The following is a 115,343-nucleotide window of genomic DNA, read 5'->3' on the forward strand; positions in this document are numbered from 1 at the left end:
AATTTTTCGATTCAATTCCCTGCGCTACTGTGCGTGTACTTTTTGCCTCGTTTTTTGTTAACGCGATATGTTTATCGTGTGTTTATTCCTGTGTTAGATCCTGCGTATGTTTCACCATGCCTATGCTTTTGATAGATAACGTGTCGTTTGTAAATTTTGTGTAATTGTAACTATAATAGATTCATTTGTGGTATTTTATATTTAAACTTTGTACATTAAGTACAATTGTTAACAGAGTGATAGGTAAAGATATGAAACGGTTAATCGTGGGTGTTATAACGCTATTAAGTTTAACGTCTTGTGCGAAGCAAGTTAAGCAAAGCGACGTAGAAAGCGTTGCGCCAGATTTTGAAATCTCTTTTGGCAAGGTTTCAGGAGTCTAAATTCGTCAGTGATGAGTTTAGTATTTGGGGAGGTTCATTAGTAAAAGGTGAAGATGGACTTTATCATATGTTTTATTCTCGCTGGCCCAAGAAGTTAGGCTGGGAGTGGGTGAACTACTCGGAGGTAGCACATGCTGTTTCAGCGTCGCCCTTTGGGCCATTCAAACACAGTGATGTAGCACTACCTGAGCGTGGCGCAGCGTTTTGGGATGGTAGTGCCACTCATAATCCTACCATCCATAAGTTTGATGGTAAGTATTATTTATATTACATGGGTAACTATGGGGATAAAAAGGTTGTCAGTGTGCTTAAGGTAAACAAAGAATTAACTGGCAACATAGAAATAATCAACGAATTGGGGTGGCCGTGGCAGACTCTCCTTACGGGCCTTGGACTCGTAGTGATAAACCTTTAATTGACGTTAGCGATGATGCCAAGGCTATTGATTCGTTGATGACCTCTAATCCTTCATTTACTAAAATGCATGATGGTCGATATTTATCTGTATTTAAGGCGGTAGGTAAAGAATTCGCGTTGCCTCAAGGTGGTCCAGTGGTGCATGGCGTGGCATATGGTGATTCACCAACGGGTCCTTTTACTAAGTTACCAAAGCCAGTATTTCTGGAAGAAGGCGTGCGATTCCCGGCAGAAGATCCCTACATCTGGTATCAAGATGGCAAATATAGGGCTATCGTTAAGAAAATAGAGCATATTGAAGGTAAACGAGTTTTCTCATTAGTTCATTATGATTCTGAGGATGGTTTTGACTGGCATCCAGCTAAACATTTCGAAATATCTAAACGTATAGTGGAGTGGGAAGATGGTGAAGTGCAGCAATTCGACCACTTAGAACGTCCACAAGTGTATATCGAAAATGGCATTCCAGTGGCTTTATTATGTGCCGCAGATGTGATTGACGAAAATAATGTGCGTCACTCATTTAACATTCAAATTCCTTTGCATATCAAAAAACACCAGAACTGACAGAGCACAGACCTGTTTGTATAAAATGGGTCTGTGACAATAAATTGTGGCAATAAGGCTAATTAAGACAATAAGTAACAAATAACCTAATTATAAGTGAGCGTTCATGCAGCGGGTAATACCTAAGATCGTTAAGACAAATATAACTGTATTGGCAAGTTTGGCTGTTGTCCTATTGAGTGTTGCTGTTTCTTCGGAAACACGCGCCAGTCAAACAAGTGAACAGTCAACGCAGAGACCTAATTTTGTATGGATCATATCGGAAGATAATTCGCCACACTATTTGCGTCTATACAATCCAAAGCATGGCGTTGCCATGCCAAATATTGAAAACATGGCCAAGCAAGGTCTCACCTATAACAACGCATATTCAAATGCTCCAGTGTGTTCGACTGCTAGAAGTACCTTAGCCTTAGGTATCTACGCCCCTCAAGCAGGCACTATGCATCACAGAGCGTTTGCTAGAGCAAAATATACTCATGAAGACAATAAAGGTGTGAAGTCTATCTATCAGTTAATGAAAGAAGCTGGTTACTATGTGACGAATAACGCCAAGACGGACTTTAATTATGCTAGCGAAAGCAATGAATTCTCAGAGTCGAGTCATTCTGCTTCTTGGTTAAATAAACAAACGGCACAACCTTTTTTCCATATTAAGACGTTCACCACAACCCATGAATCTAAACTCATGTTTCCAGTAACTGATGTCAAAAATAAGCCAACTAAACATGATCCAGCTAACGTAAAATTAGCGTCTATCCATCCTGATACTGAACTGTTTCGCTATACCCACGCGCGATATTTAGACTTGCACCAAGCGCTAGATAAACAAGTGGGAGAAGTGTTAGCTGAGTTAGAACAAGCAGGGCAATTAGAAAATACCTTTGTCTTTTATTTCGGCGATCATGGTGGTGTATTACCTGGTTCAAAGAGCTTTGCTAAAGAGTCTGGCCTGAAAATTCCGCTGGTAGTGCGAATTCCAAAAAATTATCAACATCTATTAGCCAATTCTACAGTACAAAACTCCCGTATTGATGAATTTGTCAGCTTTGTGGATATGGCACCTACCTTATTACATTTGGCTGGTATAGAGAAATCCGATTGGCATAGTGGCGATAGCTTTTTAGGCAAAAACAAACCACAGCAAAGTAAACCAATATTTGGTTATGCTGACCGTTTTGGTGAGCGTTACGATTTAGTTAGGACCTTGCGAGTAGGTAATTTAAAGTACATTCGAAATTACTTACCTATGAATCCTCTTGGTTTAGAACAAAATTATCGATTTAAAAATGTGGCGTATCAACAGTGGCGAAGCTTGTATAAAAACGGGCAGTTGAATAACACTCAAGCTGCTTTTTTCAATGAGAAAAGTGCAGAGGAATTGTATGACTTGTCGGTTGATCCTGAAGAATTAAATAACTTAGCCACCGATACAAAATACCAAAATGCCCTGCTAGACATGCGGAGTCAACTGCAACAACAGGTTAAATCGATTGCTGACTTAGGCTTTATATCAGAGGCATGGTTAGAAACAAACGAGTTTGCTGACAGTATGCAGTTAGCCAATAGCCAACATCAACGGATCAATCAAATGGTGGATGCTGCAGATTTAATGTTGCTGCCCTATGCCCAGGCGAAAGATAGATTACGAGCAATAATCAAACATGGTCACCAAGGAGAGCAATATTGGGCGTTAGTGGCCTTGAGTTACTTTGCTAACCAAAGCAGTGAGTTTGTACCAGTTATTGAAACACTATTAGCTGATGAGCAAACTCATGATCTGCTTAAAGCTAGAGCGATAGAATTTTTGACTCGCACTGGCCAGTTAAACCCTGTCGCTCAATTGACCTCGTTAATTGAAAACTCTAGGCAACAGTTAGAAGCCCTAGAAATGATGAATATAGCCGCTGTACTGCATGATAGCTTTGGCTATATGTTTGATATCAATGCAAGAACAGATTGGAGTGCGTTACCAGTCAAATCGGCGGAAAACTACACCACTAAGAAATATCAAAATGGTTCAGTGAAGGTACGGGTGGAGTATTTAAAAACACCATGGAAAACTCAGGCTGCGGACGAAAAAGGTTAGTAATGATGAAACAAACCCGTCAATTAAATTTACTCAAGCGCCGACTAACTGTGCTATGTACAACCAGCTTGCTAATATCCAACTCGGTTTTTGCCATGAGCAAGAAACCTAACGTAATAGTCATTTATGCTGATGATATCAGTGCCCGCGAATTGCCTAGTTACGGTAGTTCACAGTGGGCTGGATATCATGGCAAGAATGGTTCGGATCCTGCCTATCGTGCAAAAACACCTGTTCTTGAAAAGTTAGCCACACAAGGTGTGCAAATTGAGACTGCATGGGCAGCAACAATATGTTCTCCCAGCCGTGCAATGATGATGACGGGGCGGTATGCGCATCTGCATAAATGGTGGCATAACGGTGATTACGGTAGATTACCTCACTCTAATCAGGGCGAAGATAATGCTAAAAGCACGAATACCAACGCGAATAAAAAAGCCAAGCAAGCCCACTTGTACCAGTCTTCACCTTTATTGATTGGTCATGTCGCCAAAGAAGCGGGATATGCCACTATGTGGTCAGGCAAAACTCAAATGAAAGATGCTGACTTAACCAAGTTCGGATTTGACGAAGGACTATTCTCTGCTGGAACTGAGTTACAGCATATTGGGGAATTACCTAAAAATCCCTACACCAATTTTGTGGTATCGCCCCGTGACATGACTCAAGAAGAAAAACAAGCGTGGCAGAAAAAGCTGAGCAAAATGAAGAAAAAGCCTAAAAAACAGGTGGGCATTGGTGACGGGCAGGTGGCGATAAATGAAGACACAGGGGATATTGCTCCGACTTTTGCCCGTACAACTTGGTTATTCAAACCCAGCATAGTATTGATGAATCATCCACAGAGTAAAAAACAATATGAATGGTGGCCAAATACCACTGAATCACGAAAAAATTACGGCATTAATACATACGGACCAGATGTAGAGCTAGAGTTTGTTTTTGACTTTATGCAACGTCAACAGGCTAAAGGAAAACCTTTCTTTGTTTATCACACCAGTCATTTGGGGCATGGAATGTTTGATTTTTTGTTTCCAGAGCAAAAGAATATTTGGCCGGGAACACCTGTGATCAAGTGGGATGGCAAAGGATATACCCGCACCACGCCAAATATCACAGGTGAAAAAGGCCAGTACAATACCCATGGTACCGTGACACCAGCGGGCATGAAATATCATGTGGAATACTTGGATTACCAAGTATGGCTATACCTAGAAAAACTTGCAGAAATGGGTATAGAAAACGACACTATTCTTATCTTCGCCTCTGATAATGGCTCCAGTAAATATGGTAAAGGCAGCGAAGATCGGCAAAAAGGTACTCATGTGCCATTAATTGTGTACGCTCCAGGGGCCAACTTAACTAAGCAAGGTAAGTTACCCGAACTTGCTTCGATAGCTGATATTTTGCCCACACTAGCCGACATCATGGGAATTGATATTGCCGAAGATTATGAAATTAACGGTGAAAGTTTATGGCCGTTTTTAACCTCTGACAAACCGCATCACAGAAATTGGACGTACGGTTACAAAAAAGACGCACAACTCATTCGAGGTCATCGTGTGATGTTGGACGGCAATAAAAAGTGGTGGGATGTCACTACACAACCGGCCGATTTAATTAGTTACCCTGAAATCACTGATTGGAGTAAGGTGTCGGCCGCCCATAGAGCTGAGCGTGATGCCTTGTTACAGGAGTTGAAAGGTTTGGATAAATATCACCAAGAGCATGATTTAGTCCGTTTACCCACTTATCCAAAAGTGAGAGCCAAGCAATGAGTAGGCAAAATACAACACTCATCAAACTGTTTTGGCACAGGTATTGTAAAGTCGTAATTTTCCCCGCCGGCTTGTTAATGTTGTCAAGCTGCTCACTATCTATGTCAGGTGCAACAGCCAATAAAAATGCCTCTGTAAGTAGTGCTAATCGGCCTAATATCTTATTTATTATGTCTGACGATCATGCTTATCAAGCCATTAGTGCATATGGTTCAAAGCTCATAGATACGCCCAACATTGACCGGCTAGCTAAACAGGGCATGCGGTTTACTAATGCGACTGTAACTAATTCGATTTGTGCGCCTTCTAGAGCCACTATATTGACCGGTAAACATACCCATATAAACGGCAAAATAGACAATCGCATGCCATTTGATGATAGTCAGCAAACCTTTCCGCAGATATTTCAACGCAATGGTTATCAAACCGCGATGTTTGGCAAACTACATTTTGGCAACAATCCAAAGGGAGTGGATGATTTTATGATTTTGCCAGATCAGGGCGACTACATTAACCCAGACTTTGAAACCCCAAATGGCACTATACGTAAACAAGGCTATGTCACAGATATCATTACAGATGAAACTTTAAAGTGGTTAAAAGCCGGTAGAGATCAGTCTAAGCCCTTCATGTTGGCCTACTTACATAAAGCCCCACATCGCTCATGGTGGCCAAGGGCTGATAAGTTTGCAGAATTTTATGGTAAACAATATCCACTGCCAGATTCGTTGTTTGATGATTATGCTTCTCGTGGAACAGCGGCCAAAACGGCAGAAATGACTATTCGAAAATTCATGTTACCGGTAAAAGACACTAAGGTTTCGGCAGATCGTTACGATCCTCGGTATGAACCCTACGTCAATCAGAAAGATAATATTGGTGTGTTTGAAAGGCAGTACACCGATCGAGCCACGGCACAACAAAAAATCGAATATGAAAAGGTGCTCAGCCAAATTGCCCAAGATTACAATGATAATTGGCCAACTATGTCTGAAAAAGAAAAGACCATATGGAAATACCAAAGATACATGCAAGACTATCTCGCCACTATTTCATCTGTAGATGACAATATCGGCCGAGTTTTAGATTATCTAGATGAATCGGGATTAGCCGAAAATACCCTGGTAGTTTACACCTCTGATCAGGGATTTTTCTTGGGTGAACATGGTTGGTATGACAAACGATTCGCTTACTATGGAATCAATGAAAACGCCTTTACTGGTGCGTTGGCCGGCAAAAATCAAGGGCAATCAAGTATCAGACGAGCTCGTTCAAAATTTAGATTATGCTCAGACATTTTTAGATGCGGCGGGTATAACACAACCCGAAGATATGCAAGGACAGAGCTTTTTACCTTTGTTAATTGGTCAGGAACAAAAGTGGCAACGTAATGGGGTGTATTATCACTATTATGAATATCCAGGTCCTCATGCAGTAAAACGTCATTACGCCATCATGACTAAGACCTACAAACTGATTCATTTTTATCATGATGTGAATGAATGGGAGTTATATGATCTACGTCAAGACCCTCAAGAGTTACATAATTTGTATCACCAAGCTGATTATCAGAAAGTAGTAGAACAACTCAAGCGCGAACTTACACAGCTAAGGATAAAGTACCGAGACTCGGCCGAACTTGCTGAAGCATTAATTCATAAGACCGAGCGCAGGGGGAAACATAAAGCTAATAAGGCGTCCTCGGCCCATTAAGTTGCACCTTGAATTAGACATTAGCCATACAAAAGCTGTTGATTAGAAACTTACTATGTAGCAGGTAAAACAAAACTTATGGGAACATTAATAACAGTTTGTCTCTGGTTATTTGGCACGCCATGCCCAGAGAAAACACATTCATTCTGCGCTTTTCTGGCGAAGCAAACTATGTGTCATATCTGATTAACTTGAATCCTAGATAAGCCGCCCCTCTGGATAACGCTCTTTTTGTGTCTAGCGGCGTTGGATTGTTTAGTAATAGCACGTTATGACGTACGACAATACGCCATGCTATACAGGAAAAATTTCATTACCGAGTAACATTTAGCTGAGGTTATGTAGACAAAACATATTAAGTTATTGAATTATATTGATATTGCTTGGCGTAAATTAGTGTTTAGCTTAAACGATATTTCTTATCCAGAACTCAGGTTAGTTATCAAGCTGATAGGTTAAACAAGTGTTTAGTCAGCTAAAACGCCGAGTACTAAAAGGCAAAGTAGGTGGGCTTTATTATCTGACATAGGCTAAGTACAGGTTAGGTTGGAACGGCTACAAGGCTAACCGTCCTTACTTTTGTGGAATAAACTAGTGGGTTAGATCGCTGATCTCGATTGCCGCTTTTTGTAGCTCTTGATAAATCTCTGCGACTGAATGCTTAGGGATCCAGCCAGATAAACCTATTGCACAAAAAGCGGGCTCACCGACTGGGATAGCGATGGTAAAACGTTCATTTTCTAAGGTTTCAATAAACGCATAGCCGTCTTCACGAATTTTGTTAATGGCAACCATTAAGTCATCAATTCCACCTGGAAAGAGGGGATCTCTGGATGATTCTCGTAAGTCTCTTGGATTTTTTCATCACTTAAAGTAGACAATATTGCCATACCAATCCCACCAGAACTCGCAGGATACAAACCTATTCTGCCTAATGCTTGCTCAGCCGGCATGCCTGTAGTAACGCATGGTATAGATAACTTACATGGTCTCGCCATAACATACCTAAAGCCACAATATGGCCAAATTTCTTCAATGGTTCGAGTGGCTCAATCGCATGATTAATAAGGCCTGAAGCGAACAGGCTTTGTGCAGATAGTACGTGCATTCAGAGCTAAGGCGCATATTTTCGTTTTGCTGTTTTTCGGGCAATGCCAATGTGTTCTAGCGTTTGTAATAAACGATTTACTCTGGTTGGATCCATGTTAAGTCGCCGCGCAAGTGCACGACACCCAATTGGATCACTCGATAATGCAAGTTCTTGTAAGGTTGCTATACCATCGATAAGACTTTGATTTAGTTGGGCTTTCGGTGGGCCTGACATAATTTAACTTTTACCATAATATCTATAAGAATATTGCGACACTATATTAAAGTACGCCAATATTAGCAACGTTACTAAAGCCAATGGCTTGCGTGTTATCAGACTGAAGCCCTGTTTACACAATTAACTATCGAAAAGATAGATTAAATAAGCTTTATATGTTTCAATAATAGCTACAAAAATGTTTTTATCGATAATTGAACATTAGGTAAATTAAATTGTAGGTTGTTATGCATCAAGAAAAATTCAGTAAAAGTACCCGAACGAATAAGCAAGTCGCACTACACACAGATGTAGTGGTTGTTGGTGGCGGTTTAGCAGGCGTATGTGCCGCTATTGCATCAGCTAGGTCTGGCGCTAAGGTGGTGTTGGTTCAAGACCGTCCAGTATTGGGTGGCAACGCCTCAAGTGAAGTACGTTTATGGGCGCTGGGTGCCACTTCGCATATGGGCAATAACAACCGATGGTCAAGAGAAGGTGGGTTAATTGACGAAATAATGTTAGAAAACCTTCGCGCCAATAAAGAGGGGAACCCGCTCATTTTTGACGCAATTCTATTAGACAAGGTGGTAGCAGAAACTAACATTACCATGTTGCTAAATACCGCCGCCTATTCTGTTACCAAGGAATCAGCAAACAGAATAGAAAGCGTGAATGCGTTTTGCAGTCAAAACTCTACATACTATTCTATCTTTGCTCCCATCTTTACTGATTGCAGTGGCGATGGAATTGTCGCATTTAATGCAGGCGCGGCTTTTAGAATTGGCAGTGAAGATAAATATGAATTCAATGAGTTGTTGGCACCCGAAAAAGCCAATTCAGACTTACTGGGTCATTCGTTGTTTTTCTACAGCAAAGATGCCGGCACCCCTGTTGAATATAAAGCGCCTGCATTTGCCTATTCGCAAGATGAAATTGACGCCATACCTAGAAGTAAAAATATTGGGGCCAAAGACAGTGGCTGTAAGTTTTGGTGGTTAGAGTTTGGCGGCATACTCGATACTGTGCATGACACCGAAGAAATAAAATGGGAACTTTGGAAAATCGTTTACGGTATTTGGGATTACATCAAAAATAGCGGTAAATATGAAGATGTTGAAAACCTTACTTTAGAGTGGGTGGGTACCGTCCCAGGCAAACGAGAAAGTCGCCGTTTCGAAGGTGAATATATGATCACCCAACATGATATTGTTGAACAAAAACGATTTGACGATGCTATTTCTTATGGTGGTTGGGCGATCGACTTGCATCCGGCTGAAGGTGTGTATAGTGAAAAACCAGCATGTAGCCAGTATCATTCAAAAGGGGTATATCAAATCCCATATCGTTGTTTCCTAAGTCGAGATATCGAAAACTTATATTTAGGTGGGCGTATTATTAGTGCTACCCATATGGCTTTTGGTTCAACACGAGTGATGATTACTTGCGCTCATGGTGGGCAAGCGATTGGCGAAGCGGCCGCAATGTGTGCCAAATTAAACGTAAAACCTAAAGCCCTACTCGCACCAAAGTTAATGTCTGAACTGCAAAATAGACTAAATGGATTAGGCCATGGTTTAGCGGGGATCCCGCTAACTAAATCAGACGTGCTATTAAAAGCAGAAATACAGGCGTCGAGCACTTTAGCGCTTGCTGAATTTAGCCAGCAAGATGATTGGTTAAGCTTGGCACAATCGGCTGCGCAATTGTTACCTTTTACTGCTGGATTGGCCCCCACTTTTACCGTTCAACTAAGCGCACAAGAGGCAACGACACTGACTTGCCAGCTAAGAGTAAGTATAAAACCTGAAAACTATACCCCAGATCTTATCTGCAAAACGATAGAATTAGATCTTCACGCCGGTGAACAAACGGTTAGTTTAGATTTTTCAGAGGTAGAATTAATCACCCAGTATGGTTTTGTCATATTTTTAGCTAATGACAAAGTACAAGTTAGAACCTCAGCGCAACGCGTAACTGGCACTATGAGCGTATTTAACAAAGTACACAAAGCGGTTTCTAATAATGGAAAACAAATCGCACCGCCTAATTCAGGAGTGGAAGAGTTTGAATTTTGGACACCTGAGCGTCGTCCAATGGGCCAGAACATTGCTATGCAGATAACACCGGCGCTGCAGAGTTTTGCCGTTTCTAACCTTACCAATGGTCACTTAAGACCCTGGTTAGGCAGCAACGCTTGGGTCGCTGATTTGTCTGATAAAGCGCCAACACTCACGTTGTCTTGGCCCGAAAAGCAGACCTTGGCTGGGCTAAGGTTATACTTTGATACTGACTCTGATCATGCTTTAGAAACCGTATTAATGGTGCACCCAGAAAAGCGCATACCTTTTTGCGTATCTCGTTATTCAATAAAATTAGAAGATGGCACAGTATTGATGACTGAGGGTGACAATTATCAAACCTTAAATACGATTTATTTTAAACAGACAATAAGCACCGATAAGTTGATTATTGAGTTATCACACCCAGCAGAAAACGTCCCCGCTAGTGTGTTTGATATTGAGGTGTTTTAGACAGCACAGTTTCTGGGATAAATAGTAAGGTTAGTTGAGACTAGCCTTGCAATGGCTACTGCTGATAAGTATAATGCGCACAACTTTAGAGACGAACTCCCTCTTAAATGAAAATTTATTGAAAGTAACGTCTTCTCTGATGTAAAAATATTTAATACATATTGTATCTACGCAGTGTTAAGTTAAGTATTTTTGCATGTTATCTATCAAATGTATGCGCTATTAGTCGCTACGTTTTGCTAGATAAACTAGGGTCCAGAATTTTGAAAACCTCGCTAGTACGGGGTTTTTTATTATCTATTTTGCAATATATACATGATCTATTCTGGGCATTTGGCCCTTTTTTTGTTTTTGGAGCAATGCTTTGTCGCAACTCGAACAAAAGCTTACAGACATGTTAACTGCACCCGTTGAAGCTATTGGCTTTGAAATGGTTGGTGTAGAATTTGTCCGTGCTGGTAAACACTCTACTTTACGCATTTATATTGACCACCCAGATGGGATAGCGGTTGAGCATTGTGCAGAAGTGAGTCATCAAGTAAGTGCTGTTTTGGATGTAGAAGATCCAATTAGTACAGAATACAACTTAGAAGTGTCTTCTCCGGGTATGGATAGACCTCTGTTTAAGGAAGCCCATTACTTAGCCTGCTTAGGTGAAGTAGTTACCCTTAGAACAAGAATGCCTGTAGGCGATAGACGTAACTTTAAAGGTAAAGTGTTAGCTTGTGAGTCAGGCAACTTAACATTAGAAATTGATAACCAAACACATGTGTTGGCTATTGCAAATATAGAAAAAGGTAATCTAGTCCCGTCTTTTGATTAAGGTATATTGATCAATAGAGTGGCCTGAAATGGACTTTCGTAAGAAAGCAATAAGTGAGGCGGTAATGAATAAAGAAATTTTGTTAGTGGCTGAAGCCGTATCAAATGAAAAGCAAGTTCCAAGAGAAAAAATCTTCGAGGCGCTAGAGTTTGCTATCGCCAGCGCCACCAAAAAGAAAAATGAAGGCGAAATTGAAGTACGTGTTTGTATTGACCGCGAGTCAGGACATTTTGATACGTTTCGTCGTTGGTTAGTGGTAGCAGATGATCACGAACAAGAAAATCCAACGGCTGAAATGTCGATATCTGCGGCTCAAATTGATGAGCCCGATATTCAACTTGGCGACTATGTTGAAGAGCAAATTGAATCTATTGCATTCGATAGGATCACCACACAAACGGCTAAACAAGTTATCGTACAAAAAGTACGTGAAGCCGAACGTGATCAAGTTATTGCAGAATATCAAGATAAAGTCGGTGAATTAGTAACTGGTACCGTTAAAAAAGTCAATCGAGACAATGTCATCATTGATTTAGGCAACAACGCTGAAGGTGTGATTTATCGTGATGATATGCTACCTCGCGAGACATTCCGCCCAGGGATCGAGTTCGTGGTTTGTTATATGTCATTCGTCCAGAAGCTCGTGGTGCACAGTTATTTATTAGTCGTACCCATCCCGATATGCTGGTAGAACTTTTCAGAATTGAAGTGCCAGAAATTGCCGAAGAAACGTTAGAAATTAAAGGCGCTGCACGAGATCCGGGTTCACGAGCAAAGATTGCCGTTAAAACAAACGACAAACGTTTAGATCCTGTGGGTGCATGTGTAGGTATGCGTGGGTCTCGTGTACAAGCTGTATCTGGTGAATTAAGCGGTGAGCGTGTTGATATCGTGCTTTGGGATGATAACCCTGCGCAATTCGTGATTAACGCAATGGCGCCTGCTGAAGTGTCGTCAATCGTTGTTGACGAAGACAGACAAGCGATGGATGTTGCGGTTGAACCAGACAACTTAGCACAAGCCATTGGCCGTAGTGGTCAAAACGTACGATTAGCGAGTCAATTAACTGGCTGGGAATTGAACGTTATGACTAGCGAAGACTTAGCCGCTAAACATGAAGAAGAAAACGCTAAAGTCATCAGTGTGTTCACTCAAGGTTTAGATGTGGATGAAGACTTTGCGTCGGTACTAGTAGATGAAGGGTTTACTACCTTAGAAGAAATTGCCTATGTACCGGTTAATGAATTGCTAGAAGTTGAAGGTTTAGATGAAGATACGGTTGAAGAATTACGTAGCCGTGCTCGCGCAACGTTAACAACTCGTGCATTAGCAAACGAAGAAACCTTAGAGTCTGCTGAACCAAAAGAAGAGTTATTAAACTTAGCTGGAATGGACAGACACGTAGCGTATATGCTGGCTAGTCGCGGCATAACAGATCTTGAAGGCCTTGCAGAACAAGGTACTGATGAGATTTCAGATATTGAAGAACTAAGCGAAGAAAAAGCCGGTGAGTTAATCATGGCTGCTCGTAATATCGTTTGGTTTAATGAAGAATAAATAGGTCACCAGGAGGAATACCAATATGGCAGAAGTATCCATAGAAAAACTCGCCACTGATATAGGCACTTCAGTTGAACGTTTGGTTCAGCAATTCAAAAGTGCAGGTATTACTAAAGTAGCTGGTGCGGATGTAACTGAAGACGAAAAGCGTCAGTTGTTAGATTTTCTAAGCAAACAACACGGCGGTACAGGTTCAGAAGCACCGAAACGCATGACATTACAACGTAAGACTACCAGCACGTTAAGTGTAGGCAAGTCTAAGTCTGTAAACGTTGAAGTACGTAAAAAGCGTACTTATGTGAAACGTACAGATGTAGAAGAAGCAAGATTGGCTGAAGAAGAAGCCAAACGTTTAGCTGAAGAGCAACAAGCTAAGCTAGAAGCTGAACAAAAAGCAGCTGAAGCAGCGAAAGCAGCAGCTGAAGAAAAAGCGAAAAAAGCAGCTGAAGCAAAAGCCAAGGCTGATGCAGAACGTGCTGCTCGCGCAGAAGAAGCGAAAAAGGCAGCGGAAGCTCGTCAAGCGGAAGAAAACTCGTTAACGCCTGAAGAAAAAGCCGAGCAAGAAAAAGCTCAAGCTGAAGCAGAGAAAATTCGTAAAGCTCAAGAAGAAGAAACTCAGCGTAAGCTTGAAGAAGATGCTAAAAAAGCGGCCGAAGAAGCGAAAAAACTAGCTGACGAAAATTCTATTCGCTGGAAAGAAGAAGAAGAGCGCCGTAAAAAGCAAGAAGCTGAAGAAGTACATGTGCATTCAAATCGTTATGCTCAAGAAGCTGAAGATGTGGATGATATTAAATCGGAACGTGGTGGTCGTAGACGTAAGAAGTCTAAGAAAAATGCAGGTTCTGAACTTAAACATGCCTTTAATAAACCGGCTCAACCAGTTGAACGTGTTGTTAAACTTGGTGAAACCATTACAGTTGGCGAACTCGGTAGCAAGCTAGCAATTAAGGCCACAGAAGTCATTAAAACCCTAATGAAGATGGGTGAAATGGTAACCATTAATCATGTTCTAGACCAAGAAACTGCTGTATTAGTAGTGGAAGAAATGGGGCACAAATATGAATTAGTGAATGACAATGCCTTAGAAGATGAGTTGATTGCAGATGCAACAGGCGGCGAAAAATCTAGTCGAGCACCTGTTGTGACTATTATGGGGCACGTTGACCACGGTAAAACTTCATTACTTGATTATATCCGCCGTGCAAAAGTAGCCGATGGCGAAGCGGGTGGTATTACTCAGCATATTGGTGCGTACAGTGTACAAACTGATAATGGTCGAATTGCATTCTTAGATACACCTGGTCACGCGGCGTTTACTGCCATGCGTGCTCGTGGAGCAACCGCTACTGATATCGTAATTTTAGTGGTAGCCGCTGATGATGGTGTGATGCCACAAACGAAAGAAGCGGTACAACACTCCAAAGCTGCGGGTGTACCATTAATTGTTGCTGTAAACAAAATGGATAAAGAGTCCGCTGACCCAGACCGTGTTAAGACTGAACTATCTCAACTGGAAGTCATTTCAGAAGAGTGGGGCGGTGAGCACCAGTTTGTTAATGTTTCTGCTAAAACAGGAATGGGGATTGACGAATTACTCGAAGCTATATCTTTACAGGCCGAAGTCTTAGACTTACAAGCCGTGCCTACTGGCCCAGCCAAAGGCATTGTAATTGAATCTCGATTAGATAAAGGGCGCGGACCAGTGGCCTCTGTACTTATCCAAGAAGGTGAGTTAAAAGCCGGTGATATCATGTTATGTGGTGTGGAATACGGGCGTATTCGTGCTATGCGTGATGAAAATGGTAAAGAAGTTAAAGTCGCAGGGCCTTCTACTCCAGTAGAGATTCTTGGATTATCTGGCGTACCTATTGCGGGTGAAAATGCGCTAGTTGTGCAAGATGAACGTAAAGCTCGTGAAGTGGCAACAAAACGTCATACTAAACAGCGTGAAGTGAAATTGGCTAAGCAACAGAAAGCAAAACTTGAGAACATGTTCGCGAATATGGAAGCGGGCGATGTGAGTGAGTTAAACGTCGTGCTTAAAGCTGACGTACAAGGCTCTGTTGAAGCAATTTCTGAGTCACTCACTAAATTGTCAACTGATGAAGTTAAAGTCAATATTGTTGGTAGTGGCGTGGGTGGGATCACTGAAACCGATGCGAGTTTAGCGGCGGCCTCAAGTGCAATCGTAGTAGGTTTTAATGTTCGAGCAGATGCTTCGGCACGCAAGATTGTTGAAAGTGAAGAAATTGATTTACGTTACTACAGCGTTATCTACAGCCTAATTGACGAAGTGAAACAGGCCATGAGTGGTATGTTAGCGCCTGAATTTAGACAAGAAATTATTGGTTTGGCTGAAGTGCGTGATGTATTTAAGTCGCCTAAAATTGGTGCTATCGCTGGTTGTATGGTTACCGAAGGTATTGTTAAACGTAGCAATCCTATTCGTGTTTTACGTGATAACGTGGTTATCTATGAAGGTGAGCTTGAATCATTGAGACGCTTCAAAGACGATGTTCAAGAAGTACGTAATGGCGTCGAATGTGGTATTGGTGTTAAAAACTACAATGATGTAAAAGCCGGTGATCAAATCGAAGTATTTGAAATTGTTGAAGTTAAACGCGAACTGTAATTTAGTTATCGTTTAAACAACAAGGTTTAAGTAGATGTAACGGAGGCTTAGGCCTCCGTTTTGTTTGTACAGCCCATGGGCTGACAGGAGAAATTAAAAATGGCTAGAGAATTTTCAAGAACCGACAGAGTCGGTCAACAAATTCATAAAGAAATTGCCAGTATTTTACAAAATGAGTTCAAGAATCGCGATCCAAGACTAGGTATGGTTACTGTGTCTGCAGTTGAAGTCTCTAGAGATTTGGCCTATGCCAAGATTTTTGTCACCTTTTTTGAAAATGATGAAGAGCAAATAAAAAATTACTTAGAAATATTACAAGACAATAAAGGGTTTATTCGCACTTTGTTAGCCAGCCGAATGCGCATGCGAGCGGTACCGGCAGTTAAGTTTGTGCGTGATGGTTCGTTAGCAGAAGGTATTCGTATCGCTAACTTAGTAGATGATACCATTAGTAAAGATGCTGAACGCGCAAAACGGGCGGGGCAAAGTGCCGAGCCAAAAGAAGCTGATAAACCGTCTGACGAGTAATTGTAAAATTTTATGGCTAGAAAAAGAAAAGGCCGTTTAGTTAACGGTATTATTTTACTGAATAAACCTTTAGGTGGCTCTTCAAACCACGCGTTGCAGCAGGTTAAACGATTATTTAATGCTGCTAAAGCGGGACACACTGGGGCACTCGACCCTCTTGCTACAGGTATGTTGCCAATTTGTTTAGGCGAGGCGACTAAGTTCTCGCAGTTTTTATTGGACGCCGACAAAACCTATTCTGTTACCGCCAAGTTGGGTGTGCGAACCACTACATCTGACGCTGACGGTGAAGTGGTTGAAACTAAACCTGTGGTGGTAAGTGAACAGCAATTGGTGGCAGCCAGCGAAGAGTTTAAGGGGCCGATCAAACAAATTCCTTCAATGTTCTCTGCGCTCAAACATCAAGGTAAACCTTTGTATCACTATGCTCGTCAAGGTATAGATATTCCTCGTGAAGCCCGAGATATTGAGATATATAACTTGTCGATCGATCGTTTCGAAGGGGACGAAGTGGATATGACAGTGCATTGTAGCAAAGGCACATATATTCGCTCTTTGGTTGATGATTTAGGGCAAGCTTTAGGTTGTGGAGCGTTTGTTAGCCGTTTAGATAGGACTCAAGTTACCGATTATCCAGTGGATAAAATGTTAACGTTTGAGCAGCTACAAGCTATGCGGGACAAGATTGATCCAGATACTGAAGATTTAATGGATGATGCGACCTTTAGGGAATTAGACCAATACCTATTGCCTATGGATTCAGCGGTGAAAACTCTTGGCTCGGTAGAGCTAGAGCTAATAGCTGAAGGATATTTTAGAAATGGCAATCCGGTATTTTTTTCATCAGATGAGTCCCACCTAGAAGAAGAGTTGGTACGAGTTTACAGTCAGGACAGCGGTCGTTTTTTGGGCGTTGGTTTTATTGATGATGACGGTAAGGTTGCACCTAAGCGAACGGTCGTGTGGGAGTAAAGGTTTTATAAGCGTGCAGACGTTGTCTGTGCGCTATGCATACGAAACTCCCAATTAAGACACCCATAACAAACTCCCAATTAAGACACCCATAACTGCACTCAGTGACAAGCCTAATAAGATTCATTTTTATGGGTGTCTTAATTGTGCCCCAAGATTGCTTCCTATTATGTAAATTCTTCAAGTCTCACTTTGCTTTGCATAAAATCTATAAGTTATTAATTTAACAATGGAAAATATTCTTCACATAGTTTTTAATAGGAAGCATAAAAGTCGCGTTAAAGTCAGGTCTCCTTTTGTTTTTGGATCTCTTATTATTTTGAGGGGGTGAAGGTGGAAAATACTTAATTAAATCAATAGGTAAGAACTAAAAGTGACAAAATTAATAACCAAGTCGAGAAGTTACATATACGACATGCTCGATAATAAGCGTTAGGTGCTTCAATGACATTCAAACCACCTTTCTACGAACAAATACTAGAACTCGCTTTGACTATGACCAGCGAGACTTCTAAAAAAGTTTACTGGGAAGCACATAATAAGCTAAGAGACATCTGCGAAACACACAAAAACTCAACTCTGGATCATCCGTTTCAGTGGGAAACTTTGGCTGACTTCACAATTGACAGTGGGGAGCAGTTAACTGCGTATTTTGTGGCTCTTGAGTTAGCACAAAAGTACGAATTACTTGAATACATTGAATCAGTTGCTACGGAAATCTCAGAGATATATTTGTCGCAAAGTGACAAAGGCCACGCATTGACTTATTCTAAAATCGCAAAGGATGCCACGCTAAGACTGCAATCAGAAAAGGTTAATTCAAGGTTTGTTTAAACACACACCTAACAATCGCATAAACTCGCTCGCAAGCTCGCTGGGACAAAAACACGTAGGCTCCTTTCGCTTCGCTCAGTATTATGGCCTACGTATTTTTGCCCGTTATGCGGGCCGTTATGCATAAAGGATTAAGCAATGGAGTCAATTCCACCATACAAAGGAAAGCCAACTGTTTACCTTGATCAGAATGTTTTAGATTTTTTCACGAAACAAGGGTTAGGTGAATTCGGCCAAATGCTTATAAAAGATTATCAAGTAGTTTATTCAGTTGAAACGCTCAAGGAAATTCGACGTTCTAAAGGTTTTGAAGAGGTTTTCCTTAACGTGCTTAAAGATCTTAAAGCTAACTATTTAAAATTAATTGTTGAGCCACCTAGCTTTACTATCACTGACAACGCCACAATAAGTGATCGTGATCCTTTTGTTGTCTATAAGGAATATTGTGAAAATATTGACGATGGTGTCGACATAGAATATGCAATGCAACAATGGCTGTTCAAATTCTCTGGTGGAAGAAAAGGCTATAGCATAAGTGATATTCATAATGAACAAATCTCTGCATTCTCCGAGCTAATGGGATCATTAATGGATAACTCTGACGAGTTTCCCGAAGAGACTCAAAGAGAGTTGCAAAGCTACACTCAGGAAATGATTTCCCAGTACAAAGCAACATTAGAAAAAACTGAACGCATGATGCTTGAGAATATCGAAGATGATAAAAATTGGGATGGCATTAAAGATTTCCGTTCACAGGTCGGAATTGGCCCCAAGCAACTCAATAATATTGAACCACCAAATGTACTTGTCAAAATTTGGGGTAAACTAAAAACTCTCCCAACTTATAGCCAAGCAAACATGGATATTGATGAGTTTTTTCAACTAAAGAAGAATCCTATCTACCCAGAACAGCCATATTTTAAACACCAAAAAGTGACGGGTATTTATAATATGTTAAACACTTTGGGGTATTATCCAGACTCAAAAGTACACAAAGAAAGACGATTTATTGCAGCAGCAAGTGATAATAGTCACGCATCTATAGCATCATTTTGTAATTTCCTTTTATCCAATGATGAGAATTTTATTAAAAAAGTTAATGCTGCATATGAGTATCTTGAAATACCGACAATAGCTAAACATGTGGTGTTCAAATATGCATAACACATATGAGTCTAAGGTTAGTCAATAGGTATTAGAGTGCTTTTGATCTTTCTTGCGAGTTCCTATTGAGACACCCATGAAATATGAGGTGAATGTTTGTTCGGGGTTTTAACGGATAAATAGTTCCTATTGAGACACCCATGAAATATGAGGTGAATGTTAGTTCGGGGTTTTAGCAGATAAGTGTTGGATCCCTGCTAACAACATGCAGGGATGACGGGCTTCGACGGCAAGCGCAGAACCCGCAGAACAGGTTTGTTTAAGAGTAAGCGTCCGGCGGTCCTACCTAGAGAGTTCCTATTGAGACACCCATGAAATATGAGGTGAATGTTTGTTCGGGGTTTTAGCGGATAAATGCTGGATCCCTGCTAACAATATGCAGGGATGGCGGGCTTCGACGGCAAGCGCAGAACCCGCAGAACAGGTTTGTTTAAGATTGAGTTTCATTGTCGGTTTAGAATTAACATGGGTGTCCTGATAAGCGATAGGTATTAGAGTGCTTTTGATCTTTCTTGCGAGTTCCTATTGAGACACCCATGAAATATAAGTTCCTATTGAGACACCCATGAAATATGAGGTGAATGTTTGTTCGGGGTTTTAACGGATAAATGTTGAATCCCTGCTAGCAACATGCAGGGATGACGGGTTTCGACGGCAAGCGCAGAACAGGTTTGTTTAAGATTGAGTTTCATTGTCGGTTTAGAATTAACATGGGTGTCCTGATAAGCGCTCTACCACGATTATCGCTAAATTAAGTTCTGGCTTAAAATTATAATTAGGTCTAAAATAAACACCGAATTTAGCACTTAATTGGTGGTTTTTATGAGACAAATTCTAGCTGACTGTTCAGCAAGTATTTCTGAGCTTAAAAAAAATCCAACGGCTTTACTTACTGAAGCTGATGGTTCTGCAATTGCGATATTAAATCACAATAAGCCTGCTGCATATTTAGTTCCTGCTGAAACCTATGAGTGGTTAATGGATGTAGTTGATGATTATGAGTTAGCGAAAGTTGTTGATGAGCGTCGCGGTGATTTATCAAAAGCTATTGAAGTTAATTTAGATGACCTATAAATTAAAATTTCTCCCTGCGGCTAAAAAAGAATGGGATAAACTAGCGGAACCTCTTAAAAAGCAATTTAAAAATAAACTTGCTGAGAGGTTGGAAAATCCTCATGTGCCGTCTGCTAAATTGAGAGGTTATGATTCGGTCTATAAAATTAAATTACGCACTGCAGGTTATCGGTTAGCTTATGAAGTAGTCGATAAAGAGATCGTAATTTATGTATTGGCTATAGGAAAGCGAGATAAAAATGCTATATATAAAAAGTTGGCATCTCGTTTGGTGTAATAGCGATAAAACAAGTAGTTCCTATTGAGACACCCATGAAATATGAGGTGAATGTTTGTTCGGGGGTCAGTAGATAAGTGTTGGATCCCTGCTAACAACATGCAGGGATGACGGGCTTCGACGGCAAGCGCAGAACCCGCAGAACAGGTTTGTTTAAGATTGAGTTTCATGCCCCCCAATTAAGACACCCATAACTGCACTCGGTGACAATCCTAATAAGATTTATTTTTATGGGGGTCTTAAATGTGACTTTTCATTTCCGAAGTATATTTATGCTTTTGTCATGACCCCCAATTAAGACACCCATAACTGCACTCGGTGACAATCCTAATAAGATTTATTTTTATGGGGGTCTTAAATGTGACTTTTCATTTCCGAAGTATATTTATGCTTTTGTCATGCCCCCAATTAAGACACCCATAACTGCACTCGGTGACAATCCTAATAAGATTTATTTTTATGGGGGTCTTAAATGTGACTTTTCATTTCCGAACTATATTTATGCTTTTGTCATCGCTATTCGTCGTTCTATGTGATGCTTAAAATCTGCTATCAAACTAGCTGCCAATCGCAATATACAACTGCAGTAAGGGATACTTAAATTAGTCAAAACGATTGTTTTAAGAGGGGGGCTGTATTTGTTTTTCTTTATGAAAGTGCATGGTTTAAATGTATTGATCTCAGTGTGTTGATGTCATTTTATATCAACTTAGTGGTTGGGATATTTAGGGTTATAACAATAATAAGGGCCTAGAGTTACATTGAGCATTATTCACTAAATGCTATTTTTTGTTTATTTTCTGCGGATAACCAAGTAAATTAGTCAAACGTTTGATTTTGAGTCGGGGAAGGTTAGTGAACGAAGCGAGTTTTTACAATTTGAAAGGCAGATCTATGATGACGTCAGTCTTATCTGTTCAAATTGCGAAAGAAATAGGACGTAGGATCATTGCGGGTTCGGTTGAAGTAGGGACTAAATTAGACGAATTCTCTTTAGCTAATCATTATCAAGTCAGTCGCCCTGTTATACGCGAGGCAAAACAAATTTTACTTAGCAAAGGGTTATTAGAAGTAAAACGCGGTATAGGAACTAGAATAAAAAAACGCTCTGATTGGATTATGCTGGATGATGATATTCTTGCTTGGCACTTAAACGCTCCTATTGATAAGTCTCGAGAATACTTGCTACCGCTACTAGAAGTCCGTTTAACCTATGAGCCAATGGCAGCATTCTGGGCCGCCCAAAGAGCGACCAAAGAAGACCAACTAAGTATTGAGCAAGCCTATCAAGTGGCCACTAGGCGCTACACTGACCCAGAAAATAGAGTCACCGCAGAAGCTAAATTTTATAGAGAAATAATAAACGCCGCACATAACGAGTTTTTGAGTGTAATGGAAGGGGTAACCTTCGTCAGTCATTTATTAAGTGAGAAAGTCATGGGTGGCAATTCTACTACTAGCGAAACATATCACGATATTTATTTGGCGATTTGCAATAAAGATAGATATCGCGCTAAACATCTTACCGAGCAATATATTAAAACAAGCATTGAAAAATTATCTAAATCAATGATTGGAGCCGTAGCCTAGTACTTCCTTAATCAAAATTGGGCTTTAATTATTGCAGGATTAGACAGAAACGTACCTGAGGATATGACTCACTTTTTTGAAAGCAGTCTAAACCCTCATTATAAATAGAATAGAAACTTGTGTTAGGAGAAATTATGAAAGGTGTGAAGTTTTTTTCGAGTGGCGTGCTAGGCGCAGCTCTTTTTTCAATATTGTACCAGTAGGCGCTATCTCTGATGCATATGCCGCTACTGAGATCTCTTCACGGGTCATGAATGCTGAAGATTATGGTATCAAAAAAATGACAAATCAGATAGCACATACAAGGTTATCAAGTTACTAGAAAAGGCTAAGCTGGCTGGCGCTAGTAAAATTGTGTTTCCAAAAGGGCGCTACGACTTTTATCCAACACGAGCCCAAGAACACTATTTGTTTGTGAGTAATAATGACGAGGGCTTGAAGCGGGTAGGTTTCCCCTTTGACAAAGTCAAAGGGTTAGAAATAGACGGACAAGGATCTGAATTTATTTTTCACGGTTTTATGAATCCGTTTTTAGTCAAAGATTCGAGTAATATTACTTTTAAGAATTTCTCTATCGATTTTGAAAGACCATTCCACCAAGAGGCTAAAATTCTAGCTACTGGTAAAGGTTTTATGGATCTCGAGTTTGGAGAAGAATTTCCCTACGTCATTAATCCAGCTGGTAATTTGGAGTTCATTGGTATACGAGAAATTCCACCGGGTTATCCAGTCTTTGAACGGTTAGAAAGCCGTAAAGATGTTGAAAAACGCTATGGTTATCAAAGCCTTTTAGAGTTTGATGTTAAGAAACGTGAAACCGCTTATATGGTAAAAGATTTATGGATAGGCAACGCAGTTCATGCTGAGCATTTACTCAGGCAAGCGGAGAGTAAGAATCAAACATTCAATGCTTAAAGGAACGGTTGGTAACATTATGACGTTTGCACCAGCTCGTCGTGATTATGTTGGTTTTACCGTTACCAGTAGTCAAGATGTGATTTTTGATAATGTGACTATTCATCACGCTGGCGGTATGGGGATCTTGGGAGAAAATTGTCACAATGTGACCATTCAAAATAGTGCCGTTACACCATCTGGCAATCGATATATTAGTACAACGGCTGACGCAACACATTTTGTGAACTGTACAGGTGAAATCAATTTAGTAAATAACTTGTTTGAAAACCAAAAAGATGACGCAACGAATATTCACGGGATCTATGCAATGGTTGACGCTTTAATTGATGATAAAACCATTGAAGTACGTGTACAGCATCCACACCAATATGGTTATCAGTTCATTGATAAAGGCGATACGCTTGAATTAGTTCAAGGGCCTAGCATGATCACCTATGGTCTTAATAAAGTGGCTGGCGTTGAGCAGATCAGTAAAGAAATCACGCGCGTAGTGTTTGAAAAAGTACTCGATCAGCGGTTTAAGGTTGGTGATTCAGTTGCTGAGATCCGTGACTACCCTGACGTGCTAATAAAAGGCAATACTATTCGAAGAAACCGAGCTCGTGGCATGTTGTTAAATTGTCGTGGTAAAACCATTGTCGAAGACAACTATTTTCATTCTCCAGGCGCCGCCATTTTGTTTGAAGGCGATGCAAATTTTTGGTTCGAACAAGGCGGTGTCAGTGATGTGGTGATACGTAACAATACCTTTGATAACTCTGTTTTTGGTGTTTGGGGGAACTCCGTACTGGATGTGGCTGCAGGTATCAGCAAGGAATATCAAGATACAGCTCGGTATAATAAAAATATCCTGGTGGAAGGAAATACATTCAACGTTTACGATAAAGGATTGATCTTAGATTTATTTTCTGTCGATGGATTAATTTTCCGTAAAAATAAAATCGTTAAAACAAATGCATATCCGGAACGAAAAATAGAAAAAGAATTTTTCAACGTTCAATATAGCGACAATGTTGTTATAGAAGACAATAATCAATTTATTGGTTTTTAATCGTCACATAAGAAGCGTGCAACTTTAAGGCGCACGCTATGCTTAATTTGTTATTAACGTAAATGAGTGATAACAGCTATTTTTAGTAGCCGGCAATTGCAGGGCAGAAATATTGTTTTGTGCAACAACAGGGCACTTTTCTTAAAGCGTGTTATTCCAATCTATACCCACAGTCGCCGATTGAAAAACGGTAGCTGTTAGCTAATACGACATGATAAGTCTTTGTATACCGTCAATACTAAGTTTTGGTGCGTATTATAAAGGCAAGTTTTACATAGCAAGGATAAATGTATGTTTTACCGATTAATTACCATTTTCATTAGTTTGTTTTTATTTTCGAATGCCATAGCAACTGAACTTCAAAACAAACCTAACTTTGTATGGTTAGTCTCTGAGGATAGTGGCAGAGAGTATTTTAACTTGTACGATAAACAAGGGGCCAAAACACCCAATATTGAACGTTTGGCTAAGCACGGGCTTATATTCGAAAATGCATTGTCGAATGCGCCTGTGTGTTCAGTTGCACGTTCGACTTTGGCGACAGGCGCCTATGCTTCACGTATTGGTGTGCAATATCACCGTGCATGGCAATATGCCGATTTACCTAAAGGTTTAATACCTATCAGTAAAATGCTAATGGATGATGGTTATTATGTCGCTAATAACTATAAAACAGATTATAACTTTAACGGTACGCAAACTTTTTGGCACGAAACCGGTAAAAAAGCCTCATGGAAAAAGCGTCAGAAAAATCAGCCTTTTTTCTTTATGAAAACCTTTGAAGTATCACATTCAAGTAGTTTACATTTTCCAGCTGAATACGTTGATACCAAAGATACCTATCATGATCCTGAACTAATTGATTTACCACCATATTATCCGGATACAAAAACGTTTCGATATACCTACGCACGTTATCTAGACAAAATCAAAGAAATGGATAGACAACTTGGACAAGTTGTTGATGAGCTTGCAGCGGACGGTTTACTAGAAAATACATTTATCTTTTTCTTCGGAGATCATGGTGGCCCTCTACCTTAGGCAGTAAAGGCTATTTATTTAATCGTGGTTTACATACACCCTTGGTAGTACGCATCCCTAAAAATTATGAGCACTTACTGGCTGAAGACATGCAAAGGTTGAGTGATTACAGAATCAAAGGGACGGTTAGCTTTATAGATTTTGCTCCAACCTTAGCTAAATTAGCGGGCCTTACCTCATTGGCTGAACACGATGGTGAAGCCTTTTTAGGTGATAACATTTCCTTGAAACAGTTGAATCAAAGAGATTATAGCTTTTCATATGCTGATAGGTTTGATGAACGTTCTAGTTTATTGCGCAGCGTGCACTTGAATAATTATCAATATATTCGTCGATATGAACCTTTTACACCTGACTCGTTATTTAATGCTTACAGAGCAAGGCAACCTGCATATCAAGAGTGGGATAAAATGTTTAAAGCTGGCCAGTTAACCCCCGTGCAAGCTGACTATTTTGAACCTAAACCAGCGGAAGCCCTTTATGATTTAGCAAAGGATCCACATCAAATAAACAATTTAGCGAAAGACCCAAATTATAGAAAACAATTGGCAAGCATGCGCTCAGCATTAAATAATCAAGTTAAAATATTGCCAGATGTTGGCTTTTATCCAGAGTCATATGTACTTGCTCAGAGTAATAGCAATATTGCCAGTTTTGGCCAACGTCATAAAAAAGAAATTAGTGCCTTAGTTGATATTGCAGACCTACAACTTCAGCCTTTTGCGCAAGTCAAAATGCAATTACAGCACTTGCTAAGTAAAGGAACGACATGGCAGAAATATTGGGCTCTTAATGTAGCAAGTCACTTTGGCGTTGAAGCAGTGAGTTTAACAGCGCAAGCAAACCAAATACTCAATTCAAATGCTAATACGCTAATAAAGGCTCGAGCGTTACAGTTCCTAACAATCGCTAGCTCATATAAACCGCAAGCTAAACTTATTGAACTTATTAAAGAAGCCTCGAGTGATATACAAGTGGTAGAGATCTTAAATATTGCTGCACAACTTAAAGATCTTAAAAACTTTGTTATAGATATTCCTATGCATTCAACATGGGTAAAACCGAATAAAAGTGACCCTGACTTTTTTCATAAAAACTCCAAATATAACATGATCGTAGATCGCATTCGTTTTTTAAGCGGTGAGTATGACTAGCTAATAGTTGTTCATGATAGAAGAATAAAGCTCCGATGGATGTTAAGGGAGGATGAAATTGTCGATTTGATAATTGGTGGTGGTATTGTTGTGTGATTCATAGACATCATTTCAATATACATAGTTCGCTATGAACAAAGAAATTAAACAGCGTTTAAAGTGGATTGAACTTACTAAGAAACCAATAATGCGGGCCTAGTTTGCCGTCGGTTTGGAATATCCAGTACCCACCCTTCGAAAGTGGTATACGCGATACAGAGAATAAGGCCCAGACGGCCTCCAGGACCTTTCTAGACGCCCGCACAGCTCTCCAAACACTAAAATTAATAATCGAATTGAAGAGGGGATTCTCAGCCTCAGAGAAGGCAGAAAGCTTGGTGCTAGAAGAATTCAAAATGAGCTTGTTCGCGAGCATAACGTTCACTATCGCTTGCTTTAATTCATAAAGTGCTGACCAAACATGAAGTAAAACCAGTAGTTTTTCAGCGGAAAAAAATAGACTTCATTCGATATCAAAGACCTATTCCATAGGTGACCGAGCTCAGATGGATACATGTAAAATTGCATCAGGAATTTATCAGTATACCGCTGTTGATGATTGCTCTAGATATCGCGTTTTGGACGTCTTCAAACGCAGAACGGTAGCAAATACTCATACCTTCATCGATAAGGTAATACAGGAAATACCATTTCCAATACAGCGAGTTCAAACTGATCGGGGAACTGAATTTTTTGCTGAAAAAGTACAGCGCAAATTGATGGAGCATGGCATTAAATTTCGCCCCAATAAGCCAGGCTCACCTCACTTAAATGGCAAAATTTAAAGGTCACAAAGAACCGACAAAGAAGAGTTTTATTCGACCGTTAATTTGAGTTTGGAAGAACTCAAATATGAAGCGTTACCTGAGTGGCAACATTACTACAATTGGCAACGCGCTCACGGCTCATTCAAAGGTAAAACGCCAATGGGTATTGTATGTGAACGCCTTGAACAAACACCGCTTTGGGAAGACGTTCACGCTAATTATGAAACTGAACGCATTCAGCTATCGAATTATCAGCGTGATCTTTAACTACGAAAAGTGAAATGATGTCTATGAATCACACAGCTTAAATATTAAATCTAGCATAGTGTTTCCATTGGCCGTCTTAGCTGCACCTTTCGTTTATTATTCACGTTATCAATCAAGTATAAGAAGATAGGCTTATTCGAACAACAATAACGCCTATCCCTGATTTATTATAAAACATTTAATTTACTGGGCCGTTATTTCAAGTAATAACACGCCTTCTGAAGCTAACTTGAATTCAGCGCCTAACTCGTTACTCGTGATTAAATCTTTTACCTTGAAGGATTGACCGTCAGCTAACGCAATATTGAGTTTGGCTGGGTTGTAACCCAAGTTGTAAATATTAACTAAGTAAGAGTCTGATTTATGTGGCACCACACGCCACATAACCGTTTTGTGGTCCGTGCCATTTTCTGCGGAAACCAATACTTTAGGTTGGCCGCTCTTTTTTACTTCAGCCAGTGCTGCTTGGCTAATTTTAGTAATGTCCTTGGTACCTAAAATGGTTAGCTTGCCTTTGCTTGCCGTCAATTTTTTCTGACGTTTCTCACCGTATTCGTTGAGGCTTAAGGCTTCGGAATTGTCTAAAATGACGTTTCCGCCGTTATCTAAATAGGTTTGTAATGTGGTAAATTCAGCATCTGTGACATGTGTATTGTTGTAAACTACAACCGTATCCCAAAGGCTGTTGTCTTGGGTTTTTATGATGTTTTCGGTGACATAACCTAAAGGTGTGCCGTTAAAAAATATGGCTTCATATAACTTTTTATTTTTAGTCATGTAATGATCAATGTTAATCGCCGTTGTTTCTGAATAAAACATGCGAATAGGGCGGCGCTGTTCACGTAATGCCACTATTTCTTCTGAAAAGCTATTCAGGTCATACATTACCTGTGTGTATTCGTTGCTAATATGTGGCTGCATATTATTAGAGCCTGCAAAGGAAGCAGCTAAAGCGGGGTCAAAGAACTTTAACGCTCCTTCTAACCGATCTTCTGGTGAGCCGTCTGGATCTCGCGCCCAAAACCATGCCATATTAGCGTCCATACCACTTAGGGTTGCCAGCCAATAAACACTGCGGATATAACTTGTACGTGGGTCTAGGTCTTTCCAATGAACAGAGGATAAAAAGTGAGATTCTGAGTTGATATTAATCTTATCGGGGGCAACAGATTCCATAAAGTCGTGAAACATACTGACACTTTGCCAGTCATATGGGTATTTAGTTAACCAATCTCCAGTTTTCTTATGCGGGTTAATACTCTTACCGCCATAAGATTTTGCATCATGGCCTACCATGGTTGTTAAAGTGCTTAAGGCTTCAACATCAATACCCCCTGTGCGAGCGTCACCCAAGAATGAAGGCGCGACAATTTTGATGTGCGTGTCTAATTCAGGGTTAACAGCGTGTAATTCAGATTGCATGAATTCAAACCAATCAATACCTCGGTCCATGTTGTATCGCATCCAGTCGTACCAAATCGGTTGACCTTTTAGCGCTTTGCTTATTGGTATTTCAATATCGACATCAGTGAAACTTGCAAATGACTTGCCCCAATTGGTATTTAACTGAGTAATATCACCGTTATACTTAGATGATAGCCAATCGCGGAATTTGTTTAGCGTGTATGAAGAGATGCCATTCATTTCTTGTAGTTTATACGCCCAACTGCCTTTTTCTGAATACCAATGAGGTTCATTGGCAAGGATCACGCCCAGTTCAGCTACTTTTTTATCTTTAAGTATTTTTGCGCCGTTACGTAGAATTTCTCCCCAATGTTTTCGTGCTCTTGGGTTGTCGATATCAAATCCGGTAAATAGTGAGCGTCCTTTATAAATTTCAGGCTCTTGTTTTTCAAGCCAATCAGGGATACCCATTAGCCAAGACATGACAAAACCAATATTGGTATCTGGGATATTGGTGAGTTTACTTAATTGCTTTTTATTGAGGCTACTGTCTTGATTGATGAGAAATGAATTGAGCGAACGTGAATGCATAGCTCCAATGTGATCGTTATAAAGTTCAGTATTCGTTAATGGTTGGCCGACCGTTTTGGAAAAATAGTCATAAGGGAAAACAGGTTTTCCTTTATTCACCAAAATGTTGTTGCCAGCAGCAGTATTTTGCCAATCAACTTTTCGTACAGGCCGTCGTTTAATTTCGCCGCGCATTTCTTGGCCTAGCGTATTAATTCCTTGGTTTAGGATTTCAATCACCTTCGTTCGCTCAAAATCAGGTAATTCGACTGCTAAACGTTGCTTTTCATTGGCATAGTATTTTTCGTAACCAAAAAGCCGCTCAATTGCTTTAGGGTTGGATTCATCCCAATTGGCAAAGGTTAAAAACTGCTCAGAGAACCATAAGGTGGTTTCTTCGCGAGTAACATCAATTCCTACTTTTTTGGCTTGGCTCATCATCGTTTGAAGGGTATTCATTTTCTCTCGGGCTTGCTGCTCCAATTCACTGGCAGGTAAAGTTATGGCGTTTGAATGGGCAAGAGTGGTTAATAAAGCTCGATCTTCTACATTATTTGAACACGCAAGCATGCATAAGGTTAAGCAGCTTATTAAGAGAATTTTAGGTCTGTTTTTATTCACAATTATCTCCATTGGTATTAAAAATTTTAAACTAAATTTAAGCAGTGCTAGAGTAGGGATGTACTGGGGGATGTTCTATCTCAATGGGTTAGATATTTTAAGAAAAGCATCAAAGTATTGATTTACTTCGATGCTTTATTCTTTAGTTGAGGTGAATTATTTCACCTTTACTTCTAATAACAGTACGCCTTCTGAAGCTAACTCAATATTTGCCCCTAGCGCGTTACTCGTTGTTAAGTCCTTAACCGTAAACGATTTACCATTAGCTAACGAAATATTTAGCTTGGCAGGGGTGTACCCTAAGTTGTACACATTCACCAGATAAGATCCTAGTTTTTTCGAGACGGTCCGCCACATAGTGGTTTTATAGTCATTACCATTTTCTTCTGAAATAATCACTGCAGGTCGGCTGCTTTCCTTCACCTCAGCAATGGCTGCATGTGTAATCTTAGCGATGTCACTGGTGCCTAAAACCGTTAACCTGCCTTTACCTGCGGTTAATTTCTCAAGCCGTTTTTCACCGTATTCGTTGAGGCTTAAGGCTTCGGAATTGTCTAGAATGACGCTCCCACCTTTATTCAAGTAGGTTTGTAATGTCGCAAATTCATCGTCGGTAACATAGGGGTTGTTGTAAACCACAACCGTATCCCAAAGACTGTTATCTTGTGTATTGATGATGTTGTTTGTTACGTAGCCCAAAGGTGTCCCATTGAAGAATAGCGCTTCATATAACTTTTTATTTTTAGTCATATAGAGGTCGGTATTAATCGCCGTGGTTTCAGAGTAAAACAATCGAATAGGGCGGCGCTGCTCTCGCAGAGCAACCACTTCTTCTGAAAAGCTATTCAGGTCATACATCACTTGTGTCACTTCGTTAGTGATGTGAGGTTGCATATTATTAGAGCCTGCAAAAGAAGCGGCTAAAGCGGGGTCAAAAAAGTTTAATTCACCTTCTAAGCGATCTTCTGGCGAGCCATCTGGATCCCGTGCCCAAAACCATGCCATATTAGCGTCCATACCACTTAGGGTTGCAAGCCAATAGACACTGCGGATATAACTTGTACGTGGGTCTAGGTCTTTCCAATGAACAGAGGATAAAAAGTGAGATTCTGAGTTGATATTAATCTTATCGGGGGCAACAGATTCCATAAAGTCGTGGAACATACTGACACTTTGCCAGTCATATGGGTATTTAGTTAACCAATCTCCAGTTTTCTTATGCGGGTTAATACTCTTACCGCCATAAGATTTTGCATCATGGCCTACCATGGTTGTTAGAGCGCTTAAGGCTTCAACATCAATACCCCCTGTGCGAGCGTCACCCAAGAATGAAGGCGCGACAATTTTGACGTGCGTGTCTAATTCAGGGTTAACAGCGTGTAATTCAGATTGCATGAATTCAAACCAATCAATACCTCGGTCCATGTTGTATCGCATCCAGTCGTACCAAATCGGTTGACCTTTTAGCGCTTTGCTTATTGGTATTTCAATATCGACATCAGTGAAACTTGCAAATGACTTGCCCCAATTGGTATTTAACTGAGTAATATCACCGTTATACTTAGATGATAGCCAATCGCGGAATTTGTTTAGCGTGTATGAAGAGATGCCATTCATTTCTTGTAGTTTATACGCCCAACTGCCTTTTTCTGAATACCAATGAGGTTCATTGGCTAAAATGATCCCTAATTCAGTAACTCTTTTTCCTTTCGTTACTTCTGCACTTTTTCGCAATATTTTACGCCACAGTTTACGAGCCCTCGGGTTATCTACATCAAAGCCGGTGAACAACGAACGCCCTTTACGAATTTCAGGCTCTAAATTTTCTACCCACTCAGGAATGCCCATTAACCAAGCGACTAAAAAACCGATATTCGTGTCGGGTATGTTGGTTAGTTCAGCCAAAAGCTCTTCATCAAAGCTTCCGTCTTCTTTTACTAAAAAGGAATTTATTGCGCGATCATGGTCAACTGGGTATAGGTTCTCACCACCATGATATATAGCCCCTAGGTGATCATTGTAGATGTCGGTGTTTGTTAATGGCTGACCAACGGTTTTAGAAAAGTAATCATAAGGGAAGGCGGGCTTACCATTACTCATGAACATATTGTCGCCAGCCACTGTATTTTGCCAGTCTACTTTTCTAACCGGACGGCGTTTAATTTCGCCTCGCATTTCCTGACCAAGCACATCAATACCTTTGTCTAGAATTTCAATTACCTTGGTTCGTTCAAAATCAGGTATTTCAGCAGCTAAACGTTTTTTGTCTTTGGCGAAATACTTTTCATAGCCAAAAATTTGTTCAACGTCTTTTGGGTTGGCTTCATCCCAATTGGCAAATTTTAAAAATTGTTCAGAAAGCCAGACAATGGTTTCTTCGCGGCTGACATCGATATCTTTTTCTTTGGCACTGGCCATCAAGTTTTGCAACTGGTTTAATTTTGTCCGAGCTTGTTTTTCCAAGTCATAGACATATTCCGCAGCTAAGATCGGCTCTTCAACTTGGCCGTTAGTTGTTTGTGTAGATGGGTCCATTTGTTTATTGCAAGCAGTAGTAAATAAAACTGCTGTAGTAACAGATGCCCATAGAAGATTATATTTCATATTGATTTGCTAGTTTCCATAAATAAAATGAGGTGGACAATTTGTCGTCCACCTCTTTGGTACATTAGAAAGTCTAATTCACTTCAACAATAGAATAATTGTCGAATAATATTTCATCCGTTGCTTGCGTGTTAACCAGTCTAAACTCAGGAATAATAGTAAATACTTGCGTATCTTCGGTATTCTCAGGTGTTAGATCCCAACTTGTTGGAACAGTAAAAATGGTCGGCTGATTAATATCATCGGGCTGTTTTACTGTAAATTCAATTAATTGCCATTGATTGTCATTAACCGGTACGGTTGCCGTAAATTCCGCAGCAGATTCACGTGAAGTAGGGAAACTACTTGCTCCATTTACTCCCCATGGTGTTAAGAAGTGTTCAATAGTTATTGGCTCCCCATTACTGCGTGTGACGACTTTCGCCCAAACAGAAACAGTAAACCGTCGACCGATTGAACTAGCGTCTCCTTGACCATATTTTTGTGAAAATACATTGTAGTCTCCACTCCATTCTAAGAAACGGAACATTGACCAGCCTTCGCCTGCGACTGTCGCTCTTAGCGCTTCACCGGTAATGCCATCGCCATTAGTGGTAAAATCTAAAGTGTCGATCTGTCCTTCTTTCTTCCAATTATTGTTAACGTTTGATTCAAATTGCGAATCGAAATGTTGTTGCCAGCGCACGGCATTAGCACAAACTTGGTTAGGTCGAATGAATACCCTGACAGTATCTTTAACATCAGCGGTGGTGGTGGCTGTAATTGCAATTGCCCCACCAGAGGCACTACCTTGAGTGGTATTAATTACCCCATGTACGTCTATCGGTAAGACTGCTTCGTTGGTGCTGCTCCACTCAACATTATCTGTAAAGTTATTCTCCAGAGGTTTAAGGTTTGCACCAAAGTCTGCCGTGTTACATTCGGGAATACTAATCGCATCAGGTAAGACTATCTCGTTTTGAGTAATATCAATACTAAAAGGTGAATCAAATGTGTCGGTAACTTCAACATTTACGGTGCGGGCTAACTCCGGATTACCCACTGACGTAATCGTCAATGTAGTGGTACCTAGGGCCACTCCTGACACTTCCCCTTGATCATTTACTGTCGCAATGCCTGAATCTGCTTCAGGAATGCTAAAGGTTACGGCTTGATCGGTTGCCCATAATGGCGCGAGTACCACTTGAACTTTTATCTTTTCGTTTGGTGGAAGTTTCATATTTTCACCAACACTTAAGTTCATTTCAGTAACCGAGTCGTATATGCCATTGATAGTGACCGAAACCATACGAGTCTTTACTTCTCCGGTGGCCTCGTCAATAGGCAGAGGCGCGCCATTATCTATAATGTAGCTAAAGTGATAGGTGGCTGATTCACCGAAAGAAAGATTCCGAGCGAATCTGTCGGTGTTGATGACAAGTGCATTGTCTTCTTGATAGAAAAAACCTCTATTTACTTCTGGGGCATCTTCAGCGGTTAACTCCTCTAGGTAGTTGAGTTGGCGGACATAGCCGGCTTCACTGCCATTGAGGTCAACGCCCTCCATTAAATCGATAGAAGCTCTGTTAAAATCAAGCTCGACTTCCGATGTTGCTTCGGTTTCATCTATTGCTTTACTTAAATCACTGGTAAATGTTACCGGTTGTTCGCCGGTTAGACCGAAGGATCTTCCTTCGTCGACGTCGTTACATCCAGTGAATATCAATGCCAGTGAAGACAGCAGCAGGCCGCCTTTATGCATAGTTAATTTCATCTTTAATTCTCCAAAAATCTTTTACTAAAACTCTGTATATTGAGAGCATTGAGTTCATGCCCTCTGTGCTATGAGTTAAAAGTTGACTCGCACGCCAACTCGGTAATTAATACCGGTTTTGTATTCTGAAATGGTTCTACTTTTATCAACATTCCCGTCTAATGCGTTACCTTCATTCCAGATAACATCGCCTCTTGTATCAGACGTATAATCGTCTGCGTAATTAACGGCACCACTTGGAATGAGTGTTTTGGTACTGGTGTAGAATGTGCGTCTAACGTCATCAGTTAGATTTAGTGCATGGAAGGTAAATTGAACATCTTTGTTCAGCCTATAACTCGCACTAAAATCTAAACGATTAGTAGAGTCTTGCCATGCCGCACCGGATACTGTTGCTGTTTCTGATGCTAACTGAACAGAGTTGTAACGATGAGCCAGACGTAGCTCTAAACCATTTCCTTGCCAAAATATGGTTGAGTTGGATGAATGTTTAGGCGTCCAAGCTTGTGGAAAGGGTTCGGAATAATCATCTGATGCAATTAACTTTTCAGGATCATTTTTCGAATCGACATAGGTGTAATTAATGTTCACGCCTAAGCCAGATAGTATGCTCAGGTAAGAAGTCGTAGTTTTGACTGTAGTTAAATTCAATCCCCTGATTGACTGAGCCTTTACCGTTACGCTTAATACTGACATCAAGAGGATGACAACCAAAAGTCCAAGCATCTTTCACTTGAGATTGGATCATCCGATCAGGCATACAGTCACTATTGCTAGGTGTCATGCCCTCTTCAGGGACAATGAGCAATTCATTTATCGCGACGTCTCCAAGATCGTAAGTTTCTCGAATATCTTTATAGTAAAACGTCTCAGTGATAGAGTGTAAGAAGTTTTTCATATCCTTGCGGAAAAAAGCCACAGATAATAACCCTGAATCATTGAAATACCACTCAAACGATAAATCAATGTTTTTAGATTCTAAAGGCTGTAGTTGGGTGGTGGTACGATTCCCCCATCCAGCGTCACCCCATGGGTTTTCATTTAGATTAGCCCGAGGACGTAAGTCATCGAACGTTGGGCGAGACATGGTTTTTGATAACGCAAAACGGCCAATTACTTCTTCAGAAAATGCATAGTTTAAGTTTAAGCTGGGCAATAAAATTGAATTATCAGCTTGATCAGAGGTTGGTACTACGCGGTTAGCCGCTAGGTATTTCTCGTCTTCACCAAACAGCTCTTGACCTACCGCGTCAGACGTAGATAAATCGAGCCAACGTCGAATCATCCACCAATCTCTAGATTGGCTATATTCGTAGCCATCCACTAGCCCATCTGACTGTTCGTTTCTTATCACATCCCTTACTGTTCCATCATCATTGTAGGCGACTTGCAACACGTAGATCTCGTTATCAGGCGCTAACCAATCAGACATCACATAGCGTTCATTAATACCATCGCCATCCCTATCTTCCATTACATAGTGGGGGGTAGTACCAGCTTGGTCACTCCACTGATGCATGTGGGTTAATGCCCAGTCATAACAATTTGGCTCTGCAGGGAATTGATGATCAAGTCCACCACTTTCAAACAAACTAGGGTTACATACTGGCAATGATGAATTGGCTAATCCTTTCTTATAAACCAAATCATAAGGGGTGAACATGTTATTTCGCGATTCAAATTTCACCGAAGTATAAGCATCTGCATCTACTTTAGTTTTCACATAGCGTGCACCAATGTTGCCGGTTAATCTACCACTGAAGGCTTCAAAATTGAGCTTCGCATAAACTGAAACGTTATCTTGCGTGACTTTTCGGCTTTCTGATAAGTCGGGACGAATTTGCACATCAGGCTTAGTAAATGCTGCCTCAAATGCGGCAAACGGATCAATCATTGACCAGCCACCTAAAAAGGGCTGCTGACGATCTGGCACTAACCCTTCCATAAAGTTATCAACCGGGAAAGCATCTTTAGACATGAAATCGACCAACAATACATCTTGAGGATTATCTGATTTAAGTGGTAATCCTGTTTCTGGATCGAAGGCTGTTATGCTTTCACCTTCAATATTCTGTTTATTCTGGCGGACTTCTTTTATACGTTGTGAAAACTTGATCCCAGTTTCAAACTTGGTTATGTGGTCAAATTCAGTATCCCAATCTAGGTCTATAAATAAGGATTTATTGGTATCGTCAGCATAGGTGTCATACCGACCAAGCGCACCCAAGTGCATAGAGTAGGGGTTCAGCGGGTTGGTGGTGGTATTGGCATAATTGCCATTTAATGTATTGGACGTTGCATCATTTAAAACTGCATCGTCACCAAATATGAAGGTACACTTTCCAGTCGAGCAGTCATAGCCAACAGGTTGTATTTTGTCTGTAGGCACATCCAAGAATTGCCCACTACTTACTATGGCCCATGTTGCTGTACTTACCGATGCATTTGGTAATGTGTCGTCAGTGGTATTTGAATATCCGCCTTTTACGTCCAATGTAATTGAATCACCAATTTGTTGATTTAAAGACAATGAAGCTATTGAGGTTTTTATTTCTTTGCCACCAAGGGATCGCGCCAGCGCGCCCTTATTATATCGACCTAGTGATTTAGTGAGAATATGCGCTTCTTGGTCAACGGTCCACCAATCTTCTTGAGGATCTGTGTCTAAGTTCGGACGAGTTGTACTGGCGCCATGGCATATCACCTCGGGCGCTGATGTTCATCCAATCTGTTTTTATTTCTTGTTGAGTATGACTAACATCAAGTTGAATATCGGTAGAATCATATGGACGATACTGTAAACCTAAATTTGCGGTACGACGGTTACGTTCATTGAGATTTAAACTCATATTGCTATTGGTACGGGCTAAGGCCCATGTATCAGACTCTATCACTTCACCGGTTTTTGCGTCGCGAGCGCGTCCGGCTTCGATTAAGCCAATTTCGTCATCCCATCTGCCGCCCAACTGATCACGGCGTGTATTTTGTGTTTCATCAGATATGGTTAGAATGAGTCCAACCGAGTTATCAAGCATCTTGTGAGAAACTGAGGCGGAGAGTTTTCGGTCAAATTCATCTGAATAACCGTTGTAGCGACCTTGTACTTCCACAGATCGTCTATCTTTGGATAAGTTTAAAGGTTTCACTGTGCGCAAAATTACGTTCGCGCCTAGCGAGCCTTCATCATGGTCAGCAGAGGGGGTTTTAACGACGTCGATAGAAGCAAGGATGTCAGATGAGAATGAACTTAAATCGACACTTTGGTCAGACGAACCAGTGCCATCAGAACCATTTAGTCCGCTAGTTATGGCAACACCATTTAGAGATATTTGGTTTAACGCTGCGCCTGCACCACGTACAGATATACGTGTTCCCTCGCCATCTTCCTCCTGTACTGTTACTCCAGTTACACGGGATAACGCATCAGCAATATTCTGATCCGTTGATTTACCTACGTCTTCAGCGTGAATTGAATCAACAATTCCGTCAGAAAATCTCTTCGAGTTGATAGCTTTGCGTAACGATCCCTTGAAGCCGGTAACTTCAATGATTTCTATATCCTTTTCGTTTGTTTGTTTTTCTTCTTTTGTGCTGTTTTGTGCATTTACTGTGGGTGCTAACAAAGTTGAGGCAATAGCAGCCGATATTACAGTAAGTCTAAATTTAGGTGTCATAAGACATCTCCAAATTAACAATTATCAAGTAATTAGATTATTAAAGTAATTATCCTAGTTAGTGTGATGTAACTAGATTGTGTTTTGAGTCAAATGCAAGTCAAAATTAAGTCAAGCGTTTGATCTCTTGATTTAGTTTTGCACAGTCGAAAGAAAAAATCTATTTAAAGATATGATGTTTATAACATTGAAAAGGTGATTTTGGTGTCTAAAAAATTGATTTCTGTCTGTAGGTGGTTGATTTATAATTACTATTCATAAGCCAATGGTTGTTAACTTATTTTGAAAAATTGTTAAATTATTTGAAACTTTATTCGCTTTTTAGTCGAAACACTCTAGGCGGGATGGATATTTACTCAAGGTCAAACTGTTGATGAATGTGTCAACGAAAAGGAATTATTGATTCATTATCAGGCTTTTAAAACAGAGTGTCTTTCGATAAGGGAAGGCATAAACATATTGGCTTGTGAATCCAATGATTCCTGATGGTTAGTAAACTTGATGGATAGGCGAATAGCGTATGAAGCCATCTCATAACAAGGGTATTTTACACTGGTTAGACTTGGTAAAGATAATTCGCAAAAAATGGAATCGTCAAAGCCTATTACAGAGATGTCCTGTGGGATCTTAACGCCTGAAGCTTGCAGTCCGTTCATTACTTTAATTGCGACCTGATCATTGAATGCAATCACGCCAGACAGCTCAGACGCTTTTTGGGCTAATTGCTTTCCTATGTCCTCGGCCTCTTCTGAGTTGGTATAGATAATATTATCATCTTTCAGTTTAACCCCTTGCATTTCAAGAACATACTTTATTCCTTGTAGGCGCTCAGCACTATCTAATTTTACGTAGTCATGCAAAACGACGGCTAGTTCATGGTGGCCATTTTTTAGCATATGTTCTGCCGCTAAACGGCCCGCGTAAAAGTTCTCAATCCAAACGCAACGCTCTTGAATTTCAGGTATTAGTCGACCAATTACCACTAACCCCGGTACCTCTTCAGATAATTTTTTAAGGTAAGCAATATCTGTATGTAAAGTATGAATTATAATATTGCGACAGCCCGCGGCTTTTAAAGACTCAACGGCATTATCAAGGGTTCTATGATCATTGTCATAGTTGCTTATCATTAATCTATATTCGGTAGTAAGAGAGGCGGTATAGGCGCCTTTAAACATTAGACCGTAAAAGGGTTGAGAAGCGTCTGGTACAATAAAGCCAATAATATCAGATTGCTTTTTTACCAATGCTCTGGCGTTGATGTTGGGTTTATATCCCATTTCAGAGGCAAGTGTTTTGATCTTGTTTCTGACTTCTTCAGAGTAGTTGCCTTGATCACGAATTGCTCTAGATACTGCGCTTGTTGATACGCCTGCTGCTTTAGCAATATCCCGAAGAGTCACCATACTAAAATTACCTGTAGATTATTGTCTTGAAAATTTTCGCTGCATTATACATTAAAGTGTGATTTCTGCTCGCAAAATAAAACTGCTTAAATTGCCTGTTTTCCATGCAGTTAAGGCGTAATTTCTAAATGTGATTACGCTTATCGATTGAGCTTTTTGTGTTGAACGCATGATTAGATGATGCACTTTTAGTCAGTGTTATACAATAAGTGAATCAAACGATTGACTTTTTGGTGTTCGAGCGAAAGGTACACGCAAGCCGTTATGACTTATCTCGTTTAACGAATATTGTTTATGACCGAGTCAGTATGATAATTCACTCATCATAGGGTGTGTTGCCTATCGCAGGAATTGGCTTTTGTTGTGGAAGATAGGCTGCAAATTAGGTGCGGTATCTAAGCGCAACATCAATATATAACGCCTTAGTTAGCCATCTGACTTTGAATGTACGTAGTGATTTTTGCTCTGATAAATTAGTTTATGGGGGCTAAACCGAAACACGTTAATTGTTATTAGTAAGCCCTACGCTAAACCAATAAATTTGTGCAATAACAATTGGTTAACTGTATTTTATTGCTCATTTTATTCATAAGGCTCGAAACGTAAATTGGTCTATACTTACCCTTGTTCTTACAGTAAGTTTATCAACGATATTAGTTGTCACTGCAGTTAATACAACTTGTTGCTTTCGTTTATTTACATTTTTGGTCGAAAACAGTATCGAATTAAAAGGAAATAGAAATGGAACGACGAGCATTTTTAACTAGTTTAGGTTTTGGTATGGGGGCAAGTATATTGGCCCCTAGTTTAGTGCAATCTTCAAACATTAATGGAGAAGGCTCGACTATTCAAACTGGTGATTGGAAAGGGTTACGAAAATTGTTTCCGTTGACCCATGACTATATACAGCTTTCGACTTTTTTGTTGGCATCCCATCCAAAACCCGTCGCTGATGCCATAGAAAAACATCGGCGCGCACTTGATGAAAACCCGTCTGACTATTGGCATCAGCACTTTTTAACGATTGATAGTGAGATTTCAAATAGTGCGGCTCAATACATGGGAGGAAAAGGGGAAAATATCGCCCTAACCGATAGTACGACTATGGGACTTAGCATGGTTTATAGTGGATTAAAGTTGCACGCCGGCGATGAAATTTTACAAACCGTTCATGATCACTATTCAACCGATATGGCATTGGTTCACAGAGCGAATCGAAGCGGTGTGAAAATCCAACGCATTGCCCTTTATGATAATCCAGCAAACGTAAATGTTGAGGACGTCCTCGATAGGTTAAAAAGTGCAATCAATCGCGACACTCGGGTTTTTGCTGCTACATGGGTCCATTCCTCGACTGGCGTTAAACTGCCAATTCGTGAAATGGCTGATGAAATCGCTCGGCTGAATAAAAAACGTAAAGCCGCTCAACAGATCTTATTTTGTGTTGACGGAGTGCATGGGTTCGGGATTGAAAATCAAGATGTGAGTGAGCTTGGTTGTGATTTTTTTATCGCGGGGACGCACAAATGGATGTTTGGTCCAAGAGGTACCGGGGTTATTTGGGGGAATGACAAAGCCTGGCAGCAAACAGAAGCGGTTATTCCCAGCTTTAGTGGTTCATACGATGTGTGGATGGGTTTGGCGAAACCAGAACAAGTGCCGGTAGGTGAGCACATGTCGCCGGGTGGTTTCCATTCTTTTGAACACCGCTGGGCATTACCTGAAGCCTTTAAATTACATCTGCAATTAGGCAAAGAAAATGTACAAAGCCGGATCCATCAGTTAAATCAACAAACTAAAAATGGCTTAGGGAAAATGGCCCATGTTACCTTGTATACGCCGCAGAGCAGCGCGTTCTCTTCAGGGTTAGTGTGTTTTGATGTCAAAGGTATGAAGCCAGAAACAGTCGTAACAAGCATGCATGAAAAAGGGATAATAATGAGTAGCACCCCGTACCGTACAAGTTATGCTCGATTTGCCCCTTCATTACTTAATAATGAACAAGAAATAGAATTGGCCTTAGCTGAAATCAGAGCCATGGGGTAGGGGCAAGCCTTATAGAGTTCGAGATACTATTATAACGTGGATCCTGGATAAGCCGAACCCCTGGATTAGGCTCTTTTTGTATCTATCGGCGTTGGGTTGCCTAACAATAGCACGTTATTACGTACGGCAATCCGCCTTGCTATACTCGAAAAATTTCGTCATCGTGTAAGCCATTAAGTAAAGTGATGTGAATGAGTTTAAGTTATTGAATTATAATGTAATATTAAATTATAACGATACTTCTCATCCAGAACTTAGATTAATATATTCCCCCTACAATTCGATTTAAATGATGGGGGACTTAAAAAAACGCTGTATCTATACTCAAATGAAGAATTGGGCTCTTAACAGCCGCTGTCAGTAATAATGTAATCGGGAACATCGTCAGGTGTAGCGGCCTCTTCATAAATTAAATTACAGGTATTAGTCGCAAAGTTAGGAGTCTCGGTACCAAGAGTTATCCCAAAACTGCCATATGGAGGCGTTGTATTATCGGTTAACTCTCCAATAGTTAGCTTGTAGCCATTAGTAAAATCTAAATCTGCCCAAGACAATACAGATACCTGTGAGCTTGATACCGCACTAGGGTAACCAAAATTAGTCTCTAAAGTTACGCCGTTAATAAGGATCTGAGATTTCGCTTCTAATGAGCTGACATTGTCATGCTCACCCTCTATGAACGATTTAGCATATACTAAATTAGCGCCAGCTTGAATGGCTGCTTTCATACTATGTAACGTCGCTTTCTTGGCGTCGCTGCTTACATCAATAAATCGAGGGGCTGCGGTAACCGCTAATATCCCTAAAATCACAATAACTATAATTAGTTCAACTAGAGTAAAACCTTTCTGTTTTTTCATAAATTGTCACTTTCCTTGCGTTTCGTAATCTTTGTTAAGTTTACCTGTAAAATTTTGGTAAATCGTATAATTATGTATACATAGTTACACTATCAAAAACTACATCATTGTATGAATGTCTGTTTTGGTCAAGCCCAAGTGAACACTTCGTTGAAGGAATAGTCAAGTTTAGTGGATCACTGGCCAGTATTCACAGTGGGCCTTGTTCGACATGGTAATACCAACTCCAATTGAGACACCCATCAACTCCAATTGAGACACCCATCAACTCCAATTGAGACACCCATCAACTCCAATTGAGACACCCATAATTGAACAATTGAATACTGTTAGAATCTCAGTTATTCATGCTCGTAGCCGCTGTTGTAAATTAGGTGGTTGAGTTCGCACTTTGCCTGCCTATACGTTATTGTCCGCTACTGCCTCAACGCCCTTTGTATGTGTTTTTTAACCTAGATTCCTTTATGCGTGTTAAACTGTGCGCCCTAGCCTTAACCACTGTCGACTTGGTTAGATGCTCGTAATTATTTTCAATTTGGATCCTTAGATGTCAGACAAATTTTTTTAAAGGCCGTCAAGATGCGCGTCAAAGTCATATCAAGTATGGCTCTGGGCAGAATGCGGCTCGTATATCTGGTAGTAAAAAATATCCTTTAGCTTTAGTGGTAACAAATGAAGCTCGCAAGTTAGAAGTTGAAGCGTTAGTTGCTGACGCTGGTTTACATGCGATGGTGACAGTGGATAGTGCAGATGGCGCCGTCGAGTCGATTGCAGAATTAACCGTTATTTTAAATAAGCCAAGGTCGGTAACAGCAATAAAAGTACCAGCGCGTAATGATCCATGTAGTTGTGGAAGTGGTAATAAATATAAAAAATGTTGTGGTTAGCGGTAGCAATTAGGCCTAGATAAAGCATATTCTGCCGGCTAGCATGATTTAATCAAAACCAATCAACACAACATCGTTAACGCTGTTAGTTGTTCTTTGTTTGGGGAATGTTACAGCTTTAACTTTGTCGTTCGTTGAGATGTGTAACGGATGGTAGATTTGAGTAAATTTTCAAAGTGGTGAATATCATGAACAGATTGCAACAGGCTATTAAGTTTATTGAACTAGATAAATGGGATGATGCTCATGCACTGGTTCAAGACGGGGCGAGTAAATCAGACTATTTAATACACGGTTTACTACATCGAATTGAAGGTGATATGCCAAATGCTAGGTATTGGTATAGTCAAGCTGGTGAAGTTGTATTAGAAAACGCAATTGACGACGAAATTAAACGAGTTAAAACACTGATTAACAACGACTAAGTTTTATTGTTTAAGTAGTTGTTGTGCCGGCTGTTTTACTCTTTAACGAGCTGGTAAATAATGGTTTATTTACGTGATCTGCGGGCACGTACTGCAACCATAAACATCAATATTGATACGTATATAGCTGATGGTGCGGGTACGTCAGTCGTCACGCGTCGAGTGATTATTGCCCCTACTGCATCTATATCGGCGCCAACTGTTGCTCCGGTTTGCCCTCCTTTGTCAGTATCGTCAATTAATATGGCTTGACCACTGGTTGCAATAAAAACTAATGCTAAAGCCACTAGTCGCTTTTTAAATCGTTGAACCTTGTTCTTTTTCTATCCTTTTCTTATTTCATTAGTCATTCGAAAAATTAGAAAGCAACATTGGTGCCCTAGATACAAGTGATTGGTTTATAAATTGAAAAATAATCATCATGATGCTGTTTGTAAAAATTGTCTGACACAATGTTGAGCGCTAAGAGCAATGTAATATAGATAAAGAAAAATGTTACTGCTATAGCTCAACAGAGTTATAGCCGAAATTAGCCACCAAGAAGTTGCGGTGCCTTTCTTAAAAATAAGGAGAGGTCTGTAAATTAAGGGGCCTATCTTGCCCCAGTAGTTTTAATAACCAACAAGCCAGCTCGTGAAACTAATGAGCATGTTGACTAATGTTTCACTTAAGGAACACCAAGGGGGCTTTATGCCGGCAAATGTTGGCTTGTTACTACGTTTTATAACTGCTGCTCAAAATAGCTTAGTGCTTTACTAACCAAATATTTCTAAATTGTACTGGGTTGTGGTGGTTTTGGAACAGAATGGGGCCACTAGTGACTTCACTAAGCTTGGCTTTGCTTCCCGTGCCTTTTGATAATTCTATGTTGTCATGAATTTTTACGCCATTGTGCCAAACCGAGATGGTGGCGTTGTGGATCTTTTGATTGTTGTTAAATTTAGCTGCGGTGAAGGTAATATCAAAGCTTTGCCAAACCAATGGCGCTAGGCTCATGTTGATATCAGCTGGTTTTACCCGATACAAAGCACCGGCCCATGATTCTGGTGCCTTGATTTGCTCCATATTTTGCCACGCACTAGGAGCCATATCTAAGCCAAAAGAGTCTTCAATCTGTACTTCATACAGGCCTAATAGATAGATACCGCTGTTGCCTTTATCAGGATGAGATAAAGGGCGCTCTGGCTTAAATGGAGTGCTAAACTCGAGATGCAAAGTAAAGTCTTGGTAATCTTTGGCTGTACGTGCACCCGCCATCATTACATTATTGACAATCTTATTAAATTTCCATTTGTCATTTTTCTGCCCAGCAAACAATATTTCTGCATTTTTAGGGGCTGGGTAGTCACCAACTTTTATGCCTCTATCATGCTTTACCGCATTTGCTAAGTATCTCTTTAATTCCTCTAACGTTAGCCATTGATGGGATATTTTTGAATGATCCCAGCCAGCTCCTAGTAGGCCACCCGTGTACTCTGATACGTAAAATTTGTTCTGTACGACAACCACCTGTAGGCCAGAATTACCTTTTAAATATTCGCCTTGATATTGATAATTTGGGTATTCCTCTAATGCTAATTTATGATCTGTCCATGTCGGGGTTTGTGCAGGTTTTTGTGCCAGAGCATAGAATGAACTAACGAATAAACTAATTAAAAGCCATTGGGTTGATATTTTTCTCATTCTGCTACCTTTAGTCAATGATTCTATTTACTTGTCATTTACAAATAGTATACTGTTTTTGTTTATATATAAAGTTGCATTGTCATTTATGAATTTGTAGTTCTGAGTGAAGCAATCAAAATAGAGAGTAGGTTATGCATAGATTACTATTTTTAATGGGGTTGATGGTGGCTATTGTCGGCTGTTCATCAGAGCAAGGAACGAGTAAAAAGACGCCTAGTAAAACAGCACCGTCATCACAAAAACCAAACATTGTTTTTGTTATTTCTGATGACCAAGGCTATGGTGATCTCGGCATAAATGGGAATCCAATCCTAAAGACCAAAAATATTGATGTCTTGGCTAGAGAATCCGTTAACCTAAACGATTACCATGTGGCACCGACGTGTTCGCCCACCCGAGCGGCTTTATTAACCGGACATTGGACTAATAGAACTGGTGTTTGGCACACTATAATGGGCCGTTCAATGTTGCGTGAAAATGAAACAACCATAGCTGATATATTAAAAGACAACGGTTATCAAACTGCTATGTTTGGTAAATGGCATTTAGGCGACAATTACCCTTATCGTCCCATGGATAGAGGATTTGAGTTTGCCTACTATCACGGAGGTGGTGGTGTGGGCCAAACACCAGATTATTGGAATAACGCCTATTTTGACGGTAGTTATTTTCGCAATGGTGTGGCGGAAGAAGCACAAGGATTTGTGACTGACGTATTTTTTCAACAAGCAATTGATTATATAGATAAAGCCAAAAATAATGAGCGGCCTTTCTTTGCATATATTAGTACGAACGCTCCTCATGGCCCTATGCATGCACCAGAAGAGTACGCAGCTAAATATGCCAATAAAGGGCTAACTGTTGCACAACAACATTTCTTCGGCATGATCCATAATATTGATGATAACGTGCTGAAACTTAGAAACTACCTAAAAGAAAACAACCTAGCGGACAATACTATTTTTGTTTTTACTACTGATAATGGCACCTCAGCCGGAGACAAAATATATAATGCAGGGATGCGAGGCAAAAAAGGCAGTGCCTACGATGGCGGTCATAGAGTTCCATTCTTCTTACACTGGCCAAACGGAGGTTTTACAGAACAACGAAAAGTCGACACTATCACTTCATACGTTGACATAGTACCTACACTGTTAGATTTGACAGGCTCAAACAAACCGCTTGATGTAGAGTTTGATGGCAAATCAATTTTGCCATTAATGAAAGGGAATACTGAAAACTGGTCTGATCGCATTTTGATCACCGATTCTCAACGAGTGCTTAATCCAATTAAGTGGCGTCAAAGCTCGGTTATGACAGACCAATGGCGTTTGATAGACGGTAAGATGTTATACGACATGTACCAAGATCCTGGGCAAGAAACTGATGTAGCGGCTGCGCATCCGGAGGTGGTTGCTCGTTTAACTCATTTTTATGAAAATTGGTGGACCGAACTAGCGCCAACATTTGGCGAACCCACTGCTATATACTTAGGTGCAGACGAAGCTAATCCCGTGGATCTAACTTCTCATGACTGGCTAGGCGACAACAAAAAGGTACCTTGGGACCAAAAGTTTGTACGCCAACAACAAGCTGAAGACGATGGGGTGCATAAAGGTTATTGGTGGGTGAATATCGTGAAATCGGGTAAATACAATATTGAACTGAGACGTTGGCCTGAAGAAGCTGACGCCGCCATTCACCAAGATTTAGCGCCAGGTGCCGATGTGCCCGGCGAAAAAGCGGTTAGGGCTCATAAAGGAATAGGCTTTAAAGCCGTGTTAGGCAAACTTAAAATAGGCCAGACTGAAAAAACAACAGAAGTCACAGCAACCGATAAAGTTATTAGTTTTGATGTAGAACTGCAAAAAGGGAAAGGAAAACTGCAGGCGAGTTTTGTTGATCAACAGCAAAATGAACTGGGTGCCTATTATGTAAAAGTGACGCGTTTATAAGCATTATCCACCGTGTTCATGAGAAAATTACTTTTCTAACATCGGAAGTTTGTTGTCAATACCAAGCCATTCGTCAGCATCTGCTGGCGCTGGTTTTAGTTCGGTAATATTGGGCCAGATTTCGGCTAGATCGGCATTGATCTTAAGGTAGTGTTTTTGTTGCTCGGGTAATTCCGTATCTTGAAAAATAGCTTCGGCCGGACATTCGGGGACGCACAACGCACAATCAATGCATACATCTGGATTAATCACTAAAAAGTTTTCACCTTCGTGAAAAGCGTCCACAGGGCATACGGGCACACAGTCAGTGAATTTACATTTAATACAGTTGTCGGCTACTACAAAGGTCATGGGGAATTGAATTGTTCTGCGCTGTTTTATTTATCAGCGATCATAAAGTAGCGGTTTTAAAAGGCAAGGAATACCGATCAATTCAGCCCAAGAGTTTTAATTTTGATTGATTGGCAAACAGCCTCAACAAATTGTTACAATAGTCAGCTACCTTGTCGAATAATTATCGACCTAGCCACAGACCTACTGGAACATTTATGTTACGCCTTACAGAAATCAAATTACCGTTAAATCATGACGAGCAAGCGTTACCCGCAGCTATTTTGCAAAAGCTGGGTATCTCAGTCGAGCAATTGCTGTCTTTCAATGTGTTTAAACGGGCTTACGATGCTCGCAATAAATCCGATATTCTATTGATTTACACTTTGGATGTTGCTGTTACAGATCAACAGGTTTTACTTGACTCTTTTCAGGCCGATCCTCATGTACGTGAAGCTCCCGATATGACGTATCAATTTGTCACTCATGCTCCTAAGGGGTTGACCTCTCGTCCTGTGGTGGTTGGTTTTGGCCCTTGTGGTTTGTTCGCTGCCCTTATTTTGGCACAAATGGGCTTTAGACCCATAGTGCTGGAACGAGGAAAAGCGGTAAGAGAGCGTACAAAAGACACCTTTGGTTTCTGGCGGAAACAGCCGCTAAATACTGAATCAAACGTGCAGTTTGGAGAAGGAGGCGCGGGTACTTTCTCGGATGGAAAACTGTATAGCCAGATTAAAGATCGCAAGCACTATGGTCGCAAAGTACTCAATGAGTTTGTCGCAGCGGGTGCACCAGAAGAAATTTTATATGTCAGCAAACCCCATATTGGTACATTTAAACTGGTCAATATGGTTGAAAAAATGCGTGCTGAAATAATAGAGTTGGGTGGAGAAATTCGTTTTAGCACACGGGTCGATAAGCTCGACATTGAAGACAATCAGCTAAAAGGGTTACACCTTTCTAACAATGAATATCTACCTTCAGAACATGTTATTTTAGCCGTTGGCCACAGTGCCCGCGATACCTTTGAAATGTTACATGATATGGGCGTTTATGTAGAAGCTAAGCCATTTTCGATTGGCTTTCGTATTGAACACGAACAATCAATGATTGACGAGTGTCGATTCGGTCCTAATGCGGGTAATCCAATATTAGGTGCGGCTGATTATAAGTTGGTTCACCATTGCAAAAATGGTCGTTCGGTATACAGTTTTTGCATGTGCCCTGGAGGCACCGTAGTGGCCGCGACTTCAGAAGAAGGCCGGGTTGTCACTAATGGAATGAGTCAATACTCTCGTCATGAGCGAAATGCGAACAGCGCTATTGTCGTTGGCATTACTCCCGAACAAGACTATCCTGGACATCCACTAGCTGGGATTGCATTGCAGCGTAATTTAGAGGAATTAGCCTTTACTGCGGGGGCGAAAATTATCATGCCCCCGCACAATTGATTGGTGATTTTTTACAAGGCAAGTCAAGTGAAGCACTGGGTGACGTTAAGCCATCCTATACGCCAGGCTGTGACGCTAACTGATTTGGCTAAAGTGATGCCCTCATTTGTGGTTGATGCGATTCGTGAAGCAATTCCGGCCTTTGATCGGCAAATAAAAGGCTTTGCTAAAAAAGAAGGTTTATTAACGGGGGTTGAAACGCGTACCTCTTCACCCATTTGCATCAAACGAGGCAAAGATTTTCAAAGTGTCAATATTAAAGGTCTTTATCCAGCTGGTGAAGGAGCTGGGTATGCTGGAGGTATTTGGTCAGCGGGCATAGATGGTATTAAAGTTGCCGAGGCACTGGCCCTTGATATCACAGAAAAATTGCAGCCCAAAGATTAGTCTATGACCAAGGTAGATAAAGGCTTGGGATTACACCCCAGAAATATACACAAGCATGGTTATCCGTTAGAACAACTGGTGGCAACTTACCCAATATTGAAGCCCCATATTGTGAGCAAGCCTGACAATAGCAAAACTATAAATTTTGCAGACGCTAACGCGGTGAAAGCGTTAAATGCGGCACTGTTGGCCCATTATTATCAGGTACCTCTCTGGGATATTCCTACAGGATACTTATGCCCTCCAATACCGGGAAGAGTCGATTATGTGCATCATATTGCCGATTTATTGACCCTCGACAATCAAGGACAGTTACCTAAAGGTAAACAAGTAAAAGGTATTGATATTGGAACAGGTGCTAATCTTGTGTATCCGATTTTAGCCAGTCGCAGCTATGGCTGGAGCATGCTAGGTACGGATATTGACCCAAGGTCGGTTCAGTCGGCACAACAAATTATTGATGGCAACGCGTCATTAAGAGGTCATATCAAATTACGCCTTCAACAAAACTCTGCAGATATTTTTAGTGGCATCATTGCGCCCACAGAAAAATTTGATTTTTCAATGTGTAACCCGCCGTTCCATCGTTCGGCTGCAGACGCGCAAGCCGGCTCGCAACGTAAAACTAGAAACTTAGCCAGGCATGCTCAAAAAAGGCGCTCCACATTAATCAACAAGAATAACAATGGATTGAATTTTGCGGGCCAGTCAAATGAGTTGTGGTGCTCTGGCGGTGAGTTAGCCTTTATTCAGCGAATGATTACTCAAAGTGTCGAATATTCTCAGCAAGTCAGATGGTTTACGTCTTTGGTTGCAAATAAAAAACACATTGCACCGCTGAGCCAATCTCTTAAGTATGTGAACGTTGCTGAGAGTAAAATTGTTGATATGGCGCAAGGTCAAAAAGTCAGTCGATTTATTGCTTGGCGGTTTTAATGACGAATAACAAAGAGTGATGTATGACAACACCTAGTGAAAAAGAAAAGATGTTGAGTGGCAGCGAGTACTTCCCTAGTTGCAAGATGCTTCAGCAGGAGCGAGCAACAGCAAAACGTTTGTGCCAGCAATTTAATCGACACGATGTTGATGATAGAAAAGGCAGCAGAAAAATACTTGCATCCCTAGTAGGGACTTATGCCGGGGCTTGGATAGAGCCTGACTTCTATTGTGATTATGGATATAACATTCATTTAGGAAAGAACTTTTACGCTAATCATGGTTTGGTTATTTTGGATACCGCTACCGTGACATTTGGTGATGATGTAATGCTAGGGCCAGGTGTACTGATTTCTACCGCCAGCCACCCGTTAGATCCAGTAAAACGTCGTAAGGGGGTAGAAACAGCTTTACCCATTACAATAGGTAACAATGTGTGGATAGGGATGGGCGCTAAGATTTTAGATGGTGTGATTATTGGCGATAATGCAGTGGTGGCGGCAGGAGCGGTAGTCACTAAAAATGTTGAGGTAAATACGGTTGTAGCTGGTGTGCCTGCGAAGCGTATTAAATCCCTTTAATAGTGCATTTATTGTTCACAATTGTGCATAAAAAGAATAATAGCTTGTTGTGAATACTAGTTTCTGGTAAAAAGTCAATATCATTTGGTGAATTAAATAACTTCACGCTGTACAAATAACTTTACAGTCGGTTCAAGAGTCGAAAATGCACACGTATTGAGTCAGGACAACCCCAGACTCGGTAGCACATTTATTATATTTATAAAGAGTTAAAGCGATGTTACGGGATAGCATAAACAACATTAATATTTCTTCAGAGCAAATATTAGTCACACCAAAAGCATTAAAAACAGAATTACCAGTAAGTGATGAATCACTCAAAATTATTCAGGGCTCACGTCAAGTGATTAGCAATATTTTGCATCGAAAAGATCATCGTCTGTTAGTGATCACCGGCCCTTGTTCAATTCATGATGTGGAAGCGGCTAAGGAGTACGCCCTAAAATTAAAAGCCTTACAACAAAGCTGTAAAGACACATTATATATTGTCATGCGTGTTTATTTTGAAAAGCCACGTACCACAGTGGGCTGGAAAGGGTTGATTAATGATCCCGATTTAAATGACACTTTTAACATCGAAGCCGGTTTGCGAAAAGCCCGTGAGTTACTTATCTGGTTAGCAGAATTGGAATTACCTGTGGCGACGGAAGCCTTAGATCCTATTAGTCCTCAATACTTGGCTGAGCTGTTTAGCTGGTCCGCGATTGGCGCTCGTACCTCTGAGTCACAGACTCACCGAGAAATGGCGAGCGGTTTGTCTATGCCAGTAGGGTTCAAGAATGGTACCGACGGTGGTTTAGGTATCGCTATAAATGCATTGCAGTCGGCCGCATCTGGGCATAGTTTCATGGGGATCAATGGCGAAGGGCAGGTGAGTGTGATCCAAACTCAAGGTAACCCAGATGGGCATATCATTTTACGTGGTGGTAAAAAGCCAAACTATGATTCTGTATGTGTTGCCGATTGTGAAGTTGAATTAGAGCAGAACAAGTTGAGCGCGGGTTTAGTTGTGGATTGTAGTCATGCTAACTCAAGTAAAGATTATCGCAGACAACCTTTGGTGGCTAAAAATGTGGTTAATCAGATTTTAGAAGGTAACCAATCTATTATCGGTATCATGCTTGAAAGTCATTTAAATGAAGGTAATCAAAGCAGTACGGGTAAAAAACTGTCTGAGTTAAGCTATGGCGTATCTATAACTGATGGCTGTATCAATTGGCAATCCACAGAACAGTTAATTAACGACATGCGTGAAAAGCTCACAGCTGTGTTACCTTTACGTTTAAAAAGTTTAACGACTCAAAAAAATAGGAAATATTATGTCAATCTCTCCTAGCGACCTTGCTCAACTAAGACAACAAATAGATGGAATTGACAGTGAGTTGGTTAGGTTGCTGGCGAAACGTGCAGAAATTACCACTAAAGTTGGGGAATATAAAAGCCAAGTTGGTTTGCCCATTTATGTACCTGAACGAGAAGCTGAGCTTATCTCCAAACGACGTGATGAAGCAGAAAGTTATGGGGTTTCACCTGTTTTAGTTGAGGATTTGTTACGTAGGATCATGCGAGAGTCTTACCACACCCAGAATGTTAGTTACTTATGCACTAACCCTGCTATTAAAAAAATAGTCGTAGTGGGTGGGGCGGGGGCCTTAGGCCGTGTTTTTGTTGATATGTTTAGGCGCAGTAAATATCCGGTAACCTTGCTTGAAAAAGACGACTGGCAGCAGGCAGATGAAATTTTGCAAGATGCTGGATTAGTGTTGGTTGCCGTGCCAATAAAACTGACTGAAACGGTAATCGCCCGTTTAAACAACTTGCCTGCAGATTGTATTTTAGCAGACATAACCAGCACTAAAGAAAAGCAGTTATCAGCCATGTTAAAGGCCCATAAAGGTCCTGTTTTAGGCTTGCATCCAATGTTTGGTCCAGATGTTTCTAGTTTGGTCAAACAGGTAGTGGTGGTGTGCCATGGCAGACAGACAGAAGAATACCAGTGGTTGTTAGAACAGTTACGTATTTGGGGAGGGATATTGCAAGAGTGCGATGCCAAAGAGCATGATGATGCCATGGTCTTTATCCAGGTTATGCGGCATTTTTGTAGTTTCGTGTTTGGCTCCCATTTGGCCGGTGAAAACCCCAATCTACAGCAACTTATTACCTTAAGTTCACCAATTTATCGTCTTGAATTAGCCATGGTTGGTCGACTCTTTGCTCAAGACCCGACTTTGTACGCTGATATTATTTTTGATAATAAAGACAGCGTTGCCCGGTTAAGATCATTCAATAGTAAATTTTCAGAAGCGCTTAAATTCGTCGAGAACGATGATAAGGCTCAGTTTATTAAAGAGTTCTTAAAGGTGGGTAGTTGGTTTGGGGATTACGCAAAACAATGTTTGTTAAATAGTAAGAAATTACTGCTTAAAGCAGACGATGATCGTTCATTGAGTGGCGACTAATACGTTCTTCACGTCACATCGAACAAAAGTCACATTAAACAAAAAAGAGCCGGCATGTTAGTCGGCTCTTTTTTGCATCTTAGGTTAATCTGCCAAAGCGCTCACTGCTGCCACTTTTGTTGGGTTAATCTCTTCAATTGGATAACAACCTAGTACTTTGAACGTTCTCGCCATTGCGGTTAATGTTTCTAGCGCGTTTTGCATTGGCCCATCTTGGACATTGCCTTCTACATCGATATAGAACATTTCTTCCCAAGGATTACCGGTAATGGGACGAGACTCTAATTTAGTCATATTGATATTGTTGTCTCGTAAAACCATTAGTGCATCAACCAGCGCTCCGGCTTTTTGTACTGTTGACATAACCAAGGTGGTTTTTGCTGGTACTTGCAAAGGTACATTAACAGCTTGTTTCGCTACCACAAAGAAGCGGCTATGGTTTTCTTTTTGGTTGGCCAAATTTGACTTGATCCCATGCAAGCCATACAAATTCCCACCCGATTCGCTTCCGATTGCGGCAATAGTGTCAGAATCTTGTTCGGCGACTTTGATCATGGCTGCCGAAGAACTTTCACAAGGGATCACTTCAACATTGCCTAGTTCTGCTAGAAAGTGACTGCATTGGGCAAATACTTGTGGGTGCGCATACAGCGTTTTTATTTTGCTGATATCGGTATTTTTGTGGACTAACAAAGTATGTTGGATAGGGTGAGTTAATTCGCCAACAACAGATAGATGGGTGAGCTGTAATTGATCGTATACCTCGTTAATACTGCCCGAAGAAGTATTTTCAATGGGCAACACTGCGTAATCAGCTTCATCATTTTCTACTTTTTTTATGATTTCACTAAAGCTCTGGCAACCAATTTCGAGTAATTCACCCGCTCGTCGGCTAAAGTACTTCTGTGCGGCTAAATAACTGTAAGTCCCCTTGTTTCCTAAAAATGCCACTCTATTGACAGATAGGGACGTCTCTGGATTGGCTCTTGCCGCTAACATTGCTTGTTGATTTAAAACAGAGTCTTCAAGAATGACATGGAATAATTGAGTGACATATTGAGCGTCCAAATTGTGCTTTTTGCCCTGCTTAATTAAGCGTATTAAAAGTTGTTCTTCACGTTTTTGATCTCGAACTGGAATTGAATTTTTAATTTTAGTTTCAGCCACTTGATTGGTTAACTGCTGCCTTTCGGCCAATAATTCAAGTAACTGACTATCTAGTTCGGTTATTCGTACGCGTATTTGTTCTAATTCTGTTGATGACATTTGGCTCACTTAATGGATTGAAAACACTTTTTATGAAGGTTTAGAAATTGTTAGTTTATCCCTGTCAATTTTGAAACTACCGTAATGTAAACGGCATTCATTGACCCTAAATACTATTGATCGCTAGGGGCGCATGAGCTCATGTATTTTGCGCCACTATCCCCTGACAATAAGTTTGACTAAAGGAACAAGTTTGGGCGTGATAAAATAAACTGACGGTACAAGCAATCTATAAATTCATAGCTTATAAGTCAATTACTTAGCTAAGTTCAATTGGCTATTAATAATAGCTAGCGAGACTGTATTGGGACTACTGATCTAACAGTGAGACCAAGATCCTTTTGACTTCATCGACTTCGAAAGGTTTATCACACAATGCGTTCACCCCAGTTTGATGAATGTTAGCCATGTGCAGGCTTGATGTTGATTCACTGGTAACCATAATGATGGGAATATGCGCGGTATCGGGGTTAAAACGTATAAATTCAGAAAGTTCTCGCCCATCCATTTCTGGCATATTGTAGTCGGTTACGACTAAATCAAAGGTATTGTCTTTGAGTATGGTCAATGCTTGTGCACCATTTTCTGCTTCTAGAATTTGTTCTAATCCTAGGCCTGTCAACACTCTATGAATATGGTTTCTGGCCAATTTACTGTCATCAACTAATAACACCCGTACGCTCTTCACATCAAAAAATGCTAAATCAAGTTCGTCAGTATTGATAAGTGCAAGAGATGCATTTAATGCTTTTGACAAGCTCTGAGCACAGAAGGGCTTAGGTAATATGGCTGCCACACCAGCTTGCTTGAATTCTTCCAATTTCTCGCTTCTACACTCACTAGAAATCAGCATAAAAGGAATGGAAGCTAAGGTATTATCACTTTTTATCTGCTTAATAATATCTATGCCAGTGCCATCTTCGAAATACATCGCACTGACGATTAAATCGGCCCCATGTTTAGCAATAAGCTCAACAGCTGACTGCACATTATTAACCGCTTCAACCTGCAATACGTTAGCTTGTTCAAGTTGTTTGATGATGATTTTTCGTTGTGTATCAGAGGGCTCTACTAACACAATATTAATGTCTGATAACGTGATATGCTGCATTTTTGACTCCTGACCGACGACTTAGGAACGTTTATCCACCTGCAAGTTTTACAGTATGCCCCATTTGTTCAAGCGTGGCTTTTATTTTATCCCTATTGTCGCCTTGTATTTCGATCACTCCGTCTTTTACCGCTCCACCAGTACCACACATTTTTTTCAGTTTAGTACACAATTGCTTCAGCTCGTCCTCAGCTATTATTAACCCTGAAACCGTGGTTACACCTTTTCCTTTGCGCCCTTTCGTTTCTCGCCTGATCCTGACGATGCCATCTCCCTTGGGAATTGCTTTGTTTTTCTGCTGACTTTCTATTCGGCCAGTTTGGGTACTGTAAACGAGTCTGTTGTCGTTCATAATAAAATTAATCTTTAAACTCTGTTGTTGGTATCAATATTCTATTAAAAAAACAGTACGCTTTATACAGCGACTGATCAATTAAAATGGCAAACAATGAATACTTTTATTGAGAATAATTCTCAGTTGAAATACCATTAATGCTTATTAAACTCAATATTGAATTTTTAGGATTGCCCTTTGAAAAATATTATCCAATCAAGTTTGTTGTCTAGTGTGTTATTCAGCGCTTTTTTCGCTTCTGTTGCGATGGCCGATCAGGTCAATGTGTACTCAGCTCGTAAAGAAGCTTTAATCAAACCTTTATTAGACAAGTTCACTAAGCAAACGGGCATTTCAGTTAATTTAGTAACGGGTAAAGCGGATAACTTAATTACTCGGCTAAAAAGCGAAGGCAAATATAGCCCCGCAGATTTGTTAATTACCACTGATGTAGGACGTTTATATCGAGCCAAAGAGCAAAATTTAACCCAAGCTATAGCCGCTTCAAATAGCATTAAGTCGGTGCCTGAAAATTTTCGAGATAAAGCGAGTCATTGGGTTGGGTTGTCGTTAAGAGCACGGCCGATTATGGTGTCGCCTGAGAGAGTGGATGTAAAGACCTTGACGACATTAGAAGATTTGACTAATCCAAGTTGGAAAGGAAAAATCTGCATTCGTAGTTCCAGTAATATTTACAATCAATCTATGGTTGCTTCGTTAATTGCCCAACTGGGCGAAACTCATACTCAAGAATGGTTAGATGGTTTTGTGAAGAACTTTGCACGACCTCCACAAGGTGGTGACAGAGACCAAATTAAGGCGGTAGCGGCCGGGCAATGTGATATTGCTATCGCTAATACATATTATTTGGCAGGTATGTTGACCTCTGATGATGAAGAGCAAGTGGCACAGGCCAAACAAGTGAAAGTGGTTTGGCCAAATCAAAACGATAGAGGAGCGCATGTCAATATTTCAGGGGTCGCGATGGCAAAAAACGCGCCTAATAAAAACGCAGCTAGTCAGCTAATTGATTTTTTATTGACGCAAGAATCACAGCAATGGTACGCCAATACTAATCATGAATACCCAGTATTGGGTGACGTATCGTGGAGTGAAATATTGCAGTCCTTCGGGAAATTTAAGGCTGAACAAGTAGCCTTAAGCCAATTAGGCGAATTAAATGGCAAAGCGGTACAATTGATGGATCGCGCTGGGTGGAAGTAAACACTATTTGTAATGGATCTAACTTTGAGTCAATTACATGATACGCAGTCGTTGGCTCAATCCTTGGTTTATAGGTATTTGCTTTAGTTGTTGTATTTTAGTTGCACCAATTACCCTCATTTTTACCAGCCTAGGTTTTCCTCAAACTGAAATTTGGCAGCATTTATACCAAACGGTGTTAGCGGATTATGTGACTAATTCGCTGTTATTAGCATTTGGAGTAGGCCTTTTAGTGGTGCTGATTGGCACTCCGCTAGCGTGGTGTATTGCGCGCTTCGATTTTGTTGGTCGAAAGCAAATACAGTGGCTAATATTGCTACCTATGGCCATGCCAGCTTACATTATTGCCTATTCATATACTGGATTGTTGGATTTTGCTGGTCCTTTGCAAAGCCATTTAAGAACGGCATTTGGTTGGCAATATGGTGATTACTATTTTCCTGAAATTCGCTCATTGTCCGGCGCTATTTTGATGTTGGCTTTGGTGCTTTATCCTTATGTGTATATGTTAGCCAAAACAGCGTTTTCGGCAGTACCTGCAAGTGTGGAAGAGGTGGCAAAAAGTCTTGGCGTATCGCCTAAAAGGTACCTGTTTAAAATCGTATTGCCCTTAGCTCGCCCTGCTATTTTGATGGGTACAGCCCTAGCAATGATGGAAGCGTTTGCTGATTACGGTACAGTGCAGTATTTTGGCATTAGCACCTTCACAACGGGGATATTTAGGACATGGTTTGGATTGGGTAATGGCATGGCAGCCGCCCAATTAGCGGCAATGTTAACCAGTTTTGTCGTATTGTTATTGCTTCTGGAGTTTTTATCCCGTCGCAAAATTAAGTACTATTTTCAAGGTCAAAAATTGCATGCTATGCCTAGACAAAAGCTATGTGGCGGCCAATCTATTGTCGCGGCTCTAGTCTGTTTGCTACCTGTATTGTTTGGGTTTGTTATTCCTGTGGTTCAATTGGTTGGCTGGGCGGTTGATTCATTTGCTAAACAATTTAATCAAGACTTCTTGCAATTGATTTGGAATAGTTTTTATTTGGCATTTGTAGCCGCGGTTGCCGCTGTGATGTTGGCGCTTCTTTTTTCTTATGGAAAGCGATTAAATCAGTTTAGGCCTATTCACATTTTGGTAAGTATCGTTAACCTTGGGTATGCCGTGCCAGGGACTGTTATCGCTATTGGCGTATTATTAATGCTAAGTTGGGTAGACGTACAACTAAATAATGTGACCGAAACATGGTTTGATGTGAGCGTAGGGTTAATTTTCTCAGGGACTTTGTTTGCGTTGATACTAGTTTATTGCATTCGTTTTTTGGCCGTGGCCATGCATAATATTGATACTGGTATGGCTCGGATTAAACCTAGTTTAGATGATGCAGCAAAGTCGCTGGGTCATTATCCCTTGGCCATCTTGAAACGTATCCATGTACCGCTACTAAAACTAGCGTTGCCAGTGCGTTATTATTGGTTTTTGTCGACGTATTAAAAGAATTGCCCGCGACATTAATTCTTCGCCCTTTTAACTTTAATACCTTGGCAGTCAAAACATTTGAATTGGCCTCTGATGAGCGGTTATTAGAAGCTTCGTTACCTGCTTTGGCTATTGTGTTAGTGGGAATCATTCCGGTTGTTTTATTAACTCGATTAACAGATACATCTAGTTAAACTTCCATCACCAAAAATAAGGACTTTATGTTACGTCTTAACCATGTTTGTGTGGCTTACCAAAATAAAACGGTAGTAACAGACGTCAGCTTTGCATTAAAAGCGGGGCAAATTGGTTGTTTGTTAGGACCGTCAGGTTGTGGCAAAACGTCTTTGTTGCGCGTGATTGCTGGGTTTGAAAAAAGCTCAGCAGGTGAAGTAGCCATTCGCGATGAAGTTGTATGTGATCGCGCTACTTTTGTTAGTCCACAAAAACGCAAAGTGGCGGTTGTGTTTCAAGATTATGCACTGTTTCCGCATTTAACGGTGGCGCAGAATATTGCTTTTGGCATACACAAACAGTCGAAAAAAGCGCAAAAAAAGCGGGTTGCTGAATTGTTAAGTTTGGTGGGACTAACAGGGTTCGAACAACGTTATCCCCACCAATTGTCGGGCGGTCAACAACAACGTGTTGCTTTGGTACGAGCGATGGCTGACAGCCCAGAACTATTGTTGTTAGACGAGCCTTTTTCGAGTTTAGATAGTGAACTTCGTGAAGGACTCGCTCGTGAATTAAGAGCTATTTTAAAATATGCCAATGCGACCGCTTTGATGGTGACTCACGATCAAGCTGAGGCATTTGCTATGGCGGATGTGATTGGGGTTGTTAATCAAGGGCGATTGTTACAATGGGCAAGTGCTTATGCATTGTATCATAGGCCGGCGGATAGGTTTGTCGCCAACTTTATAGGTGATGGCGTGTTTATGCGGGCTAGAGTGAATAACAATATGCAATTGGTCAGTCATTTAGGGGTTTTTCCGATTGATGCGTCTTTTGGCTTTAATGAAGGTGATGAAGTCGAGTTTCTTGTTCGTCCTGATGACATTGTGCACGATGACAATGCAGCTAATCATGCTCAAGTGATGAACCGATCGTTTCAAGGTGCCCATATGTTGTACGAACTAGCACTACAAGATAGTGCTCAGCAGAGGGTGTTGTGTTTGGCGCCAAGTCACCATGATCATAAAATAGGTGAGAATATTGGGATCAGGTTAGATCTTGAACATATGATTGTATTTTCTGTCTAATGCCACATATTAAATATTTGGTCAGTCGCGATACAATTAAATAGGTGGAATAAATGATTGCCAGTATTCAAAATTGGTTTAAAGAGCAGTTGAAAATAGAAGAACATCATCCCGGGCATACCTTAGAATTGGCCACCGCGGTGCTGTTTTATGAAGTGATGCGGGCCGATAATAAGTTTGAAAATAGCGAGCAAGTGATGTTTCGGCAGCGGTTGGAAAAGCACTTTTCACTTAGCCCTGAACAACTCGACATATTATGTTCAAATACGCAGGAATATGCGGAAAATGCTGTCGACTACCAACAGTTTACACGAGTATTGAATCATACTTACAATGGGCAGCAGAAAGTGCAGATCCTTGATTCATTATGGACCATTGCTTTTTCAGATAAAGTACTGAGTCCGAGTGAAGAATACACCATCCGCAAAATAGCTGATTTATTGTACATTCCTCATACACAATTCATTCAAAGTAAGCTATCAAATAATCTCGAATAGAGTAGGTGTATGCCTTTAGGTACAGTCTAGCCTTCTGATCGTATGGGTTAACCTGAACTCGGGAGAAGTTGGGCCTCTTGATAACGCTCTTTTTGCTTCTATCGGCGTTAGGGTTGCTAGTTATCGCCCGCTAATACGTACTAAAAATCGCCTTGCTATACACCAAAAATCTCGTTACCGAGTAACATTTAGGCGAGGTTAAGTATAGCAGGAGCATATTTTTAAGTGTTTGAATTGTCTGTAAATTTCTATTTCAGATGACGCTCATTATCCTAGTTCAGCTTGACTACATTTATTGTAGATAATGACTGTCTTTCATTGGCTACGTAATGCCAAGCTTTCCAACGGTGATTAACAAGCTATTATCTTGTTTTGTTTCTATGTTATTGAATTTAAATGATAAATAATAGTTGGCACGAAGGATGTAATGGAGCCTTTTGTAATCACATTTACTTGGGTGGTTCTCAAGTTAATACATGGATGGAATGTGGTGAAGGAAGTGTTTCACTGGGATAGCGACAATGGCGTTTGTTGGCATAGTGAAACTTTCCTTGTTCAGTATGCTCATTTGAACACTAGGCAAGGAAGCCGTTTTTAATTTTATGAAAAGGGAAATGTGGATGACAACTTCTAGCATTGCGATAACAGCCATTTTGACAGCGTTTACTAGTTTTTCTAGTCTAGCCGGGGATGATGAAGCATTAATCGATAAGTTTGACCTTGACCAAGATGGTCAAATAAGCATAAAGGAAGCGGTGGCTGAGCCTCAACTATTGGCTGCTTTTGGCAAAATTGATACCGATGGGAATGGTGTTATTACCAAACAAGAGTTAAGCAAAAGTGGTTTTAGACTAATTAGATTTTGAGGTTTAGGCTATTCCACAACAGTGGTAAGCTATTGACTGTAAACTATTTATGATGGAAGTGTTATGCAGTTAAATTCTTTACGACAACTGACTTTTGTTAGCTTTGTCGTAGTGCTTGTACCCTTAGCTGCACTAGTAGGCTATAGCCAATATACTTTGACCAATATCGCCGAAGTTACCTCAAGCGAAGCAGAAAAATCAATCGCTGTTATTAGAACGCTAAATAAAATGGAGCGTTTAGCGTTTGATATAGAAAGGTTAGTCAGGCAATTTACAATCGTTAACAAGCCGACCTTAATGAATTTGATTGCTGAAAACACTAAGCGATTTTCGTCGCAACAACGTGTTATCTGTCAACTGCTAAGTGATCAGCAAAACTGTACAAATTTGACCAGCAGAATAGGCTGGATCAAGCAAGTTACGCCTCAAGTGGACCCTCTATTATTAAATGCTCAGTTGGCCGATTTCTCGCAAAATTTGAATGAGGTTAGTGTGCAAGTGCATGGGTATTTAGATACGCACGTGCAGAAACAGCAAAGTTATGTTCGTTCAGTGCAACAAAATCAATTTTGGTTGACAGGCTTATTGTTGTCTACATCAATTCTGTTGATTTTATTTGGTGCTAGGACGATTTTGAAACCCATAGAAAAAATAGAGCAAGTGATTGGGGCCATCGCTAGGCAGGCGAGTTCTCTACCTATTATTTCCAGCTCTGGGCCTAAAGAGCTGATAGTAGTTGAGCATCAACTGCACAATTTAGCGTCTCGGTTGACGCAACTAGAAAAGCTAAGAACGGCGTTACTACGCCACGCTTCTCACGAATTAAAGACTCCATTGGCAAGTATTAAGGAAGGGTGTTCTTTGCTAACCGAACAAGTTGTTGGCCCCTTGAATGTTGAACAAAAAGAAGTGATGTCATTGTTGAACAGCAGTACCGATAGACTCAATCAACTCATTGTTCAGTTATTGGATTACAACTTATTGTTGCAGCAAGCCAACCCTAAATGGGAATTAGTTGATACTAAGCGTTTGTTTGCTGAGTTTGTTACAGAAAATAGCTTAGCGCTAAAGCAACATGACCATAAACTGGACATGAAGATAGAGGTACAATCCATTCTTACTGATGTACAATTATATCGTCGGATCCTCGATAATCTGATGTCTAATGCTATTGCTCACGGTATTAAAGGACGACCTATTACTATTCATTTATATCAATTAGATAATACGTATGTGTTAGATTTTGCGAATCGTGGGCAAAAGATCCCTGAGCAACAAAGGGATACCCTATTCCAACCTTTTTATCGGGGGAAGGGAAGCGAAATGATAGAGTCATCGGCACTGGACTAGGTCTTTCAATTGTTGCAGATTGTGCACGTATGATGATGGGGACAGCGAAAATCGAGGATGTGGATTATGCTGATATCTGCATTCGAGTAGTGCTGCCAATTAAAGAAGCGAGTTTATGAAAATAAGAGTTTTTTTATCTTTATTATTACCTATATTGTCTGGTTGTGAATTACTCCCAAAGGCCGAAACCGAAAAAGTAAATGAGGGGCCAGTGGTCCCAATCACACAAAAACTATGCTTGTGGGCGATAGAATTTCAGAATGACTGCCAGGTGGAGTATTGGCTTAAATTTTGGGCGAATATCGAAACGTTATCGTGGAAACAAAGAAAGCAAAAAATTGATGCGCTATCGGATAGTGATGTTGATGTGCTGAAAAAAATCATATTGAGTCAAGGCAAAGGTACGCCATATCAAGATCGTTTGAGGGCACAAATGTGGTCTAAATCTATTACCCCTAAATTAAGTAAAGATATGCGTCAGTTTCTACAAACTGCGCTTTTTCAACCAAGCTTAGAAATCTTACAACTCGAATCAGCGTTGGTGACGGTAAATAAAATTAACAGTGAAAACGAGAACATTATTAAGCAACAAAAAGAACAAATTAATAAACAAAATAATCAAATTGACCAGTTATTGAATATCGAAACCTCGATTATGAGCAATGGTCAAAGGAATGGTGAATGAAGCAAATAAGTACAACTAAACCGACCGTCTTATTGGTAGATGATGATGTAAGCCTACTGAGGTTAATGACCATAAGATTAAAAGGAGAGGGATATCAAGTACACAGTGCCGAGGGTGGCAAAGAAGCGCTTAAATTACTGACTACACGCAATTTTGATCTCGTATTGAGTGATCTGCGTATGCTCAGGTTTAGATGGGTTAAGCTTATTTGAAGAAATTATGGCGCTGAAAAGAGACGTGCCTGTTATTTTAATGACTGCTCATGGCACCATTCAAGATGCTGTTGAAGCAACGCAAAGAGGTATTTTTGGTTTTTTAACTAAGCCTGTTGATCATGAAGAGCTTAGACAATTAATGACAAAAGCGGTGGCCCAAAGTCAAGGTAATCGAAGCCCTAAATGGTGTGAGAATATAATCACTCAGTCGGTACAGATGGAGCAATTACTGGACCAAGCCTATCGTGTAGCGCAACGAGATGTCAGTGTGCTAATTAGCGGAGCAAGCGGTACGGGTAAAGAGCTGTTTGCTAGTGCTATTCATAAAGCCAGTAAGCGAGCCGACAAACCTTTTGTGGCCATTAATTGTGGCGCGTTACCAGAAAATTTACTTGAATCAGAGTTGTTTGGGCATAGTAAGGGGGCGTTTACCGGCGCGGTACATGAACATCAAGGTTTGTTTAGAGAAGCGGATGGTGGCACCTTATTCTTAGATGAAATCGGAGATATGCCCGTTCCTTTGCAAGTTAAACTACTAAGGGCGATTCAAGAACAAACTATTCGACCAGTTGGCAGCAGTAAACAAATTACAGTGAACGTGCGCTTAGTGTCAGCAACCCACAAAGATCTCAACAAAGAAATGCAAGAGGGTAACTTTAGAGAAGATCTATATTACCGATTAAATGTAGTTAATTTAACGCTACCTACGTTGCGTGAACGTTCTGAAGATATTCCCTTGCTAGCTCGGCACTTATTGGCAAATAGCGGGCTAAAGCATGATGTTAAGGTAAGTCGTTTTTCAGATGATGCAATGCAACTACTTACCACTTGTTTATGGCCTTAGCAATGTACGGCAGTTAGTGAATGTTGTTGAACAATGTGTGGCACTAACCCAAACCCCAGTTATTGCTGCTCACTTAGTGGAACAAGCACTATCTGCATCGGAACAAAAGTGGCCAACATTAACCGAAGCTAGAGATGCATTTGAACATCAATATTTACTGAAACTATTAAAAATGACTGATGGAAATGTGACGCGTGCTGCCGAACTTGCTGGCCGAAATAGAACAGATATGCATAAGTTGATGAAAAAGCACGATTTACATTCTACTGACTTTAAGTAAAAGTTAAGTGAAACTGGGAGTCGTTAAGTTGTAAAAATCACTTTTAATTGCTGAAAACTTGCTTACAATACGGCAAATTTTATGGGGTAAAAGTGTGACATGCGATTGGCTTTAGGTATTGAATATGATGGTGCTAGCTATCATGGCTGGCAGCGTCAGCAGTCGGTGGCGAGTGTGCAGCAACATGTTGAAGAGGCTCTTTCAGAAATAGCCAACTCGCCAATTAAAGTGGTATGCGCTGGTAGAACCGATGCAGGGGTGCATGCAACCTGTCAAGTTGTTCACTTTGATACAGATTGCGTTCGACCTGATCGCGCTTGGTCAATTGGCCTTAACCGATTTTTGCCGGATTCAATTGCGGTTAAGTGGGTGGCTGAAGTGAATGAACAGTTCCATGCTAGGTTTTCGGCAACCGCTAGGCGTTATCGTTACATCATATACAATAATCGATTGCGCAATAGTATTTTGGCCAAAGGCGCAACTCACGTACATATCGATTTAGATCATGAGTTAATGCACGAGGCCGCGCAATACTTAGTGGGAAAACATGATTTTAGTGCATTTAGAGCGGTTAATTGTCAGGCAAATACGCCTGTCAGAGATCTACAAAAAATCAGTGTTACCCGACTTTCAGACTTTATTGTAATCGATGTACAGGCTAATGCATTTTTGCATCATATGGTTCGCAATATTACCGGGTCTTTACTTGTCATTGGCAATAAGCAACAAAAACCAGAATGGATGCAAAGTTTGTTATTAGGTAAAGATCGAACGAAAGCAGCGGCAACAGCTAAGCCACATGGATTATATTTGGTTCATGTTACTTACCCTGAACAATTTTTGTTACCAAGTCATCCATTAGGCCCCTTATTTTTGCCAAATTGAGACTTCTAAGACCAGTTTTATTTTCGTGTTTAGGCAGTGAATGTGCTTTAATAGCGCTTGATTAGCCACTGAGCTTTCGGCGATAAACCTAAAAATAGGGTCGTCGTTAAAAATTGCTAGTTTGTGCTCATTTGTCAGTGCAAACTAAATTATAGGATTTGTTATGAGTTGGATTGAAAAAATACTACCACGCACTAAGTCAGCTGCAAAAAGTAATGTACCTGAAGGCATTTGGACTAAGTGTACAGAATGTGCCGCGGTATTGTATAAATCAGAATTAGAAAAGCAGCTTGGCGTCTGCCCCAAGTGCGATCATCACATGCGTATCAGTGCGCGTGTTAGGGTTAATCACTTTTTAGATCAAGGTGATCGTGAAGAGTTAGGGGCGGAGTTAGAGCCACAAGATTTGCTTAAGTTTAAAGATTCTAAAAAATATAAAGATAGGATCAGTGCAGCGCAAAAAGCAACTAATGAAAAAGATGCACTAATTGTATTAAAAGGCAAACTGAAAGGTATGCCAGTAGCCGTAGCCGCATTTGAGTTTTCGTTTATGGGCGGTTCAATGGCGTCTGTAGTGGGAGCTCGATTTGTTAAAGCTGTTGAAGCATGTTTAGAGCATAACATGCCGTTGATTTGTTTTTCTACAAGCGGCGGAGCTAGGATGCAAGAAGCGCTGATGTCTCTAATGCAAATGGCAAAAACCAGTGCCGCATTAGCGAAAATGAGCGAGAAAGGGTTGCCTTATATTTCGGTACTAACTGATCCAACTATGGGCGGTGTTTCTGCTAGCTTAGCAATGTTAGGAGACATTAATGTGGCTGAGCCTAAAGCCTTAATTGGTTTTGCGGGCCCAAGAGTAATCGAGCAAACTGTACGTGAGACCTTACCAGAAGGCTTCCAACGTAGTGAGTTTTTGTTAGAAAAGGGGGCGATTGATGTGATTGTTGATCGTCGCGAAATGCGTGACAAACTCTACAGTTTATTGTCTAAATTACACCATCAACATCATTAAGTGATGCCGCACTTCTCTCTACCCAAGCTTCTGATAAAGAAGCTTGGGATCTTCAGCAATGGCTTATTTATTTAAACGAAATCCATCCTAGTAATATTGAATTGGGACTTGAACGTGTTTCTACTGTTTTTAATAAATTAGCGTTAAATTATGCCGACAAAACGGTTGTTACTGTTGCTGGCACGAATGGCAAAGGCACAACATCAGCGTTGATTGAACAAGGGTTATTGGTTGCCCATAAGTCTGTAGGGGTTTTTAGTTCGCCCCATTTAATCGACTATCGAGAACGAGTTAGGATCAATGGAGCAATGTTGCCAGAGTCTGCTCATTGCTCAGCGTTTTTAAAAGTAGATCAGGCGCGTGGAGATGTTTTATTAACTTACTTTGAATTTGGCACTTTGGCGGCTCTGCAGTTAATGTTTGATGCTGGGGTTGATTACTGGTTGTTGGAAGTCGGGCTCGGTGGGCGTTTAGATGCGGTTAATATAGTTGATCCAGATATCGCGGTGATAACCTCAATAGATTTAGATCATCAAGATTGGTTAGGCCACACCAAAGAGTTAATCGCAAAAGAAAAAGCGGGTATTTTTCGGTCTAACATTCCAGCGGTTATCGGTGAACCTGAGCCTCCACAGTCTCTTAAGCAAGCGGTGGTTGATTATCAGGTGGATGCTAGATGGCAAGGCGTTAATTTTAGTTATTGGGTTGATGAACAAGGTTACCATTGGCAAGGTGAACAGCGTAAGTTCAGTGGTTTACCTGTTCCCTTTATCCCTTTGCAAAATGTATCAACCGCACTTGAAGTCATTGAACTTTTAGCTCTTGAGTTAACTGCTGAGTCCCTTAAAGCTGTTATTCAACAGACTAAATTAGTGGGACGCAGACAGATTATTCAAGATAAGCCTATGATTATGTTAGATGTGGCACATAATCCACAAGCCACGCGTTTACTCGCTGCTGACTTAAGGCAAGAGAACTGCAAACGTATTCTAGCGGTTGTGGGAATGTTAGCCGACAAAGATATTGAACAAACATTAAAACCAATGCAGGATATTGTCGATGATTGGTTTTGCGCAGACTTAGATGTACCTAGAGGGGCAAAAGCCAGCGTGCTACTTAGTGCATTGCAACAATCCACCGTTACCTATCGCAATGTACAGCAAGCCTTTTTGGCGGCGATTAAAGAAGCAAGGCCTGAAGATTGCGTCATTGTGTTTGGGTCTTTTTTTACTATTGCCGATATATTAAATTATACGTCCAATCATTTGATATCTGAGGAATTATAGATTGTCACCAGCACTAAAAAATCGATTAGTAGGGACTATCATTGTTGTTGCCATTGCAGTGATTTTTTTACCTGACTTATTGGACGGAAAGAAAGAAACTAAAAGAGCGCTTTTTGTTGATCTTCCTATTAAGCCTAGAATGAAAGTAGTAGAAGCGCCTAGTGATTTTGATACGAGTAGTATTCAATCAACTGCTTCGCGAAAAATCGAAATTGTCTCCGAGCAAGCTGTTGACGATCCCAAGGAGCCCGAAGCAACGACGGATGCTGTTCAGGTGGTGGATGTCGAGATTCCAGACGAACACGCCGAAGAATTACTTATTGACGACAAAAAAATTGAAGACAAACCGGTTAGCACTTTAGCTCAGCAAACGGTCGTAGAACAAAATCAAGATAAACTAGCCATGAATTCTGGGTGGGTGGTACAACTTGGTAGTTTTCGTCATCAAAAAAATGTCAGTGATTTGTTAGCTAAATTAGAAGAAAGTGGCTATCGGGCTTTCAGCAGACCAGTGAAAACAAGTTCTGGAAATTTAACTAAAGTGTTTGTTGGTCCTGATTTAGACAAGAAAAAGTTAACCAATGCTATATCGCATTTAAAGGAACTCACCCAGCTTCAAGGTAAGGTTACTCCCTTTACTGTTAGATAATTCTATGCGGATAAAGTAGCGAAATATGTAGGATTTTCCTTACGTGTTTTGTTAGAATGCGCGCGATTATAATTGTTTGGCGCTATACACATTGTTTAGTGACAAACCAATAGAGCAATTTGAAACGAACCTTATGAATTGGATAGACTACACCATTATCGGTGTGATTATACTTTCCGCCATTATTAGTTTGATCCGTGGATTTGTTAAAGAAGCTATATCTTTAACTATATGGTTTGGTGCTTTCTTTATTGCCAGCCAATTCTATGTTGAGCTAGCCGCTTATATTACTCAAATCGAAGACTTAATGGTCCGCAATGGCGTGGCGATTGCTATTTTATTTATTGCCACATTAATTCTTGGTGGATTGATAAATTATCTGATTAGTCAGTTGGTGCAATTTACCGGACTATCCGGAACAGATAGAGCCTTAGGTTTAGTCTTTGGTGCGTTACGGGGCGTTTTAATTGTCAGTGCGCTGTTATTTTTCTTGGATACATTTACACCCTTTTCAAAATCAAATTTATGGGAAACATCTATATTGATTCCCGAATTCAGTTTAGTCATTGAGTGGTTCTTCGAGTATTTGCAAAATAACTCGAGTTTTATACAACCCGTTTAAAAAGGTAAATCGCATGTGTGGTATTGTTGGAATAGTGGGAAAGGTGCCTGTTAGTCAAGCATTGTATGATGGGTTAACTGTTCTTCAACACAGAGGTCAAGATGCCGCAGGTATAGTGACTGTGGATAATGGAGTGTTTAATTTGCGCAAAGACAATGGACTGGTGAGAGATGTTTTTCATACCCGCCATATGAAAAAATTAACCGGACTACTAGGTATTGGTCATGCTCGATACCCTACGGCTGGCAGCTCTAGTTCAGCTGAAGCCCAGCCTTTTTATGTGAATTCACCTTATGGTATTGCCTTTGCACATAATGGGAATTTAACCAACGCTCATGAGCTCAAAGACGAAGTCGTTAAAATTTCACGCCGTCATATCAATACAACGTCTGATTCAGAGTTATTACTAAACATCATTGCTCACGAACTGCAAACCTGTGAAGGTTTAGAGTTAACGCCTGAAGAAATTTTTAAAGCTGTTGCAAATGTGCATAAGAAAATCCGTGGTGCCTACGCGGTGGTGGCTGCCATTATTGGTAACGGTATGTTGGCGTTTCGAGATCCATACGGTATTCGCCCCTTAGCATTAGGAAAACGTAAGACTGAATTTGGTGATGAATACATGGTTGCCTCTGAAAGTGTTGCTTTAGATGCAGTGGGGTTTACTTTTGTACGTGACGTTGCACCCGGAGAAGCAATTTACGTAACGGAAGCTGGTGTACTCCATTCTCAACAATGTGCGGTTAATCCTGTTAATGCGCCATGTATTTTCGAGTTTGTCTACTTTGCTCGCCCAGATTCTTTTATCGATGGGATATCTGTTTATGCTTCTAGAGTGAATATGGGACGTAAATTAGGCCAAAAAATAGCAAGGGAGTGGTCGAATTTGGATATTGACGTGATTATTCCTATTCCTGAAACATCTTCGGATGTGGCTTTGCAAATAGCCATTGAACTGGATAAGCCTTACCGACAAGGGTTTGTTAAGAACCGTTATATTGGTCGTACCTTTATTATGCCTGGGCAAACGATGCGTCGTAAATCTGTGCGCCGAAAATTGAATGCAATACCTTCTGAATTTAAAGGTAAAAATGTATTGTTGGTAGATGACTCAATTGTCCGTGGTACAACGTCTGAGCAAATCATTGAAATGGCTCGAGAGTCTGGCGCTAATAAAGTGTATTTTGCTTCAGCAGCACCTGAAATTAGATTCCCAAATGTCTATGGTATTGATATGCCCTCGGCCAATGAATTAATTGCTTATGGCCGCGAGATTGATCAAATTAGTGAATTAATCCGCGCCGATGGATTAATTTTCCAAGACATTCAAGACTTAGTGGAAGCCGTGAGTGAATTAAACCCTGAAATCAGCCGTTTTGAGACGTCTGTGTTTGATGGAAATTATATCACTGGCGATGTGGATCATTCTTATCTTGAACGGATAGATGGTATGCGAAACGAAGGGGCAAAGAATGCTGGATCGCAAACCGAACTTAGTAATTTAGAAATGCATAATATGAGTCAAGGTTCGAACAGTAACTAATTTTGTTATTGTTGCGCATTAGCATAAATCGCAGACATAAAAAAACCGCAAAGAATTGCGGTTTTTTTATAATGTTTGTTTGTCCATTTAGCCTGTATAAACAGGCCCCATTCCCATGCTCCATAGAATGATTGATGAAGCCATTAAAATAGCAAGTAGCACTAGGCCGCAAGTCACGACTGAGCTTGCATAAATAAAGCCCTTACCTTCAGGGATATGCATTAATATAGGTGTACCCGAATAGAGCAAGTATACTGAGTATGCCAAACCAATTAGGCCAATAGTCATGACAAACCAAAGGGTAGGGTAGAAAGCGGCAAAGCCAACCATGAATAGTGGGGTAGCGGTATAAGCTGCCAACTCTAATGATTGCGTAAAGGTAGGTGTTGCATCAAAGGTTTTTGCTAGCTCATGGATAAGCAGCGCTAGGGCAATTACGCCCACTACTAAGCCAAAATACATACCTACGCTCATTAATAGCGCGCTATCTTGGGTTAATTTAATCACATCACCCACCCCTATGCTCCATCCCAAATGAGCGCCGGAATAGTAGGCCATTAGTGAGGGAATTAACGCGATAACAGCGATATGACTCAAACTATAAAAATAGCTCTCATGGCGATTATCTATCGTTTGCCATTCTTCTTTAGGGTGCGCATAAAGGCCAAATAAGTGATTTAAGATCATATTTCTACTCCGCAACTGACGTATTAATTGTAAATGACAACATGTTATTTACATTGGGTTAACATTAGTTTGTTGGAGTCGGAGATTTTCGTCAACTATTTTGTTTAATTTAGCGACAATTAATTAGATAAAGCAGCTTCAACAGCCATTTTTGCACTAATTTTACACTAACCTTTAGGTGAGTTAGGTGCTACCGAAGGGGTCGCTTTATCTTCTGTTTGTGTTTGTCAGTTAAGCACGGGCTATTCTGCAGGGCTAGCAAACCTAAAAGGTCAACGTTTAATATTTCTGCCATTAAAGTGAAATCTTAGCTTCAAGTTAATGTCATCTTTACTTCACTAAACTGTAAAGCAATTCCCCCACACTACTCGGCATCTTCAGGTGCCGCTTTACTTCAGACACTTGTAGGTTTGCTATTCGATAATTATTTAATCACAAACGCTAGAAACTTTGGAAATACACAATGTCAAATAGAATTTTGGAAACGTTTAAGTTATCTGCCATCGCATTGTCTTTGGTAGTTGGATTATCTGCCTGTGAAGGTGATGATGGAGCGACAGGCCCAGCAGGTCCAACAGGTGCTCAAGGCCAAACAGGTGCTGACGGTCAAGCAGGCGCTGACGGTTCTGATGGCATGAATGGTGAAAATGGTCAATCAGCATCAGTACTAACTCGTTTAGCTACTGTTCCAACTGGTGCTGAGGTTACTGGTGCTTTTCTAACCGATGAAGGTGATTTATTTTTTAATGTTCAACATCCATCTGACGCGAACTCTTTGACTGAAAGTGTCAATGACAAAGCTTATAACAAGGGCACGGTGGGAGTTCTACGTGGTGTTAACTTCAACAATTTACCGAAAACTATTGTTAGCTCTCCCGTTCCAGTAACAGAACAAGAGCGCCAAGTTGTCGTTTCTGCACTTGGTGAGTATCAAATCATTGGTCAAACTAACGACACTTTCGCTGAACTAGGCGATAAAGGTCTCGCGGGTGGTTTAGGTGTACATTATGGCATTGTTTCTGGTGATAAGATCATCGAAAACAACGCGCCTGATTTTAATGGTTATGTGTCAACGGGTGACGGGGAAGGATATTTATTTACTAACTGGGAATCTTATCCAGGTGGCGTGAGCCGTTTAAAAATTGAGAAAGATACTCAGGGTAGTTGGTCGGTAACCGAAGCAATGATGGTTGATTTTGACAGTGTAGCAGGTACCGCAGCTAACTGTTTTGGTTCGGTTTCTCCGTGGGGGACACCACTTAGTTCAGAGGAATGGATTGTTAATTCATCTGTAAATTCAACTACCAATGCTAGTTGGAATAACCCAGCTGATACTGGTACGGACAATATGGAAGCATTGACAGCTCCAGATTTTCCTAACCCTTATCGTTATGGTTACACAGTAGAAATTACAGAGGCTACTTCTGCAACTCCTACACCAGTAAAACATTATACATTAGGCCGTTACGAACACGAAAATTCTACCGTTATGCCTGATCGTCGTACAGTTTATTCATCGCAGGATGATACCGGTGGCGTATTATTTAAGTTTGTGGCTGACGCGGCAGAAGACTTAAGTGCTGGTACGTTGTATGGTGCTAAATTGACGCAAGATGCCGGAAGTTCTGAACCAGCTACCACTGGGTTTGATGTAACTTGGGTAGAGTTGGCATCGAGTAACAATGCGACGATTGAAGCGTGGATTGCTGAGTATGATGGTATTGACACAAGTGATTATGTAGAAGGGAAAACAAGTTACATGAGCTTAGCAGATGTCCAAGCATGGGCTGATGGCGATGCAACTTACCCATCTGAGGCAGATGGTGGGAGCCCTGTGACTGCTGGCCAACCAATGGATGATAGAGCTGCATTTATTGAGTCTCGTCAAGCGGCCAAAATGAAAGGTGCAACAGCCGAATGGAGAAAGCTTGAAGGGATTAGCATTAACCATGACCGAGCGTTAGAAGCTGTGGGTGGTGTTGAGTCAATTGCTGAAGAAGATGTCACTGAAGCGTATTTGTATATGGGCATCGCCGATATTGATAATACGTTAATTGATAATGAAGGTGATATTCAGCTTTCTAGTCGTGTTAAAGACTGTGGTGGTGTTTACCGCGCTAAACTTGAAGCAAACTATGATTTAGCGCGAATCGAACCTGTTGTTATGGGCGGCACATACCGTTCAAGTTTAACGGGGGCATTGCGTTGTGATGTTGAACAACTTTCTCAGCCTGATAACGTGATCGTCATGCGCGATGGCCGAATCATTATTGGTGAAGATGGTTTCCAAGAAAATAACACGCTGTGGATGTACGATCCTAAGTAACCTTAGTTGCAGTGATCTCTAGCGGGGCTTCGGTCCCGCTTTATTTATTTAAAACAAGAAATTTGCATGAAAAACATAATAATAGTAATGGCAGTATTAGTGCTTTTAACTGCATGCGTAGATAACACGGCAGCAGAACGCCAGACTAATCAACTGACGACTGAAGATACTGCAACAACCACCGAATACAAAGAAGGCGATAATATTCCAGCCATCGCCTATATAGAACATAATGAAGTCTACAATGCTGAGTCTGTTATCCCGCCTCAGTGTTATACCAAAACTCAAGGTGATAAAAACCCTTGTTATGCTTGCCATCAAACTTATAAATCCCAAGCGCATCGTCCAAACACGATGAATGATGGTGACTTACAAGGCGAATATCAATTTTCTGATCTTGGGACTAAAAACCATTGGAAAAATCTATTTGTAGACCGCACTGAGTTAATTAAGAATATTTCTGATGACGATATTAAGAAATGGATCGCCGAAGATAATTACGCTGAATTTGTTGATAAATTTAGTCAAGATCCAAATTGGCAAGGTGAGGTCACACCAATTGAGAATTTAGCGGAACCAACTAAAGCCTTTGACAGCAAAGGGTTGGCAAAAGATGGAAGTAACTGGGTCGCGTTCAATTATAAGCCCTTTCCCAGCACTTTTTGGCCTACCAATGGTTCGACTGGTGATGCAATGATCCGTTTACCCAAAGCGTTTCGTGAAAAAAATGGACTATTTTCAGTTGATGTTTATTTTGCCAACTTAGCTTTGGTTGAAATGGTTATGAAAGAAACACAACTCATTTCTATGGTGCCTGTTTCTGAAATTGCCATTGGTGAAGATATTGATGGTGATGGAGAATTGTTAGCGGACACTCGTCACATCAAAATACGTAGCCACTATCTAGGGGATGCTAGTCAAATTGCATTGAGCGAACTTCTATATCCTGAAAATACTGAGTTTTTACACACAGTTAGATATATAGGCGTGAATGAAGATAATTCGATCTACAATGCACAGAGAATGAAAGAAGTGCGATATATGAAGAAGCACAGCTTTAAAAGTAAAGCTGAGTTAGCTTCGGAATACTACCTCGAGTCAAAAGAAAAACACTTTGAAAATTTACCTCAAGTACATTTGCGCGGAGATAAAGGCGTGAATAGTAATATGGGGTGGACGCTGAATGGTTATATTGAAGATGAGAATGGTCAATTACGTCATCAAAATTCTCAAGAGCTAGCGTTTTGTGCGGGGTGTCATAAAACCATTGGCGCAAATCTAGACCAAACATTTTCTTTTCCTCGGAAAGTCGAGGGCGCCAGAGGATGGGGCTATATTAACCTTGCCAATCAGGAAGATGCGCCAAATTTAGGGGAAGAAAATGGCGAATACCTCACCTACTTTCAGCGTGTAGGCGGGGGAGATGAGTTTCGTCAAAACAAAGAAATGTTGAGTCGTTGGTTCAAGCAAGACGGCAGCGTTGATACTAACAAAGTTACAAAAGCGCAGTCTGTTTATGAATTGATTACTCCGTCCGCAGAACGCGCATTGCAGCTGAATAAGGCCTATCTGACTATTGTCAAAGAGCAGAGTTACATCTTTGGTCGCGACGCTAACTTAACGGCCGCAACGAATGTCTTAAAGCAGGTAGATGAAAGTCAAGCTCCGTTGTCAGCAGAACATAGATACCAATGGGATTTACGCTTAAATTGGCAAAAAATCTCTACTCAATCTAAACAAGCTACCTTGGATTAAGTTCTATGCAACTTGCTCAATTTGATTTTGCATTGTTCGATTTTGTCTTAGCAAGCCTATTAATGGGGCTTGGCATTGGCGCAGATGTGGCTATCGCGACATTTGCTAGAGCAAGTCAATTGTCGAGTTTAAGAATGGCGGCGATTTGGATTGTCGGTGTGTCTTTCACCCATACTGTGTTTCCTATGCTGGGATATTTGGTAACGTATTTCAGCATTCAGTTGCAACCCAATATAGAGCCGATCATTGGTCTCGTTGCCTTTAGTTTTATATTTATCTACTTAAAAGGGGAGTTAGCGGACTTTACTGACAATAACCAAGATGATTCTGCTGATCGCCAAATATTAGTTACATTAGGACTCATTTTGGCGGTTAGTTGGGATGCGTTGTGGTCTGGGCCAGCTAAATCAGCCCAAGTGATAGGATGGCCAGAATTGCTCATTTGGACTTCGTTTATTGTCGTAGGCGTATTGGTGTCTGCACTCGCTATGATTAGTTTACGTGTTGCACATAGCATGAAAGATTCTATGAAAATGAGCCCAACTATGCACTGGATAAGTCATTGGTTACAGTATACGGTTATTGGTTATTTTGGCTTATTGGCTTTAGTCAGATACACGTTAGACGTGCCTTTATATTGGTGGCAAGTCGTGTTGATCTCTGCTTTAGGGATAGGCTTATATATGTCTCAGGTTGGGCAAAGAGTATTGTTAATTAAATTAAAAACTAAGAGTAGTTAGCTCTAAAGCATGATGACTGGCTTTCAAAATGCTGCCTTGATCATACCAATCACCTAATACAATTCGTTGCGCAGGCTGGCCTGATAATTCTATATTATGTATTGCTGGTCTGTGGGTATGGCCATGAATAAGTTGATTGACGTTATGTTTTTGCATACTTGTTATCACTTCTTCAGTTGATACATCCATAATCTCAACGGTTAGACTTTTATGGTTTTTTTGACTAGTTTTACGCCCTCTTGCTGCTAATTTTCGGCGTACGTTCAGCGGTAGGCTGAGCATAAGTCTAGGCCACCACCATCCTCGAGCTTTTTACGAAACTTTTGATAGGCCACATCTTTGGTGCACAGTTCGTCACCATGCATGACAAGGGTGGGTGTGCCATATAAGTCAACTACGGCTTGCTCGGGCAATAATGTCATACCGGCTAATTTGGCAAATGATTGGCGGAGTAAAAAATCTCGATTACCATGAATGAAATATATAGGGATACCCTGTGCATTTAGTGCTTTAAATGCCGCAGCGATAGATAAATTAAATGTACTTAAATCATCGTCACCTATCCATACCTCGAATAGATCACCCAATATATAAAGTGCTTCTGCGTGACAAGCTTGTTCACGTAAAAAGGTAAACAAACATTGGGTAATGTCGTCTCGCTCGGCACTAAGGTGTAAGTCAGAAATGAAATAGGTAAAGGGTGTCATAGGATCTGATTGTAAAATTGAAGGAAACAGAAAAGCGCTTACTTAAATAAGTAAACGCTTGAAAGAAAGTTAATCAATAATTTCTGCTTTTTGAATAACCACGTCTTCCACTGGCACGTCTTGGTGGTACCCAGCGTTACCGGTTTTAACCGCTTTTATTTTATTCACAACGTCCATACCGTCAGATATTTCAGCAAATACGCAATAACCCCAACCATCAGTACTCTCACTACGGAAGTTTAAGAAACTATTGTCGCCGACGTTGATAAAAAATTGTGCGGTTGCAGAATGGGGTTCATTGGTACGAGCCATGGCCACTGTTCCAATATTATTTTCAAGGCCATTGTTAGCTTCATTTTCAATCGTGGCTTTGGTTTCCTTCTGTTCCATACTAAGGCTCAAATCCGCCGCCTTGGATCATAAATCCATCTATTACTCGATGAAAAATAGTATTGTCGTAAAACCCTTCTTTTACATAGTCTAGGAAATTGGCGACTGTGACAGGCGCTTTATCGGCAAAAAGTGTTAGTGTGATAACACCATAATTTGTATGGATCTTGACCATTTACATGTCCTCGGTTTGCAGTGTGCTACATGAAGCGGGCATTCTAGCGTAAACAGTGACTCTTTTTAAAGCTTTTACTGGAATTGGCTAATGCAGCATTGAGTTCTCGGTGATAGAATTCTGATTTTTACCAAGCAATTTTTAAGCTTACAAAACAACAGGACTACAATTTAATGCTGCATATATACAACACCTTAACGCGTCAGAAAGAGCAATTCAAACCGTTGCAAGCCGGTAAGGTGGGTTTATATGTCTGTGGAATCACTGTCTATGATTTATGCCATGTTGGGCATGCTCGCACTTATTTGAGCTTTGATTTGATGGTACGTTACATGCGGTCTAGAGGCTTGGAGGTAAATTACGTCAGAAACATTACCGATGTCGATGACAAAATTATTGCTAGGGCAAACGAAAGAGGCCTGACTCCAGAGCAAGTTACAGAGCAAACCATAGGTGATATGCATAAAGATTTTGCCGCTATAGGTTTAATCGAACCCGATATTGAACCTAGAGTAACTACGCATATTCCAGAGATTATTGATGTTATTCAGCGTTTAGTCGACAAAGGTTTTGCTTATCAGGCAGATAATGGTGATGTCTTGTTTGAAGTGAACAACTTTGCACATTACGGTAAGTTGAGTCGCCAAGATCTAGAACAATTAAATGCTGGTGCTAGAGTCGAAGTGGCCACAGATAAACGCGACCCAATGGATTTTGTTTTATGGAAGTCAGTTAAACTAGAGGAACCTTTTTGGGAGTCTCCATGGGGTAACGGACGCCCTAACTGGCATATTGAATGTTCGGCGATGAATCATAAACATCTAGGCGAACACTTTGATATTCACGGTGGGGGTTCTGATTTGATTTTTCCTCATCACGAAAATGAGGTCGCGCAATCCTGCTGCGCATTCGATACCCCTTATGTAAATTATTGGATGCATACAGGTATGGTACAAGTCAATCAAGAGAAAATGTCTAAGTCATTAGGTAACTTCTTCACACTACGTGACGTATTAGCGTTATATGATGCAGAAACCGTACGATTCTTTTTAATGTCAGCTCAGTATCGAAGCCAACTTAGTTATTCAGATAGTTTTATTCAACAAGCGCGTACGTCGTTGGAGCGTCTATATACAGCTTTACGTGATGTGCAACCGAACACCAAGGTAGATATGCAATTGGGGGGCTATCAAGCTCGCTTTAATAAAGCGATGGATGACGATTTTAATACACCAGAGGCCTTTGCTGTATTGTTTGATGTAGCCAAAGAGGTAAACAAAGCGGAAGGGCAGCAAGCTGCTGATTTAGCCGGGGTGATGGTTAATCTAGCGGCTATTTTAGGTATATTACAACAGCCACCAAGTGACTTTTTGCAAGCTGCAGGTGGTAGTGATGCTAATGATGTCGCCGAGATTGAAGCGTTAATTCAAGCCCGTAATGATGCGCGAGCTAATAAAGACTGGGCCGCCGCCGACGCCGCTCGTGATGCATTAAATGCACTAAATATTGTGTTAGAAGATAATGCGGGAAATACCACTTGGAGGCGCGGCTAGACTTCAGTTTGCTGCCACTCTTGGTATGTCGTCGCAGATAAAACACCAGAGTGAAAATTGTCAAGCATGACGTTTTTTAACCCACACCTATTACGTTTGACTGACTTTTCTTCGACCGTCAAGAAAAGTCAGTTCCGATTCCCCCCAATCAAGACACCCATAATAAGATTCTCCAATTAAGACACCCATAAATAGCAATGGCTCTTAAACCATCTTAGCTCCCGCTTTTCTAATCCATTCGGTTTAAATTATGCTCAAGACAACTAAATTGATGATGTTTGCGGGTATGATGACGTGATTTTGTGGGGGGGGGAATATCAGGCATGCTAATTCTCAACAGCGATGTTGATGAGGTTTGTTACTTTGGAAAAAAGGCTAAGCGTGTTTAAGTAGGGCTTTGGCTTTACCTATGCCTCGTATTTTTTGATGTTGGGTATGTAGGCTGAAGTTTCGCATTAAATGTTCACTGCCTACTGCATAACAAAAGTGCTTTTCGAATTCTGTGGTTAAGGTCAACCATTGTTCGTTGTTTAGGCCCAGCCTTTGTAGAATGGGCTGTTGCTGTGTATCGATTAATCCTGACTTATCATCTCTGATAACACGACCTGTGGTGTCGATGAGGTCGCAGTAATCTTTTAGTGAAAAAGCGATGCCCCTCGGCATGTTTTGCCTATAGGGTTGCCAACAAATGGCATTAAACCTTTGGGTTGCTGGTGTTGTCTCAAAGCTTGTATCCGAGTTTGAATACTGGTGTGGTCAGAGTCCTCAGGTGTGTTGGCCATATTGGCGCGAATGGGGTTTAAGTCCACGTAAGCCATGCAGGCCAGTAGGGCTGATTTATCGAGTAGTGCTTGAGACTTAAACCGTCCTTCCCAGAATCTGCCTGTGCAGGCATCTTCTTTGTTGGCTTCTCGGGCTATGTACTCATTGAGATTACGCATCAACCAACTGATGTCATACAAACGCAGCCGGTAAATTTCAACGGTTTCTAGAAGGGTATGCCGCTCACTCTTGCTCAACGTGTCATCTCGCATAAACCGCTGCGACAACAAGGTGCCTTTATGCAGTTGATGCCAGCGAACGAGCACTTGTTTCACCGTCCAGCGCTCAGCCAATGGTTTGTTCACGCACAGCACCACATGAGTGTGATTGCTCATCACCGCATAGGCGCAAATGTCAATAGCAAAGATGTGGCTTAAATGAAGCAAGCGTGTTTCAACCCAAGTCCGCCTATGTTCATAGCTCTGGCCTGTCAACGTATCTTCACCACACAAGAATGAACGGCGAACACAGCGTGAAACACAATGATAATAAGGGGTGTCGACTAAACTGATTTGGCTTTTACGAGACTGAGGCATCATGGCCATCCTTGGTTGAATCACTACCATTAGTCTAGTTCAAATTGCGGATTCGTCGAATTTAATCATGGGTGTCTTGATTGGGGGGCTTTATGGGTGTCTTGATTGGGGGGCTTTGATTGGGGGGCTATTGATTATTTTAAGCTTTTAGTAATTGTTCGATTCCTACTTGGCTAATTTTATAGCTCTTAGGAGCTTGATGGTTTTGCTCGATGATTTTTTGCTCGAAGTTGTAGCGTTTTAGTACTTCGTCTGTGACGTCAATGATGTCGCCTACTGCGGTAACGTTCCATAATTTTTCCTCAAGAATTTTAGCTTTGTGTAGCGCGTAAATGCTGACGTAATTCAGTTCAGATTGCATGGTATCAAAGTCGGGTCGCCCGGTTCTGGCGATAAATATTTTAACCGCGATAAATTGACCGTGTTGCAATGCCTTGGCAATGAACTCTCGTTTTTGTACAGGCTGAGTAAATTGTTGCTCGTATAAACTGTGAACTGCATCTCCCATTTTTTCTTTGCTAGGATCAAATGCTATGAATAGATCCTGCGCTACAGGTTTATGACTAGGCTTTATGTTACTTAAGGTATGGGAAATAAAATTATGTTTGATGACGCCATTTCTAAACAATGGGTATAAGTTGCATTCGTCTTCTTCACTTTTAAACTGCAAAAGGTTTTTCACTCGGTTGCCAATGGGTGAAGTGGCACCAGCATCAGGAGCAATAGAGCCGCCATCTTTGTGTAAGAAAAATGCTGTGTTGACTATATTATTTGCATAAATATTACGCAATGCTTCGCCTATTACTAGTACTTCTTCTTCATCTCTGTAGGCTTTTAGTTTTGAACGATTGCCTTTAATTAAGGCTTCAAAGAATTGTCGTGCTGTATTGTTTTCTTCTGTGGCAAAGTTCTTTAGATGTAGTACATAGCCGTCTTTAGACACATACTTAATTACGTAGGGTAAGTTGGTTAAATCGAACTTATTGGTAACCGATTGGAGCTGCGGGAAAGTGAGGAATATGTTTTCGTCACTATTTGAGGGAAGTGTTTGCCCACCTCGACTCGCAAGCGGAGACCCTTAGTAGAAAAATCTTCTGTATGCCCTTCAAATACTTGCAAACCAATTTTTATTTGTACGGCGGTGCGTAACAAAAATCGAGTTTCTCTGCGCTGGTTGTAGTATTTAAACCGATAAACCGTGACCAATGCAGGAGGTTTGTTTCGCGGATGCCCAAATATTTTTAGTTGTGCTAATTGGTCTCGTTTTATTTTATGCTTTTGATATTGCTCGGTACTTACATCGTCGGTAATGTTGGTTAACACTGCAATGTGCTTAAGGTTTTTTAAACGTGACATAAGCCTAGGTGAGGGCTTTTGATTTTGCCGTTTAACTGAGTCATTGATTGAATTTGAAATAGATAAAGGTCTGAAACTTTGCTTTGGATCCATATCGGTTAGCTGCAATTTATAAACTCGCCAACTGACTTTACGTGAACCATACCCTAAGAATAAGCTCTTTAGTTCAGGTTTAACTTCTAACTCTGCATATGACGCTGAGTAAAAATAGACTTTTTCATTTTTAATATGATTAAACACAAAAATAAACAGCTCTTGCTGTCCTTTAGGCAAAGCCAGTGCTTGTTTTATGCGTTCAGTGGTAAGGATATAACCTATTTTTAAGTCCTGTATTTCATTCGCCCAATATTGAATTTCTTCCCTATTGCTATCATTTGCCAGTGCATATTTGGGGACATACTCTTCGCCCACTTTGTCTATGTAAACTGGAATGGAGGAAAAGTTCGGGATGTAATACTGTTCGTAAGTTTTATTTTTGATCGCCATTAAAGTGTTATCTAAATTCACTTTATATCGGCGCTTATTGCCATGAATAAATTGTTTTAGAAATTTATCGAAACTAGGGTATGGAGTGTCGTCAATTCGTTTTAAATAGAGTTTTTGTGCATCATGACTCTGCTCAACAATACTAATGGTGTAAGACACACCTTGGCGTTTATTCAGCGCATATTCTTTTTCTAGCCCTCTAAATTGAACCGTTATGCGTTCACCTACTTTGAATAGGTGCTCTTTGCCGGCTCTTACTTTTAAACCATTCACTGAAATATCAATCGTGTTGGCTTGAAGACTTTTATTTTGTGCGGTAAATATTTCAATTACCACCGAGAAGTTCATACGCTCTTCTTCTCGCTGGGTAAAGCTTCCAAATTGCACTAGAGGAGCGATGTAATTTTCGCTTTTTAATTTTAGCTTGCTAGGTGTTTTTTTCTGTTTGCCAGCACTGAGTTGCTCCTTTTTATGCATGACTCGATAATTATTATCAGTGTTGGTGGTGGCTTCGTACACACCTATAGTGTATTCGCCAAAAATACGGACTTGTTTTTCGAAGGTATCGATGGCGACATCATCAAGGTAATGTTGCTTGTTCTCATGGATATACGGGCGGCACTGGCCGTCAACTAATCCTCTTAAGTCAATTAACCGGATACAAGGGCGAGCTAAACGCTTAAGTTCCATCTTCAATAGAAAGCGTTTTTGTTTGGGGATTGACGATGCAACTTGATTTAGCACTTGATTGAACTCAGGCTCATTAATCATGGGCTTAAGTTCTTCAATAAAGTCGTGATATTCTTCTAAGTCTTGGCTCATGTAACCTAAATTAAGTATGCTAGTGGGCTCAACGAGTCCGGAATTAAACTATGGATTATTTAGTTATCGGCAGAAAATTAAATAATTAAGCTCTGAAAACTCAACTGTTTTTATTTGTAATGTAAAATACGATATTCCCTAAGGGTTAATCAACCCTTAAATTTAAGGTAAAACGATTAAAATATGGCTAAACGTAAAACTGCTTATGTGTGTTCCGATTGTGGTGCTGAATATCCTCGTTGGCAAGGACAATGTAATGATTGCAACGCTTGGAACACCATTACCGAATTTGTAGTGTCCTCAAGTAAATCCACCCATAGTCATCAATCTGGAGGGTATTCGGGTCAAACGCAAGCAAAAGTTGAAATGCTAGAAAGTATTGATTTAGCTGCTTTGCCTAGGTTTCCTTCTGGCTATAAAGAATTGGATAGGGTGCTAGGTGGAGGGATTGTGCCCGGCGCAGCCATGCTAATTGGTGGTTCTCACTGGTGCGGGTAAGAGTACTATGTTGCTGCAGGTTATGTGTCAAATGGCAAGCGGCAGAAATGCACTATATGTGACGGGGGAAGAATCTTTGCAACAAGTCGCAATGCGGGCTCAACGCTTAGGGTTAGCTAAAGATAAATTGCAGTTATTGGCAGAAACTAACGTCGATATTATTTGTGATTTGGCACTGCAACATAAACCAGAATTAATGGTAATAGATTCAATTCAAGTGATGCAAGTAGCTGATGTGCAATCGGCCCCGGGCAGTGTTTCACAGGTGCGAGAAAGTGCGGCCTACCTCACGCGTTTTGCTAAGCAGCATCATATTGCGATGTTTTTAGTAGGACATGTCACCAAGGATGGCAGTTTAGCTGGACCCAAAGTATTAGAACATTGCATAGATTGTTCAATGATGCTTGAAGGTGAAAGTGACAGTCGTTATCGCACCTTAAGAAGTCAAAAAAATCGTTTTGGCGCGGTTAACGAATTAGGCGTGTTTGCCATGACCGAAAGAGGTCTGAAAGAGGTGAGTAATCCTTCTGCCATATTCTTAAGTCGAGATGAACAACAGTCGCCAGGTAGTATTGTCATGGTTGTATGGGAAGGGACACGGCCACTTTTAGTTGAAATTCAAGCGTTAGTTGACTACTCGCAGATGGCCAATGTAAGGCGAGTTGCGGTGGGGTTAGAGCAAAACCGTTTGGCAATGTTACTTGCGGTATTACACCGTCATGGCAACGTGCAAATGAACGATCAAGATGTGTTTGCTAACGTCGTGGGGGGCGTTAAAGTTGCTGAAACCAGCGCAGATCTGGCGCTGCTGTTAGCAATTGTTTCTAGTTTTCAAAATAAAACCCTTGATAGAGAATTAATCGCTTTTGGTGAAGTGGGTTTGGCCGGCGAAATTAGGCCTGTACCCAATGGTTCTGAGCGTATTAGTGAGGCAGCTAAACATGGTTTTAAGCGAGCGATTGTGCCTAAAGCGAATGTACCTAAACAAGGTATTGCCGGCATTGAAGTTGTTGGCGTGAGTCGCTTGTCTGAAGCATTAGAGGCACTGTAATTTTTGCCCTAAAAGAGTAACCAAGAGGAATCGTACAGTATGAGAAGTAAAGTGCTGTGGCTATGGCTGGTAATGTTGGGCAGCATGTTAAAGGTAAATTATGCGTTAGCCGGCGAGGTGGAAATTGTAAAAGCAAAATTTATCCAAGTAAAAAAGGGCACCTGGACTATTAGATTAGCGTTACCCTAAAGCATGCTGATGAAGGTTGGAAACATTTTGCTAATGCATGGCGCGTGGTGAATGAAAAAAGTGACATATTGGGGGAGCGAGTATTGGGCCATCCTCATGTTGACGAACAACCTTTTACTCGCAGTTTAAAGAATGTAGTGATCCCAATGAGCTCACAAACTGTTTTTATTGAGGCTCGTGACTCCAAGCACGGTTGGGCGGAAAATCGACTAGAAGTCAATCTAGACAAGGCTATTGCTGGGCTCTTAGTGATTAAACCGGAGTAGGGTTAGCCGGTGAATAAACTAGTTTTGGCTGTTTTTGAAAGCAGATAGGCCACATCTATTTAGCCACAGCAGAGAATGTGGATTAAATATACTATACTGGTACCTTATCTAAATTTTTAGCTAAAAAGAGTAGTATGTCTTGCGCGAATTGCTGTTAGTTAACCTAAATTCTGGATAAGCCGAACCTCTGGATAATGCTTTTTTTGTGTCTAGCGGCGTTGGATTGTTTATCTATAACACGTTATGACGTACAACAATCCGCCTTGCTATACACCAAAAATTTCGTTACCGAGTAACATTTAGCTGAGCTTATGTAGACAAAATAAGCCATTGAATTATATTGCTTAGCTTAAACGATACTTCTTATCCAGAACTCAGGTTAGTTATTTTTCAGTAGAGTGACTTGTAAAAGTAAGGTGACTACACTGAAACTATGAGTGCGTGTCTATCACTGTAAATTTTTGCTTATATCTGCTTTTCACCTACTTTGAGTAGATAGGTCACATTTTCTCTCAGAGACATTTATTCTAAATGTTTCGACAACAATATGGTTGGTCGTCATGTTTTTTAAATTTTTGATAGCGTTACATTTACTATTATTAAGTGTTAGTACAACCGTAAAAGCAAACACCAAGTTTTTGTTTTGTATCGAAAACTATGACGCCAAACCCTATTACTATACATCTGAAACATCTGGAGAACACGATAATAACTTAAAAGGCGTACTTGTCGAAGTGGCGACTAAAGCAGCGGAAAAAGTGGGGTGGTCGGCAGAAATAGTGCGTCACCCTTGGCTAAGATGCCAGCATTTAGTCAAGCAAGGTAAAATTCATGGATTGTTGACCATGATCAAAAATGAAGATCGACTACAACAATTCGCGTTTCCTCCTAATGAACTTTATCTTGCGGAAGTCAAATTGGCTATTATTGCTAAAAGAGGGGGCTACTCGATCGTCACTCTGCCACATCGAAGCCTTTGTTTGATGAGAATAACTTACTAGATCTTGCCGCATATAAGGCAATACAGGAGTCCGGACTTGATGCGCCTTTTGCTCATATAAGCTACCGTTATCTGAAGCAACAAAATGTACTCACGCCTATTCACACAACGGTCGATATTGGACTTCGATTAGTGACACAAGGTCGTTTAGATGGGTACGTTGTTGAACAAAAAGTAGCGGCTGAATTAGTTGCCAACAGCGAATATTCTGAACAATTAACGATTACCTCAGGGTTATTAATGCATACCTATGTGTTTTCACCAGTTAACTTAGCGTTTTTTGATAAAAATAAAAAGCAGGTTACAGCCTTTTGGCAAGCACTACACGAAGCTGCACTACAGATCAATAAATAAGCAATTATCCCTAGGTTAGTTTGTAGCCAACAGGATATATTGTTTGCTAGTTGACATAATTATGAATAAAAAAAGGTGCAAGTTGCACCTTTTTTAATATCCTCGGCTGAGCCTTTGGAACAATTACTTACTGATTTTTTTGTATTTTAATCGGTGAGGTTCAATTACATCTGTGCCGTAGGTGTCTTTTAACCAGGCTGCGTATTCTGTGTAGTTGCCGTCAAAGAAGTTGATTTTACCTTCGTCGCGGTAGTCCATAATATGAGTGGCTATTCTGTCTAAGAACCATCTGTCGTGCGATATCACCATGGCGCAACCTGGAAATTCCAATAAAGCATTTTCTAAGGCGCGCAAAGTTTCAACGTCCAAGTCATTGGTAGGCTCATCCAGTAATAATACATTGCCGCCGGCTTTTAAAAGCTTGGCTAGATGTACTCGGTTACGTTCACCACCAGATAAGTCTTTAATAAATTTCTGTTGATCAGAGCCTTTGAAGTTGAAACGACCACAATAGGCACGGCTATTGAGTTCAAAGTTGCCTATGCGGATAATATCTGAGTCGTCAGATATTTCTTTATACACAGTGTTGTTACCGTCCATGTGATCGCGGAACTGGTCAACACTGGCCAATTGTACGGTTTTGCCAATGTCTATTGTGCCAGCGTCTGCTTGCTCTTGACCGGTTAACATTCTAAATAGGGTCGATTTACCTGCACCGTTGGGGCCGATAATGCCAACAATCGCGCCTTTAGGCATTTTGAAATTCAGGTCATCAATTAATAATCTGTCTCCATAAGATTTTTGTAAGCCTGATACTTCAAATACTTTGTCACCTAAGCGCTCACCGGGCGGAATAAATAACTCACTGGTTTCGTTACGTTTTTGGTAATCGCCAGTATTAAGCTCTTCAAATCGCGCCATACGGGCTTTGCTTTTAGATTGACGGCCTTTGGCGTTAGAACGTACCCATTCTAATTCGGTTTTGATCGATTTTTGTCTGGCGCTTTCGGTTTTTTCTTCTTGCTCAAGACGGGCATCTTTTTGCTCCAACCAAGAAGAGTAGTTACCTTCCCAAGGAATACCTTGGCCACGGTCTAGCTCTAAAATCCAACCGGCTACATTGTCTAAGAAATATCTATCGTGGGTAATAGCAACCACAGTGCCTTCGTAGTCGTGCAAGAAACGTTCTAACCAAGCCACTGATTCAGCATCTAAGTGGTTGGTTGGTTCGTCGAGAAGTAACATTTCTGGTTTTTCGAGCAACAGTTTGCACAGTGCTACCCGGCGGCGTTCCCCCTGATAACTTGCTTACGTCAGCATCCCAAGGTGGTAAACGCAGTGCATCTGCAGCACGCTCAAGGGCGTTGTCTAGGTTATGACCATCTTTAGATTGAATGATAGCTTCAAGTTCGCCTTGCTCTTTGGCTAGGGCATCGAAGTCAGCCCCTTCTTCGGCATACTCTGCATACACTTCTTCAATGCGCTTTAAAGCGTGTACTACGTCTTGCACCGCTTCTTCAATATTGCCTCGTACATCTTTGCTTTCGTCTAGTTGTGGCTCTTGGGGCAAGTAGCCAATCTTTAAACCTGCTTGGGGTATCGCTTCGCCTTCGATATCCGTATCTAAGCCTGCCATTATTTTGAGTAAGGTTGATTTACCTGAGCCATTCAGACCTAACACGCCAATCTTAGCGCCAGGAAAAAAGCTTAAAGAGATGTTTTTAAGAATATGTTTGCCAGGTGGGAACCACTTTTCCTACCCGCAACATGCTGTATACGTATTGCGCCATGTTTGTTTCTCTAAATAAATCGTAGTGAGTTTTATATGGCGAATAGTGTAATTCACCCGGCGCTTAGGTCAAAGGTATTGTGGACTTTTTTATGGCAGTGAACGTAATAAGTGATAAATAAAAAGTAAAAGAAGATGTCAGCTGTAATTTGCTAAAGTAGAATTTATCTTGGTATTTTTTTAGTTAAGTAAGAGGCGAAATGAATCAAATGAATTGGGGACTAATTGGTCCGGGCAGTATTGCACATACTTTTGCTGATGCTATCAGTCAATCTGAGCGAGGTAAGCTAGCTGCCGTGGCTAGTAGTTCTGCCGAGCGAGGCCAAGCCTTCGCTAAAAAATATAACATTCCAACTGTGTACGACAACTATCAAGCGTTAATTAGCGATCCTGATATAGATATTATTTATATTGCGACACCACATAGTTTTCACTATCCGCAAGCTAAGTTATGTCTTGAAGGCGGAAAAAATGTTTTGCTTGAAAAGCCGTCGACCATTACCGCTAAACAAATCGAACGCTTAACCGAGTTAGCTCAGCAAAAAGGTTTGTTTTTTCAAGAAGCGATATGGACCCGTTTCATGCCTGTCTTAGCTCAGGTAAAGGAAAAAATTAAGCAAGGGGCGATTGGTAAGGTGCAATATATTAGCTCAACCATTGGCTTTGCTTTTCAGCATAGAGAAGAAACGCGCTTGTTTGATCCCAAACTAGGTGGTGGCGCACTGTTAGATTTAGGACTTTATCCTATTGCTGTGAGTCAATGTTTGTTAGACGAAGAGCCTAGTGTTATTCAAGCTATGGGCAAAGTCAGTGATAAGCAAATTGATGAAACAACTATTGTTAATATGCGTTACCCCTCTGGCATCTATTCACAGTTTACGTGTTCGGCTACAGGCCACAGCCCAAATGTGATGACAATAGTTGGAAGCAACGGAAATATAGTGCTACCAGCAATGTTTTGGGATACCGATACTGCACATGTCTATGATTTAGCGGGTTTAGTCGAAACCATTCGGGTGCCTCATAAGGTGAATGGTTTTGAATATCAAATAGAAGAATCTATGGACTGTGTTGAAGCTGGTCAATTGTACAGTTCACTTATGTCTCATGACGAAAGCATTGGTATTATCGAAATCATGGATGAGATCCGCAGCCAAATCGGTTTAGCTTTTTCTAGCGATATTGAAAAATTATAGAGATTTATAGCGTCTAGGGTATGCGTTACAACTTTTGGTTGTTTCTCATGCCCGAATGCATGTATACAAATGTGTAAAAATCACTAAAATGTGCGCTGTTTTATTTCCCTTTTTATATACCCCTGATTTTGAGGAAACGTAATGTTAACACGTGATATGAATATTGCTGATTTCGACCCAGAATTGTACCAAGCAATTCAACAAGAAAACCAACGTCAGGAGCATCATATTGAATTGATTGCTTCTGAAAACTATTGCAGCCCACGTGTGCTTGAAGCCCAAGGCTCTCAATTAACCAACAAATATGCCGAAGGTTACCCTCATAAGCGTTATTACGGTGGTTGTGAGTATGTTGATATTGCAGAAGATTTAGCCATAGAGCGCGCTAAACAACTATTTGGTTGTGATTATGCAAACGTTCAGCCCCATGCAGGTTCACAAGCAAACTCTGCGGTATTTATGGCGTTGTTGAATGCTGGCGATACTGTTTTAGGAATGAGCCTAGCCCATGGTGGTCATTTAACCCATGGCGCGTCAGTGAGTTTTTCTGGTAAAACCTATCACGCTGTTCAGTATGGACTTGACCCAGAAACAGGTGAAATCGATATGGCACAAGTTGAAGCACTCGCTTTAGAGCATAAGCCAAAAATGATCATCGGTGGTTTTTCAGCCTATTCTGGCATAGTTGACTGGCAGAAATTTCGTGAAATTGCTGATAAAGTAGGGGCGTATTTGTTAGTAGACATGGCTCATGTTGCTGGTCTAGTGGCTGCGGGTGTGTATCCTAGTCCTATGGCTCACGCTCATGTTGTAACAACAACAACTCATAAAACGTTAGCCGGTCCACGTGGTGGCCTTATTTTGTCTGCTTGTGGTGACGAAGCTATTTATAAAAAGTTAAATAGTGCGGTGTTCCATGGTGGCCAAGGTGGTCCTTTGTGTCATGTTATTGCAGCTAAAGCCGTTGCGTTTAAAGAAGCATTACAACCAGAATTTAAAGTCTACCAACAACAAGTCGTGGCTAACGCTAAAGCAATGGTGGCAGTGATTCAAGAGCGCGGACACAAAGTGGTGTCTGGTGGTACGGACAACCACTTATTCTTATTGGACTTAATTGGTAAAGAATACACTGGTAAGGATGCTGATGCCGCTTTGGGGGCTGCCAATATTACAGTGAACAAAAACTCTGTGCCTAACGATCCTCGCTCACCGTTTGTGACCAGTGGATTGCGTATTGGTTCGCCAGCTATTACTCGTCGAGGCTTTAAAGAAGAACAAGCTAAACAAGTGGCTAACTGGATCTGTGATGTGTTAGATAATATCAACGATGAAACTGTTATTGCCCGCGTTAAAGGTGAAGTGGTCGCTCTTTGTGAAGCTTTCCCTGTTTACGCCTAGTCGTTTATCCAAATAACGCTAGTTAAAGCCGGCTTAGAGTCGGCTTTTTTATTTATGTTATATGCCTAGGCCCTTAATTTTGTTAATTTAGTCGAATTAATCCGTTTCAGTTAGAAATCACTATGTATTGTCCGTTTTGTTCTGTGCAAGAAACTAAAGTTATCGACTCTCGTTTAGTAGCTGATGGCAGCCAAGTTAGACGAAGGCGCGAGTGCACTGTATGTAAGGAACGTTTTACTACGTTTGAAATGGCTGAGTTAGTCATGCCAAGAGTGGTTAAGCGAGATGGTTCAAGAGAGCCCTTTAACGAAGATAAACTTCGAGCGGGTTTACAACGAGCGCTAGAAAAGCGTCCGGTAAGTACCGAGCAAGTTGAGGAATGCATAAGCCGGTTAAAGTCTTCGATACGTGCCACGGGTGAACGAGAAATTAGCAGCGAATTCTTAGGTAACTTAATTATGGACGCACTTAAAGAGTTAGATAAAGTGGCTTACGTGCGTTTTGCTTCAGTTTATCGTTCTTTTGAAGATATTAGAGAGTTTGGCGAAGAAATTGCCCGGTTAGGCGATTAATTCCTACCTTATTTACTTAACTATTGGTTTTGAATAACAGTGACAAGTTTTACTAGATGTGATCATCAAATGATGGCTCGTGCTATTCAGTTAGCGAAGCGCGGCCAATATACTACCTCTCCCAATCCTAATGTTGGTTGTGTGATCGCTGACAAGTTAGGAAATATAGTTGGCGAGGGGTGGCATCAAAAAGCTGGAACCCCGCACGCTGAAGTACATGCTCTTCGTCAAGCGGGGGAACTTGCTAAAGGTGCTACAGCTTATGTGACGTTAGAACCATGCAGCCATCAAGGTCGCACTCCTCCGTGCGCAGACGCATTGATCCAAGCTCAAGTTTCTCGTGTGATTGTGGCAATGGAAGATCCTAATCCACTGGTATCGGGTCGGGGACTTACTAAGTTACAGCAGGCGGGGATCGCCACGGAAACAGGCTTGTTAAGCTTGGCTGCTAAGCAATTAAATCGTGGCTTTATTAAGCGTATGCGTGTGGGGAAACCATGGGTAACAGTAAAGTTAGCCGCCACCCTTGATGGCAAAACGGCGCTAAAAAATGGATTAAGTCAATGGATTACAGGCCCCGAAGCACGTCAAGACGTGCAACGACATAGAGCACAAAGCTGTGCTATTTTATCTGGCTCAGGTACTGTGATGGCCGACAATCCTTCTCTTAATGTACGTTATGCTGAGCTAGGGTTAGCTGCGGAAGAATTATCGTCCGTTAACCTTCGCCAACCGCTTAGAGTTATTTTGGACGGACGCAATCAATTGCCAACGTCTTTGCGTTGTTTACAACCGATGCAATCTAATGACGCGGGTGATGTATTGTTAATTAACGGTCAGCCTAGTATTCATCAATTTCCCAATCATGTGCAGCAATGGCAAGCCCCTTTTGTTGCTAATAAATTAGATCTGAATTCGGTAATGGCAAAACTCTCGGCTATGCAGTTGAATCAAGTGTGGGTTGAGGCAGGGGCGAAGCTAGCCGGCGCCTTATTACAAAATAATTTGGTTGATGAATTGATTTTATACCAAGCGCCCAAATTAATAGGGGGCGATGGTCAGAACTTATTTGATATTTTACCTTTACAATCGATGCAAGAGGTTGTCGATTTGACGCTTTGTGATGTGCGGCAAGTTGGGACGGATATAAAAATTACTGCGCTACTGTAAACCAGCTCCTGTAATCTTAGTGTAGTGCGGTAATGAACCCGTAAAGTACTGAACAGTGAGTACGGCATAAGCCACTGGTCGGAAATAAATTAGAAAACGAATATCGAGAAACTATGTTTACCGGAATTATTGAAGATGTAGGTGTGATTAAAAGTTTAACACCTGCAGGTGAAGACATTCGATTGTCAATTGAAACTAAAAAGCTTGATATGGGGGACGTAAAACTGGGAGACAGCATTGCTAATAACGGCGTATGTTTAACAGTTGTCGATATGTCAGCAAATGGTTTTAGTGCCGATGTGTCACACGAAACCATCAAACGCACTGGTTTTGCCACCTATAAGGCTGGCAGCCAAGTGAATCTTGAAAAAGCCTTGCAAGCCAATAGTCGTTTGGGAGGTCACATTGTTAGTGGACATGTGGATGGTGTGGGTGAAGTCATCTCTGTTTCTAGTGTTGGGCGTTACGTAGAAATTTGGCTTCAGGCGCCTAATGAACTAGCTAAATACTTAGCTGAAAAAGGCTCAATTACTGTGGATGGTGTTAGCCTTACGGTGAATCAGGTAAATGGTGCTCGTTTTTTGATAACGCTTATTCCCCACAGTTTACAAGAAACTATTATTGGTGGTTATCAAGTCGGCACTAAAGTGAATCTTGAAGTGGATGTGATTGCTCGTTATTTAGAGAGATTAATCTTAGGTGATAGCGCCGCAGATTCATCTAGCCAACATGACAAACATGATATCAGCATGGCGTTTTTGGCCGAAAATGGTTATTTGAGAAGATAACTCAATATAAATGTTTACAGGGTAAAATCATTTCTGGTTTAACCATGACAAAATTTAATAGAAGAAAGTGAACCTATGTTACTTAATAGCTGTGAAGAGATAATTGAAGATATTCGTCAAGGTAAAATGGTCATTTTGATGGATGATGAAGATCGCGAAAATGAAGGCGATTTAATTATGGCGGCCGAACATGTTACCCCCGAAGCTATCAATTTTATGGTTACTCACGCTAGAGGTTTAGTTTGTTTGCCTATGACAGCGGAGCGTTGTCAGGCCCTCAAGCTCCCGCTTATGGTCGATAACAATGGCGCGCAATTTTCAACTAACTTTACGGTTTCAATCGAAGCTGCTGAAGGGGTGACCACTGGAATTTCTGCAGCTGATAGGGCAAAAACGGTTTTAGCTGCAGTGGGCAAAAATGCTCAGGCTAAAGACATAGTGCAACCAGGGCATATTTTCCCATTGATAGGGAAAGAAGGTGGTGTGTTAAATCGTGCTGGCCACACAGAAGCAGGCATTGATTTAGCGCGTTTGGCTGGGTGTGAGGCCGCCTCGGTTATTGTTGAAATACTAAATGATGATGGCAGCATGGCCAGACGTCCTGAATTAGAACAATTCGCCAAAAGGCACAATTTAAAAATCGGTACCATTGCTGACTTGATCGAATATCGAAACTTAAACGAAACCACCATTCAGCAAGTGGCAAAATGCAAATTACCTACCGAACATGGTGAATTTGATTTGGTCACCTTTAAAGATGTGATCGACAATCAGGTACATTTTGCAATGTGTAAAGGTGAAATAAGTGAAGATACGCCTACCTTAGTGCGAGTGCATTTACAGAATTCTTTTAGTGATTTATTGGGCTCTCAACGTTCGGTATCGCGCAGCATGGGGTTATCTGATGCGATTAAGCATATTGCGGAAAATGACGGTGTTTTGGTTGTGCTTGGTAAAGAGGAGGATCTTTTGGCACAAGTCAAAATGTTTGAAGCCGAAGACAATGGTGAACAACCTGTAAAACCAGCTTGGCAAGGCTCTTCAAGAACCGTTGGCGTGGGAAGTCAAATACTTGCCAGTTTAGGGGTGAAGAAAATGCGCTTATTAAGTAAACCAAAGAAATATCATGCTTTGTCTGGTTACGGATTAGAAGTGGTAGAATACGTTGAATTATAACTGGTCGTTTTATCGCTAATTGAATTGAAAATATTGCAATATTTTAAACACTGAGTGTGCTAAACTGCGCGCCGATTTTTCTAGTAAGGTTTTTAGATGAATATTATTGAAGGTAACGTACGGGCTACGGGTAAAAAGTTTGCTCTTGTAGTCGCTAGATTCAACAGTTTTGTCGTTGAAAGTTTAGTGGATGGTGCACTTGATGCATTAGAAAGACACGGTGAAGTAAACGAACAAGATATTACTGTGGTTCGTGTACCAGGGAGCATATGAGCTACCAATTGTGGCTAAAAAGCTGGCTGAAAAAAATAAGTACGACGCAATTATCGCTTTGGGTGCTGTTATCCGTGGCGGTACGCCGCATTTTGATTTTGTCGCAGGTGAATGTAACAAAGGCTTAGCGCAAGTATCGTTAGAGTACGGCATACCTGTGTCTTTTGGTGTGATCACCACTGACAGTATCGAACAAGCAATTGAACGTTCTGGTACTAAAGCGGGTAACAAAGGTGCGGAAGCAGCGATAAGTTCGCTGGAAATGGTTAATGTTCTAGCCAATATTGAAGGGGCGGAGTAGGTGAAACCTAAAGCTCGCCGCTTGGCTAGAGAGTTAGCCGTTCAAGCCGTTTACTCTTGGCAAATGTCTAAAAACCCAGTCGAACAGATTGAGTTAAGTATAGTCACCAGCAACAACATGCAAAAAGTGGACTCTGAGTATTTCTTAGAGTTACTTCGTGCAGTGGTAAAAGATTGTGCTGAATTAGATAAAAAGATAAAACCATACTTGGGTCGATTACCTGAAGAATTAGATCCAGTAGAAAATGCGATTCTTAGAATTGCTACTTATGAACTTATTAGTCGAGTTGATGTCCCTTACAAAGTTGTTATCAATGAAGCTATTGAGCTAGCTAAGTCTTTTGGTGCCGATGAAAGCCACAAGTTTGTAAATGGTGTGCTGGATAAAGCAATCAAAACATTACGTAAAGACGAATTGTCTTAAACTTAAGACTAGGCAGCAAATTGTCTAGTCTGTTTAGCGCTCAACTAAGTCAAGTTAAGTGATAAGTAGGTTCCTGTCATTGTGAAAGAATTTAATCTGATAGAACATTTTTTCAAGGCCAACAGTGGTCAACGCAAAGATGTGATCATTGGTATTGGAGACGATGCCGCCGTTACGCATATTCCGCAGGGCCAAGCTCTGGTAACGACCACCGACACGCTCTTAAGTGGTGTGCACTTTTTGCCTGACGCCAGTCCTCATGCTGTTGCACAAAAAGCGATTGCAGTTAATTTAAGTGACTTGGCCGCAATGGGGGCAGAGCCTGCGTGGATAAGTTTGTCTTTGAGTGCCCCTAGTGCTGACGAAGAATGGTTAAAGAGTTTTTCTTCAGGGTTACAAGAGCTGGTTGACTATTATTCGATTCAGTTAATAGGTGGTGACACTGTACAAGGGCCTCTAGCGGTAACTATTACTGCCCAAGGCTTTGTGCCATTCGAACAAGCGATCACTCGCAGTGGCGCCAATCCAGGTGATTTGGTGTACGTTACAGGCACTATTGGTGATGCTGGATTGGGCTTGGCCATAGCCAAAAATGAGCAGGCGCAAGTTAGCAACAAATCAATGACTGAAGAGAACAAAGCGTTTTTGCTTAAACGTTTAAATTATCCCACGCCTAGATTACTAACCGGCACAAAATTAAGACGCATAGCCAGTGCTTGTATTGATTTATCTGATGGACTTATTTCTGATATCAAACATATTCTCAATATGTCTCAGTGTGGTGCTACCATAAATATTGATAAACTACCGCTGTCTTCGGCTTTATTCGACTCAGTCGACAAAGAAAGAGCCGTTAACTATGCATTGAGTGCGGGCGATGATTACGAGCTGTTGTTTACGGTAAGTGAAGAGCAAAAAGGTAATTTAGAGACAACTTTAGCTAGCGCTAATATCCCTGTGACATGCATTGGTCAGTTAAACGGCAGTGTTGGTAAGTTAGAACTTTATGATAATGGTCAGCCTTACAAGGTTGATATTCAGGGTTATCAACACTTTTAAGGTCATATATGGATAAGCAAATCCGCCAACGAGTTAGTCTGTTTAATCCTATTCATTTTCTAGCTTTGGGGTTTGGTAGTGGCTTAGCCCCCAAAGCGCCTGGCACCTTTGGGACTATAGCTGCTTTACCGTTAGTGGTGCTGCTATCGCTTTATTCTAGTCTTAGCGTGTATTTGCTCATAACTATTTTAGCGTCGATTGTGGGCATATGGATCTGCGGGAAAACTGCTGACGACATGCAGGTACATGACGACTCGTCTATTGTTTGGGATGAAGTGGCGGGTATGTTAATTACCATGTTTGCGGTTCCTTTATCTTGGCAAAGTCTACTGCTGGGGTTCGTCTTATTTAGAGTGTTTGACATCCTTAAGCCATGGCCAATTAGCTACCTCGATAAACATGTGCATGGCGGGTTTGGCATCATGATTGATGATGTCTTGGCAGGGCTCTTTGCTTGCCTTGTATTACATCTAGGTTTTTATTTTTTTAGTTCATAGTTCAACTCAATTCATCAACAACTGTTGCCTATTGTTACTGTTATGTTAATTTAGAAATCGTTTTCATACTGGTTTTCATTATAATAATTAACGTACTTGGAGGTACTTGGTGGCAATTGTTTCGGTTGGTATTGCAATACTCATATTAGTTTTGTTGGTGACTTGGGCAAAACTCAATCCTTTTCTAGCATTCTTAATTACTTCAATCATTGCAGCTATTATGCTGGATGTGCCTTTGGATACTATTCCTCGCACTTTAGAGCAAGGTATTGGCGGTTTACTAGGCTCGTTGGCGGTAATCATTTGCCTAGGGGCCATGTTTGGCAAACTCATCTCCACCAGCGGCGCGGCGCAAAGAATTAGTTCAAGTTTAATGAATATTTGCGGTGACAAATATATAACGTGGGCACTGATGTTAACCGGTTTTATTGTGGGGATCCCATTGTTCTATAACGTGGGATTTGTATTACTGGTTCCTTTGGTTTTCTCGGTGGTTTACCAAACAAAATTGCCGGCCGTATATTTAGGTATTCCATTACTTGCTGCATTGTCTGTTACTCACGGTTTTCTACCGCCTCATCCTTCGCCGACAGCTTTAGTTCCACAATTTGGGGCAGATCTTGGGTTGACCCTTGTTTATGGATTGATCGTCGCTATTCCCACTATGATTTTAGCGGGGCCAATCTTTGCCAAAAGCTTAAAAAACATTGATAGTAAACCGTTAAAAACCTTTACCCCGAAAACCATGGACGAAGACGCGTTGCCTAGTACTTTCAATAGCTTTGTTACCAGTTTACTGCCGGTGCTACTCATCGCTGGCACGACAGTTTTACCTTATATGGCTGGCGAAGAGTCCTCTGCTTTTGTGACGTTTATCGGTAACCCAATGGTGGTGATGCTTATCGCCTTAGCTATAGCCACCTTTAGTTTAGGGTTATCTCGCGGGATCAGCATAACAACAATTATGGATGATTTTGCCGACGCGATTAAAGACATAGCAGTGATTTTACTAGTCATAGCCGGAGCAGGGGCCTTGAAACAAGTGTTCGTTACCAGTGGTGTCAGCACTGAAATTGGTGATGCACTAAAAAGTATCGATTTGAATCCATTAATATTAGGCTGGCTCATTGCTACGATTATTCGTATCTGTTTAGGTTCGGCGACTGTCGCAGGCTTAACTGCGGCAGGGATAGTGGCACCTTTGGTATTAACCTCAAATGTGAATCCTAATCTAATGGTATTAGCGATTGGTGCGGGCAGCTTAATGTGTTCTCATGTCAATGATTCAGGGTTTTGGATGTACAAGGGGTATTTCAATTTGACTGTGAAAGATACGTTTAAATCTTGGTCATTGATGGAAACGATTGTAGGTGTGGTAGGGCTTATTTCGGTGTTAATATTAGATCAGTTCGTTTAATAGTGTAAATTTTTTAGTCTAACGGGAGAGTATTGAATGTTTTATCGAGTGTATGGCTTTTTAACAATAGTGCTAATGTCGAGTTGTATTTCACAAGTTGAGGTCGATACTAGTTTTACAGAAGTTGAAACAGAGATGAACGTTTATCCCGATAAAATACCCGGTGCCATTGACTCCAAAGATTTAGAATATGTGCGTGATAGTGTTGCCCAAAATACCTTTCTGGTAGATGTGACATTTCCAACCCTTACCGCGTATTTACCTGCTCCGGCATTAGCCAATGGTACAGCTGTAATCATTTGTCCCGGTGGCGGATATAAGGGCGTCTCTATCTTTGCTGAAGGCGAACAAATTGCCAGACGTTTCAATCAAAATGGGGTAGCGGCTTTTGTTTTGAAATATAGGATGCCCTTGAATGAAACAATGCAAGACAAAAGTGTTGGCCCGTTACAAGATATTCAGCAAGCGATCAGTGTTGTACGTAAGAATAGTCGAGACTACAATATTGACCCTAGTAAAGTTGGAGTAATGGGATTTTCGGCGGGGGGCATTTAGCTTCATCGGCAGCGGTGCACTATGACCAACCGGTCAATAACAGCTTAGTTGGTCAAAATTTGCGACCGGACTTTCAAGTGTTAATTTATCCGGTGATTAGTTTTAGCGACAAGATCACTCACCAAGGATCACGGCAACATTTAATTGGTCCTAAGTTAGATCCTCAGTTAGTGACTCACTTTTCAAATGAGTTACACGTTACTGCCAATACCCCTCCAGCATTTATTGCTCATGCGGGCGATGATAAAGCCGTACCTGTAGAAAATGCTTTGGTCTACTATCAAGCATTAAATGATCACAATGTGGCGAGCCAATTGGTGGTGTTGCCTGACGGTGGACATGGCTTTGGCTTACGAAACCCATATAATTGGTTTAACGACTTGATTGAATGGATGGGGAATGCGCAATTGCTCAGTCAAAATTAGCACCAGTTCTAGGTAATCGTAAGCGCGGTTGTATTCACTGGCGATTTCAAAACAAAGGATGAATGCACACCGCTTACTCCTTCTATTGGGGTGAGTTTATTGAGTAGAAATTGTTGAAAATCATCCATGTCTTTAACGATGATTTTAAGTAAATAGTCGGCAGATTGGCCAGTAACCAAGTGGCATTCTAGTACCTCGGAAAACTCAGCAATTTTATTTTCAAAGCTTTTAAAGCGTTCAGGTGTGTGTTTATCCATGCTGATTTGCATAAAACAGATCAGGCTTAAGCCTAATTTTTTAGCATCGAGCAAAGCCACGTAACCAGCAATAATTCCAGACTCCTCTAAGTGTTTAACTCTGCGTAAGCAAGGAGAGGGTGAAAGATTGATTGCCTCGGCTAACTGTTGATTTGAGATCTTACCTTGCTTTTGAATTATCTCTAAAATCATTCTGTCATACTTGTCAATTTTCATAATTACTTATTTTGAGTGGTTTATGCTGCCTAGTTGCTTATCTTAGCAATATAATGCTCATCGGTCTGCTTTCTTTGAATTTTTCGCAACTATATGTCTGACAAACTACGCTAAGCTTATTTCATTATTTAATTTGCCAATTCGGAGCCGAAAATGATCGACCAGCCAGCCACTAAGTACCAACCTTTTAATGGCATTAAGTTAACCAACCGTCAATGGCCCAACAATACTATTGATAAAGCTCCAATATGGATGAGTACCGATTTACGGGACGGCAACCAAGCGTTAATTGATCCTATGTCTATTGAAACTAAGCTACGATTTTTTAAAGCGCTAGTGGCCATAGGGTTTAAGCAAATTGAAGTGGGATTTCCGTCTGCCTCTGAGATTGATTTTAATTTTGTGCGTTTATTAATAGAACAAAATCACATACCACAAGATGTGACCATTGAAGTATTAGTGCAAGCAAGACATGACCTAATTGAAAAAACCGTGGAAAGCTTGCGTGGTGCCAAACAAGCTATTTTGCATATGTACAATCCTTTGGCTCCTGCGTTTCGAGATATCGTATATAAAACTGATAAAGCGGGAGTTAAAAAGATTGCGACTCAAGGTACGCATTGGGTAAAAGAGTTAACGGCGCAAGCGCCTGAGGTTGATTGGACATATCAGTATTCACCAGAAGTGTTTTCGAGTACTGAGTTACGTTTTGCTAAAGAAGTGTGTGATGCCGTAGTAGAAATTTGGCAACCTAGTCGAGAAAAAAGATCATTATAAACCTGCCGGCCACAATAGAAATGAATACCCCTAACACTTATGCCGATCAAATCGAATGGATGCATAAACATTTAAAACAAAGACAGCACATAGTATTGAGTGTACATCCACACAACGACAGGGGAACGGCTGTCGCGGCTGCAGAATTAGCCATCATGGCTGGCGCTGACCGAGTTGAAGGTTGTTTGTTTGGAAATGGTGAGCGCACAGGTAACGTGGATATAGTCACTCTAGCGATGAATATGTACACCAGGGCGTACATCCACAACTAGACTTTTCAAATGTCGACCATGTACGTAAATTGGTGGAAGAATGTAATCAATTACCAGTTCATCCAAGGCATCCTTATGCAGGCGAACTTGTCTTCACCGCTTTTTCTGGCTCTCATCAGGATGCCATTAAGAAGGGGTTAGCGCTACAAGATAAACAAGGTGTATGGCAAGTGCCTTATTTACCAATAGATCCCGCTGATTTGGGGCGAAGTTATGATGCAGTAGTCAGAGTGAATAGTCAGTCAGGTAAAGGTGGCGTTAGTTTTTTGCTAGCCCAGCAAGCTGGGTTAGCGTTGCCTCGTAAGTTACAAATTGAATTTAGCCGCATTGTACAAACCATGAACGACCAAACCGGCAAAGAAGCAACAGGCAAAGCAATAGCTGAGTTGTTTGAACAGCAGTACTTTAAACAAACAGGACCTTTTGAGTTTATCAGTAGCCGCATTTCTACCTTAGTGGGCGGTCAACAATCGGTAGATATTTGCTTCAAACAGTATGGTGTTAAACATAAAATAAAGGGGCAAGGAAACGGGCCAATTGATGCTGCGGTGAATGCTATTCAACAGTTTATCCAAACGCCAATTGAGCTGGTGGATTTTCACGAACACGCCATAGGAAGTGGCTCGGATGTGAGTGCGGTATGTTACCTAGAGTTAAAAAATCGACACAATCAAACAGAGTTTGCCGTGGCGAAAGATAACAACAGTATGACGGCTGCCATTAAAGCGCTATTGAATGGCGTAAACAAACAGTGGTTAGAGCCACAAGCGAAGCAACAAGCTTAGGCTTGTTGCTTCATCATATTATTGCAGTTACAAGATTAACGGAGCTGATAACCTTATTCGCGGTAGCCGTCCATTACAAAGCTGTACCTTGATATCACCGCAGTTCAGGATGTTCTGCAAGTTTTTCTGCTGCTGTAGAGACCATGCGTTGTTGCTTTTTGGTCCTTATATTTTGTTGCTGATATAAGGCTAAACCAACAATTATTGCACTTGCGCCCAATAGTACGTGAATAGTAATCACCTCGTTATTTAACCCATTGCCGAGCAAAATCGCAAAAACTGGAGTCATCATGGTAATTAAAGAAACATTGGCCGTGGTCAGTTTTTGCAATATATAAAAATAACAGACGAACCCAATTAGCGAGCCAAATATCCCCAGATAAACGATTGATATCAGTGAACGACTACTCCATGGTTTCTACAGGTAGTGTGCCGTCCATAATAAACCAAGTCATCAGATATAGTGGTGTGGCAATCAACATCGACCCCACCATAGTTGAAGCAGGGTGGATAGTGATTTGCACGGTTTTAATTAATACAGCACTGTAACTAAAACTGAGTACTCCCACTGAGATCAACAAGATCCCTTTCCATGCATCAGCGGCTAGGTTTAATGTATCCGAAAATACTATGGCTAAACCAACTACCGATATGGCGATTGCTACGAGTTGACTAACACTCATTTTGGGCTCATCCAAAAGCTTATAGGCGATAATACCGGTAACAATTGGCGACATACCAAACGCTAAAGACATCATGCCAGTGGATATGTAAGCCGCGGCTAAATAGGAACTAAACATGCCACCGAATAAGCCTACAGAAGAGTAAGCATAGAGTTTTAACGCCGCAGAATGCAGAGGAAGTTTAATTCGCCAGACTAGCAATATGACAGCGCCTAATACGAGTGCAATTACCATTCTAAGAAACCCGGCCATACTCGGATGGACAGATTCGCTACTCAGTGCTAATCCTAAAGGTGTCGTTGACCAAACCATGATAACAGTTAGGTAGGCAATGGCGACTTTCATTTTTATTCTCCCTTTTTGTTTCGTTAAAAATTGCACAATTTAAGCCAAATACCTGAAAAGGCGATTTAGTTGCGTTTTTATCAATTGTTGTGAGGAGGGGAGACAAAATGACAAAAGCCGCAGACTAAATGCTGCGGCTTTTGAGGTATATGTGTTTCTACATCAAAGCGCAGCACGAATGAGCCAGCGGACAAAGACCGCTAGACAATTCATGGGCTTAAGAATGTGATGTAGATTAAATAACGTCATGTTAAACATTTATCTTTAGGTTAAGAGTGTTGACTAATCAAATTGCTACTCTAGCAAAGCTGTTAATTTTGGCAAGTATTCCCGCTGCGTCTAAACCTAACTCAGCATACATTTCTTGTTGTGTACCTTGCATAATAAACTCGTCGGGTAAACCGAGCTGGATCAGTTTGCAGGTATGTGTAGACGATACTAAATATTCTGCGACTGCGCTGCCTGCTCCGCCCATTATTGCTCCATCTTCGATGCTGACAAATAATTCATGTTCACCGGCAAGTTTATCTATGATCTCAGTGTCGAGAGGCTTTACAAACCGCATATCGATAACGGTTGCATCGATTTGTTCTGCCGCTTGTAGTGCATAAGGCAAAAGGACGCCAAAGTTAAGGATGGCGACTTTTTTACCTTGTCGAATACTACGGCTCTTGCCCAATTCAAGGGTTGACATTTCAGCCTCTGGATTAACACCTGTGGCTGAGCCTCTGGGATACCTAACGGCGGCAGGTTTGTTCAAAAGGTGGCCAGTGTACAACATTTGACGACATTCATTTTCGTCGGCAGGTGCCATGATCACCATGTTGGGGATACATCGTAAAAATGGTATGTCGAATGCACCTTGGTGTGTTGGCCCATCTGCACCAACTAATCCTGCGCGGTCTATGGCAAACAGTACTGGTAATTCTTGTATTGCGACGTCGTGTATTAGCTGGTCATAGGCGCGTTGCAAAAAGGTAGAATAAATTGCCACTACAGTGTGTAAGCCTTCTTTGGCTAACCCCGCTGCGAAGGTAACAGCATGTTGTTCGGCGATGGCAACATCAAAATACTGCTCTGGAAACTTTTGTGAAAACTTCACCATGCCTGAACCTTCTCGCATGGCTGGGGTAACCGCCATTAATTTCGGATCTCGTGCTGCCATGTCACATAGCCAATCTCCAAATATTGCAGAAAAACTAGGATCACTAGGCGGCGCTTTTGGTAAGCCTTGTTCCTTAGGATCAAATTTAGGTACTGCATGAAACTTAATGGGATCTTGCTCAGCTAATTCGTAACCTTTGCCTTTCTTGGTCACAACATGCAGAATTTGTGGGCCTTTGATGTTGCGCATATTACGCAAGGTTTCTACAACGCCATTTACATCATGCCCATCTATCGGGCCAATATATTTAAAGCCTAATTCTTCAAAAATGGTACCGGGTACAACCATGCCTTTGATGTGTTCTTCTGCACGACTAGCAAACTCTTTAATGGGCGGCACTGTGCTGAGTAATTTCTTACCGCCGTCGCGAATAGAATTAAAAAAGTTTCCAGTGAGCAGCCGTGCTAAGTGGCTATTTAATGCCCCAACGTTTTCAGAAATAGACATTTCATTGTCATTCAGAATGACCAGCATATCTTTACTGATATCGCCACCATGATTGAGGGCTTCAAAAGCCATGCCTGCTGTCATGGCACCATCGCCAATGACGGCAACCACTTTGCGACCTAGCGCTTCTTTTTCGGCGGCAACGGCCATGCCTAGTGCTGCGCTAATTGATGTAGACGAATGGCCGACTGCAAAGGTGTCATATTCACTTTCTTTGGGCCATGGAAATGGGTGCAAGCCACCTTTTTTACGGATACTTTGCATTCTCTCACGTCGACCGGTCAAAATTTTGTGAGGGTAAGCTTGATGACCTACATCCCATATTAAGCGGTCAAAGGGAGTGTTATAAACATAGTGAAGGGCGACAGTCAGTTCGACGGTTCCCAGACCTGACGCAAAGTGCCCACTACTTTGGCTAACACTCGTCAATAAATATTGGCGAAGCTCGGTGGCCAATTGCTGTAATTTTTCTTTGGGTAATTCTTTTAGTTTATCTGGTGTATCAGCTAAAGCTAAAGTCGGGTAGTGGGCTATATCTAAGGTCATTAAATGTGTTTCAACTCATTAACAGTGTTTTATTCGAGTACTTAACTTAGTAAGTACGATGAATAACGAAGTCGGTAAACGACACCAACAGCTGGGTATTGTAAGGCAAAGCGCGCAAAGCTTGTAGTGCTTGTTGATGTAGTTGGTCAAGATAAGTCTGCGCTTGTTCTAATCCTAACATAGCGGGGTACGTACTTTTATTTTGAGCTTGGTCTGAACCTTGCGGTTTTCCTAATGTGCGGGAGTCTCCGGTTACATCTAAAATGTCGTCTTGTACCTGAAATGCTAAACCAATGGTTTGAGCGTAATTAAGCAGGTGCTGCTTGCTTTTTGGGCTGACGTCTTCGGCTAGGCTAATTGCCATTTCGACACAGGCTATTAATAATGCACCCGTTTTTTTATTGTGCAGCGATTCCAATTGAGACTGCCCAATCGTTTTATCTGTTGCGGCCAAGTCCATTGCTTGTCCACCACACATGCCATTGTAGCCTGCAGCTTGACTAAGTATGCGCATCAGCTCAATTCGTTTATGGTCTTGGCTAAGGGGATAGTGACACAAAATATCGAAAGCCAAAGATTGCAGGGCATCTCCGGCTAAAATCGCCGTAGCTTCGTCAAATTTAATATGGCAGGTAGGGTGTCCTCTACGTAATTCATCATCGTCCATGGCGGGTAAATCGTCATGAACTAAGGAATACGCATGAATGGCTTCAATGGCATTCGCCGGTCCGTCTAAGTCTGCGGATGCGACGCCTAACATGTTGCCTGTTGCATGGACTAAAAATGGTCGCATTCTTTTACCGCCAATTAGCAATGCGTAATGCATCGCTTGTTTTAATTTATCGGCGTGATTAGGCAGTGACTCAATTGCCTTGCTTAGGCCTGAATCCACTCTTTGTTTTGTGGTTATTTGAAAAGTATCTAAGTTCATTAATTTTATGCGTTATTGCTGTCAAACGTATCCATGGTTTGATGGCCATTTTGTTCGGTTAAAATTTGCACTTTTTGCTCTGCATCTTTCAATTGTTTTTGGCTATGTCTGGCTAACGTTATCCCACGTTCAAAGCTTTTCAATGCCTCTTCTAACGGTAATTCACCATGTTCCATATTATTAACTAACGCTTCCAATTCTTGCATTGATTGTTCGAAAGTGAGTGATTCGGCTTTTTTACGACTGGTCATAATTGTGCTACCTAGTAACAGGCTTTTGTTCAATAGGCTGGCACCTTACCTGAGCGTCAAAATAGGGTCAAATAATAAATGTATTGTAATTGAGTCAGATGAGGCTATAGAAATATTTGTTAAAGTCGATAATATGATGAAGAAGAGTGTTAAATAGATTTTTTACCTTTGTGTTAGGCACATATACATATTTTATAAAATGCGTTTATAAATAGCCTTTAAATATGGCTATTAAAATATTGTGTACATATATCATTCACCTAAGTAAAAATCGTTTAAGTAAATTTTGTCAATTGTGGTTTGGTTAGGATTGGGAGCACCGTGTGGATTTAGCAAGTATTATTGGTATTCTGGGAGCGATTGGCTTTGTTGTGATGGCCATGATTCAGGGTGGCGATATTGGTATGTTTATCAATGTACCCTCAATACTAATTGTGTTTTGCGGCAGTTTGTTTGTGGTGTTGTCTCAATTTACCTTAGGTCAATTTTTAGGTGCGGGTAAAATCGCAGGCAAAGCCTTCATGTTTAAAATTGATTCACCAGATGCGCTAATTGAAAAAATTGTAGAGATGGCAGACGCCGCTCGCAAAGGGGGGTTTTTAGCCTTAGAAGAAGCAGAAATCGATAATCCTTTTATGCAAAAAGGGGTGGATATGCTGGTGGATGGGCATGATGTCGACGTGGTTAAAGCGACATTAAGTAAAGACATTTCCATGACCACCGAGCGCCATGAGTTTGGCGCCTCCATATTTAAAAATTTAGGGGATGTGGGTCCAGCAATGGGGATGATAGGTACTTTGGTCGGCTTGGTGGCGATGCTATCCAACATGGATGACCCCAAGTCCATTGGACCTGCAATGGCTGTGGCTTTGTTAACGACCTTGTATGGGGCCATGCTAGCCAACTTACTGTGTATTCCAATAGCAATAAAGCTAGGTAATCGTTGCGAAGAAGAAAAGCTTAATCAGAATTTAGTGTTAGATGGCATTGTGGGTATTGCTGATGGGCAAAATCCACGTGTTATTGAAGGGATTTTGAAAAATTATTTGGCGGCCAGCAAACGTGGCTCAGATGAAGAAGCGGAATAATCTATGTCTGACGAATGCCCCAAATGTCCCCCCGAAGGCTTACCTGCTTGGATGGGAACCTTTGCCGATTTAATGTCTCTGTTGATGTGCTTTTTTGTACTCTTGCTGTCTTTTTCAGAAATGGATGTACTTAAATTTAAGCAAATTGCAGGTTCGATGAAGTTTGCCTTTGGCGTGCAAAATAAAATTGAAGTGAAAGATATTCCTAAGGGGACCAGTGTTATTGCAATGGAGTTTCGTCCATGGCCGTCCTGAACCTACGCCTATTGAAACCATTCAACAACAAACCACTGAGATGACGCAGGAAATGCTTGAATTTCAAGCTGGCAATGAAGACTCGGCTGGCGGTCGTCAAAAACAAAGGGGCGAACAGCGTGGAGGGGCAGCTCAACAGACTGCCACCGACCAAACAACCAGCAGTGATAATGTTAATTCTGCAAAAAGCGCTAGTCAGCAACAAATATCAGAGCAAACTAAGAAGGTCGCTGAACAACTAGAAAAGCAAATTGTTGATGGTGCCATAGAAGTGGAATCATTGGGGCAACAAATCATTATTCGGATCCGAGAAAATGGCTCTTTTTCTGCGGGGTCTGCTTTTTGCAACCGCAATTTATTCCTATATTACGTCAAATTGGTGCGTTATTAGCAGATATGCCAGGGGATATCGAAGTGTCAGGTCATAGTGATAGTCAGCAAATATCGAATGAATTATATCGTTCAAATTGGGACTTATCTTCACAGCGAGCGGTTGCTGTTGCTGAGGAGTTAAGAAGAGTTGAAGGCTTCGATGAAAGCAGAATGTCAGTAGTCGGCAAAGCGGATACCGCTCCAGTCGACGAAGGCACCAGTGCACAAAATCGTAGCCGTAATAGACGTGTTGAAATATCTATTACCCAAGGAAAGCCAAAAATATCAGAGCCAATTTCGGTACTGGAATAATCTTCTATGCTGACTTAAATGAAATATTCAGTTGCTTGAATTTGAGTTTTAGCACTATCAATTTAGTCAGCTTTGGATTACCATCTGCGCCTTAAATTTAGTTGTTTATGTTGGGGGCGATGCCTCACAATTTTGGAGAATATTGATGCAAGAAGATGAAAATTATCAAGACCCATTTAACTGGTACTATTTTTTTGCAGCCGTTGCTGTTTTAGTTGCGCTACCATTGATGCACCCAATTATTGGTTGGTTTGTTTACTACCTTTAAACCACTGCTTAAACATTCCACTTAGCCTTTAATTTACGGGGAAGTACGTGCCCGCAGCATATATTAAATCAGTCATTAGAACTGTTCCTGATTACCCAAAAGCTGGCATCATGTTTCGTGATGTCACCTCTGTTTTAGAAGATCATAAAGCTTATTCATCAACCATCGCCGAATTGGTAAAGCACTATGCACCGATGGGATTTGACAAAATTGCTGGTACTGAAGCAAGAGGATTCTTGTTTGGTGCTCCTTTGGCTATTGAACTGGGGATTGGTTTTATTCCTGTTCGTAAGCCCAAGAAGTTACCAAGAGAAGTGATCAGTGAGAGTTACGAATTAGAATACGGTACCGATTGCTTGGAAATTCATATGGATGCAGTGAAACCCGGTGAAAAAGTTCTGATGCTTGACGACTTATTGGCAACAGGTGGCACTATGATTGCCACGGCCAATTTGATTCGGCGTTTAGGCGGAATTGTTGAGCATGCAGGTTTTGTTATCTCTTTGCCTGATTTGGGTGGTGAACAAAAGCTGCTCGATATTGGTGTCACCAGTTATTCTATTTGTGAATTTGCAGGCGAGTAGTTGACGCCATGGGTAAAATTAAAGTGAGTACTGGGCGATTATGAGTTATCAAGTCTTGGCACGAAAATGGCGGCCGAATCGATTTGCCGAGTTGGTTGGCCAAGAACATGTTGTGACTGCTATTTCTAATGCGCTTGATAACAATCGATTACACCACGCTTATTTATTTACCGGTACACGTGGTGTGGGTAAAACCACCATTGCTCGGATCTTTTCAAAAAGCTTGAACTGTGAGCAAGGCTTAAGTGCCACACCTTGTGGTAAATGTAGTACTTGCCTAGAAATAGAAAATGGCAATTTCATTGATTTGTTAGAAATCGATGCCGCATCTCGAACAAAAGTTGAAGACACGCGTGAATTACTCGATAACGTGCAATATAAACCAAGTCGGGGTCGATATAAGGTTTATTTAATTGATGAAGTGCACATGTTGTCAAAGCATAGTTTTAATGCACTATTGAAAACGCTTGAAGAACCGCCTCCGCACGTAAAATTCTTATTGGCGACAACAGATCCACAAAAACTGCCGGTCACTATTTTATCTCGCTGTTTGCAATTTAATTTAAAAGGCTTTGTCTCGTGCACAGATAGCCCAACAATTAGAATTTGTGCTTGGTGAAGAGTCGATTCAGTGCGAGAAAGAAGCATTAAACCAACTAGCCCGTGCAGCTCAAGGCAGTATGCGTGATGCTTTAAGTTTAACCGACCAAGCGATAGCCCAAGGTAATGGAGTGGTTGGACTGAAAATTGTCACCGACATGCTAGGCTTGATGGATAAAAACCAAGGTACTTAAACTTGTCTATGAGGTCGCGAAGAAAGATAGTTCGGCGGTCATGGCACAAGTTGAAATCATGGCTAGACAGGCTCCAGATTTTTCGCAAATTTTAGCCGAAATGATGAGTTTGTTGCACCAAGTGGCGTTAACACAGTTTGTACCTGATGCCTGTAAATTAGAAACTATTTCTGCTCGAGCAATTTACCAGTTGGCGCAAAGCGTTCCTGTAGAACAAATTCAATTGCTGTATCAAATTGCTTTAACGGGTAAAAAAGATTTACCCCATGCGGCCGATCCTCGAGTCGGTTTAGAAATGACACTGTTGCGAATGCTGGCATTTTGCCCGGACAACGTACAACTGGATTCTATAGAAATCAACGAGAAGGCGCCTGAAACGAAAGGCATGCTGCTGGCTCTCAATTCGAAACCTCTAAACCGCGTGAAAGTCAGCCTGAGGCAAGCGATTCTCAACAATCGGCACCAGCGCAGAGCATTGATAGACCGAGTGTTGAAGTCAAATCCGAGCATACTCGCGCTGTGTTAGCTGAAACTAAACCTGAACTAGAGCCAAAATCAGCACCAGAGTCAATACCACATCAAGGGCCTGACTAAGGTAGAAATACCGCAACAAGCCGCTGAATCTGAGCAAGCGACAGAGCAAGAGTCTGATTTATTTCAGCAGCAAGATGCGATTCTTGAGCAAGCACGGGATATGGGACATCACACAACAGATTACAATGAGTTGCAGCCTGTGACGTTGGAAGAGTCGTATTCTGCGAATGATGACGCAATTCAACAAAGAAAAACGGAACAAGGTCCTAGTGCGCCAGTCGCCAGCAGTACACAGGATTTAATTGCCTTACGAAATAGACTAAAACAAAGCCAATCTGCACAGGAGGACAGTGCAGAGCAAGTAAAAAAGTCTGAGCCTACTGAGTTACCCAACTTAGCCTCGATCCGAGAGAAAGGCGCACTGCAATCTGACGCACAACGTCCTAATGTAAACGATTTGCCTGAGGAAAATGCTGAGTCAACCGAAGCGGCTATTAAGGTTGAGTCAGGTAAATCGACTGAAGTCGTTTCTTCAGCAGGCATGGAGCAAAAACCAACGAATAAAATTAATCCGCTGGGAACAAGCCAAACAAGTCCTGAACCAGCCCCTGTTGTATCAACCGACAATACCCATAACGAGCATATTCCCCCTTGGGCGTTAGAAGCGGTCGAAAGCAGCAAGCTAGAGTCTGAGGAGGCTACAGAACAAGAGAGTGATCCGGATGTTTTTGATCCTAATGCACATTTAGATATTGATAATGTAGGGGCGGTAACAATGGATGTCCCTGCATTTTTAGACAACAAACAAAAAGTGACACGATCCACGCAACTCGACGAATGGAGTCGTTTGATTGACGAAATGCAGGTCAATGCGCTTACCAAACAATTGGCTTTGCATTCATCATTTGAACGTAACGGTGATACCGTGACTTTGACCTTATTAGCAGGCAAGGAACATTTGCATTCACCGTCTGCGCAATCTGTACTGCAACAAGCATTATCTAGTGCATTTAATTCGAATATTCAGCTTGAAATTATTATGGGACAACCCATTAATACTCCTTATGCGGTACAAATTAAAATTAATCAAGTGCGTCAAGAGTACGCTTATCAAGTGATAAAAAACGATCCCGGTATCGCATTGTTAAAAGACAGGTTTGCAGCAAATGTGAATGAAGACAGTGTGCAAGCAAGATAGATTATTTAGGTGAGTTAAATTAACTTGCTAATTTTTATAGATAAAGAGAGAAATAATATGTTTAAAGGCGGAATGGGCAACATGATGAAGCAGGCGCAACAAATGCAAGAGCGCATGCAAAAGAGCCAAGAAGAATTGACTAAAATTGAAGTAACAGGTGAGTCTGGCGCAGGGTTAGTTAAAATTACTATGACCTGCAACCATGCTGTACGCAGGGTTGAAATTGATGACAGTTTAATGGACGACGATAAAGACATGATTGAAGATCTTGTTGCTGCGGCAATTAACGATGCCAACAGACGTATTCAAGAAACTACCCAAGAAAAAATGGCCAGTGTAACGGGCGGAATGCAAATGCCACCAGGCATGAAGATGCCTTTCTAAGGTTATTTATGCAGTTTAGCCCCTTAATAAAAGAGTTGATCGACGCCTTTAAAGTGTTACCAGAGTGTGGGTCCTAAAAGTGCTCAGCGTATGGCGTTTCATTTATTAGAACGCAATCGTACAGGGGCGTTGCAGTTAAGCCATGTTTTGCATAATGCAATGGAGCACGTTAAACATTGTGATCAATGTCGAACGTTTTGTGAAAACAAGCTATGTGAAATTTGCGCCAACCCAAAGCGCCAAGAAAGCCCTATTCTATGCGTCGTTGAGTCACCACAAGATGTTTTAGCCATAGAGCAAACTGCAGAATTTAAAGGCCGATATTTTGTGTTAATGGGTCATTTATCGCCTATTGACGGCATTGGTCCAGCAGATATTGGTTTAGAGCAGCTATCAGACATATTTGAAAAGAATAATATTGAAGAAGTCATTTTAGCTACTAATCCTACTGTGGAAGGTGAAGCAACGGCTCATTACATTGCGCAAATGTGTAAGGCGTCAGATATAAAAGCCAGCCGTATTGCACACGGGGTCCCAGTGGGAGGCGAATTGGAGTTTATTGATGGCAATACTCTCACTCATGCTTTTGTTGGCCGACGTAGCTTCGATTAATCGACAGGTTATCGGCCTAAAACTTATCCTTTCAGTGTTTCTACAGATTTTTTAGTTAAACGCATTATTCTCCTTGAAAAGCCATCATACGACCTTATTACTAACTCCATCGTTTTAGTAACCACAATTTAGGAGATACTTGGTTATGGCTGAAGCAGCTCAACAAGAAACTCATGGCTTTCAAACTGAAGTAAAACAATTACTGCAGTTGATGATCCATTCACTTTACTCAAATAAAGAAATATTCCTTCGTGAACTTGTCTCAAATGCGGCTGATGCTGCAGATAAGTTACGATTTAGAGCGTTGTCAAACGACAGCTTGTATGAAGGTGACGGCGATTTGCACGTCAAACTTAGCATAGACAAAGAAGCTGGCACTATTACTATTGCTGATAACGGCATTGGTATGAACAAAGCAGACGTGATTGAACATTTGGGCACAATTGCTAAATCTGGTACCAAAGAATTTTTCGGTAAGTTGTCAGGCGATGAAGCTAAGGATTCACAACTAATTGGTCAATTTGGTGTAGGTTTCTATTCAGCCTTCATCGTGGCGGATAACGTGACAGTACGTACCCGTGCTGCCGGCGATGACAAGGCCAATGGCGTACAGTGGCAGTCAGCTGGTGAAGGTGAATTTACCATTACTGATATCGAAAAAGCGGATCGTGGTACTGAAATCACTTTACATTTGAAAGAAGAAGAAAAAGAATTTTTAGATGATTGGAAATTACGTTCGATTGTGAGTAAATATTCAGATCACATCAGTATTCCGGTCAAAATGTTCAAGGAAGAAGAGCCTGAGCGAGAAGGCCCTAAAGGTCCTGATGGGGAAGAGGGAGAAAAAATTCCTGCGGTTCCAGCGCACTGGGAAGCGGTTAACAAAGCAACAGCACTTTGGACACGGGATAAGTCTGATGTAAGTGATGAAGAATATACTGAGTTTTACAAGCATATTTCTCATGACTTCAGTGACCCTATGGTTTGGTCACACAATAAAGTTGAAGGTAAAACCGAATATACTAGCTTGTTATATATCCCAAGCAAAGCGCCATTCGACATGTGGAACCGTGAGCAAAAGCATGGTCTTAAATTATACGTACAACGTGTATTTATCATGGACGACGCTGAGCAAATGTTGCCTAGTTACTTACGTTTCGTAAAAGGTTTATTAGATTCAAACGACTTGCCTTTGAATGTGTCTCGTGAAATTTTACAAGACAACAAAATAACCCAAGCAATGCGTCAAGGTTGCACTAAACGTGTCCTGCAAATGCTTGAAAAAACCGCTAAAAATGACGCTGAAAAGTATCAAGCATTTTGGTCTGAATTCGGTAATGCTTTAAAAGAGGGCCCAGCTGAAGATTTTGCTAATAAAGAGAAAATAGCTGGATTGATGCGTTTTGCGTCAACTCACAACGACTCTGAAGCGCAGACCGTTTCTCTTGCTGACTACGTTAGCCGTATGCAGGAAAAACAAGAGAAGATTTATTACATTACAGCTGACAGCTATCAAGCGGCTAAATCTAGCCCACACCTTGAGATATTCCGTAAGAGAAGGTATCGAAGTGTTGTTGATGTCTGACCGCGTTGATGAGTGGTTAATGTCTCATTTAACCGAGTTCGACGAGAAATCTTTCCAATCTATCACTCACGGCGCTTTGGATATGGGTGACTTAGACGACGAAGAAAGTAAAAAGGCCCAAGAAGAAGCTGAAAAAGAAGTCGCCGGCTTAGTTGAGCGTGTGAAAACAGCCTTAGGTAGCAAAGTTAAAGACGTGAAATTCACTCACAGATTAACTGACTCCCCAGCTTGTATTGTGGCTGACGAACAAGGCATGACAACGCAGATGGCTAAGTTAATGCAGGCTGCAGGTCAACCTGTACCTGAAACTCAATATCACTTCGAGCTAAACCCTGAACATCAACTCGTTAAATTACTTGCTGATGTACAAGACGAAGAGCAGTTCGCTCAATGGACAGAAGTGTTGTTTGATCAAGCAGCGTTATCGGAGCAAGGCAGTTTAAAAGACCCTGCAAGTTTTGTGCAGAATTTGAACAAGCTACTAATGAACTTGGCTAAATAGAGCATAAAACCTTCATGTTGAAGTATTAAAAACGGGCTTAAATGCCCGTTTTTGTTTAAGTGAGCTAAAATAAGCACTTATTACCTATTTTACTGGTAAACTTAGGTGTAATAATCTTGTAACCTTAAAGTCGAATGTGTAAAGTTGCCGCATTACTTTTTTATTTTAATTTTTCAGAGGACTCAGCATGCGTATTATCCTTTTAGGAGACTCTATGGTGCGGGGAAGGGTACCCAAGCCCAATTTTTAATGGGGAAATATGGTATTCCACAAATTTCTACCGGAGATATGCTAAGAGCTGCAATAAAAGCAGGTACGGATTTAGGTATAGCCGCTAAGCGAGTGATGGATGAAGGTAAGCTTGTATCAGATGAGCTTATTATTGGTTTAGTAAAAGAACGTGTTGCGCAAGCAGGTTGCGCTAACGGATTTTTGTTAGATGGATTTCCTCGTACGATCCCTCAAGCCGATGCGATGAAAGAAGCAGACATTACCGTTGATCATGTTGTCGAA

92 protein-coding genes and 17 pseudogenes (1 of these 109 cut by a window edge) are annotated in these 115,343 nt (G+C 41.0%); 79 read left to right on the forward strand and 30 right to left on the reverse strand.

Annotated elements, in window-relative coordinates:
• The first annotated feature begins 251 nt into the window (after positions 1–251).
• The 7 genes and pseudogenes from RS130_RS13200 (at position 252) to RS130_RS13230 (ending at position 6,947) form a co-directional block, all read left to right on the forward strand.
• Complete coding sequence (locus tag RS130_RS13200; RefSeq protein WP_316026323.1) at positions 252–383, forward strand: hypothetical protein; 132 nt, start codon at positions 252–254, stop codon at positions 381–383.
• Positions 361–798: a glycoside hydrolase family protein gene (locus RS130_RS13205; protein ID WP_316026324.1), complete on the forward strand. Its 438-nt coding sequence runs from the start codon at positions 361–363 to the stop codon at positions 796–798. Before RS130_RS13200 ends, RS130_RS13205 begins: the two co-directional genes overlap by 23 nt.
• Positions 750–1,367, forward strand: coding sequence for a glycoside hydrolase family protein (locus tag RS130_RS13210; protein WP_316026325.1), 618 nt, complete (start codon positions 750–752; stop codon positions 1,365–1,367). Before RS130_RS13205 ends, RS130_RS13210 begins: the two co-directional genes overlap by 49 nt.
• Before the next feature lie 106 nt (positions 1,368–1,473).
• Positions 1,474–3,456, forward strand: a complete 1,983-nt coding sequence (locus RS130_RS13215) for a sulfatase family protein (RefSeq protein ID WP_316026326.1) — start codon at positions 1,474–1,476, stop codon at positions 3,454–3,456.
• A 2-nt stretch (positions 3,457–3,458) separates the two neighbouring features.
• Positions 3,459–5,234, forward strand: coding sequence for a sulfatase-like hydrolase/transferase (locus RS130_RS13220; protein ID WP_316026327.1), 1,776 nt, complete (start codon positions 3,459–3,461; stop codon positions 5,232–5,234).
• A 170-nt stretch (positions 5,235–5,404) separates the two neighbouring features.
• Positions 5,405–6,355: pseudogene (locus RS130_RS13225) on the forward strand (sulfatase-like hydrolase/transferase); the annotation flags it as partial.
• Between the two features lie 82 nt (positions 6,356–6,437).
• Entirely contained in the window at positions 6,438–6,947 is a 510-nt protein-coding gene (locus RS130_RS13230) for a sulfatase/phosphatase domain-containing protein (RefSeq protein ID WP_346433334.1), read from the forward strand.
• Positions 6,948–7,538: 591 nt separating this feature from the next.
• Here the strand turns inward: RS130_RS13230 and RS130_RS13235 are convergent.
• The 3 genes from RS130_RS13235 to RS130_RS13245 form a co-directional block, all read right to left on the reverse strand.
• Positions 7,539–7,742, reverse strand: a complete 204-nt coding sequence (locus RS130_RS13235) for an IclR family transcriptional regulator (protein WP_316026330.1) — start codon at positions 7,740–7,742, stop codon at positions 7,539–7,541.
• On the reverse strand, positions 7,742–7,945 hold the full coding sequence (locus RS130_RS13240) for a hypothetical protein (RefSeq protein WP_316026331.1): 204 nt from the start codon (positions 7,943–7,945) through the stop codon (positions 7,742–7,744). The genes RS130_RS13235 and RS130_RS13240 overlap by 1 nt, the downstream gene beginning before the upstream one ends.
• Before the next feature lie 116 nt (positions 7,946–8,061).
• The gene (locus tag RS130_RS13245; RefSeq protein WP_316026332.1) at positions 8,062–8,271 is read right to left on the reverse strand and encodes a helix-turn-helix domain-containing protein; all 210 of its coding nucleotides are present in this window, start codon (positions 8,269–8,271) and stop codon (positions 8,062–8,064) included.
• A gap of 230 nt (positions 8,272–8,501) precedes the next feature.
• Between RS130_RS13245 and RS130_RS13250 the strand changes: the two genes are divergently transcribed.
• From RS130_RS13250 to RS130_RS13325, 16 genes and pseudogenes are all read left to right on the forward strand, one after another.
• Positions 8,502–10,784, forward strand: coding sequence for an FAD-dependent oxidoreductase (locus RS130_RS13250; protein ID WP_316026333.1), 2,283 nt, complete (start codon positions 8,502–8,504; stop codon positions 10,782–10,784).
• 364 nt (positions 10,785–11,148) lie between these two features.
• Positions 11,149–11,607 carry a ribosome maturation factor RimP gene (rimP, locus tag RS130_RS13255; RefSeq protein ID WP_316026334.1) on the forward strand — a complete coding sequence of 153 codons (459 nt, stop codon included), beginning with the start codon at positions 11,149–11,151 and terminating at the stop codon, positions 11,605–11,607.
• A 64-nt stretch (positions 11,608–11,671) separates the two neighbouring features.
• A pseudogene (nusA, locus tag RS130_RS13260) lies at positions 11,672–13,164 on the forward strand (transcription termination factor NusA).
• 25 nt (positions 13,165–13,189) lie between these two features.
• Positions 13,190–15,799: a translation initiation factor IF-2 gene (infB, locus tag RS130_RS13265; RefSeq protein WP_316026335.1), complete on the forward strand. Its 2,610-nt coding sequence runs from the start codon at positions 13,190–13,192 to the stop codon at positions 15,797–15,799.
• A gap of 99 nt (positions 15,800–15,898) precedes the next feature.
• On the forward strand, positions 15,899–16,327 hold the full coding sequence (rbfA, locus tag RS130_RS13270; RefSeq protein WP_316026336.1) for a 30S ribosome-binding factor RbfA: 429 nt from the start codon (positions 15,899–15,901) through the stop codon (positions 16,325–16,327).
• Positions 16,328–16,339: 12 nt separating this feature from the next.
• Positions 16,340–17,299, forward strand: a complete 960-nt coding sequence (gene truB / locus RS130_RS13275) for a tRNA pseudouridine(55) synthase TruB (RefSeq protein ID WP_316026337.1) — start codon at positions 16,340–16,342, stop codon at positions 17,297–17,299.
• Positions 17,300–17,743: 444 nt separating this feature from the next.
• Entirely contained in the window at positions 17,744–18,133 is a 390-nt protein-coding gene (locus tag RS130_RS13280; RefSeq protein WP_316026338.1) for a hypothetical protein, read from the forward strand.
• A gap of 138 nt (positions 18,134–18,271) precedes the next feature.
• On the forward strand, positions 18,272–19,297 hold the full coding sequence (locus tag RS130_RS13285) for a hypothetical protein (protein WP_316026339.1): 1,026 nt from the start codon (positions 18,272–18,274) through the stop codon (positions 19,295–19,297).
• A gap of 822 nt (positions 19,298–20,119) precedes the next feature.
• Positions 20,120–20,371, forward strand: coding sequence for a type II toxin-antitoxin system Phd/YefM family antitoxin (locus tag RS130_RS13290; protein ID WP_316026340.1), 252 nt, complete (start codon positions 20,120–20,122; stop codon positions 20,369–20,371).
• Complete coding sequence (locus RS130_RS13295; RefSeq protein WP_316026341.1) at positions 20,361–20,648, forward strand: type II toxin-antitoxin system RelE family toxin; 288 nt, start codon at positions 20,361–20,363, stop codon at positions 20,646–20,648. Before RS130_RS13290 ends, RS130_RS13295 begins: the two co-directional genes overlap by 11 nt.
• Before the next feature lie 894 nt (positions 20,649–21,542).
• Complete coding sequence (locus RS130_RS13300) at positions 21,543–22,238, forward strand: FadR/GntR family transcriptional regulator (protein WP_316026342.1); 696 nt, start codon at positions 21,543–21,545, stop codon at positions 22,236–22,238.
• A 354-nt stretch (positions 22,239–22,592) separates the two neighbouring features.
• Positions 22,593–23,153: a hypothetical protein gene (locus RS130_RS13305; RefSeq protein WP_316026343.1), complete on the forward strand. Its 561-nt coding sequence runs from the start codon at positions 22,593–22,595 to the stop codon at positions 23,151–23,153.
• A gap of 19 nt (positions 23,154–23,172) precedes the next feature.
• Complete coding sequence (locus RS130_RS13310) at positions 23,173–24,207, forward strand: alpha-1,3-galactosidase-related protein (protein ID WP_316026344.1); 1,035 nt, start codon at positions 23,173–23,175, stop codon at positions 24,205–24,207.
• Between the two features lie 291 nt (positions 24,208–24,498).
• Complete coding sequence (locus RS130_RS13315; protein ID WP_316026345.1) at positions 24,499–25,248, forward strand: sulfatase-like hydrolase/transferase; 750 nt, start codon at positions 24,499–24,501, stop codon at positions 25,246–25,248.
• Between the two features lie 41 nt (positions 25,249–25,289).
• Positions 25,290–26,402 (forward strand): alkaline phosphatase family protein, encoded by a 1,113-nt coding sequence (locus RS130_RS13320; protein WP_316026346.1) that lies wholly within the window; start codon positions 25,290–25,292, stop codon positions 26,400–26,402.
• A 130-nt stretch (positions 26,403–26,532) separates the two neighbouring features.
• A pseudogene (locus RS130_RS13325) lies at positions 26,533–27,475 on the forward strand (IS481 family transposase).
• 183 nt (positions 27,476–27,658) lie between these two features.
• On the opposite strand, the gene RS130_RS13330 reads toward RS130_RS13325, so the two are convergent.
• The 7 genes from RS130_RS13330 to RS130_RS13360 form a co-directional block, all read right to left on the reverse strand.
• Complete coding sequence (locus RS130_RS13330) at positions 27,659–30,070, reverse strand: beta-galactosidase (RefSeq protein WP_316026347.1); 2,412 nt, start codon at positions 30,068–30,070, stop codon at positions 27,659–27,661.
• Positions 30,071–30,226: 156 nt separating this feature from the next.
• Positions 30,227–32,674, reverse strand: a complete 2,448-nt coding sequence (locus RS130_RS13335) for a beta-galactosidase (RefSeq protein WP_316026348.1) — start codon at positions 32,672–32,674, stop codon at positions 30,227–30,229.
• A 73-nt stretch (positions 32,675–32,747) separates the two neighbouring features.
• Positions 32,748–34,427, reverse strand: a complete 1,680-nt coding sequence (locus RS130_RS13340) for an Ig-like domain-containing protein (RefSeq protein WP_316026349.1) — start codon at positions 34,425–34,427, stop codon at positions 32,748–32,750.
• Between the two features lie 75 nt (positions 34,428–34,502).
• A complete protein-coding gene (locus RS130_RS13345; RefSeq protein WP_428982777.1) occupies positions 34,503–35,018 on the reverse strand; it encodes a TonB-dependent receptor domain-containing protein in 516 nt (171 codons plus the stop codon).
• Positions 35,008–37,131, reverse strand: coding sequence for a TonB-dependent receptor domain-containing protein (locus RS130_RS13350; RefSeq protein WP_316026351.1), 2,124 nt, complete (start codon positions 37,129–37,131; stop codon positions 35,008–35,010). The genes RS130_RS13345 and RS130_RS13350 overlap by 11 nt, the downstream gene beginning before the upstream one ends.
• Positions 37,058–38,101: a TonB-dependent receptor plug domain-containing protein gene (locus RS130_RS13355; RefSeq protein WP_316026352.1), complete on the reverse strand. Its 1,044-nt coding sequence runs from the start codon at positions 38,099–38,101 to the stop codon at positions 37,058–37,060. The genes RS130_RS13350 and RS130_RS13355 overlap by 74 nt, the downstream gene beginning before the upstream one ends.
• Before the next feature lie 410 nt (positions 38,102–38,511).
• A complete protein-coding gene (locus tag RS130_RS13360; RefSeq protein ID WP_316026353.1) occupies positions 38,512–39,507 on the reverse strand; it encodes a LacI family DNA-binding transcriptional regulator in 996 nt (331 codons plus the stop codon).
• Positions 39,508–40,248: 741 nt separating this feature from the next.
• On the opposite strand from RS130_RS13360, the gene RS130_RS13365 reads away from it, so the two are divergent.
• On the forward strand, positions 40,249–41,553 hold the full coding sequence (locus RS130_RS13365) for an aminotransferase class V-fold PLP-dependent enzyme (protein ID WP_316026354.1): 1,305 nt from the start codon (positions 40,249–40,251) through the stop codon (positions 41,551–41,553).
• A gap of 344 nt (positions 41,554–41,897) precedes the next feature.
• On the opposite strand, the gene RS130_RS13370 is transcribed toward RS130_RS13365, so the two are convergent.
• The gene (locus tag RS130_RS13370) at positions 41,898–42,413 is read right to left on the reverse strand and encodes a prepilin-type N-terminal cleavage/methylation domain-containing protein (RefSeq protein WP_316026355.1); all 516 of its coding nucleotides are present in this window, start codon (positions 42,411–42,413) and stop codon (positions 41,898–41,900) included.
• 596 nt (positions 42,414–43,009) lie between these two features.
• Between RS130_RS13370 and RS130_RS13375 the strand changes: the two genes are divergently transcribed.
• The gene (locus RS130_RS13375) at positions 43,010–43,300 is read left to right on the forward strand and encodes a PBPRA1643 family SWIM/SEC-C metal-binding motif protein (RefSeq protein WP_428982860.1); all 291 of its coding nucleotides are present in this window, start codon (positions 43,010–43,012) and stop codon (positions 43,298–43,300) included.
• Between the two features lie 188 nt (positions 43,301–43,488).
• The gene (locus RS130_RS13380) at positions 43,489–43,725 is read left to right on the forward strand and encodes a hypothetical protein (protein WP_316026356.1); all 237 of its coding nucleotides are present in this window, start codon (positions 43,489–43,491) and stop codon (positions 43,723–43,725) included.
• A 65-nt stretch (positions 43,726–43,790) separates the two neighbouring features.
• On the opposite strand, the gene RS130_RS13385 is transcribed toward RS130_RS13380, so the two are convergent.
• Together RS130_RS13385 and RS130_RS13390 are read right to left on the reverse strand one after the other, a co-directional pair.
• Positions 43,791–44,012, reverse strand: coding sequence for a hypothetical protein (locus tag RS130_RS13385; RefSeq protein WP_316026357.1), 222 nt, complete (start codon positions 44,010–44,012; stop codon positions 43,791–43,793).
• Positions 44,013–44,469: 457 nt separating this feature from the next.
• Entirely contained in the window at positions 44,470–45,408 is a 939-nt protein-coding gene (locus RS130_RS13390) for a 3-keto-disaccharide hydrolase (protein ID WP_316026358.1), read from the reverse strand.
• A 134-nt stretch (positions 45,409–45,542) separates the two neighbouring features.
• On the opposite strand from RS130_RS13390, the gene RS130_RS13395 reads away from it, so the two are divergent.
• On the forward strand, positions 45,543–47,366 hold the full coding sequence (locus RS130_RS13395) for an arylsulfatase (RefSeq protein ID WP_316026359.1): 1,824 nt from the start codon (positions 45,543–45,545) through the stop codon (positions 47,364–47,366).
• Positions 47,367–47,393: 27 nt separating this feature from the next.
• Here the strand turns inward: RS130_RS13395 and fdxA are convergent, their stop codons facing one another.
• Positions 47,394–47,717, reverse strand: coding sequence for a ferredoxin FdxA (fdxA, locus tag RS130_RS13400; protein ID WP_316026360.1), 324 nt, complete (start codon positions 47,715–47,717; stop codon positions 47,394–47,396).
• Positions 47,718–47,914: 197 nt separating this feature from the next.
• On the opposite strand from fdxA, the gene RS130_RS13405 reads away from it, so the two are divergent.
• The 6 genes from RS130_RS13405 (at position 47,915) to tyrA (ending at position 53,510) form a co-directional block, all read left to right on the forward strand.
• Positions 47,915–49,147: an NAD(P)/FAD-dependent oxidoreductase gene (locus RS130_RS13405; RefSeq protein ID WP_346433335.1), complete on the forward strand. Its 1,233-nt coding sequence runs from the start codon at positions 47,915–47,917 to the stop codon at positions 49,145–49,147.
• Between the two features lie 3 nt (positions 49,148–49,150).
• Entirely contained in the window at positions 49,151–49,534 is a 384-nt protein-coding gene (locus RS130_RS23565) for an FAD-dependent protein (RefSeq protein ID WP_346433344.1), read from the forward strand.
• 3 nt (positions 49,535–49,537) lie between these two features.
• Positions 49,538–50,470 (forward strand): 23S rRNA (adenine(1618)-N(6))-methyltransferase RlmF, encoded by a 933-nt coding sequence (rlmF, locus tag RS130_RS13410; RefSeq protein ID WP_316026361.1) that lies wholly within the window; start codon positions 49,538–49,540, stop codon positions 50,468–50,470.
• A gap of 23 nt (positions 50,471–50,493) precedes the next feature.
• Positions 50,494–51,051, forward strand: coding sequence for a sugar O-acetyltransferase (locus RS130_RS13415; RefSeq protein WP_316026362.1), 558 nt, complete (start codon positions 50,494–50,496; stop codon positions 51,049–51,051).
• A gap of 217 nt (positions 51,052–51,268) precedes the next feature.
• Entirely contained in the window at positions 51,269–52,387 is a 1,119-nt protein-coding gene (locus tag RS130_RS13420; protein WP_316026363.1) for a 3-deoxy-7-phosphoheptulonate synthase, read from the forward strand.
• The gene (tyrA, locus tag RS130_RS13425) at positions 52,371–53,510 is read left to right on the forward strand and encodes a bifunctional chorismate mutase/prephenate dehydrogenase (RefSeq protein WP_316026364.1); all 1,140 of its coding nucleotides are present in this window, start codon (positions 52,371–52,373) and stop codon (positions 53,508–53,510) included. The genes RS130_RS13420 and tyrA overlap by 17 nt, the downstream gene beginning before the upstream one ends.
• Before the next feature lie 84 nt (positions 53,511–53,594).
• On the opposite strand, the gene pheA is transcribed toward tyrA, so the two are convergent.
• The 3 genes from pheA to yciH all read right to left on the reverse strand — a co-directional run bounded on the left by pheA (position 53,595) and on the right by yciH (position 56,239).
• The gene (gene pheA / locus RS130_RS13430; RefSeq protein WP_316026365.1) at positions 53,595–54,776 is read right to left on the reverse strand and encodes a prephenate dehydratase; all 1,182 of its coding nucleotides are present in this window, start codon (positions 54,774–54,776) and stop codon (positions 53,595–53,597) included.
• A gap of 310 nt (positions 54,777–55,086) precedes the next feature.
• Positions 55,087–55,887: a response regulator gene (locus tag RS130_RS13435; RefSeq protein WP_316026366.1), complete on the reverse strand. Its 801-nt coding sequence runs from the start codon at positions 55,885–55,887 to the stop codon at positions 55,087–55,089.
• Positions 55,888–55,918: 31 nt separating this feature from the next.
• Positions 55,919–56,239 carry a stress response translation initiation inhibitor YciH gene (gene yciH, locus RS130_RS13440; RefSeq protein WP_316026367.1) on the reverse strand — a complete coding sequence of 107 codons (321 nt, stop codon included), beginning with the start codon at positions 56,237–56,239 and terminating at the stop codon, positions 55,919–55,921.
• Between the two features lie 249 nt (positions 56,240–56,488).
• Here yciH and RS130_RS13445 point away from each other — a divergent pair, with 249 nt between their 5' ends.
• The 14 genes and pseudogenes from RS130_RS13445 to purF all read left to right on the forward strand — a co-directional run bounded on the left by RS130_RS13445 (position 56,489) and on the right by purF (position 70,915).
• Positions 56,489–57,445 carry a Fe(3+) ABC transporter substrate-binding protein gene (locus tag RS130_RS13445; RefSeq protein WP_316028056.1) on the forward strand — a complete coding sequence of 319 codons (957 nt, stop codon included), beginning with the start codon at positions 56,489–56,491 and terminating at the stop codon, positions 57,443–57,445.
• A 37-nt stretch (positions 57,446–57,482) separates the two neighbouring features.
• Positions 57,483–59,113, forward strand: a pseudogene (locus RS130_RS13450) (ABC transporter permease).
• Between the two features lie 27 nt (positions 59,114–59,140).
• Positions 59,141–60,181: an ABC transporter ATP-binding protein gene (locus tag RS130_RS13455; protein ID WP_316026368.1), complete on the forward strand. Its 1,041-nt coding sequence runs from the start codon at positions 59,141–59,143 to the stop codon at positions 60,179–60,181.
• 53 nt (positions 60,182–60,234) lie between these two features.
• Positions 60,235–60,678 (forward strand): tellurite resistance TerB family protein, encoded by a 444-nt coding sequence (locus RS130_RS13460; RefSeq protein WP_316026369.1) that lies wholly within the window; start codon positions 60,235–60,237, stop codon positions 60,676–60,678.
• 620 nt (positions 60,679–61,298) lie between these two features.
• Positions 61,299–61,544: an EF-hand domain-containing protein gene (locus tag RS130_RS13465; RefSeq protein ID WP_316026370.1), complete on the forward strand. Its 246-nt coding sequence runs from the start codon at positions 61,299–61,301 to the stop codon at positions 61,542–61,544.
• A gap of 63 nt (positions 61,545–61,607) precedes the next feature.
• Positions 61,608–62,894: a sensor histidine kinase gene (locus RS130_RS13470; RefSeq protein ID WP_316026371.1), complete on the forward strand. Its 1,287-nt coding sequence runs from the start codon at positions 61,608–61,610 to the stop codon at positions 62,892–62,894.
• Between the two features lie 115 nt (positions 62,895–63,009).
• Positions 63,010–63,579, forward strand: a complete 570-nt coding sequence (locus RS130_RS13475) for a hypothetical protein (protein ID WP_316026372.1) — start codon at positions 63,010–63,012, stop codon at positions 63,577–63,579.
• Positions 63,576–64,918: pseudogene (locus RS130_RS13480) on the forward strand (sigma 54-interacting transcriptional regulator). Before RS130_RS13475 ends, RS130_RS13480 begins: the two are co-directional and overlap by 4 nt.
• 99 nt (positions 64,919–65,017) lie before the next feature.
• Positions 65,018–65,803: a tRNA pseudouridine(38-40) synthase TruA gene (truA, locus tag RS130_RS13485; RefSeq protein WP_316026373.1), complete on the forward strand. Its 786-nt coding sequence runs from the start codon at positions 65,018–65,020 to the stop codon at positions 65,801–65,803.
• Positions 65,804–65,966: 163 nt separating this feature from the next.
• On the forward strand, positions 65,967–66,815 hold the full coding sequence (gene accD / locus RS130_RS13490; protein WP_316026374.1) for an acetyl-CoA carboxylase, carboxyltransferase subunit beta: 849 nt from the start codon (positions 65,967–65,969) through the stop codon (positions 66,813–66,815).
• Positions 66,794–68,101, forward strand: coding sequence for a bifunctional tetrahydrofolate synthase/dihydrofolate synthase (folC, locus tag RS130_RS13495; protein WP_316028057.1), 1,308 nt, complete (start codon positions 66,794–66,796; stop codon positions 68,099–68,101). Before accD ends, folC begins: the two co-directional genes overlap by 22 nt.
• Before the next feature lies 1 nt (position 68,102).
• Positions 68,103–68,750 (forward strand): SPOR domain-containing protein, encoded by a 648-nt coding sequence (locus RS130_RS13500; protein ID WP_316026375.1) that lies wholly within the window; start codon positions 68,103–68,105, stop codon positions 68,748–68,750.
• A 133-nt stretch (positions 68,751–68,883) separates the two neighbouring features.
• Positions 68,884–69,372: a CvpA family protein gene (locus tag RS130_RS13505; RefSeq protein WP_316028058.1), complete on the forward strand. Its 489-nt coding sequence runs from the start codon at positions 68,884–68,886 to the stop codon at positions 69,370–69,372.
• A gap of 13 nt (positions 69,373–69,385) precedes the next feature.
• A complete protein-coding gene (purF, locus tag RS130_RS13510; protein ID WP_316026376.1) occupies positions 69,386–70,915 on the forward strand; it encodes an amidophosphoribosyltransferase in 1,530 nt (509 codons plus the stop codon).
• An 87-nt stretch (positions 70,916–71,002) separates the two neighbouring features.
• Here purF and RS130_RS13515 read toward each other — a convergent pair whose 3' ends face one another.
• The gene (locus tag RS130_RS13515) at positions 71,003–71,602 is read right to left on the reverse strand and encodes a Yip1 family protein (protein WP_316026377.1); all 600 of its coding nucleotides are present in this window, start codon (positions 71,600–71,602) and stop codon (positions 71,003–71,005) included.
• Positions 71,603–72,065: 463 nt separating this feature from the next.
• Here RS130_RS13515 and RS130_RS13520 point away from each other — a divergent pair, with 463 nt between their 5' ends.
• The 3 genes from RS130_RS13520 to RS130_RS13530 all read left to right on the forward strand — a co-directional run bounded on the left by RS130_RS13520 (position 72,066) and on the right by RS130_RS13530 (position 76,423).
• Positions 72,066–73,928 (forward strand): alkaline phosphatase PhoX, encoded by a 1,863-nt coding sequence (locus RS130_RS13520; protein ID WP_316026378.1) that lies wholly within the window; start codon positions 72,066–72,068, stop codon positions 73,926–73,928.
• Between the two features lie 66 nt (positions 73,929–73,994).
• Positions 73,995–75,683 (forward strand): hypothetical protein, encoded by a 1,689-nt coding sequence (locus tag RS130_RS13525; RefSeq protein WP_316026379.1) that lies wholly within the window; start codon positions 73,995–73,997, stop codon positions 75,681–75,683.
• A 5-nt stretch (positions 75,684–75,688) separates the two neighbouring features.
• A complete protein-coding gene (locus RS130_RS13530) occupies positions 75,689–76,423 on the forward strand; it encodes a hypothetical protein (protein ID WP_316026380.1) in 735 nt (244 codons plus the stop codon).
• On the opposite strand, the pseudogene lpxH reads toward RS130_RS13530, so the two are convergent.
• Both lpxH and RS130_RS13540 read right to left on the reverse strand, forming a co-directional pair.
• Positions 76,403–77,130, reverse strand: a pseudogene (gene lpxH, locus RS130_RS13535) (UDP-2,3-diacylglucosamine diphosphatase). The gene RS130_RS13530 and the pseudogene lpxH overlap by 21 nt on opposite strands.
• Positions 77,131–77,199: 69 nt before the next feature.
• Positions 77,200–77,695: pseudogene (locus tag RS130_RS13540) on the reverse strand (peptidylprolyl isomerase).
• A 173-nt stretch (positions 77,696–77,868) separates the two neighbouring features.
• On the opposite strand from RS130_RS13540, the gene cysS reads away from it, so the two are divergent.
• Positions 77,869–79,248 (forward strand): cysteine--tRNA ligase, encoded by a 1,380-nt coding sequence (gene cysS / locus RS130_RS13545; protein ID WP_316026381.1) that lies wholly within the window; start codon positions 77,869–77,871, stop codon positions 79,246–79,248.
• Between the two features lie 375 nt (positions 79,249–79,623).
• Here the strand turns inward: cysS and RS130_RS13550 are convergent.
• The 3 genes and pseudogenes from RS130_RS13550 to RS130_RS13560 form a co-directional block, all read right to left on the reverse strand.
• A pseudogene (locus RS130_RS13550) lies at positions 79,624–80,606 on the reverse strand (transposase).
• A 139-nt stretch (positions 80,607–80,745) separates the two neighbouring features.
• Complete coding sequence (locus RS130_RS13555) at positions 80,746–81,549, reverse strand: hypothetical protein (RefSeq protein WP_316026382.1); 804 nt, start codon at positions 81,547–81,549, stop codon at positions 80,746–80,748.
• Positions 81,550–81,575: 26 nt separating this feature from the next.
• Entirely contained in the window at positions 81,576–83,270 is a 1,695-nt protein-coding gene (locus RS130_RS13560) for a PilZ domain-containing protein (protein ID WP_316026383.1), read from the reverse strand.
• 183 nt (positions 83,271–83,453) lie between these two features.
• On the opposite strand from RS130_RS13560, the pseudogene radA reads away from it, so the two are divergent.
• The 5 genes and pseudogenes from radA to RS130_RS13585 all read left to right on the forward strand — a co-directional run bounded on the left by radA (position 83,454) and on the right by RS130_RS13585 (position 86,628).
• Positions 83,454–84,819 (forward strand): annotated as a pseudogene (radA, locus tag RS130_RS13565) (DNA repair protein RadA).
• A gap of 39 nt (positions 84,820–84,858) precedes the next feature.
• Positions 84,859–85,008, forward strand: coding sequence for a hypothetical protein (locus RS130_RS13570; protein ID WP_316026384.1), 150 nt, complete (start codon positions 84,859–84,861; stop codon positions 85,006–85,008).
• A gap of 47 nt (positions 85,009–85,055) precedes the next feature.
• Entirely contained in the window at positions 85,056–85,274 is a 219-nt protein-coding gene (locus RS130_RS13575) for a hypothetical protein (RefSeq protein WP_316026385.1), read from the forward strand.
• A 560-nt stretch (positions 85,275–85,834) separates the two neighbouring features.
• Positions 85,835–86,275: a transporter substrate-binding domain-containing protein gene (locus RS130_RS13580; RefSeq protein ID WP_316026386.1), complete on the forward strand. Its 441-nt coding sequence runs from the start codon at positions 85,835–85,837 to the stop codon at positions 86,273–86,275.
• A complete protein-coding gene (locus RS130_RS13585; protein ID WP_316026387.1) occupies positions 86,251–86,628 on the forward strand; it encodes a hypothetical protein in 378 nt (125 codons plus the stop codon). Before RS130_RS13580 ends, RS130_RS13585 begins: the two co-directional genes overlap by 25 nt.
• A 123-nt stretch (positions 86,629–86,751) precedes the next feature.
• Here RS130_RS13585 and ettA read toward each other — a convergent pair.
• Positions 86,752–88,418, reverse strand: a pseudogene (ettA, locus tag RS130_RS13590) (energy-dependent translational throttle protein EttA).
• A 199-nt stretch (positions 88,419–88,617) separates the two neighbouring features.
• On the opposite strand from ettA, the gene RS130_RS13600 reads away from it, so the two are divergent.
• From RS130_RS13600 to RS130_RS13660, 13 genes and pseudogenes are all read left to right on the forward strand, one after another.
• A complete protein-coding gene (locus RS130_RS13600; protein ID WP_316026390.1) occupies positions 88,618–89,613 on the forward strand; it encodes a Gfo/Idh/MocA family protein in 996 nt (331 codons plus the stop codon).
• A gap of 141 nt (positions 89,614–89,754) precedes the next feature.
• On the forward strand, positions 89,755–91,011 hold the full coding sequence (glyA, locus tag RS130_RS13605) for a serine hydroxymethyltransferase (RefSeq protein ID WP_316026391.1): 1,257 nt from the start codon (positions 89,755–89,757) through the stop codon (positions 91,009–91,011).
• Between the two features lie 122 nt (positions 91,012–91,133).
• Entirely contained in the window at positions 91,134–91,583 is a 450-nt protein-coding gene (nrdR, locus tag RS130_RS13610; RefSeq protein WP_316026392.1) for a transcriptional regulator NrdR, read from the forward strand.
• Positions 91,584–91,652: 69 nt separating this feature from the next.
• On the forward strand, positions 91,653–92,753 hold the full coding sequence (gene ribD, locus RS130_RS13615; protein ID WP_428982778.1) for a bifunctional diaminohydroxyphosphoribosylaminopyrimidine deaminase/5-amino-6-(5-phosphoribosylamino)uracil reductase RibD: 1,101 nt from the start codon (positions 91,653–91,655) through the stop codon (positions 92,751–92,753).
• A 113-nt stretch (positions 92,754–92,866) separates the two neighbouring features.
• Positions 92,867–93,541: a riboflavin synthase gene (locus RS130_RS13620; RefSeq protein ID WP_316026394.1), complete on the forward strand. Its 675-nt coding sequence runs from the start codon at positions 92,867–92,869 to the stop codon at positions 93,539–93,541.
• A 75-nt stretch (positions 93,542–93,616) separates the two neighbouring features.
• The gene (ribBA, locus tag RS130_RS13625) at positions 93,617–94,717 is read left to right on the forward strand and encodes a bifunctional 3,4-dihydroxy-2-butanone-4-phosphate synthase/GTP cyclohydrolase II (protein ID WP_316026395.1); all 1,101 of its coding nucleotides are present in this window, start codon (positions 93,617–93,619) and stop codon (positions 94,715–94,717) included.
• Between the two features lie 96 nt (positions 94,718–94,813).
• Positions 94,814–95,291: pseudogene (gene ribH, locus RS130_RS13630) on the forward strand (6,7-dimethyl-8-ribityllumazine synthase).
• On the forward strand, positions 95,292–95,714 hold the full coding sequence (gene nusB, locus RS130_RS13635; RefSeq protein ID WP_316026396.1) for a transcription antitermination factor NusB: 423 nt from the start codon (positions 95,292–95,294) through the stop codon (positions 95,712–95,714).
• 81 nt (positions 95,715–95,795) lie between these two features.
• The gene (thiL, locus tag RS130_RS13640; RefSeq protein WP_316026397.1) at positions 95,796–96,773 is read left to right on the forward strand and encodes a thiamine-phosphate kinase; all 978 of its coding nucleotides are present in this window, start codon (positions 95,796–95,798) and stop codon (positions 96,771–96,773) included.
• 8 nt (positions 96,774–96,781) lie between these two features.
• On the forward strand, positions 96,782–97,270 hold the full coding sequence (locus RS130_RS13645; RefSeq protein ID WP_316026398.1) for a phosphatidylglycerophosphatase A family protein: 489 nt from the start codon (positions 96,782–96,784) through the stop codon (positions 97,268–97,270).
• Positions 97,271–97,379: 109 nt separating this feature from the next.
• Positions 97,380–98,687, forward strand: a complete 1,308-nt coding sequence (locus RS130_RS13650) for a gluconate:H+ symporter (RefSeq protein ID WP_316026399.1) — start codon at positions 97,380–97,382, stop codon at positions 98,685–98,687.
• 36 nt (positions 98,688–98,723) lie between these two features.
• The gene (locus RS130_RS13655) at positions 98,724–99,242 is read left to right on the forward strand and encodes an alpha/beta hydrolase (protein ID WP_316026400.1); all 519 of its coding nucleotides are present in this window, start codon (positions 98,724–98,726) and stop codon (positions 99,240–99,242) included.
• Positions 99,243–99,301: 59 nt separating this feature from the next.
• Complete coding sequence (locus RS130_RS13660) at positions 99,302–99,667, forward strand: alpha/beta hydrolase (RefSeq protein WP_316026401.1); 366 nt, start codon at positions 99,302–99,304, stop codon at positions 99,665–99,667.
• 8 nt (positions 99,668–99,675) lie between these two features.
• Here RS130_RS13660 and RS130_RS13665 read toward each other — a convergent pair whose 3' ends face one another.
• Positions 99,676–100,140, reverse strand: coding sequence for an Lrp/AsnC family transcriptional regulator (locus tag RS130_RS13665; RefSeq protein WP_428982780.1), 465 nt, complete (start codon positions 100,138–100,140; stop codon positions 99,676–99,678).
• A 153-nt stretch (positions 100,141–100,293) separates the two neighbouring features.
• On the opposite strand from RS130_RS13665, the pseudogene leuA reads away from it, so the two are divergent.
• Positions 100,294–101,974: pseudogene (gene leuA / locus RS130_RS13670) on the forward strand (2-isopropylmalate synthase).
• A gap of 94 nt (positions 101,975–102,068) precedes the next feature.
• Here the strand turns inward: leuA and RS130_RS13675 are convergent.
• From RS130_RS13675 to xseB, 5 genes are all read right to left on the reverse strand, one after another.
• Positions 102,069–102,371, reverse strand: coding sequence for an EamA family transporter (locus tag RS130_RS13675; protein WP_316028060.1), 303 nt, complete (start codon positions 102,369–102,371; stop codon positions 102,069–102,071).
• A gap of 7 nt (positions 102,372–102,378) precedes the next feature.
• Positions 102,379–103,002 (reverse strand): DMT family transporter, encoded by a 624-nt coding sequence (locus RS130_RS13680; RefSeq protein ID WP_316026402.1) that lies wholly within the window; start codon positions 103,000–103,002, stop codon positions 102,379–102,381.
• Positions 103,003–103,288: 286 nt separating this feature from the next.
• Entirely contained in the window at positions 103,289–105,160 is a 1,872-nt protein-coding gene (gene dxs, locus RS130_RS13685) for a 1-deoxy-D-xylulose-5-phosphate synthase (RefSeq protein WP_316026403.1), read from the reverse strand.
• A gap of 46 nt (positions 105,161–105,206) precedes the next feature.
• On the reverse strand, positions 105,207–106,091 hold the full coding sequence (ispA, locus tag RS130_RS13690; protein WP_316026404.1) for a (2E,6E)-farnesyl diphosphate synthase: 885 nt from the start codon (positions 106,089–106,091) through the stop codon (positions 105,207–105,209).
• Positions 106,092–106,096: 5 nt separating this feature from the next.
• Positions 106,097–106,342, reverse strand: coding sequence for an exodeoxyribonuclease VII small subunit (gene xseB, locus RS130_RS13695; protein WP_316026405.1), 246 nt, complete (start codon positions 106,340–106,342; stop codon positions 106,097–106,099).
• A 323-nt stretch (positions 106,343–106,665) separates the two neighbouring features.
• Between xseB and pomA the strand changes: the two genes are divergently transcribed.
• The 9 genes and pseudogenes from pomA to adk form a co-directional block, all read left to right on the forward strand.
• The gene (pomA, locus tag RS130_RS13700) at positions 106,666–107,430 is read left to right on the forward strand and encodes a flagellar motor protein PomA (RefSeq protein WP_316026406.1); all 765 of its coding nucleotides are present in this window, start codon (positions 106,666–106,668) and stop codon (positions 107,428–107,430) included.
• A 3-nt stretch (positions 107,431–107,433) separates the two neighbouring features.
• Positions 107,434–108,369, forward strand: a pseudogene (locus RS130_RS13705) (flagellar motor protein MotB).
• Between the two features lie 145 nt (positions 108,370–108,514).
• Complete coding sequence (locus RS130_RS13710) at positions 108,515–108,637, forward strand: hypothetical protein (protein WP_316026407.1); 123 nt, start codon at positions 108,515–108,517, stop codon at positions 108,635–108,637.
• Positions 108,638–108,684: 47 nt separating this feature from the next.
• Positions 108,685–109,221 (forward strand): adenine phosphoribosyltransferase, encoded by a 537-nt coding sequence (gene apt / locus RS130_RS13715; RefSeq protein WP_316026408.1) that lies wholly within the window; start codon positions 108,685–108,687, stop codon positions 109,219–109,221.
• A 40-nt stretch (positions 109,222–109,261) separates the two neighbouring features.
• Positions 109,262–111,747, forward strand: a pseudogene (gene dnaX, locus RS130_RS23835) (DNA polymerase III subunit gamma/tau).
• Between the two features lie 57 nt (positions 111,748–111,804).
• Positions 111,805–112,131 carry a YbaB/EbfC family nucleoid-associated protein gene (locus RS130_RS13730; protein WP_316026410.1) on the forward strand — a complete coding sequence of 109 codons (327 nt, stop codon included), beginning with the start codon at positions 111,805–111,807 and terminating at the stop codon, positions 112,129–112,131.
• An 8-nt stretch (positions 112,132–112,139) separates the two neighbouring features.
• Positions 112,140–112,743 (forward strand): annotated as a pseudogene (recR, locus tag RS130_RS13735) (recombination mediator RecR).
• A gap of 145 nt (positions 112,744–112,888) precedes the next feature.
• A pseudogene (gene htpG, locus RS130_RS13740) lies at positions 112,889–114,830 on the forward strand (molecular chaperone HtpG).
• Positions 114,831–115,017: 187 nt separating this feature from the next.
• Positions 115,018–115,343: pseudogene (gene adk / locus RS130_RS13745) on the forward strand (adenylate kinase); it runs 321 nt beyond the window's last position.

This window comes from Paraglaciecola aquimarina (assembly GCF_032464635.1).
Taxonomy (GTDB): Bacteria; Pseudomonadota; Gammaproteobacteria; order Enterobacterales; family Alteromonadaceae; genus Paraglaciecola; species Paraglaciecola aquimarina.

Excerpts from the sequence above, each read along its gene's own strand:
- RS130_RS13405 (WP_346433335.1), top strand. The coding sequence starts at position 47,915 with ATGTTACGCCTTACAGAAATCAAATTACCGTTAAATCATGACGAGCAA.
- RS130_RS13465 (WP_316026370.1), top strand. The coding sequence starts at position 61,299 with ATGACAACTTCTAGCATTGCGATAACAGCCATTTTGACAGCGTTTACT.
- RS130_RS13235 (WP_316026330.1), bottom strand. The coding sequence starts at position 7,742 with ATGGTTGCCATTAACAAAATTCGTGAAGACGGCTATGCGTTTATTGAA.
- RS130_RS13295 (WP_316026341.1), top strand. The coding sequence starts at position 20,361 with ATGACCTATAAATTAAAATTTCTCCCTGCGGCTAAAAAAGAATGGGAT.
- purF (WP_316026376.1), top strand. The coding sequence starts at position 69,386 with ATGTGTGGTATTGTTGGAATAGTGGGAAAGGTGCCTGTTAGTCAAGCA.
- RS130_RS13520 (WP_316026378.1), top strand. The coding sequence starts at position 72,066 with ATGTCAAATAGAATTTTGGAAACGTTTAAGTTATCTGCCATCGCATTG.
- accD (WP_316026374.1), top strand. The coding sequence starts at position 65,967 with ATGAGTTGGATTGAAAAAATACTACCACGCACTAAGTCAGCTGCAAAA.
- RS130_RS13455 (WP_316026368.1), top strand. The coding sequence starts at position 59,141 with ATGTTACGTCTTAACCATGTTTGTGTGGCTTACCAAAATAAAACGGTA.
- cysS (WP_316026381.1), top strand. The coding sequence starts at position 77,869 with ATGCTGCATATATACAACACCTTAACGCGTCAGAAAGAGCAATTCAAA.
- RS130_RS13560 (WP_316026383.1), bottom strand. The coding sequence starts at position 83,270 with ATGAGCCAAGACTTAGAAGAATATCACGACTTTATTGAAGAACTTAAG.
- RS130_RS13445 (WP_316028056.1), top strand. The coding sequence starts at position 56,489 with ATGGCCGATCAGGTCAATGTGTACTCAGCTCGTAAAGAAGCTTTAATC.
- RS130_RS13290 (WP_316026340.1), top strand. The coding sequence starts at position 20,120 with ATGAGACAAATTCTAGCTGACTGTTCAGCAAGTATTTCTGAGCTTAAA.
- RS130_RS13505 (WP_316028058.1), top strand. The coding sequence starts at position 68,884 with ATGAATTGGATAGACTACACCATTATCGGTGTGATTATACTTTCCGCC.
- RS130_RS13240 (WP_316026331.1), bottom strand. The coding sequence starts at position 7,945 with ATGGCGAGACCATGTAAGTTATCTATACCATGCGTTACTACAGGCATG.
- RS130_RS13395 (WP_316026359.1), top strand. The coding sequence starts at position 45,543 with ATGCATAGATTACTATTTTTAATGGGGTTGATGGTGGCTATTGTCGGC.
- RS130_RS13580 (WP_316026386.1), top strand. The coding sequence starts at position 85,835 with ATGTTTTTTAAATTTTTGATAGCGTTACATTTACTATTATTAAGTGTT.
- RS130_RS13470 (WP_316026371.1), top strand. The coding sequence starts at position 61,608 with ATGCAGTTAAATTCTTTACGACAACTGACTTTTGTTAGCTTTGTCGTA.
- RS130_RS13340 (WP_316026349.1), bottom strand. The coding sequence starts at position 34,427 with ATGAAATTAACTATGCATAAAGGCGGCCTGCTGCTGTCTTCACTGGCA.
- RS130_RS13600 (WP_316026390.1), top strand. The coding sequence starts at position 88,618 with ATGAATCAAATGAATTGGGGACTAATTGGTCCGGGCAGTATTGCACAT.
- RS130_RS13530 (WP_316026380.1), top strand. The coding sequence starts at position 75,689 with ATGCAACTTGCTCAATTTGATTTTGCATTGTTCGATTTTGTCTTAGCA.
- dxs (WP_316026403.1), bottom strand. The coding sequence starts at position 105,160 with ATGACCTTAGATATAGCCCACTACCCGACTTTAGCTTTAGCTGATACA.
- RS130_RS13420 (WP_316026363.1), top strand. The coding sequence starts at position 51,269 with ATGTTACGGGATAGCATAAACAACATTAATATTTCTTCAGAGCAAATA.
- RS130_RS13710 (WP_316026407.1), top strand. The coding sequence starts at position 108,515 with ATGCAAGAAGATGAAAATTATCAAGACCCATTTAACTGGTACTATTTT.
- RS130_RS13215 (WP_316026326.1), top strand. The coding sequence starts at position 1,474 with ATGCAGCGGGTAATACCTAAGATCGTTAAGACAAATATAACTGTATTG.
- RS130_RS13620 (WP_316026394.1), top strand. The coding sequence starts at position 92,867 with ATGTTTACCGGAATTATTGAAGATGTAGGTGTGATTAAAAGTTTAACA.
- RS130_RS13435 (WP_316026366.1), bottom strand. The coding sequence starts at position 55,887 with ATGCAGCATATCACGTTATCAGACATTAATATTGTGTTAGTAGAGCCC.
- RS130_RS13460 (WP_316026369.1), top strand. The coding sequence starts at position 60,235 with ATGATTGCCAGTATTCAAAATTGGTTTAAAGAGCAGTTGAAAATAGAA.
- infB (WP_316026335.1), top strand. The coding sequence starts at position 13,190 with ATGGCAGAAGTATCCATAGAAAAACTCGCCACTGATATAGGCACTTCA.
- RS130_RS13380 (WP_316026356.1), top strand. The coding sequence starts at position 43,489 with ATGAACAGATTGCAACAGGCTATTAAGTTTATTGAACTAGATAAATGG.
- RS130_RS13390 (WP_316026358.1), bottom strand. The coding sequence starts at position 45,408 with ATGAGAAAAATATCAACCCAATGGCTTTTAATTAGTTTATTCGTTAGT.
- RS130_RS13645 (WP_316026398.1), top strand. The coding sequence starts at position 96,782 with ATGGATAAGCAAATCCGCCAACGAGTTAGTCTGTTTAATCCTATTCAT.
- RS130_RS13355 (WP_316026352.1), bottom strand. The coding sequence starts at position 38,101 with ATGACACCTAAATTTAGACTTACTGTAATATCGGCTGCTATTGCCTCA.
- RS130_RS13285 (WP_316026339.1), top strand. The coding sequence starts at position 18,272 with ATGGAGTCAATTCCACCATACAAAGGAAAGCCAACTGTTTACCTTGAT.
- tyrA (WP_316026364.1), top strand. The coding sequence starts at position 52,371 with ATGTCAATCTCTCCTAGCGACCTTGCTCAACTAAGACAACAAATAGAT.
- rbfA (WP_316026336.1), top strand. The coding sequence starts at position 15,899 with ATGGCTAGAGAATTTTCAAGAACCGACAGAGTCGGTCAACAAATTCAT.
- RS130_RS13230 (WP_346433334.1), top strand. The coding sequence starts at position 6,438 with ATGAAAACGCCTTTACTGGTGCGTTGGCCGGCAAAAATCAAGGGCAAT.
- RS130_RS13680 (WP_316026402.1), bottom strand. The coding sequence starts at position 103,002 with ATGAAAGTCGCCATTGCCTACCTAACTGTTATCATGGTTTGGTCAACG.
- rlmF (WP_316026361.1), top strand. The coding sequence starts at position 49,538 with ATGACCAAGGTAGATAAAGGCTTGGGATTACACCCCAGAAATATACAC.
- RS130_RS13335 (WP_316026348.1), bottom strand. The coding sequence starts at position 32,674 with ATGAAATATAATCTTCTATGGGCATCTGTTACTACAGCAGTTTTATTT.
- pheA (WP_316026365.1), bottom strand. The coding sequence starts at position 54,776 with ATGTCATCAACAGAATTAGAACAAATACGCGTACGAATAACCGAACTA.
- yciH (WP_316026367.1), bottom strand. The coding sequence starts at position 56,239 with ATGAACGACAACAGACTCGTTTACAGTACCCAAACTGGCCGAATAGAA.
- truB (WP_316026337.1), top strand. The coding sequence starts at position 16,340 with ATGGCTAGAAAAAGAAAAGGCCGTTTAGTTAACGGTATTATTTTACTG.
- RS130_RS13250 (WP_316026333.1), top strand. The coding sequence starts at position 8,502 with ATGCATCAAGAAAAATTCAGTAAAAGTACCCGAACGAATAAGCAAGTC.
- ispA (WP_316026404.1), bottom strand. The coding sequence starts at position 106,091 with ATGAACTTAGATACTTTTCAAATAACCACAAAACAAAGAGTGGATTCA.
- RS130_RS13300 (WP_316026342.1), top strand. The coding sequence starts at position 21,543 with ATGATGACGTCAGTCTTATCTGTTCAAATTGCGAAAGAAATAGGACGT.
- RS130_RS13280 (WP_316026338.1), top strand. The coding sequence starts at position 17,744 with ATGACATTCAAACCACCTTTCTACGAACAAATACTAGAACTCGCTTTG.
- RS130_RS13655 (WP_316026400.1), top strand. The coding sequence starts at position 98,724 with ATGTTTTATCGAGTGTATGGCTTTTTAACAATAGTGCTAATGTCGAGT.
- fdxA (WP_316026360.1), bottom strand. The coding sequence starts at position 47,717 with ATGACCTTTGTAGTAGCCGACAACTGTATTAAATGTAAATTCACTGAC.
- RS130_RS13360 (WP_316026353.1), bottom strand. The coding sequence starts at position 39,507 with ATGGTGACTCTTCGGGATATTGCTAAAGCAGCAGGCGTATCAACAAGC.
- RS130_RS13315 (WP_316026345.1), top strand. The coding sequence starts at position 24,499 with ATGTTTTACCGATTAATTACCATTTTCATTAGTTTGTTTTTATTTTCG.
- nrdR (WP_316026392.1), top strand. The coding sequence starts at position 91,134 with ATGTATTGTCCGTTTTGTTCTGTGCAAGAAACTAAAGTTATCGACTCT.
- truA (WP_316026373.1), top strand. The coding sequence starts at position 65,018 with ATGCGATTGGCTTTAGGTATTGAATATGATGGTGCTAGCTATCATGGC.
- RS130_RS13515 (WP_316026377.1), bottom strand. The coding sequence starts at position 71,602 with ATGATCTTAAATCACTTATTTGGCCTTTATGCGCACCCTAAAGAAGAA.
- ribBA (WP_316026395.1), top strand. The coding sequence starts at position 93,617 with ATGTTACTTAATAGCTGTGAAGAGATAATTGAAGATATTCGTCAAGGT.
- ribD (WP_428982778.1), top strand. The coding sequence starts at position 91,653 with ATGATGGCTCGTGCTATTCAGTTAGCGAAGCGCGGCCAATATACTACC.
- RS130_RS13525 (WP_316026379.1), top strand. The coding sequence starts at position 73,995 with ATGAAAAACATAATAATAGTAATGGCAGTATTAGTGCTTTTAACTGCA.
- RS130_RS13365 (WP_316026354.1), top strand. The coding sequence starts at position 40,249 with ATGGAACGACGAGCATTTTTAACTAGTTTAGGTTTTGGTATGGGGGCA.
- RS130_RS13475 (WP_316026372.1), top strand. The coding sequence starts at position 63,010 with ATGAAAATAAGAGTTTTTTTATCTTTATTATTACCTATATTGTCTGGT.
- RS130_RS13370 (WP_316026355.1), bottom strand. The coding sequence starts at position 42,413 with ATGAAAAAACAGAAAGGTTTTACTCTAGTTGAACTAATTATAGTTATT.
- RS130_RS13245 (WP_316026332.1), bottom strand. The coding sequence starts at position 8,271 with ATGTCAGGCCCACCGAAAGCCCAACTAAATCAAAGTCTTATCGATGGT.
- RS130_RS13570 (WP_316026384.1), top strand. The coding sequence starts at position 84,859 with ATGAGAAGTAAAGTGCTGTGGCTATGGCTGGTAATGTTGGGCAGCATG.
- RS130_RS13310 (WP_316026344.1), top strand. The coding sequence starts at position 23,173 with ATGACGTTTGCACCAGCTCGTCGTGATTATGTTGGTTTTACCGTTACC.
- RS130_RS13200 (WP_316026323.1), top strand. The coding sequence starts at position 252 with ATGAAACGGTTAATCGTGGGTGTTATAACGCTATTAAGTTTAACGTCT.
- RS130_RS13730 (WP_316026410.1), top strand. The coding sequence starts at position 111,805 with ATGTTTAAAGGCGGAATGGGCAACATGATGAAGCAGGCGCAACAAATG.
- glyA (WP_316026391.1), top strand. The coding sequence starts at position 89,755 with ATGTTAACACGTGATATGAATATTGCTGATTTCGACCCAGAATTGTAC.
- xseB (WP_316026405.1), bottom strand. The coding sequence starts at position 106,342 with ATGACCAGTCGTAAAAAAGCCGAATCACTCACTTTCGAACAATCAATG.
- RS130_RS13220 (WP_316026327.1), top strand. The coding sequence starts at position 3,459 with ATGATGAAACAAACCCGTCAATTAAATTTACTCAAGCGCCGACTAACT.
- RS130_RS13665 (WP_428982780.1), bottom strand. The coding sequence starts at position 100,140 with ATGAAAATTGACAAGTATGACAGAATGATTTTAGAGATAATTCAAAAG.
- RS130_RS13415 (WP_316026362.1), top strand. The coding sequence starts at position 50,494 with ATGACAACACCTAGTGAAAAAGAAAAGATGTTGAGTGGCAGCGAGTAC.